Raw genomic sequence first — 110840 nt, 5'->3', positions numbered from 1 at the left:
AAAACGTGTTCCGCCTTTTCCATTGCGCCTGGGTCAAGCTCCCAAATACCTTGCGCTTTTTCCCCTTTTTCCTCGACCAGCTGTTGGGTGAGCCTCCTGCTTTAATCTATCTTGCATTGATGGAAAAAGCGTAGCCTCTCTGAATCGATAACATAGAGATTGCGCTTACCTTTTAAATAAGCCTGTTGAAAACCTACTGTTCCGGAGGAGAAGCATGTTTCCAGGCGGAGCGACTAGCGGAGTCCAACTTAGCGGAACAGCGAAGCCCGGGGAGACAGAAGCGCAACCTATGAGTAAACTGGCGGAGCTGCGCGCCGTTTTGCGCTTCCCCCGGGATCGCTGTGGAGCGGACAGTCTAACATCTTTGTAGGACGTAGACCGGAGCGTAGATCGGAAACATGCTTCTCCCCCCTACAGCTACTTTCTCGACACTTGAAAACCCAGCACCTAAGGGCACTGGGCTTGTTTTGCAGATATTGGGAAAAGACTTGGCAGGGCTCTTCTATAGAACCAACCTTTCACGCTTTAGCCTTCCTTCTCACCTGATAATAGGTAACGGCCAACGCCAGGGCGAGCACGACGCCTTTGATAATATCGTAGGCGTAATAGGGTAGATTGAGCATCGTCATGCCATTGAGCAGCACGCCGATCAGGATCGCACCCACGAAGGTTCCAAATACATTGGGCTTGCCCACCCCGAAGACGGAAAAACCGACGAAGGCTGCGGCTACGGCGTCCATCAGCATCGAGCTGCCGCTGCTCACCTGCCCGGTCCCGATCCGGGCCGCCAGAAGCATCCCGCCCAATCCGGCGAACAGCGCGGACAAGACGTACGCGAGTGTCCGGTAGCGATTGACGGGAATCCCCGACAAGCGGGCGGCTTCGAGATTGCCCCCGGTCATGTAGAGCATCCGTCCTTGTTTGGTATAAGTAAGATAGACATGCGTGATCGCTACCAAGAGAAAGGTCAGAATGACCGGGACGGGCAGCGAAAACAGCTCGCCCTGGCCCAGCCACAGGAACCACTCCTGGAATTTGCCCGGCGCATTCGTCCCGTCGGTCATCGGCATGTTGGCGTAGATGGAATAACCCTTGGAATAGGTCATGTGCAGCCCGTTGACGATGTAGAGCATCGCCAGCGTAGCGAGCAGGTCGGGAATGCGAATTTTCACGACGAGGAACGCATTGACCAGACCGACGAGAAGACTGAGAGCGATCGGCACGATGAGCGTAATCAGCATCCCCTGCTCATACCAGACCATCATCGACGCGACGATGACAGTCGTCAGCGATACGGTCGAGCCTACAGAGAGGTCGAAGCCTCCTACGATCAAGGAAAAGGTCACGCCGATCGCGACGAAGGTCACAATCGAGATGGATCGCAAAATATCCTTGATATTGTCATAGGTGAAAAAATAAGGGTTGGTCAGGCTGAAATAAAGAACGACGAGTGCAATCACAGCTACAGTCCCGTATTTATAGACGAGATCAAACAAACTGATTTTTGGCCTCTCCATCCTACTCACCTCCACTAGCGTAATACATGATCTGTTCTTGCGTCGCTTCCCCGCGCAGGAATTCCTTGACGATTCGGCCTTCCGTCATGACCAGAATCCGGTCTGCGATCCCCAACACCTCAGGGAATTCGCAGGAAAAATAGAGGACGCCCTTTTTGTTGGCAGCCAGATTGCCGATCAGGCGGTAAATATCGCTTTTCGCCCCGATATCTACACCCTTGGTCGGTTCGTCAAAGATAAAAAGAGAGGCATCCGTATCGAGCCACTTGCCGATTGCTACCTTTTGCTGGTTGCCGCCGCTGAGCAACCCGACCAATTGACTGCTGTCGGCGGTTTTGACCCCGACTCTTTTGATCAGCTCGTTGGCCTGCAAGGCCTCCAAACTCTGGCGGACAAACCCGAACACAGACGCGAGCGTTGCCACCGACAAATTATGCTTGACCGACTCCTCTACGAAAATCCCTTCCTTGCGCCTTTCCTCCGGTACGAGAACGATCCCGGCATCGACAGCGTCCTTCGGAGATTGCAGCCGCAGCTTTCTGCCCTTCAGGCTGATTTCGCCCGCATCCCACGGATCGGCTCCAAACAGCAGACGAGCCAGCTCGGTCTTGCCTGCTCCGACCAGGCCAACGACACCGACGATCTCCCCTTCTCGGACGTGCAGGTCCGCCCCGCGCACCTTGCCGCCTTGGACTCCTGTGGCCTCCAGCAGGGTCTCCCCGATCTCAGCCTCCACCTTGGGGAACTCCTCATCGAAGCTTTTGCCCAGCATGTGGCTGATCACTTCGTCCATCGTGATCTCGGACGTCCTGGCTGTATGCACACGCTGTCCATCCCGCATAATCGTCATGGAATCGCAAATCTGGAAAATCTCCGGCAAGCGGTGTGAGATGTAGATGATCCCCACCCCTGCTTGCTTCAATTGGGCAATGATCTGAAACAATCGCTCGGACTCGCGATTGCTCAATGGCGCAGTCGGCTCGTCGAAAATGACGAACTTCGCTTTTTGCACTGTCGCCCGGGCGATCAGGATCAACTGTTTTTCAGACAGCGTACAGGCATCTACCGTTTTCCGTACGGGAATGGCAAAACCAAAGCCGCGCAAGATCTCTTCCGCCTGGTCGTACAGCTGCTTCCAACGGATCAGCCCCGTCCCCTTTGACTGGACAACCTGGTCGAGCAGAATATTCTCCGCCACGCTCAGATACGGGATGAGTGCGGTATCCACTTCCTGGTAGACGCATTGCACACCATGCGATTTGGCGGCCTGCGGCGAATCGATCTGCAATGGCTCGCCCGCGATGGAGATCGAGCCTCCATCTGCCTGATAGGCTCCGGTCAAGATTTTCATCAAGGTGCTTTTGCCCGCTCCATTGGCGCCCAGAAGCGCGTGCACCTCTCCTGCCTTCACTTCAAAATCTACCCCGCGCAAAGCCGGAACACCGGAAAACGCTTTGACGATTCCCTTCATTTCTAATACCGGCACAGTTTGCACCCCCTTGAGAATGGGAAGATTCCCGTCGATCGCTCAACGGGAATCACCAAACAGCACGATCTGTCTTATTTGCCCCAATCCGGAATGTATTGCGGCAAGTCTGCCATTGTCACTTTTTTATCCTTCGGCAAATCAGCTTGTTTGACCAGCAACGGATTCAGCTTCACACTGTCAGGAACTTCTTCCCCTTTGATTTTCTTGAAAACAGTCTCCGCATGGATGCGGCCGATGCTGGATGGGTCTACTGCTGCCGTCGCTGCCCAAGGCGAGTTGGCATCCTGCATCAATTGCAGATCCTCGTCGCTCAAATCGATGCTGTACACCTTGATCTCGGTACGTCCGGCCTGTTGGATCGCACGAGTCGCGCCTTTGGCGAATTCATCCCAGGACGCCCAGACTGCTGTAATATCTCCTTTATTCGGGTATTGGCGCAGGATCGCTTCCATTTGTGTCTGGGTATCGACGGCTGTATTGTTGGTTGCGCTGCCGAAAGCCGCGATTTCTTTAATATCCGGATACTTCTTCAGGAATTCCTCATACTTCACTTGACGTTTTTCCATCGGGGCGAAGCCAGCGACCCAGATCTTGACGATGTTTCCTTTGCCGTCGTGCTCGCTCGCCAATTGCTCCAGGCTCAGCTCAGCCAGCTTGTGGTCATCCTGCTCTACGACAGGCACTCCCGGAATGCTGATGTCCGTATCGAACAATACGACCGGGATTTTCTTGTCGACCGCCTTTTGCGTCCCTTGCTGCAAAGCCTCTGCAGTCCCGTGGTCGATCAGGATGCCGTCGAAGTTCTGGTTGACGGCTGCATCCAGATTGGACGCCATTTTGGAAAGATCCGTATTGGCGTTGAAAACGGTCAGCTCTCCGCCGTTTTTCTCTACTTCAGTCTTGACGCCGTTGACATACTGGGCGGAGAAGGTTCCGACGTCCTGGCGCATGATCAGCGCGATCCGCTTTTTCTCGCCGCCTGCCGCAGTTCCGCTTCCGCCTTCACTTCCACTTCCACTCCCGCTTCCATTACCGCCACCGCAGGCCGTCAGAAGCACAGACAGTCCCAATGCCAAAAATCCAATCCGACTAAAATGCTTTTTCATATCGTTTTACCCCCTTTTACTTTTGCACTATCCAGAGAAGAGGGCTCCACCATTAAAAAAGCCTCTTTTCTATAGAAGAAAGAGGCTTCAATCAACGGATCTACGCCTCTTATCTGTCAGGTAGCGCGCTACCTGTAGGAATTAGCACCTTGGTACGCCGGTAATGCTGCGTACTAGGTTGCCGGGCTTCATAGGGCCAGTCCCTCAGCCTTCTCTGGATAAGAGTAATTGAAATATTGTTACTTTTATAAGTTCTATAGAGAATATAAAGCATGAATCACCCAGATGTCAACTTGGTTTTTTTCGCACATTTACTGGAAAGGAAACCATAAATACTTTGTCGAAAAGTATCGTATGATCATGTTTTGACTATCAAGTCTGGCGGGGATGCGAATTGAGTCTGATAAAAGAAATCATTCTCCAACTCTTTTTTGCGCTTACACCCTTTGTCCTGTTCAATATCTACTACCGGGACAAAATTAGAAACTACAGTCCGTCCTTCATCCTCTTCACCAGCTTCATCACCCTTTTATTAGCGATGACCTTTTCTTCCAGCGCCGCCCAAGGAGTTATTTTTGATATTCGCTATGCCATCATTTTCTTCGGTCTTGTTTACGGAGGAATGAAGATTGGTTTGATCCTTTTGGCTGAATTTGTCCTCTACCGCCTCTATCTCGGCGGGGACGGAAAATGGGTCGCCTTGCTGATCCTTCTGTGCTGCTTCACGCTAGCCGTAGTGTTTTCCCGTGCCTACCGCACTACCCAGCGCAAAACCACCATTGTCGTGCTGGCTGGCATCGTCTTTTCGATTACCCCGCTCATCATGACCTACTCCTTTTTACAGCCTTATTTCATGCAAAATGTTCCCTATCATTTGATCGTGATACCGTTGCAAAACTGTGTAGGTGTCTGGCTTCTCATGACCTTGTTCGGCAAAGCCGTAGAAGACAAGGAGATCTTTATCCGTCATGCCCAAAACGAGAAGCTCGCTACGATCAGCCACGTCGCATCCTCCATGGTTCATGAGGTTCGCAACCCGCTGACAGCCGTAAAAGGCTTTTTGACCCTGATCAAGGAAGCTCCCCAAGATCTTCCCAAAGTGGAGCAATACATCACCATCTGTCTCGATGAAGTCAAACGGACGGAGGCCATTCTAAGCGACTATCTCTCCATCTCCAAACCGCTGTCGGAGCGCCAGGAGCAGGTCGATCTCTCGCAACAGCTCCATATCGTGCACGACGTCATGTATCCTTTTGCAATCATGAACAATGTGGAATTGGAGATAAAAGAGCCGGGCGTGCCCGTCATGATCCAAGCCAATCCGGATGAAATCAAGCAGGTGCTGGTCAACTTTATCAAAAACGCGGTCGAAGCCTGTTGCGATATCGAAGAAGGAAAAGTAACCCTGTCGCTGACCCGGGAAGCTAATTCTGTGATCCTGGAGATTCGGGACAACGGGATTGGCATGAGCGAAAGCGATATCAACCGACTTGGGACCGTCTATTTTTCCACGAAATCCAGCGGCACTGGTCTTGGCCTTACGTATTCCTACAACGCCATCCAGGTCATGGGCGGCAAAATTGGCGTGAGCAGCAAACCGCGCATGGGAACGATTTTTACGATTTCCTTTCCCGCCCAGACATGAGCATCACCACGGTTCGCAACTTTTTGCCAGCTGTTCCCGTATGTATGAGAAGAACCAAACTTGGAAGGGGGACTCTGGATGTTGGAAATACGAGGCGGAAAAGATCTCAAGTATTCCAGTGAGCTTCCGGCCTGGTCACGGTATGTTCACTTCGCTATTATTGGCTTCCTGGGTCTTATCGCACTGGCTATCTTCTCATTTGGAATGTACCTGCTGATTTACGAAAGCGATTGGATATTTTCTTTTATCCTCGCTGGTCTCGGCATTTTCATCGGATGGATATGTTGGATTCTTATCGGCATCACCCGGTTTCAGCACGAGGTGATCATGAAGATCGAATTGCGAGAAGATGGATTCTTCACCTCCGTTCAGAACCTCAAGACGGGCAAGCTATTCGAAGAGCTTGTCCCCTTTGCACAAATGGATGAAGTGTTGATCGGACGAATTTTCCGTTATGTACAGACACCCAAAAATGTACCCCGGTATTACATAGCTGGCGCAAAAATCATTATGGTCTGGACAGATGAACAAGGAAAACGGCAATTCGGCACGTTTGGCGAGGAGAAACAAGAGAATCTGGACTTATGGATCGAACGTTTCAGGCAAAACGGTGTACCTGTTTACAACACACAGCTCAACATCACGCAGGTGAATCACCCCCAACTGTCAGAAGCATACGAGCAGATTCCCAAACTGCCCTACGACGGAGAATCCCCTTATTTTCAAACAGGCTTGAAGATTTACGATCCTACTCCGGAATGGAAAAGCGCGGAGATGCTCGCCAATGAAGAAGCGAAGAAGCGCCGAAATGACGTGCGATTTTTTCGACCATTATTTATCGGGGTTATCGTTTTCAACTTCCTGGTCGCCCTTCTCTGGATGCCCGGATGGGGGATCGAGGATGAGTTGTTCAATGAAGCGTCCCCTTCGACTGCTATCACGCTGAGCAATGTGGCTCTTCTGTTCCTTGCCCGAACTTATTGGCGGAAAAAGGCCAGATGGTACCGTCCTCTGGTGGACACCCTGATCATGTTTGCCGTCCATGCCATGGGTGTTTCGGCTTCCCTGCTGAATGCGCCCTTGCAGGAGTACGTGTACGATGCCTTATTCGTTGAGAATTTTACGATGGGAGTCTTCCTCGGGGGTGCTTATTTCATCACACGTTTGTTCGTCTATCGGATTATCCGCTGAGGGCTTGAGTTGCCCCCAAGCACAAAAAAACAGGGCCTTTCCCAATCGTCCAAAGATTTGGGAACAGCCCTTTTTTCATTTGCTCAACCCTTCATCGCCTTCACAGCCAGGTACCCGGATGTTCCGCCCAGTCCTGCCCCCGGATGGGTAGAGGCACCGATGTGGTAGAGATTTCGAATCGGCGTTTCGTGCCGTTTGTAGCCCGTGCCTGGTCGAAAGAATAAAAATTGATCCACGGATGAGGAACCGGAGTACGGGTCTCCCCCCACGAGATTCGGATTGTAACGCTCCAGCTCGACAGGCGATATCACGACGCGTTTGAGGATCGATTCCTTGAATTGCGGGACGTGCCGGCTGATCCGCTCCTCGATCCGGTCGGCATAAGCCTTTACCACTTGATCGGTATACCCGCCTGTGGTATCGATCTCACCCAATGCGTCTCCCGCCAGATTGCGCGGCATTTCCTGCAATTGGATCCACAGCGTGTGCTTGCCCTCCGGAGCCCGGCTCGGATCGTAAGCTGTATGTTGTCCCAGGACGATGGTTCCTTCCCTGGGCAGCAAGCCATTGACAGCTTCCGTGACAGACTGGCTTACTCCATTCACACCGCTTGTCAGATGAATGATGGCGGCGCGCTTCAATTCCTCGTCCTTCCAGTCAAGCGGACGGTCCAGGGCGTAATGAATCTGCATATCCGCACGTCCGTACTGGTAGTTTCTCGCATCCTTGCGCACCTGTGGAGGAACGAGTTCGGGTGCAAGCAGCTTCTCGTACAGCTGCTGCGGCGTTACATTTGCCAGCACATACTGAGCCAGGTACTCGCTCTTGTCCTGTGTCTGTACGCCTTTTACCCGGCCATTCTCCACGAGGATTTGTTCGACATGGGCGTTGGTGATGAACTCCCCGCCGTGATCGATCACCAATTTCATGATTGCTTTGACCAGTTCCGTGCCTCCCCCTTTGGGGATCGGCATGCTCGCTGCTTCCAGAGTAAACACGATAAGCTGTGCCATGATGCTGCCCGCCGCATCGTCCGGACCGACGCCTGTATGCAAAATCCAGGGCGCGAACAGCGCCTTGATCGCATCGCTTTGAAAATGCTGGTCCAGCCATTTGCGGGTAGGGGCGACCATACTCCCGACGTGGCGGGTAAATTCCGCAACTCCTTTGCTGCGCAGGGACCTCAGTACGGATTGGATCGCTGCCCAGGACATCGGCTCGTTGCCAAACATCGTGAAGATCATTTCAGAGTTGGCTTCAAAGTATTTCATCGCCTCCTGATAGCGATCTCCGTCACCCGGCATCAGGCGATTGAACGCATCGATGTTTTGCTGCCTGTTATTGTACAGCACCGCGCTGCGCTGATCGGGTAGAATGACGCCGGTCGGAACGTCGGTGTTGACGTACTCAAGCCCGTTTCGATGCAGGTCGTCCTTTAGTTCTCCATAAGCGGGACCGGTAACAAACAGCGGATGCCAGCCTGAGAAAACATCGTGCTTGAACCCAGGCAACGTGATCTCATCCGTCCGAATGCAGCCCCCGATCCAGGCGCTTCTCTCCAATACCAGCACTTTCTGCCCTTTTTTCGCCAACAATGCGGCTGCTGTCAAAGAATTGATCCCACTGCCAATGATCACGGTGTCAAAACGTTTCATTGATAACCCCCCTCCCCTAATCGGACGTGTTGCGTTTTATGATTTCAACAGTTGCTGGGCCAGCAAATAGCCGGAAGTGGCATTCAACCCGCCGCCAGGCCAGGTCGAGGCGCCTGTCAGATACAGCCCGTCTACCGGCGTCTTGTATCGCGACCAGCCCGGCACCGGACGGAAGAGAAAATGCTGATCCAGATGGTGACTGCCGGAGATGCTGTCGCCGCCTACCAGATTGGGGTTGGCTATCTCCAGATCACGCGGCGAAAAGACAGTACGGGCGATCACGCGCGACGACAGATTTGGAGCGTACTGCTCCAGCTTTTTCATTACCCGGTCCGCGTATGCTTCCTTCATCTGCTCCCAAGGGCCGATCTGGATTTCATCCAGCGAATCCCGCTTGGGTCTGGCAGGCAAAGCGCGCACCTGAATCCATAAGGTATGCTTGCCCGCAGGCGCACGCGTCGGGTCAAACGCAGTCTGCTGCCCAACGACGAGCATCGGACTGGCCGGCAGATCGCCATTCAGCGCATCCGCGTAAGTGCGGGCCACATCCTCGACATACGGTCCGATATGCACGTAGGCAAACTTGTCGAAGTCTTCTCCGGCATTCCACTCCAGAGGTCCATCCAAGGCGAGGTGAATCATCATCGTTCCCGGACCGTAACGGAATTTTTTGTACCGCTCCACATAGGTGTCTGGCAGCACTTCGCGATCCAGCAGCTTCGTGACTAGCTGCGTCGGCGTAATGTTGCCGATGACTCCCTTTTTGGCATGAATCGCTTTGCCGTTGCCCAGCATCACCCCTACCGCGCGATTGTTTTGCACCAAAACTCTCTCCACCGGGTGATGGGTCAGCACCTGGCCTCCGCGTTTTTCCAAAGCCTTGATCATGCTCGTGATCAGGTTGCTGATTCCGCCTTTGGCGATCGCCATTCCGTTGCGATGGTCCAGCGGCGGTTCCACGAAGGGAAATTGCGCGCCGCCGGATACATCCGGTCCGAAATCGAGGTGGAACGCCCACGGAATAAACAAGGCTTGCACCTTCTCATTCTCAAACCAATGCTCTGCAAACTGGCGCGGGCTTTTCAATATCATGCTGCCTAATTCCACGGTCTTGGCGTAGCCGAGCGCTCTCCACATCCGGTAAAGCTGACGGGCGGCCAGCCAGGAAGGCAACGGCAGCTGCAGCAAGGGCAAGAAATGCGGTGCCGTCTGATCGAAAAATCTCAACAGCGCTTGCCAAGCTTCGGCATCATGGCTGGATTGTCTGCGAAACTGCTCCATCGTCTTTTCCGGGTCCGTATACACACCGATCCCGTCACCATCGGGAAAAACGCTGGCAAACGGCTGATCGCTCACTGCCAGATCAAAACCGTTCTGGTGAAATTCTGTCTTCATCTCTTGATAGATCTGCGAGCCGAGAAACAACCCGATGTTGGTCGCATATAGGTCGTGTGTGAAGCCCGGTACTGTCGCTTCCCCGCTGCGGGACGCGCCCCCTGGTTGCTGCGCTTGCTCCAGAACCAGAACCCGATGCCCAGCCTGCGCCAGCTTCAAGGCGCAAACAAGGCCGTTATGGCCTGATCCGATGATGATATAATCCGCGTCGTGCATAAAATCCCTTCACCTCTTCGATAAGTAAGGCTGCTTATATAAACGGTACAAGTACCGGAAACTCTGGCTTGTTACTGGAAGAAATCAAAATGATAGCTGTGCATGAAATCGTCAATGATAGATTCTGCTGAGCTTTTCCTGCTCCTTGATCACAATCATGCGATTCTGGATATCAATTAGATTGCTCTCTCTCCATTTTTTCAACACTTTGTAGACGGTAATTCGGGTCAAACCAGTACAGTTCGCGATGTCCTGCTGGGTCATGGAAATTTTGTCCGAACGGTATGTCTTTCTGAACTTGGAGAGGGAATAAGCGATATACTGCTCCGCTGTAAACGCTTTCAAAAGAATGTCTTCACTTAATATTCTCATTTTTTGCACAATTGAGTCTACAAAGAAAGGCAGGAAATCTGGACAGGCTTGCACCATCTCTCTGAATGCCGCCTTGGAGAAGTAATAGAGGACTGTATTTTCTACTGCAATGGCGGAAGAAAAGTAAGCCAACTCGTCGATCGCCTGCTCGCCAAACAACTTCCCTTCCCCGTGCATATCCAGGATTTTCTGGCTGCCATCCGGTTTTACCGTCACAATCTTGACCAATCCCGAATGCAAGTAATAAAAGCCTGAACCTACCTCGCCCTGTGAATAGATGACCGCTTTTTGTTTTTTAAACTGTCTTTCGCCATATTTGAGGTAGGGCTGCCAGGACACATTTTGTTCTTGATGCTTGTGGTTTAAAATCATCGACATACAATGCCCCCCTAATCGTGAAAGATACGTTTGCAAAAGCCGCTAACTCAAGTGCGCATTGGTAAATGAATCCAGCTTTTCGATCAAGCCTCCATTGCCGAACTTATAGGAGGATTTTTTGTTCAGCTTTGCAGAACGGGCGCCAATAAACTGTAAAAACGAGAGAATGATACGCCGGCGCAAGACGATATCCCGATGTCCCTTTTGATAGAAATACGCGTCAATGGTGTTGTAGATTCCCCGATTGATGCCATATGCGTTTTCGCAAACCCGGCAAAACGAAATATCAGGCAAATGGATGTCTTCCTCCACGGCACATCGCATTTCAATCACCTATCCCTTCCTTCCCCAAAAGATTTTGGCTTTGGGCAAACCGCTTCCGTACGGCATCCCGTAGACGCCAAGCGGCAGCTCCAGCTTTTCCTGCACCGAGAGATTTGCTGTCGGAAACCCGATTTTTCTGCCGAGCTGTTGACCAGATACTACCCTCCCGGTAAAGGATACCATGAATTTGCGATCGGGGATGTTAACCAGTTCACGAATTTGCTGAATTTTCATTGCAATCCCCCCGAAAAAATTGCTCCTTCCATGAGAAAGAAGGGGTAATCCCTGTTATCAGAAATTACCCGCTTCGCTTCCTCTACATGTACAGGCGCGTTTATTTAAAGTTCGGAATGATGTGCTTGCTGATCAGCTCTTGCTGCTTGATCACTTTCCAATGATCCATGCCGCCATAGTTGGTCAAGAAATCAATCTCCGTCAAGCCTTCTACTTCCCGCTTCACGCGCTCGATTTTTTCGCAGATTTCTTCCGGCGTTCCGATCCAGACCACATCGCCCTCAGTGATTTGCTCGTACGTCATATCCGCCAGTTTTTCGAGAATGCCTTTGGCGTAGAAGTTGAAGCCTGCGTTGATCATGCGGTCTTTGTTGGGCAGTTTTACGGTTGGCGCACTATTGCCCGCGAGGAAGTTCTTGAAGTGTTTTTCCGACTCCTTGCGAATCTGTGCAGCGTCGTCATCCATATAGACTGCATGCAGCCATACAACCTGCGGCTCATTGCCGTATTTATGGCAGGCGTCGCGGTAGATATTGAGCTGTTCTTTCAGGTTTTCAAGCGGCAGCAATGGCGGGACGAAGATTCCCCATCCTTTCATGCCGGCTTGCTCGTACGTACGATTGCTCGTTCCGCCTGTATAGTACGGCATTTTCTTTTGCAGCGGCTTTGGCACGATGTCCACGTCCTTGGCCGTGAAAAATTCGCCTTGGAAGTTGACGCGTCCTTCACTCAAGCCTTGCTCCAGAATCGCCAGCGCTTCTTCAAATCTCGGCTTGGCTTCCTCGATCGGAACGATGCCTTCATCCGGGAATACCCAGGCGTGTCCACGTCCAACCCCAACCTCAATCCGGCCGTCCGTCAGAATGTCCGCGACAGCGATCTCACCCGCCATGCGCAGCGGATTCACTTGCGGCAAGATGTGCAAGGCTGTACGGAAGCGGATGTGACGAGTCTGATGGGCCACAGCAGCATAGACCGCGAGTGGATTGGCAGAAACGGAGAACTTCGAAAAATGATGATGATCGATAAGCGAGTAAACGTCGAAGCCCGCTTGATCAGCATGAATAATCTGCTTGATCACTTCATCGTACACTTGCTTTTCTGTCTTACCGTTCGACAGTTGCATTTCGGAATACAGTCCAAATTTCATCATTCGACTCCCCTTTGCATGTCTACCGTAAATATTTGTATTTTTTTGTTTCATTTTCTACTTTAAGCGACAAAGAGCCGAAATGTATATGTGTAGTCCCGTAACTTCGGGATTTTCGCCATGCAAAAAAGCTTGGTCCTACCAAACGGCAACACCAAGCTCTGTATGATTGCGCAGTCTTTTCCCATCTGCTGTCCCACTAGGGATCCATGTGGGCTGTGCCGATTTTCCCGAACTTCTCAATCGCCTCCGCCCTTGATTTCACATTCAGTTTTTGATAAATATTGGTTAAATAATACTCGATCGAACGCGTCGTCATAAACAGCTCCTTGGCGATTTGCTTGTTGGTTAACCCGCGCCCGACCATACTCAAAATATAGCTTTCCTTTTCGCTGAGCGGCTGATCTTTGTTGCTGGCTTTGCTTTTCGTCTTCTGAAAGTCTATCTGGTGAAACAAGCTAAGCGGAATGATGGTTTCTCCTCCCTGGACGGCCTCCATCATGCGAATCACCTGTTGCGGTGTGGCTTCTTTTGTCAGCACGCCGCTGATGCCGATCGCGATCAGCTTTTGCAGGATCGGCATGTAATTCATGCCGGTAAAAATCACAACATGGGCCTCGGGTCCGCACTCTTTGATTTGTCTGGCTACTTCAATTCCCTCCATGTCGGGCAGCTTGAGATCCAACAGGATGATGTCCGGCTGATATTGCTTAAACATTTCGACAGCCTCTTTTCCCCGATCCGCTACGCCGACTACTTCCATATCCTCGACCGACTCAAGAATAAATCGCGTGCCGAAACTGACTGTAGGGTGATCGTCGACGATCAATACCTTTATACGCTTGGAAGCAACCTTCATTCCCCTCATCCTTTCTCTTTCGCGCACTCATCACAGTACAACAAGAAGGTGGTCGTTATGCTTGAAGAACAGATCGAATCTATCTGACGCCATGTCGGCACAAATACAGGATAAAATGAGACAAACCCTGCAAAACCTGCAAAACGTAGTCTTTACCTATACCAAACGCGAAGACGGAACCCTCATCTACAATCTGTATGAAGGCAGGATTGCGGAAGAGCTCGGCTTGACCACAGACCGGATCTACGGCAAGACGCTGCACGAGGTGTTTACTGCGGAAAAAGCGGATTACCTCACGCATTTTTACAACGAAGCCTTCAAAGGTACTACGGTTACCTATGAATTCGAATACGCAGGCAGAATCTTCTACAACGTTCTCTCCCCTATCGTGGCGGACGGGGAAGTTGTCGAGGTCGTCGGCTCTGCCATCGACATATCCGACCGTAAAAAAATGGAGCTGGAGCTGGCAAAAGCTCGCGACCAAGCCTTGCTGTCATCCCGCCTGAAATCGGAGTTCTTGTCCACGATGAGCCATGAAATCCGCACGCCGATGAACGGCATTATCGGCATGCTGGATTTGCTGCTGCAGTCCCCCCTCAATGCCGATCAGCAACGGTACGCCAACATCATCAAAAACTCGGCAAACTCTCTGCTGGCGATCATCAACGACATCCTGGACTTTTCCAAAATGGAAGCAGGAAAAACAGAGTTGGAAATCCATGATTTTCAGCTTCTGTCCCTGGTGGAGGACATCCTCGAGCTGATGGCCGCAAAAGCGATGGGCAAACAGCTCTCTCTCTATGCCTATGTAGATCCGTCCATACCCGCTGTCTTGCGTGGCGACAGCGGCCGTATTCGTCAAACGCTGCTCAATCTGATTGGAAATGCGATCAAATTTACCAATCAAGGAGAAATCGCGATTCGTGTCACAGTCGAAACACCGCATCCCAGGACGCCCATCATCACATTTTCTGTACGCGATACCGGGATCGGCATCCCCGAGTCAGCATTTCCTAGACTGTTCCAGCCGTTTACCCAGATTGACGGCTCAGCCTCCCGCCAATTCGGCGGTACGGGGCTGGGGCTGTCCATTTGCAAGCATATCGTGCAAATGATGGAAGGAACGATCGATTTTGAAAGCGAAGTGGACAAAGGTTCTACTTTCACCTTCTCCATTCCGCTGGAAGTCGCGCCTGACCATCCGGAGCCGGCCCGATCCCCTGCTCTGCCCAAGCGGATTTTGTGCCTATTGAAATGCCAGCGCGAGTTTGCGCATATCCGGGAGATCCTGTCTCACCTCGACGTGTCATGCGTCTGCGCGGCGAATGTAGCTGACGCCTGCAGCCTGTATACCGAGTCGGCCCAGGGAGATCCTTTTCAGGTGCTCATCACAGACGTGGAGGAATATGAATTACTACCATTATACCCCAATTTAAAAGGTTCGCTTAAACCGAAAATCATAAAGATTCACTCCTCCTTTCCTTCCATGCATGAAAAGAAGCAGAGCGGGGCGTATCCACTGTCATTCGACAGCTACCTGTCCAGACCCATCAAGCAGTCCCAGTTGCTCTACCTGCTGGGGCATTTGCAGGACAGAGAAGTGCAGCAGTCTTTTCCCCATCTGACGGAACCGGCGCATCCCGGGAATTATTCCTATCAGATCCTGGTCGCGGAGGATAATGAGGTGAATGCCGAGATCGTCATGCTCCAATTGCAGCAGCTCGGCCTGTACCCGCATCACGCCAAAAACGGGATCGAAGCGCTCTCTTTTATCGCCAGACACAACTACGACTTGATTCTGATGGATTGCCAAATGCCGGAAATGAATGGCTTCGAGACGACCCGCCGCATCCGCCACAGCGAGTTGAGCCATGGGCGTCATGTTCCCATTGTTGCGCTCACAGCCAATGCGATGCGCGAAGATCGTGAGCTCTGTCTGGAAGCCGGGATGGATGATTATCTGAGCAAACCCTTTACATACGAACAGCTTCAATCGATTTTAAAAAAATGGCTTCCCGGCATACGTCCCACAAAACTGCTGTTCGACAAAGACAAGGTCACGCAGCTTTTTCGCGGGGATCGCCAGGAAGGCAAACAAAAGTGGCTCGCCTTGATACAAACTTTTGAAAAGCAAAACCACAAGGCTCTGACCGAGTTGAAAGAGGCTGTTGCGAAGCGGGACCGGCAAGCATTCTCCAGTATTATCCATTCGACGAGATCGGGCTGCGCCTTCATCGGCGCCATTAGTCTCGTCGAGCTTCTGACTCAGTTGGAGGAAATCGATTGTGCTGTACGGCCTGAAGAAGCATCTGCAAGGCTGTCAACGATACAGGAGGAATTCGGAAAGGTGCATGCGTATTTACGGGGATTGCAGCTTTGATGGCAAAAGGGAAAAGCCAGTATTCGACTTGTTGCGAATGCTGGCTTTTTGAAATTGCTAGGAGAGATTATTCGAACCAACTGGGCGGGATGCTGCCAACTTTGCGCCGGAAATACAGCAGGGGATTCTTGTCGGTCTTCTCAATGTGCACGACCTCGCCGATAAAGATTGTGTGATCACCAGCCTCTACGGTTTGGACCGTCTGGCATTCCATCAGTCCCAGCGCTTCGGGCAAAATGGGAAGCCGGCGCTCCGACCAGCTCCACTCCACATCATCAAACTTGTTGGGTTCTCTGCTTGAGAATCGCCAGCATACCTCGTTCTGGTCCTCTGCAAGGATATGAACGGCAAACCTGCCTGCCTGTCTGAAGGCGTTCAGCGATCCCGCCCTGGCATCTACACAAAAGAGGACCAGAAGCGGTTCGATGGAGACGGAGACAAGCGAATTGGCTGTCAACCCTGCCGGTTTCCCTTCCGCACCCTCAGTCGTGATGATCGTCACTCCCGTCGGATAGCTCCCCATGATGGCTTTGAAAATATCGGCGTTGCTATTCACATCCGTTTGCATTCGCGTTCCTCCCTTTCTCCTATCCCCCTTGATGTCTTCTCTATCTATTTGCAGTGTTCCATTCCGTACCGGTCACCGTGTACGCAGGTTTGAACACGTACAAGCGCAGCAGCGGATACACAACCCCGGAAATCACCAGGGATGTAAAGAATTCAATCGGAATCCACGTATTCAACACATAGTGGGCAAGCACAACGCCGATTACTGTGGAAATCACCCCGGACCAATTGACCTCCTCTGCGCCAAAACGGCTCGTATCCTGATGCCCCAGCTTGGGACGCACAAGGAAGTAATCGGCGATCATAATCCCGGCGAAGCAGGTGGTGATGACCCCGAGAATGGTGATCCAGGCGTTCACCAGAGCGAGAATCTGTCCGTACAGCATGATCAGGCCAATGATGTTCGCCAGCACCACGAAGACAAATCTCCCCGGCTTCCAATTGAGATTGTCAAAGAGATTGGACAACGCCAACGAGCCGCTGTAGGTGTTGAGCACCTGCGCCTTGAACTGGGCCAGGACCATCAGGATAAACCCGATGATTCCGCCAAAGATGATGAAGGCTGCTGCGATGCTGTCCGGGCTTTGCAGGGCGGTCTGTGCTGCTGTAGCTGCATCCATGCCTTGCACTTTCATATAGTAGTCCGTGATGGTCGGCATTCCGGCAAACATCACCAAGCCGCCGATTGTCAGCATGCAGATATCCATTGCGATGTTCCCCAAAAATGCAGCGATCCCGATGTCCCTGGATCTGCGGGCATAACGGCCGAAATCTGCGTCTACCAGCGCCAATGCCCCAGCCGACCCGATCAGCACGTTGATGCCGAAGATCAACTTGTCCGTATCGCTGGTCACTCCCATCCCTGCGAGTACCTCCGGCGGAAACTGCGCTCCGAATGACAGAACCGAGCTCCAGGACTGACCGGATACCGCGATAATGTCAAAGAGCATATACAGAAGCACCCCGAAAAATGCGACCAGCGAGTATGAGGATACCTTCGCCACCAGCTTGAAGCCAAAAGTCGTAATGACAATCCATAATATCGTCAGTATGCCGTAGATCACAATTTTGGCAGTTAGCGTATCCTCGATCCCGAAGAAGAATAGAAAGCCTTTGTATAGCAAAGCATTCTCAATCGCCAGGAAGCCCAGGATCATGAATCCGTAAATGGCGGAAGCGATGATCGAACCCTTGTTGCCGAAGCCGTATATACGCGACATCACCGTGCTGGACAGCCCTGATTTGAAAGCGATATGTCCTACCGCCCAGCCGAGCGCTCCCCCCACGACCGTCACGATCAGACCTGCGATGATGCCGATTTTGATTCCTGCGACAAACGTGACCAATGCTCCGAAAAACAATTGAATCAGCGTAGTGGCGATTCCCGCCGTATTCCACGATAGACTCAACCACCCCTGACGTTCGGACTCAGGCACACTCTCCAATGCGTGATCTTCAATGACAGATTGCATATTCTTCTCGCTCATAGACGAACCACCCTTGATATTCAATTTTTTATGGAGTTATGATTACTGAATATTCCAAATATTGCGAATAAAAGTGGAGGCAAGAGCAAAATGAAAGGTTGATCCATTTTGCTCGCCAAGTATGAAAAGAATGATGTCTGCAAGTCTCACGCTGTCAGCTTTATTTTGCTACCGGCACCAAAGCAATGGGACGAATCGGGCTGCCGCTGCCGTCTGTAATCTTGAGAGGCGTAGCGATGATAATCGCGCCCCTTGGAGGCAGCTTGTCGACATTCGCCAGGGACGCCATGCCGTAGCGGTTGGCCTCATGCATGTAGTAATGGCTTGGGAAAGCAGGCTCGAGGGTTGCCGCGATCCCTGCATCGGTGCCTACTGTCTCCACTCCGACTCCCAAAATCTTTCTCTCGCGCGCCAAAAAGGCAGAGGTCTCTGGCGCAAATCCGGGCGTATGTGGCATGCCGTCTGCTCCGACATTGAAAAACTTCTCGTGATCATCGTTGTATGCTGCCCAGCCTGTATGCAGGATCAGATAGGCATGCTCGGGAATCTGGCCATGCTCCCGCTCGAATTCCAATACATCCTCAACCGTCAACAGGTAGTCAGGGTTCTCCTGGCACTTCTGCTTGACGTCAATGACGCAGGCTTCTCCAATCATATTCTTTATTGGCATCGTATCGACGCCATCCTGTCCTCTGCCGCTGATCCAGTGGCGGGGAGCATCGAAGTGAGTACCTACATGTTCGCCGGTCGTAAAATCGTTCCAATACCAGGCGGGACCGTTGTCATCATAATTGGACAGGCGGTTGTAGCGGAATGTTCCGGTGTTGACAAATGGTTCCGGCAATTGCATCACGGGTGTTTTTTCGTTCAATGGCTGTGCCAGATCAACGACCTCAATGCCACCGCTGATGATGCCAGCAAGCAGATCACCCAACAGATCTTTTGTGGAAGTACTCATGTTATTTGCCTCCCTTTAACCATTTTTCAAAATCAGTCGCACTCATCTCTTTCATTTTTTGCTCGATTTCCAACTGCCGATACCAAGCCGCTTTTCTGCTTTTTCCGTAGTATTCCTGATGAATGACGCTCCCGCTGGCATCTTTGACGTAGAGGGTGGTCTTGCCCAAACGCACCGCATCTCCAGCGCGAAACAGCTTTTCGAAGACCCAGACGAACGGCATCCTCCATGCGTGAGCCGTCGCGTCGATCTCTACCCGATAAGGCAATGGGGCCTTTACGTGATCCTGCATAGATCTTTCAACCTCTTGTAGTTTTGGTCCACCGAGTATTGGAGATGCTTGATCTCTTCACTCGTCAGGTGAGCGTACTTTTGCATGGAGCGCGTGTACTCCTCGATCGGAGTCCGCCTTTTCACTTCATACGTCATCCTGAACTTGCCTTCCACGCATTCCCACAGCGGGTACAGATTGGTTTCAACCGCGAGTTTTCCCACCTCGATGGTCTTCTCGGTCGGGAATTTCCAACCTGTCGGGCATCCCGAATAGAGATGGATGTAAGACATGCCGTTCTTCACCTGCATCGCTTTTTTCAGCTTCTCGATGTAGTCCGGCAAGAACGAGGGATTGGCTGTCGCTACATACGGGATGTTGTGTGCCGCCATGATCATCGGCATGTCTTTTCCCTTCTGCGACTTCCCTTGGCTGCGCTCCCCGACCGGAGTAGTCTGGGTCCAGGACCACTTCGGCGTCGTCCCGCTTCGCTGCACCCCTGTGTTCATGTAGGCTTCGTTGTCATAGCAGATGTAGATGATGTTCTCCCCGCGCTCTGCCGCACCCGAAAGCGATTGGAAGCCAGCGTCTGCGGTGCCGCCGTCACCGGCAAATGCGACTACATGCACATCGCGTCCCTCGCGCTGGTACTGCCTTTTGATGCCTGCGAGCATTGCTGCCGTGTTGTCCAACAGCGGGAAGAATACCGGGATCTTGGTCCCCGATCCGCCTTGGAAGCCGACGACGCCGATCCCGCCCATGCAGCCAGGAGGAATCGCCAGGATGGTGTTGGGCCCCAAAATGCGCAAGGTCGTGCGCAGCGCCAGCTCAGCGTGGCAGCCAAGACAAGCGGAGTTTCCCGGAGAGAGCAAATCTTCATGCTTGGTGACTTCGTGATACGCTTCCTTGATTTTTTTCTCTTCGCGGAAGATGAATCCAAACCGCTTCTTGGTAAAGAAAGAATCGTCCTTTACCAGTGTCGGTTTCGCACCCTTCGGCCGAGTGGAGTAATTGTTGCTCTCCATTACACGATTCCCTCCTTCGTCTCTTGTTCGGAATCTTCGAACAATGACTCGATGTCGACTTCATCCAGCCCAAACCAGGTGACACTTCTGTACTCTCCGCCATTGGCAACATACTGCGTAAGCACAATGGCCTGCTTGATCTGTTCCAGCGTAACATCTGAGCCGCCCAATCCGCCGATAAAATCAATCATCGGTGGCATCGGCTTGCCGCCAAACGCTGTCAGCAGCTCCAGGTAGCTGGTGCCGTATCCTGCTGCAAAGGAGACGTTGCGGTCGATGGTGCCGATCGCCTTGACGCCGGATAGAAGCGTCTTCATCTCTTCCACAGGGAACGGCCGCAGGACGCGGATCCTTACCATCCCTACCTTGATCCCGTGGTCGCGCATTTCATCAATCGCCACGCGCGCCGTACCCGCCGGACTGCCCATGCAGACGATGGCAATCTCCGCATCCTCCATGCGGTACACGTCCACCATGCCGCCGTGGTCGCGACCGAACAGCTGGAACCATTCCTGCCGCACCTCTTCGATCACTTTCTTGGCATTATTCATCGCCGTAACCTGCTTGTGCCGATATTCGGTCAGCATCGGTCCAGCCGTCAGCGGATCGACGGACATGGGATTGGCGGGATCAAGCTTCACATGCGTGATATCGGGTTTTGGCAGGAAACTGTCCACCTTTTCCTGCTCGGGGATATCCACCCGCTCAGCCATATGCGAGAGGGAGAAGCCGTCGTAGCAAACGTTTACAGGAAGCAGCACGCCCTTGTTTTCGGCAATCTTGTAGGCCTGCACGACCGTGTCGAGAACCTCCTGGTTGCTCTCACACCAGATCTGAATCCAGCCTGCCTCCCGTACCGTAACCGCATCCTGCTGACCTCCCCATACCGTTTGCGGCGAGATGACCTCGCGCGTCACCAAGGCCATCACGATCGGCAGACGCATGGTACTGGTGCGGATGTACGGCTCATACATCAAGGCCAAGCCTTGGGAGCTCGTTCCGGTGAATGTGCGCGCACCCGCGAATACGCCGCCCTGCAGCACGCTCAGCGCCGTATGCTCGCTCTCCACTTCGACCAGGTCTGCATCGATTTCGCCTTCTGCCACAAAGGTGGCCAGATACTCGACGAGCGGCGTCTGCGGCGTGATCGGATACGCAGCCAGCAAGGAGACCCGTGCCAGCTTTGCTCCCCAGGCCGCCGCCTTGTTTCCATTTAAAACGTCAATTTTGCCCACTATTCCTCACCTACCTCTTCAAACATCGTGATCGCATTGGCAGGACAAACCTCGGCACAAATGCCGCATCCTTTGCACCAATCAAGATTGGTATCGTAATGCGTGTTCAACTCGACCTTGCAGCCGACGGGACAGTACATGTAACAAGCGGAACAGCGCTTGCAAAGATCCGGATCTGTAACCGGCCGCTGATACCGCCAAAGACCGGTGTTGACCACGTACAGACCTTTCCCGACGGAAGCCACGTTATCGCCAGTGAGTTGATACAACTTGTCAGGCACTTTTGTATCGCTCATCTCTTCTCACTCCGCCTTCCGTATCTGACCGCTCCGGGTAACAACCTGCACTTCGTTATATCCACGGGCGACGGCCACCAGGTTTTTTTCTACGATTTTCTTGGGAAAATAGTTCTCTATGCATTCGGATAAGGACTGCAGGGACACCAGCTTGGTCGCCTGTGAAAACGCTCCCAACAAAATGGTGTTGGTAATCGGGGCATTGAATACGTCCAATGCGATGCGGTTGGCATCAACGATCGCCAAGGTTTCTACCTGCTCGGGAATATCCTCCAAGGTCATCTTCTTGCGGGTGTTCAGAATCGCAAATCCATTCGCTTGTATGCCGTTAAAAACGGGAAGCTGTGCGATCAGCGAGGAATCAAGAACGATGATTCCATCCGGCTCATATACCTGCGTCCTTTCCCGGATCGGCTTGCTGTCCAATTTGACAAACGCTTCAAGCGGTGCGCCGCGGCGTTCAAAACCGTATGCCGGAATAGACTGCCCGTAGTTGCCCTCATGGACAAGGGCATGGCATAACAGCTCAGATGCCATAACAGCGCCTTGCCCGCCGCGACCGTGAAATCGAATTTGTTTCATCTTCTTCACCTCCTTCTCATGGTTGCTTTCCTTCTCCTATAATAGATTATTTGAAAAATTCAGTATGCTAAGCATTTTACACTTTGCCAAGAAAGCTGAACATTCGACATCCCCGAAAAAATGGCCGGACGCGAACTCTTCTTTACAATAACACCCGTTCCTTTTATGATTTGATTACATATGAGAACGGACGGACAATTCTGATAACAGAAAAGGGGGATCGCGATGTCCAAGCACAAATATGCCTGGAAGCCTTACCTGGCGAGAGGATTGAAAAAGACCTATCCGCCAAAAACCATCTTGTTTCATCAGGGCGAGATCGGGAACGGCTTTTACTACCTGGAAGATGGCGAGGTAAAGATTCAATTAACCTCTTTCAAAGGGGATGAACGAATCATTGACATCGTGACTCCCGGTGAGCTTTTTGGAGAAGCAGGCATAAAAAAAGAGCCGTACTTTTCCACGGCTTATGTGATGAAGCCATCCACCCTCTTTTATTTTTCCAATGAGGTATTTCAACAGATCTGCAAGGAACATCCATCCGCCATCGATATTTTTCTGCAATCCCTGATCCGCAAAGAACGCCTGCTGGCCGAAATTGTAGCGCAAGAGAATCGTTCGTTCGAGCAAAAGCTCGCCTTTTTCCTGCTCAAGCTCTACAACAAAAACAAGGATACGAACATCGCCATCAACCAGATTTCATTGTCCAACTACATCGGCACATCGCGCATTACGGTGTACAAGATCCTGCAGCAATGGGAGAAAAAAGAGATCGTCACCGTGTCCAACCGGTCTATTCAAATCAATGATCTGAATCGGCTGCGCGCCATATTGAATGATGATATTGTGATTCCTTCGGTGGATTGAAGGGAGGGGCCCTGTGTTCGACAGGGCCCCTCCTTTATGCTACGCTCCTTTTTCTTGAAGCAGGGCGGCATGTGCCTGCAGCAATCGCCGCCCACTTGAAGTAATTTCCATTTTCCGCCGCCACAAGCCCCCCTCGTTCACGTAGCCCTGCCTGATCAGCTTGGCGACAATCACGGATATTTTGAGGGAATCCAGCTCCTGCTTCTGGATGTACTCATGGAGCTGTTGGCTGCCAGCCCCTACCTTTTGCAGAATGACGAGATCTTCCTTGCTGACCATGCCCCTCTCCGAGCGAATCACCAGGAGCCCCTCATCCACCAGCTTTTTCGCTTCCTCTCCCAAACGGAATGTGTAAAAACCGGGTCCGACATAGCTTTCACGGAAGACAAGCCGCTTTTGATCCAGCGTTTCGATGAGGCGGTTGCTGACCGTCGAGTCTTTTCCGAGCATGTCGGTGATCTCGGCCATCGTGTTGTAGCCGGAATGGATCAGACTCAGCACCTCTTGTTCCTCCTTTGTGACAGATGGAACGCTAGAGTCAGGCGAGCCGTCCAATCTCCAATCCTTCTGCCCGTAGTACTGGGGCTTGGTCATCAGGCTGACCGCGATGGTGCAGACCAGCGTGACAACCAGTCCCACGACGCCGACATGCGTATACGTCCCAATGACAAATACTTGCAGCAGTTCGAGCAGCGTAAAGAGTGCCGTCACCCCAATGCCTGCAATCGCCCCGATAAAGGCTCCCTGCTTGGTGGTTCTCCTCCACCAGATGCCCAGCAGCACCAGGACGGACGGCGGTCCCAGCCATGCGGTTGCAAATGCGAACAGATACAAGGGACCGCCCGGATAGAAGCACAGAACCCAGACCAGCAGTCCCAAAAGAATCGTAATCACCTTGGAAGGCGTGGTCAATTCCCGTGGCGTCGCCTCCGGTTTGACATAGCGTTGATACAGATCGCGCACCGCCGTACTGGACGCCCCGATCAGTGCGGTCGTCGACGTGGAGATCGAGGCAGCGAGGGCTCCGATCAACGCGAAAGCCGTAATGCCGACTGGCAGCGCTTTCAAAACAACCCCGAATGCAGCCATCGGGGAGACAGTCCCTTTTGGTTCAAAGGTGTCCGGGTAAGCAGCGCCGGCGTACAGCCCTGTTAAGACCAGAATGAGATACGGAACCAAGGCGAGCAGGACAGCGGCGTAGATGAAGGATTGCTTCGCCACCTTTTCGCTTCGGGTCGAGGAGACGCGCAGCCAGTAGTAATTGTTGCCCCAGACCAGAAAGCAGCCGAACAGGATGATAAACGTAAGCAAGCTGGGGTACTGCAGCGAAAAGATCGGTAGCTGGCCGCCGGTGATGCCATGTGTCCAGTAACCGGACGGTCCCGACCACTGGGTGTTGAGGAAGTCAAATCCGCCGAATTGGGACAGGATGGCAATAAACATGAGCGGGAGTGCAATCAGACCGATGCACATCTGGACGAAATCCGTAAGCGTAATCGCCCAAAAGCCGCCCACATAAGTAAACAGCAAAAACAATAGAAAAATGGCAGAAAGCGTCCAGACAAGAGACCATCCTGTAAAGCCATTGACGACGATAGCCATGGATACAACGTTGTTCGCCATGATCCCGATCAAACCCAGGATCGAGGCAATCGTAACCAGCACGCGGACGCGGGAATCGAAGCGCATCGCCAGCCACTCCGGCAAGGTCTGCGCCCCGCAGCGGCGAATGTATGGAGCCAGAAAAATCCCGTACAACGCCAATCCGCCGAACAAGTACGCGATCCCGAAGCCGAATGATCCCCAAAATCCGCTGGTAATGGCGAGCCCCGGCCCCAGCGTGATGATCGTGCCGGCAAAGCCGATGGCCGCCACCCCGAACACGTTGATCAGCAGCCCGACTTCCCTGCCCCCCAGCAAGTAATCATTGGCGCTGTTGACCCATTTGCGCGTGATCCACCCTCCGTAAAAGAGAACGATGAAAAAGACCGCCAGATAGAGAAAAAAGACGACGTTGAAGCTCATGATTTCCCCTCCCCGCTTATTCCAAAATGGCTACAGGTCTTGCCCAACCAGCACTGGCTCCTTCGATATTGACGGGAAACACGGCGATTTTGAAGCCAAACGGCCTCGGCAGGCGATCCAGATTTGCCAGCTTCTCAATCTGGCAGTACTCCTTTTCCCTGCCGAGAAAATGAGCGGCCCACAGCACGCCGTCCCGCGGATTTTCCCTGTAGGATTGCGCCTGCAGATAAAACGGGATGTCCCAGCCCCACCCGTCTGTTCCCATCACTTTGATGCCTTGGTCGATCAGCCAGCTGGTCGCCTCGGCCGAAACGCCCGCATGCATGTTGAAATATCCGTCCTCGTAGATGTAGCGATCAGCCCCCGTACGAATCAGGACGATATCGTAGGGCTTTAGCACATAGCCGATTTCCTCCAGCTTTTGCTGCAGATCCGCCGCCATCAGCTCATAACCGGCTCCTTTGTCATGAAAATCGAGCAATACCCCGTCCCCGTAAAACCATTCGAGCGGCAATTGGTCGATCGTGCGCGCAGGTTTGCCCTCGGATGTCGGCCAGTAGTGCCAGGGAGCATCTACATGTGTCCCTGTATGGGTGCTCAGCGCCACATTCTCCGCAGCCCAAGCCTTCTTTTCCGGAAAGTCATCTGGAGTCAGTCCAAACAGACCAGCCGCCTGCACCGCTCCCTGCTCATGCTGCAGGTACTCGATTTTGGCTGGCAGCGGCTCCTTTACCTTTTCGCTGATCGGCACGCTTAAGTCAATGATCTGAAAGTTTCTCATATCGTCCCTCCTCATTCTTTGCGCAGTCCCAATATGGACCTGGCTTCCTCTACACCGGCAATCTCACGACCCAGCTCATGCGATAGTCTGACAATTCTGTCAACAAATTCGGCATTTGATTTTGCCAGCTCGCCCGGCTTGTAATAGACATTGTCCTCCATGCCGACACGCACATGGCCTCCCATGAGAATCCCGACCGTGTTCATCGCAAGCTGGTTCCTGCCGATCCCGATGGTCGACCAGGTAGAGCCTGCCGGAATCGTCTCGATCAGATGCAGCAGATTTTTCACCGTAGCGGGCATGCCTCCCGGAACTCCCAGGACAAATTGAAAGTGAAACGGCGGCTTGATCAGTCCCTTTTTCGCCAGCATCAACGCGTTGTTGATCATCCCGGTCTCGAAGATTTCGATCTCCGGCTTGACCTGATACTGGTTCATCTTCTCAGCCAGCCGCTCCAGAAAATCGGGCGGATTGAGAAAAACTCCCGGACCGAAGTTCATCGAACCGGCATCCAGCGAAGCGAATTCAGGGGTTAATTCACAGATCTTCAAGCGCTCTTCTTCCTGCAGATTCAAGCCTCCAGAAGAAGTCAGGTTGATCAGGATGTCGCATTTTTCTTTGATGCGCTCCACGGTTTCCCGGAAGGTCTCAAAATCCATCGAAGGATTGCCGTCCCGATCCCGCACATGGATGTGGGCAATCGAAGCCCCGGCTTTCCAGGACGCATACACTTCCTCCGCGATTTCCTTGGGGGTGATTGGCAGGTACGGCGTATCCCTGCGCGTCGTGACTGCTCCTGTCGGCGCCACCGTGATGATCAATTTTTCCAAAACCCTCACTCCTTTTGCATGATCCATTCACCGATTACACATTACACATTTCGTGCCAATCGAAGGAACTGGCTTGTGGAGTCGGTTGATCGGACAGTTACATCATACAGCAGAGGATTTTGTACGAAAAACGTACAGTGATGGTGTGCGAAATTCGGACAATGTACGAAATCTATACAGTCAGACCGTAGCGTTTCATCTTTTGATACAGCGTGCTTCTGGAGATTCCCAGCATTTTGGCTGCCGTGCTTTTATTGCCGTCTGCCTCCAGCAGCACCGACCTGATCTGATTCTTTTCCGTCTCATCCAGACTGTGGACAGGCTCATGCAGGCGGGTTGGGACGGGAGCTTCCCTGGCAAACAGATTGTCTGGAAACAAGTCCGGCCCGAGCGTGTCCCCTTTGGCGAAAACGCAGGCGCGGGCAATCATGTTTTCCAGCTCCCGAATATTGCCCGGCCACCAATAGCGCTGCAAGCCGTCTTGTACGGCCGGGGAAAGCGCAAGCGCGGCTGGAGCAGGCTTGCTTGTCTCAAATTTGCGCATAAAATGATTCGCCAGCATCAGGATGTCCTCCACCCTCTCGCGCAGTGGCGGAATCTTCAGATTGACCACATTCAAACGATAGTAGAGGTCGAGGCGGAAGTTGCGCTTGGCCACTTCTTCCTCCAGATTCCGGTTGGTCGCCGCGATAATTCTCACGTCAATCGGGATCGGCTCGTATCCGCCTACCCGCACGACATATCGGCTTTGCAGCACGCGCAGCAGCTTGGCCTGTATCTCCAGCGGCATTTCGCCGATCTCGTCGAGAAAAACAGTCCCGCCATTCGCCAGCTCAAACTTGCCGGGCCTTCCCCCTTTCCGCGCTCCGGTGAAAGCCCCGTCTACATAGCCGAACAATTCGCTTTCCACCAGCTCACGGGGGATGGAGGAGCAGTCGATCACGACGAACGGCCCGTTTGCCCGCCTGCTGTCATTGTGAATGGCGTGGGCAAACAGTTCTTTTCCTGTCCCGCTCTCCCCCTCGATCAGGATATTGGTATCCTCGCGGGCTGCCCATCTCGATTGCCGGATCAGCTCTTGTACATTAGCGGAATGAGTGATGATATCGTCAAAGGTGAAAAAGGCTTTGGCTCCCACCATGCTGGTGACGAGGTTGCGAATCGCTTTGATCTCGCGAAAGGTATCGATTACGCCGATGATTTTGCCCAGCTCATCGAAGACGGGAATTGCCGATTTCATCAGATGCAGCTTCCCCTTTTTGGGCATGGTGATAAAAAACTCTTTATTCACCCACCCCTTCCCTGTTTCCAGGACAGACAACACCTCCGGTTGGAAGTCGACGATGTCGCACAAATGCTTGCCAATCGTATCGCCCAGCGCAATCCCGAGAATGTCGGCACCTTGCTTGTTCACGTAGACGATTTCCCCGCTGCGGTTGATCGCCATGAAGCCCTCCGAGATCGTCTCGACGATCTGCTTCTGGTAGTGATTATGGAGCATCATTTCAGCCGCCAGCTTTTTTTCCTTCCATTGCGTGCTGATCAAGACCGAGACCAGATGCCAATGGCGGAAATCGATGCTCGCTTCTCCCCCCGTGTGAATGACCAGCCAAAAGCGCTCGCCGTCCAGTTCCATCTGTTCCGCGTACATGCACGGTGCTGCAGCGCTGTCCCGCCCGGAAATCGCCTGTTCAATCTCCTCCAGTCGCTCCTTGATGTCCTGCTGCAGCAAATCATGGCGCACTTTCCACGCCGCGAGAGACAGTTCTTCTGTATACAAACAAACATAGGGAAACGGAAAATCAGGCAATTCTTCGAAAAAATGGCGAAGTGCTGAATGAACCATCGGGATCACTCTCCCCTCCTTTAAACCAGAATGTTCACTCTATTCCTTTCCCTTGTCTGGCAATCCTTCCTTCCCCCTTTGAACTTGAACAAAAGAGCTTGCTCACACTTTGAATCAGAAAAATTTAAAAATAGGTTGAAATAGGTTGTTTTGTGTTGTAGTATTTTTTTAAAAATTTCAAACAAGAATTGGGGGGAAAGTATGAAACGCTTTGTTATGGCTCTTGCTGCGGTATTTGCACTCACACTGCCTCTATCCGCAGTACGTGCAGAAGAAGGAAAGGCAATGCTTGGAAAAGCGGATGTATCGATCGAAGTGAAGGACGGGGTTTATTTTGTAACGGAACAGATTCAATTGCTGCATTCGAATCACGCCCCGGACGGAAAATTGGAGCACACCATTTCCAAGCTCAATGGCGTTTCTGCCGAGAATTTGCACATTTCAACAGGCAACGAAGATTTGACGTTCGAGGAGCAAGACGGAGACGCCCTGCAAAAAGTATTTGTGCAGATGCCTGAAGCAGGTTCTGATACTTTTGACTATTCCATCTCCTACCAGGTCGCGCTTCCTGACGGCGAGTATAAACTGCCTTTATTCGTGCCTATGTATGCGGCGGAGAAGGGCGAGAATCTTGTCCATATTTCTTTCCAAGCTCCAGAAGGCATGATTGTCCAACCAAATTCGTTTCCCATCGTCATTGAAAACAATCAGAATCGCGTGGAGAGTCATATGATCAATCTCCCCTCGCACGTAAGCTATTTATTTGGCGAAACAGCGCCATTTTTCAACTCTCATACGCTCATTTCAGCGGCAACACTCGTCATTCTGTTTTTGATTCTGTTTGTATGGGCAAGAGTAGAACGTCGCAATGCCCGAAGGGGGGCGTAAGCATGGGGTTCAGTTTTTGGGGAATCGTTGCCTTTTTTGTGATCTTTATCGCTTGCTATTTTATTTGGGCCGTAAAAAAAGAGGATTGAGAATAAGAGAATAGGAGGGAAGCGCAATGTTTGAGGTCAGTCCAGTTTTTTATTATGTCATTGCCGGTTATTTCTTGATGACCCTCGTCATCGGATATATCGCCGGAAGAGGGAATAAAACGAGTGAAGATCACCTTGTTGCCGGCCGTTCCATCGGTCCCGTCATCGGGGGAGCAGCCCTGGCCGCCACTCAGCTCAGTGCCGGTACGTTCGTCGGGACGGTCGGCGTGCTCTATTTGACCGGGGCAAGCTACATGTGGTATTGGCCGGGAATGTTTGCCGGATGGCTGGTGTCTGCGATCTGGGTGGCGCCGAAGTTCCAGCAGTTTAAAGGCGTAACCGTACCGGATTACATCGAAAAACGATACAACAGCAAGGTAGCAAAAGTCATTGCCGCTGCCTTGATTGTGGTGGCGTATACCGTCTATCTGGTCGCGCAATACGTGGCCGGCGGCATTTTGATGGAGACGATCTTTGGTCTTCCGAAAATCTGGGGCGCGATTATTACCATCGGAATCACGATGCTTTACACAATGAAAGGCGGAATGAAGGCAACCACGTACAGCGACTTCATTCAAGCCATCATTATGGCCGGGTGCTTTTTTGCGGCCGTGCCGATTCTCTATTCCCAAGCAGGAGGATTTGATTATGTAGGCCGCTTCATCACCGAACTGCAGCCGACTTTGACCGGGTGGCACTGGCAGTTCAAGGACATCCTCGGGTTTGCGCTTGCTTTCGGTCTGTCCGTCGCGATTGCTCCTTATGAGTTGGCCCGCATGTACACCATGAAAAGCCAGCGGACCGTCCGTTTGGCCATCGGCTTCTCCTTTATTTTTCAGGCTGTCATCGCAATCGCCATCTGTCTCGTCGGTTTCGCCATGCGCTCGCTTTATCCGATCATGAACAATGCAGATGCCGCCTCATCGATTATGGCTGTGAATGTGCTTCCGCCCTTCGTCGGAGCATTGATCGTTGTTGCGATTCTCGCCGCGATTATGAGTACGGTATCGGGTGTCATGATTGTTTCGGCGTCCGCCATCTCACACGACATCTTTGGGATCTTGAAACCGAATGCGACCGATAAACAGAAAATGACGATTAATAAAATCGCCACCGTAGTTCTGTCCATCATTCCTTTGATTTTTGCGATCAAACCGTTTGATATGGTGCAATTTATCGTCATCGTGCAATCCTCCATGGTCGCCAGCTTCTTCTTTGCCACCGTCGTCATTGGTTTGAACTGGAAAAGAGCAACAGGCACGGCGGCGCTCATCTCCATGCTGGGCGGCGTGGCGACAGTGCTGATCTGGTATCTCATGCAAAAGCCGTTTGGTTTGAACGAAGTCATCCCGGGCGTCCTGGTGTCTACCGTTCTTCTCATTGTTTGCAGCTACTTCACCAAGCCAGTGCCGGAAGAATCGCTGAAGCCGTTTTTCGGGAAGTAAGAAGAGCGGGTACATCCCTCTCTCCCCTCCTCCTATTAATAGAAGAAGCAGGTGCTTATATTGGATAATCTGGTAACCTTTTTACAGGAAAAAGAATCGGAAATGCTGGAGGTGTTGAAGCAGTTAGTGGAGATCGAATCTCCTTCCCGAAACAAAGCAATGGTCGACGTATTGGGCAGAAAAATCGCTGAGCTTTTGGCCACTTATGTGGGAGGTCAGGCAACGTTTATCGAAAATAAAGAATACGGCGATCATCTTCGCTTCGAATGGGGCAAAGGTGAGGAGCAAATTCTTCTCTTGACCCATATGGATACGGTCTGGCCCAAAGGGATCCTGGAAACCATGCCGTTTCGCGTAGAAGGCGACAAAGCGTACGGCCCCGGCACTTTTGACATGAAGGGCGGGATCGTCCAAGGCATGTTCGCTCTTCACGCACTGTCCCAGTTGGAAGTTCCCCTTACCAAAAAGGTGGTCCTGCTCGTCACCTCGGATGAGGAAATCGGCAGCGGCAGTTCACGAGTCTACATCGAGCAAGAAGCGAAGAAAAGCAAATACGTACTCGTGCTGGAGTCTTCTGCTCCGCAGGGAGCTTTGAAAACCTCACGCAAAGGGGTCGGCTTGTTCCGCGTGAAGGTGAAAGGCGTCGCTTCTCACGCAGGCATTGAGCCTGAAAAAGGTGTCAGCGCCATCGGCGAGTTGGGACAGCAAATTGGCTATTTGCATCAGTTAACCGATTTTGCAAAAGGAACAACGGTCAATGTCGGCGTCATCAAAGGCGGTTCGTCCTCCAATGTCGTAGCAGCCGAGGCGGAAGCAGAAGTCGACCTGCGCGTGATTTCGCAAAGCGAAGCGGACCGTGTGGTGCCTATGATCATGAATCTGCAGCCTTTCCTTGAAGGGGCTTCCATCGAAGTGACCGGCGGGCTAAATCGTCCTCCATTCGAACGAACGCCACAGGTCGAACAGATGTTTGTGCTGGCAAAAAAGCTGGCCGAGACCCATCTCCAGATCGATTTGCAGGAAATGCTGAGCGGCGGAGGAAGCGACGGAAATTTTGCCGCACCCTACGCTCCCACCCTCGATGGCATGGGGCCGGTCGGCGATGGAGCGCACGCCCGTCATGAACATCTCATCATCTCCCAAATGCCGGTTCGCAGTGCTTTGCTGGCGTTGTTGATCAAAGAGTTGGGCATGTAACCATAAAGTAAGGAGAGGAATTTATGAACGAAGCGAGAAAACAGCTGCTCGAAGAAGTCAATGCCGAAAGCCTGATGGAATTTACCAAAAACATTTCTCGAGAAGTTCGTTCATCCGGTTCCGAAGAAGAACTGCGTGCCTTTGAATACGCAAAGGAAAAATTGGATGAATTCGGTTTTGAGACGAACCTGCAATTTTGCGATGCCTACATCAGCCTGCCCGTTCGCGCTTCTCTGACGATCGACGGCCGTTCTTTTGCCTGCATTACGCATGCGATGGGACTCTCCACTGGCGAGCGCGCAGCAGAAGGCCAGCTTGTCTACCTCGGAAAAGGGACCGCAGAAGATTACCGCAGCACGGATGTCGCCGGAAAAGTCGTTTTGCTGGATGGCATCGCGACTGGCCCACTCGTCGATCGGGCGCAGGCAGCGGGAGCGGTCGCAGCGATTTGCATCAACGGCGCTTACACGAACGAAATGATTGTCTCCTCCGTCTGGGGAAGTCCAACCACCGAGACAATCTCGTCCCTGCCGCAGCTGGTCGTCGTGTCTTGCAATTACGAAGATGGCAACAAAATCAAGGATTTGCTGCGTCAGGCTGAGGGCAAACAAGCTGTGCATGCAGCCGTTCAGACTGAGGTAGACACCGGCTGGCGGAAAATCCCGATCTTGACCGGCGAGTTGAAGGGAAGCGTCGAGCCGGACAAATTCGTACTGTTCAGCGGTCATATCGATTCCTGGCACTACGGCGCGATGGACAACGGAACAGCCAACGCCACGATGCTGGAAGTGGCCCGGATCTTGTCCAAACGGAAAAGCGAGCTGCGAAGAACCCTGCGCCTTGCCTTCTGGTCCGGCCATTCTCATGGACGCTATGCAGCTTCCACTTGGTACTGCGACCATCATTGGGAAGAACTGCACGATCACGGCGTGCTGCATGTAAACATCGATTCTGTCGGTGCCAAAGGTGCCGTCATTTTGACAGAGAACAACTGCATGGCAGAAACCAAAGCTCTGGTCCAGGAGGCCGTGTATGAGGTCGCTGGCCAGCACTTTGAAGGCTCCCGCTTTAGCCGTGCCGGCGATCAATCGTTCTGGGGCACAGGAATGCCGTCGCTATTGATGGGCTTGTCGGAGCAGCCCCCGAACGATGCTCCGGAGGCACAAGCATTTGCCCAATTGTTCGGCGGCGGGAAAACAGGCGGATATGGTTGGTGGTGGCATACGACAGAAGATACGCTCGACAAAATCGATCCGCAAAATCTGGTCAGAGACTGCAAGGTATATGCGGATATCGTCTACCAGGCTTGCACCTTGCCAATCTTGCCGATCAACCAGTTGAACGCAGTCCATGAAATTCGGGAAGCGCTCGTCCGTTATCAAGAGATGGCTAACGAGGCATTGGATTTCTCCCCTCTCGTAGAGCGGGCAGATACGCTTCGCGAAAAGCTGGAGCAACTATACCGGCATGCGCAGCGCGACTCATTGTCGCCCAACGAAATCACCGCCATCAACGACGGGATCCTGAAGCTTTCCCGCATTCTTGTCCCGCTCAACTATGTGAGGGGCGACCTGTTTCATCACGATCCTGCGGTAAAGCCTGTCGTGATCCCTCTCCTGGAAAAAGTGGAGAAGCTCGTCGGCGTAGAGCTGCACACGCCTGACTATTACCTGTTGACAACGGAACTGACGAGAAATCGAAACAAAGTACATTTCGCCCTGCGGCAGGCAATCGAAGAAACAAGCCGTGCGTTGTCGCTTTTGGCATGCGAAACCCAAGAATAGAATAGATATGTCCCATGAAGAGGCTATTGGACCATCGATAGCCTCTTCATTTTACTATTTTGCTAGAAGATGGAGCTTTTATCTTTGATCATATAAAATAAGGAGAATAAGTATGGCAGGCAGGAAGTGATGTCATGGATAAACGGCTGATTATCATCGGCATTCAAGAAGAAAATCTCGTGTTCATTACGGAACAAATCAAGCATATCATCGGCGAGTTCATCAAAATCAAATCGATTACCATCAAAGATTTGCATTACGGTACGATCGGTCCACATGACGTCGTTTTACTGTCGGGAGACGTGCTAAGGGAGCTCGTACAGCCGTTTCTCTCCCCCAGTTGCACGTGCATGATCGCAAAGCGGGAAGTGAACGTAGTCAATCTGGAAGAAATGATGAAACTGCCAGCCGGCCAGCATATATTGGTTGTCAACGATCACTCTACCGATACAATTGAAACGGTATTCTCGCTGGAGCAGATCTTGGGTGAACATACATACTATCCGTATGTTCCGAATCAACCATTGCCAGAAATCATTGATTATGTCGTCACTCCGGGAGAAAAGCATCTCGTTCCCAAAGCATTCCGGACCATCATTGATATCGGCCCGCGCGTCATCTCCTTTGAGACATTGGAGGACATTCTGCATCACTTCGACCTTGACGTGAGCCATTCCGTGTTGATGAACAAATATATCAAGGCGCTGGTTTTGGTCTCCAAAAAATCCGCCAAATCAACGCCCGTTCCTTTTGAAGACCAAAACCAGGATCGTACCTTTGCCCATTTCGTAACGAACAGTCCCATCATGAAAGAAACGGTCGATATCGCCAGAAAAATAGCCAGCACCTTGCTTCCTATCCACATCGAGGGCGAAACCGGGGTCGGCAAAAAATTGATGGCCGAAGCGATTCACAATGAATCCCCATTCCAAAACGGTCTTTTTTTTACGTACAACTGTGCAGGCAAGGTGGAGGAATTGCTCGCGGTGGAGCTGTTTGGAAAGGACGAAGAAGGCAAAAGCATGCAAGGAATCGTGGAAGCCGCAAACGGCGGGACGTTGTTTCTCAAAAATCTGGAGTACCTCTCCTATGATCTGCAAGGAAAGCTGCTGCAGGTGCTGGAAGCGAAAGAAATCCAGCGAGTGAACGGAGAAGCGACGATACCGGTCCACCTTCGCCTGATTACCTCCACTTCCCTGAGATTGTCCGAATTATTGGAGGCTGGAAAGATCCGTACGGAGTTGTACTCGTATATCTCGCCGTACATGATCCGCATGCCGACTTTGCAGGAAAGAACGGCCGATCTGGAAGCTTTGATCGAAATGTTTAAAATGCAATTTCAAAAAAAGGAGCTCACCTTCTCCCCGGAAGTGATGGAGGTCTTTTACAAGTACAGCTGGCCAGGAAATGTAAGGGAATTATTTAATGTCGTCTCTTACTGTGCCTGTACACAGGCATCTTTGATCGAATTGAAGTCTCTTCCACTATACTTTCGGGGACATGATGCGCTTGAGCAGCAACAGGATCGCGATCTTGACGAGAAAACAATCATTGCAACTATCGAGGGGCATGGATTTCTGAATGAAAGCATCGGAATCCTTGAGATTTTTAAAGCCGGCAAAGAACAGCATGTCGCTTACGGGAGAACCAAGCTGATCAAGCTGCTGTCGGCCAAGGGGATACACTTGACAGATCAACAGCTCAGATTGCGGCTTGATATACTGAAGCAACTGAATTTGCTGAATGTGAGACAAGGTAGAGCGGGCACCACGATCTCGGTCAAAGGAGAACAATTCCTGCACAAGGTCTTGTCCTCCGCTGAGAAGTCTTGACGGCCAGAAGAAGCTTTTGCTTACCAGCACAAAAAACCGATGCTCTCGATGGCATCGGTTTTTTGGTATTTGCTGCGGTTATTCCGCTTTTCCGATAAAGGACGTGCCTTCTTTTTCAAACTTGTATACAAAGACGTCTGCGTATTTATTATCCCCTTTTTCATCAAAGGTGACTTTTACGAATTTGCCCTGGTACTCTTTTGTATTGTGGACTTGTTCCAAAATCTGCTCACGAGTTGGCTTTTTCCCGCCGTTTGCCTGGGTGGCAGCCACGATTCCGTTGAGGATCACATTGGCGGATTCAAATGCGTAGTCGGAATAGGTTCCCGGCTTTTTGCCCATCACCTTTTCATACTCCTCCGCCCACTTGCGGCCTTCCTCTGTCTGTTTGGCGTCTCCTGCCAAGGCAGTCAGATAGACCCCTACCGCGGCATCGCCGGCAATTTTCAGCAGGTCAGGAGAGTCGATGCCATCCCCGCCCATGAATTTGCCCTGGTAGCCTTTTTCCTTCGCCTGCTTGATGATAATGCCCGCTTCCGGATAAATGCCGCCGAAATAGATCAAGTCAGGGTTGCTGGCTACAGCGGTATTGACGACGAAGTTGTAATCCTTCTCTCCCTGGTTTACCCCTTCATAGCCCAACACCTTCACGCCGTCCTTCTCAAACTGCGCCTTTACCTGATCAACCAGCCCTTGGCCGTAGGCGGTCTTGTCGTGGATCAGGAAAACAGATGTCACGCCGAGCTCCTCTTTCGCGTATTTGGCCCCTTTTGGTCCTTGGGCATCATCCCGCGCACAGATTCGGTGAACCGTCTTTTTTCCCTCTTCCGTCAGGGTGACACCGCTGTTTGCCGGTGAAACCATCACCAGGCTGCCGGATTCATACTTTACCGAGGAGGGGATCGCAACGCCTGTGTTGAAATGACCGACTACGCCCAATACTTCCGGGTTGGCCACGAGCATTTCCGCGTTGGAAACGCCCATCTTCGGGTCGGCCTGGTCATCCTGAGGGAATAACTGCAGGTCAAAGCCAAGCTTCTTGAACTCTTCTTTTCGCAGTTCGATCGCAAAGCCAGCCCCCGTCTTGATCGCATCCCCAATCGCGGATTGAGAACCGGAAAGCGGGCTTTGGGTGGCGATCAAAATCTTTTCCCCACCGCCAGAAGAGGCTCCCGTGCCGCCTTCCGAAGCTTGTTGGGCTGGAGCCGAGCCTTGCGAGTTACAGCCTGCCAGTGCCATAGTCGCCAGCAAGAACGAGGCAAGAACGATATTCAACTTCTTACGCCTCACGTTAATCCCCCCTGAGTGCATCTATTTTTCTATCATATCTGTAAATATATGAAAAAAAGAAACATTCTGAATCTTACATATTGTCAACAAAAATAGGGATTAAATCTTACATTCTATCTATTTTCAAGTTCATCTTTTCGTGCATGATCTTCTTATATTCAACCTATATGTTCACAGCAGTCATTTATGCCTATTCGCAGTGAGAAGAATCTGGCTCGAAAGTCCACGCTGACCATTCTAGCATGCACAAATTAGTCATAGTTAGTCATGATAAACAGGAGGATGAAGTGCTAAAATGAAGCAACGATTCTTTTTGGGGCTGGAGTTGATCAAATGAAACGAATCATCCTTCTTGTTCTATGTTTGGGAATCATACTCGTGGGCGCATTTACGATCGAGGTAGAGACTGCTCCCCCGGCAAGCACCCGAATGATTTTGGAAAATACGCACCAAACGTATATTTCGCCTCCCTGTTATGAACAGGCGCAAAAGACGAACAACCTGTCGGAAGCTGATCTCAAAAAAGCGCAAGACTTGAACTATCAGCCGGAATCAGGTTGTACCAAAGACTCTCTTGAACCTATCAAACAGCCGATCGCCTATGCCATCGCGGAGAAAATGGGTTTGAAGAAAAGCAAGTGGGAATGGTAGACACCAGAGCAAACAAAAATCTCCCCTCCAGTCTTCTTCGACTGTTCGGGGAGATTTTTCATTGCCTTCTATTTCCATACCTTAATCAAAATCTCTACCTCTTTTCCTGCATAAGTGGCTGTTATCGTCGTCACGCCTTCTGAAATCCCCGTAATCACACCCTCCTCTACAGTTGCAATCTCAGGGTCTTTTATACTCCATTCGACTTCCTCTGTGACATCTTCCTTGTGATTTCTTTCATAGATGGCCGTAACGGCTAAGGAAGCCCTTTCTCCTTCTTCGAGTGACAGGCTACTGTAAATCGCCCTCAATTCTTGCAGTTTTTTCTCATCCACCACTCGGACGCTGATATTTACATTTCGGCCACCGTACCTGGCTGAAAGGACGGCCGTTCCCTTTTTGAGCGGAATGATCGTGCCATCTTCGGCCACCTGTACGATACCGGGTGTACTCGACGACCAGTCGACGATTTCCGTGACATCTTTTTCCTGCTTATTGCTCAATTTAGCTCGTATGCGCAATGTCTCTTCCTCATCCAACTGCAGCAGCAGCTTCTGCGAGGATGCAGTCAGAGATTTGACGCTTATTTTAGAGATGACAACAGGGATGGTCAATTCTTCTCCCAGATAGTGGATCGTCAGCTCGGTCTCGCCTTCTTCTTTGCCTGTTTTCACTCGGCCTGCCGTTACCTTGGCTAGATCGCTTTCTACGCTGTAAGTGGTTTTTTTGTCGTGGGTTATATTTTCCAGAGTATTTGGTCCCACGGCGTAAACCTTAAAGCTTACTGTTAGATCGGGCTCGATCAACAATAGCGATTCCGAGGCTTTGAGAGTAAGACGGTCTGCTTCTTCCTTCTTCACGGTGACCATGATTGTGGCTTCTGCTCCCGAGTAGCGAACCGTGATCTGTGCTTTCCCTGCTTTTTTGCCAGCAGTGATTCTGCCTCTTTTGACTGTAATCAAATCATTGTCGATGTCGTAGATAATGTCCTTATCTTTTGTGATCTCTGTACGTTGTTCCCCTTTTACGGCGTATACCTTGAAGGACTTGGAGGCGCCTGGTTTCAGGAGGATGTCGGACAGTGAGACTTCGAGTCGCAGGTTTTCATTCTCTTCTTCCATGACAGTTACTTCACTGCTCGCCGTTTTGTTGCCATCTACGGTCGTCACGGTGATTATGGCCTGCCCTGCCTGCTTCGCCGTTACTTCGCCGTTTGCCTCCACCGTAGCCACTTGGGGGTTGCTGCTGCTCCAGATCACTTCCCGATTGGTAGCGTTGTACGGTGCGATCGTTGCTTGCAGTGTCACAGGCTCCTCGCCAAGGGTTAGCGTCAAGGTCTGCGGTGTAAGTGTTACTCCAGTGACCGGAACCTCGGCAGGTGGAGGCGGGGTTACGGGAGGAGGAACAGGACGGCTGATGACACGTACCGTGCGCGTTACAGGAGCAGCCTGATTGCCTGCCCAGTCCTCTGCGTCGTATTGGAGGGTGTACGTGCCGAGTTTGGTCGTATCGACGGTCCCAGTTACTACAGGTGTCAAGCCGGTTGCGATATTGTCCTTGATCGTCACACCCAGATCATGGAAGCTGCTTCCTCGGTAAATGCTTATCGCGCTTGCCCCATTCAGAGTGATAATCGGAGCCGTCCTGTCGATTCGCACCTCACCTTCTGCAACATCACTGACATTTTGCATGGCGTCTTTCTGTCTGGCGTATAGTTTCGTCTGATTCTCTTCTTGTATGCGGAATGGTCCCACATATGCCACCCATCGCTGGCCATCCAAGCTGTATTCCAATGTTGCGTCCGCTTCCCCGCTCAACGTCACCTCTACATCCCCCGATGTCCAGCCGGATGGGGTGAGCCATATCGTCGGGGCGAGAAGTGCATCTTCGCGAACGACTTTGACGGTTCGGATGACAGGCACAGCCTGATTACCCGCATGATCCACTGCTTTGTAAGTGAAGATATATTCACCGAGCCTATCGGTATCGACCATACCGGTTACAGAGATTTGCGGATTGAGGTCGAAGTTGTCTGTGACTTGTACTCCGGGATCGCGAAATGTACTTCCTCGGTGAATACTCAGGACCGCATCACCGTTTAGCGCAACGACAGGAGCGGTTTTGTCGATCCGCACTTTCCCTTCCGCAATCTCGCTGGCATTTTGCGAGGCATCAGCCTGTCTGACGTATACGGAATAACTCCCCTCTTCCGTTATGACAATGGAATTCGGATTGGCTGCATCAGAATTAGGCAACCAATTCTGACCATCCGTGCTATATTCCAGCTTCGCTCCCTCTGCTCGGTTCGTTGCCGTTATCGTCACATCCTGATTGGTCCAGTCCGTGTGACTTACCGTGAGATCAGGTTTTGGCAGACTGTCGATCGTCACCGTGTACGTCTTTACGGTACCATCCTTTGCGGTCACCTGGATTTGGATCTCATTCTCGCCATTTGCCAGATGCAGCCCCTGCTCAACGCCACTGACGATGGAAGTCCACGCGCCTCCGTTGATTCTCATTTCCATATCTGCTGCTGGGTCTATCAACGCCGGAGTAAGCATGATCTGAGCAACGCCGACGATCACAAACGCCCGATAACTCGTTTCCGTACTTGAAAATTCGGGGGTTAACGCTAAAGCCTTACTGTCTCCCTTTACAAGCAGGCTGTCCAAACGAGCCTCGTTATCCTGGTATTCATAAGCCCCCATGTCGATACTGTCCCCGACCGAACGTGGATTGTCATCCATGTCGGTGGTGATGGAAGACAGATCGGGAGTTAGCCCTGCATCATAATATCGGGTGCTTCCCTGATTAATAGCTGGCGAACCTATACCAAGGCGATAATTCCCTTGGGCAGCATCGATAAAGTCGGGGTCGGTATTGAAAAGGTTCCCATCACCCCCATCGCCTTCTGCCGGCTCTGAAAACCCTACTAGGGAATGAGAAAATGAAAAGGAAGCTCGATTATAATAATAGATGTCGGTTCCTGAATTTCCCCAGATGATGCTGTTTCGAGCAGTGGCAGAAGCGGAAGCCCACGTGAAAATACCTCCACCAGACTCATTCGCCTCATTCCCGCTGATCGTCACATTGGTCAAGGCAGGATTGCCGCCAAAGTTGTAGATTCCGCCACCGGACACGTTCGCCCGATTCCCGCTGATCTCCGCATTCGTCAGCACATTCGTACCGCCGTTGCTATAAATCCCGCCGCCAGAGTTACCCGCACTGTTTCCTTTTACTTCTGCGCCAGAAATGACCGGACTTGCACCATAATTCAAAATCCCCCCACCATCGACTGTCGCCTGATTCTCGTTAATCTTCACATCAGTGAAGACATCATGACTATAGCTGTTATAGATCCCGCCACCATTTTTTGCTTGATTCTTACTAATCTCTGCATGGGTGAGTGTTGTTGCTTTGCTATTGCCAAAATACAGCCCACCGCCTCTCTCAAGGGCAGTGTTTTCACGAATCGTCACGTTGGTAAATACTCCGCCCTCCGAGGAGTGATACAACCCGCCCCCAGAATCTCCAGCATGATTCAGGTTAATCACTACATCGGTCAACGTAGGGTCGCTGCTGTTGTTCGACATCCCGCCACCAGAGCCAGTGGTAGATTCATTCCCTATTATCTTCACATCTGAAAATACAGGATTGCTTCCTGATAAGTTGTGTACCCCGCCGCCAGAACGTGTCGCCTCGTTATTTTTTATCACTACTCCGGCAAGTACGGGACTACTTTCGAAGTTATACACCCCACCGCCGAAAGTGTCTGCTTGATTTCCGCTGATTTCCACATCAGTAAACGCAGGATTGCTTCTATAATTATTGATCCCGCCGCCATTATACTCCGCTCTATTCCCGCTTACCTTTCCTTGAGCCAAGGTAGGGCTGCTGCTATCTGCGTTATGCATTCCCCCGCCTGATTGGGCCTGATTGGCTTCAATCTTTACATGTACAAGCTCGGGACTGCTATGATTGGAATTAGCAATCCCGCCGCCATTTCGAATTGCTGTATTCCCAATAAAGGTTACATCGTGAAGAGTCGGACTGCTTTGGTAGTTATACATGCCTCCGCCGTCTTTATCATATACGTAATAGCCCGAGGCGTACCCCGCCGTAATCGTTACTCCATCCAGCTTTGCTGTTTGGTCTATATTCCGGTTATGGAAAACATGGTAGGCATTGTCGGATGGATCCCCTGCAACGCCAATATCACCGCTGAGAATCGTCTCATAATCGGTCACATTGCGTTCTGTTCCAATTCCTGAATAGCCACCGTAAATCTCTACGCCGTTTTTCATCTGGAATGTTTTCGTACGTGCATCACTAGCAAGAGATTCTTTCGTAGGGTAGTATGTCCCCTTGGCAATCCAGATCTGATCTCCCGACTGTGCCGATTCCAGTGCCTTTTGCAAGGTAGCGAAAGCATCATTCCAGTTGGTTCCACTACTATCGTCGTTCCCCTGCATTTTTACATAGAAAATCGTTCCCCCATCTTCTGCTGCCATAGCCCCGGTAAACGGCAACACCTGGACAAGGCCAAGCAATAGGGCCAGTACCAGCATCCTGATCGGATTCGTTCTTTGATTCACCCGTCTATTCCCCCTCGTTCTATGCCACTTCTTTTTCATTCTCTCCCTTTCAGAGTCCTGGAGAATGTCTCTACTAGACTAAGTCCTTGAATCTACCGCATTGCACAACTGCCGACTGTTTAGAAAGGAGGATACCATGCACATCGTGTCGACAGTAAGTAGACAGTTTTTTGTCTACCATTGCCATATAAAAGGAAAAACCGTCTTAACTCTGGCTTTTCGCAAGAGAAAAAACGGTTTTCATTCTTTTTCGTTCCTAAGCTCCTCAAGCAGCCCCCACTTTTGGCATTTATCAGCCAATTCGCTGCTGGACCTTTCCCAATTGAATTTCTTCATCATTCTACCCACATGCTTCTTCACTGCGGCCAGGCTTACATGAAGCTCCTTCGCTATATCAGTCTGTGTCATGCCGGCGTAGATCATGCCAAGCAGTTGACGATCTCCTTCGCTTAACAGGCTTTTCTTTTTTTCCTGGACCAGCTTTCTCAATCGTTCGCCGTATTTGGAATGCTGGTTGTGCATAGCGGCACAAATGACTTCGGGCAGCCTATCGAATTCGTTTTTATAGAGATAATCATAGGCTCCATTCATAAAGGCTTCATTAAAAATCTCATCGTTGTCGTCCAGCGAACTTAACATAATCACTTTTATCTGAGGATACTGGGTCGAAATGTCAAGCGTTGCGTCAAGACCGGAAGCTTTCTGATCACCAAGCATGATATCCATGACGACAATATCGGCTGGGTCATCACGAAGCATTGTAAAGCACTCCTCAACCGTAGATACACAAGCGTACAGTGCTATTTTCTCGTCACCGAGGAAAAAACTTCGAAGTCCTTCTCTCCAATCCGGATCGTCTTCCACATAAAGTACTTTTATTTTGCTCATCGTTTTTCTCAACCTTTTGATGGAAATGTAAGGACAATGACCGTTCCCTTGTTGGGTGTACTTCTGACTTCCACCTTGCCCCTGTGGGCTTCGATCACCTTCTTCACCTGATACATGCCGAGGCCGAAATGTTTACCACTTCGATGCTTCGTAGAATAGAAGGGTTCGAAAATGTTTTGCAATTGTATGCTGTTCATTCCGTGTCCCGTGTCGCGTATGGTAAGCAGTACCTTTTGGGCTCGCTTTTCGAGGGCAATGTGAAGAGATCCGTTTTCCCGCATCGCTTCCACAGCATTGTTGCAAATATTTTGAAGGCACTCAGCTATAAGGACCCTATCGAGCAACAAGAATGTGGGGCCGTATTGCTTCTCGACTCGAATTTTAGGAAGGGCTTCTACAGATTCCAAAACTTCGTCCAAAATGACGGAGATATCCTGCATTTCCTGCTTGGGACCCAGTTTGTCACTCGTAGCATAAGAGACTTTGGCCATCATCGCCATCATCGATTCGTGTGTATGCAATAAATTCTCCACATAAGCCTCTATTTTCTGGTACTGCCCCGCCTGCACATTTTTGCGAATATTCAATGCGTTCAATTTAATCTTTCCGATCGAATTTTTTAGGGAATGGTGGATTAATCCTGTCCCTACGTGCACGGTATGAATCGATTTACGTCTTACTCCCAAAAAAGCATCCCGCAAATAAAAAATCGTGATGAGCAATAAACTCGTGATACAGATATACGGGATCATCGTCATCAGTTGATCGCTTACGGGAGAAGAAGAGAAATGATAGATATTCAAAGTGATCAGCGGAACAAGAAAGACAATCGCAATCGAAGCGTGATTGACCCGCTCTTTGAAATCGTTCGCCTGTATAATGGGGCGAATAGCCAGTGAAGCGATAAGGCATACATAGCAGAGCCCCCATGCAGCTACAAATCCATTATCGACGCGGTTTGCCGTGAGATCTGTATAGAAGAGCAAGGTCAATACCGGCGGGATGCTTGCGAGGATTGGGATCCACTTTTGATAGGTATATATGCCGTTATAGATCAGATAAAACAGCAGCATGCCGTAGTAAGGAAACGTATTTATGAACATGTTCAAAAGGGATGTCACGATCGTGGATGCCCGAATTATATTCACATTCAGCGCCTGTTCGGTTGCATAAGGAACCCAGCTTTTTTCAAGAAACATCTGCAATCCTGCCAAACCGGCGCACAGGATGACGAGAGACGCCCAATAAATCAGACGGTTTCTCCGATGGTTCACCCACAAATAGATACTTACTGATGTCAGACTGACAAACATAAGAAAAAACATGAAGAAGAACATGGATACCCGCCTCTGTACGTGGTCATTATGGAAAGTATACATGTTCATTCGCCAATAAAAAATGATGAATCTACGATTATTCCGATGTCCCGTCAACTACTCCTTCCTAGGTTGCGAATCCTACCTCCATTCATCATAATTTTTTTCATGGGATCCCATAAGTAGACACTTGCATGTCTACCAAAAAAATCCCCCCTCCAGCCATCTTTGACTGTTCGGGGGGATCTAATTACGTAGACAATACCTTCTCTTGCAAAAACAACTCTCGCACGTCATCCGGGATCGGCACGGCCTTCAAGTTGCCTTTGTCATCGAACTGCACCCAACCGCGCACCTCGTGGCCATTGGCGACCAGCTCGTCGCCGCGGTAGACCTCATGCTCCAGGCGGAAGGTTTTGTTTTTGACTTCGGTGACGCGGGAGACGACGCGGACGTCATCGTTGTACAAGAGCGGCTTGCGGCATGTAACTCCTGCATCCAGGAGCGGCAAGCCGATTTTTTCGTTATGGAACAAATCCAATACTGATACGCCCATTTCATTGACCAGCGTCAGCATGCCGATATCAAACCACTTCATGTACGTCGGATAGTAGATGATGCCGGCCATATCGGTATCGCCCCAATGGACTTTTAGATGAACCGTATTTTGGACCATGCGCTTCCCCTGCCTCCTCGTCTCTTCCTACTTGCCGGTAAAGGAGACGCTTCCCAGTTCGGCAAATTGCACCTGGATGGTATCGCCGGCTTCGAATGCGATCGCTTCAGAAATCGCGCCGCTTAGCACGACATCGCCTTTTTTCAGCCCTTTGCCTTCTGCACCCAGCTTGTTGACCGCCCACGCGATAGACGTCGCTGGATGCCCCAGGACTGCAGAGCTGGAACCTACCTGGCTGACCGAACCGTTTTTGTACATGGTCATCCCGAGGTTCCCGAGATCCAGGCCAGCCGGGGAGAGCCATTTGTTGCCGATGACGAATCTGGACGAGGAGCAGTTGTCCGCGACGACATCGACCAGCGTGAACTTGAAGTTCAGGTAGCGGCTGTCGATGATCTCAATGGCTGGCGCGACGTATTGCGTCGCTTGCAAGACATCCAGTGCCGTTACGTTGGTACCTTGCAGATCTTCGCCCATGAAAAAGGCAATCTCAGGCTCAGCTTTTGGGTGAATCAGCTTGGAAACCTCGATTCCTTCCCACTCCAACGCCAGCATGTCATGCGTCAGATAGCCGTAAATGGCTTCGTGAACACCCATCATCTGCTGCTTGGCTTTGCTTGTCAGACCAAGCTTGATTCCGATCCGTCTGGCTCCCTCCTGCTCTTTGCGGGCAATCAGCTTCTCCTGGATCGCATAGGCTTGTTCGATAGTCAGATCGGGGTATTGGTCCGTCACCTTGACGACTTCCCGACATTCCTTTTCCGCGGACAGCAAATACTCGACGATTTCCAGATCCTTCGCTTGCGTGTATGCCATCTCTCTTACACCCCTAACCTTTGTGCTTTGCTCATTTCAGCCGCTACGTCCAGAATCATGTCTTCCTGTCCGCCGACGACTTTGCGCTTGCCCAGCTCGATCAATATATCGCGCGGGTCTACGTTGTAGCGTTTGCCAGCACGCTCTGCGTGAAGCAGGAAGCTGGAATAGACGCCTGCATAGCCGAGAACCAGACTTCCCCGATTAATATCCTGCGGACGCGGCAGCAAAGGTCCAACGACATTCTCTGCGGCATCCATCATTTTGTAGATGTCGATTCCCAGATTGACGCCCATCCGGTCAAGGACTGCCAGCAATACCTCTGTCTGGGTATTCCCTGCACCGGCACCCAGGCAGCGCACGCTTCCGTCGATCCTTGTCGCGCCTTCCTCAATCGCCACCAGCGTGTTGGCAACCGCTACAGACAGGTTGTTGTGGGCATGGAAGCCGATCTCGATATCCAGCGATTCGCGCAGGGCACTGATGCGCTCGCGAACCTCATGCGGCAGGAGCGCTCCAGCCGAATCCGTCACGTAGACCGCTTCTGCTCCGTAGCTCTCCATCAGCTTGGCTTGCTCCACCAGCTTCTCCACAGGAGCCATATGCGCCATCATCAAAAAGCCTACTGTCTCCATGCCCAGCTCGCGCGCAATGCTGATGTGCTGCGCCGAAACGTCCGCTTCCGTGACATGCGTCGCCACGCGAACCAGACTTGCGCCCAAACCGCGTGCCTGCTTCAATTCGGCAGCAGTCCCGATGCCCGGAAGAACCAGAACGGCCAGCTTGGAGCGCTTGCACTCCTGTGCTGCTGCCTCGATCAGCTTCATCTCGTCCACGAGCGAGCGTCCGTATTGCAAGGTTGAACCACCAAGTCCATCCCCATGGCTTACCTCGATGTAGTGCATGCCGGCATCATCGAGCGCCCGGGTCACATTGCGAACTTGTTCTTCCGTATATTGATGCGCAACCACGTGGCTTCCGTCGCGCAGACACACTTCCGTGATTTTGATAGGCTTGTCGCTTTTGCGTTTCATACGTGTTCCACTCTCCCTCTCTACGGATTACTTGCTGGGCTGGCTCAGCATGTGACGAGCGTAATCCTCCGCCACGCGCGTCGCTGCCGCCGTCATAATATCCAGATTCCCGGCATAATTGGGGAAGTAATCGCCCGCTCCCTCTACCTCCAGGAAAACGGTGACGCGATTTTCATCAAAAATCGGCTCCTGCTTCATCCGATAGCCAGGCACGTATTGCTTCACCGTCTCAACCATGTCCGCAATCGACTGCCTGATCTTCTCTTCATCCATGTTCTTCACTTCGCAGTAGATGGTGTCGCGCATCAGGATCGGAGGTTCTGCCGGATTCAGGATGATGATCGCCTTGCCTTGATCCGCGCCGCCTACCTCTTCGATGCCGCGTTTCGTCGTAATCGTGAATTCGTCGATGTTCGCCCGTGTTCCCGGCCCCGCACTTTTGCTGGAGATGGTCGCCACGATTTCCGCATAGGAGACATCTGCTACACGATTGACGGCATAGACAATCGGAATGGTCGCCTGTCCACCGCATGTGATCATGTTCACGTTCTTTTCACTCAGATTGGAGCCCGGGTTGATCGCCGGGCAGAAAAACGGTCCGCGCGCAGCAGGAGTCAGGTCAATCGCCAGCTTGCCCAGCTCCTTCAATACTTTTGCATGACGCACATGCGCTTTGGCGGAAGTGGCATCGAAGAAAATCTCCGCGATGTCCGGATTTTCCTCGATAGCCTGGATGCCGTTGGAAAAGACCTTGTAGCCTCGCTCCTCCGCACGCTTCAAACCATCTGATTCGGGATCGATCCCGATCATCGCAGTCAGTTCGATGACATCGCTGCGCTCCAATTTATACATCAGGTCTGTGCCAATATTCCCTGAGCCGATGATAGCGGCTTTTACTTTACCCATAGTCCTTCCTCCTCTATTTAAACTTGACGGAGACGGAGCCCAGAGATCCAAACTGCGCGACGATGTTGTCGCCTGGCTCCACATTGACCGCTGCCGACAATGCGCCAGGCAGAATCAGCTCTCCTGCTTTCAATTGAATGCCGAACTCATGCAGTTTATTCGCCAGCCACGCCACCGCATGGGCGGGATGTCCCAGTGCCGCTGCTCCGGCGCCTGTGGCGATCAACTCGTCATTTTTATAAAAGGACATGCCGACGCTGCCGATGTCGATGCCGTCGATGGCGCTGATCTTCTTGCCGACCACGACCTTCGCGGAAGAACCGTTGTCCGCGACGGTATCGATCAGCTTGATCTTCCAGTCAGCGATTCGGCTGTCAATGATCTCGATAGTCGGTACCAGATACTTCGTAGCCATCAGAACATCCAGATAAGTCACATTGGGTCCGACCAGATCCTGGCTCAGCACAAAACCGATCTCCGCTTCCACACGCGGACGCAGCATTTCACTCGTATCGACCGTATCGCCGTCTTCCACCCGCATATCATCGAGCAGGTGTCCGTAATCCGGCTCGTCGACGCCCAGCATTTTTTGCATCGCGACACTGGTCAGGCCGACCTTTTTGCCGATGACCGTACGACCTTCCGCCAGCTTTCTGCGCGTGACCTCCAATTGGATTTCATAAGCGTCTGTCACATCGAGATCCGCGTAGCGTTCCGTGATGGGAGCGATCGGGAGCCGGCTGCGTTCTGCTTCCAGCAATTCTGTGGCAATCACATCAATGACTTGTTTCATTCCATTTGCTCCTTCCCTGTATCTAGATGCCATAAAGAGTGACTCATCAGCCACTCTTTATCGCGTCAACAACTTATAACTTTAAAGTTATGGTTTTCGCTTCTGTATAAAACTCAAAGCTGTGTCGTCCGCCTTCGCGTCCTACGCCGCTGGCTTTGGAGCCGCCAAACGGGGTGCGCAAATCGCGGTAATACCAGCAATTGATCCACAAGAGACCGGAGTTGATCTTCGCAGCCACGCGGTGGGCGCGCTGCAGGTTGTTGGTCCAGACCACCCCTGCCAAGCCGTAAATCGAATCGTTGGCGATGCGAATCGCATCTTCTTCTGTTTTGAATGGAATGACGACCAGGACAGGGCCAAAGATCTCTTCCTGCGCCACTCTCATTTTGTTGTCTACATCGTACAGCACGGTCGGCTCGTAGAAGTTCCCTGCGCCAAGCTCCGGAATCCGTTTGCCGCCGATCGCCAGCTTCGCGCCTTCGGACAAGCCGATTTGCACGTAGTTGTCGACGGTTTCGAGATGGCTCTTGGAGACGAGCGCCCCCATGTCTGTCTCTTCATCCAGCGGATTGCCAACCTTGATCTTCTTCACAGCAGCCGTGAACTTCTCCAGGAACAGATCGTATACGCTCTCCTGTACGAGCAGACGGGAACCAGCCAGGCAAATCTCGCCCTGATTGCGGAAAATGGCCTCGATCGAGCCTTTTACCGCTTCGTCCAGGTCCGCGTCATCAAACACGATGTTGGCAGACTTGCCGCCCAGCTCCAGGGATACCGGGATCAGGTTCTCCGAAGCATTTTTCATGACCGTTTTGCCTGTCGTAGTCTCGCCTACGAAGGACACCCTGCGTACATACGGATGGGTCGTCATCGCTGTACCCACGCTACCGCCCGGTCCTGTGATAATATTCAGAACTCCCGGAGGAAGTCCTGCTTCATTGGCGATTTCACCCAGCATCACCGCAGACAACGGCGTATAGGATGCCGGCTTGACGATCACGGAGTTGCCCGCTGCCAGAGCCGCAGACGCCTTCCACGTCATTTGCATGAAGGGAAGATTCCACGGGATGATCAGGCTGGTCACGCCTGCAGGAGCGTATTTGGTATAGGACATATGCTTGGCTTGCTCGTAGTGCTCATGGTGTACGTATTTCGCCATTTCGGCAAAAAAGCGCAGATTGGATGCCGCACGGGGAATGTCAAAGCCCCGGCTTTCCTTGATCGGCTTGCCGACGTCCAGGGTTTCCACGACTGCCAGCTCTTCTACCCGCTCCATGACCAGATCGGACATTTTGCACAAGATCTTGCAGCGATCATCTACGGACATTTCACTCCAGACGCCGCTCTCGAAGGTGCGCTGGGCGACATGGATTGCCTTCTCGACATCCTCCACACCGGCGTTGGCTACGTTCGCCAGCTTTTGGTTTGTAGCGGGATCGATCGTATCAAAGGTTTCCCCTGAGATGGCATCGATGTATTCTCCGTTTATGAAAAGTTTGGCATCCTTGACTGATTTGGTGTAGTCCTGTGCGACCTTGTTCACGTGAATCCCCCTTCCGATTAATCCTCAATCTCCACGATCATTTCCACTTCCACCGCATTGTTGAGCGGCAATTGCGCCATGCCGACTGCGGAGCGGCCATGTCTGCCCTTTTCCCCGAAGACGGCTACCAGCAAGTCGGAAGCGCCGTTCATCACTTTGGGCTGATCGGTAAAATCCGGCTCGCTGTTTACGAAGCCGAGCAGCTTGACGATGCGCTTTACCTTGCTCAGCTCGCCTACCTCCTGCTTGACGACAGCGAGCAGGTTGAGCATGCATTGGCGAGCAGCGGCGTAACCGACTTCAATCGTGACATCCTTGCCCAGGCTGCCGCGGTATTCATCCGTTCCTTGTCCTGCCGTAAACAAAAGGTTGCCGACGCGCACGCAACCCACATAGGTGCCTACTGCTTGTCGGGGCTGGGGCAGTGTATAGCCCAGCTCCGCCAGTTTTTCCTCTGGAGTCATTGCTTGATTAGCCATATGTCGATTCACCTTTTATTTCATATTTAAGAAGCGAAGAGCGTTTTCTCCCATGATGGCTTTCTTCTGCTCATCCGTCAGCGAAACGGTATTCTCCACGTCATTGCCTGGAGGAATCTCGCGCAACAGGAACGGATAGTCCGAACCCATCAGGATTTTTTCATGGCCGAAGGAATCGACCAGGAACTGCACGATTTTCGGATCGTTGACCAAGGAGTCGAAGTAAAAGCTTTTGGCGTAATGGCTCGGCGGCTTGTCGATCAGACGCAAGTGCGGCCAAACCTTCCACCCTTTGTCGAGACGCGGCAAAATGTACGGGAATGATCCGCCGCCATGCGCGAAGCAGATTTTCAGATTCGGATATTTCTCCATCACACCGCCCAGAATCAGGCTGGCGGCTGCCAACGCTGTTTCGCTAGGCATCCCAACGGTGTACATCAGGTTGTGGCGGGTAATCCGGTCCTTGCCCAATGTCTCCCATGGGTGGACGAAGAGCGGCACGTTCATTTTTTCTGCCGCAGCGAAAAACTCGATCAGAGAAGGATCATCCAGGTTCTTGCCGTTGACGTTGGTGCCGATCTCAATCCCCTTCATGTCCAGCTCGTTCATGCAGCGTTCCATTTCGCGGATGGCAAATTCCGTATCCTGCAGCGGCACAGTTCCAAGACCGATGAACTTCTTCGGATTTTCCTTGACCGTCTGCGCGATGAAATCGTTCTGGATTTGCGCCATCAATGCAGCTTGCTCAGGCGGCGCCCAGTAGGAAAAGGTTACGGGAATCGGCGACAGCACCTGTACGTCTACATGTTCCCGCTCCATATCGGAGATGCGTCTGGCTGGGTCCCAACACTGGTCGGTGATTTCACGAAAGACTTTTCCGCCGACCATGATGTTGGCTCCACATGTGCATGTGCGCTGCATGACGGGCCAACGCTCCCCCGAAAACTTTTCCACAAAGTTGGGGAAGTCCTCCGGTATGATGTGGGTATGAAAGTCTACTCGCATTTCCACTCACTCGCTTCTTCCGGCATTACATATCCGCAATTTTTGCAAGTGCGCAGCTCTTCACTTCCATTGAATCCGGCGATCGCTTCTTTAACCTGTACCTCGATGTTGGTCAACTGTACGGTCACGCGGTGCATCTCATGGTCGCACTTGTCGCAGAACCATACGAAGTCTTCCAGTTCCCCTTCTGCACGGTCGCGCTCGATTACAAGGCCGATCGTGTCTGCCACGCGGTGAGGAGAATGCGGCACATTGGCTGGCAAGAGGAACATTTCCCCTTCCTTGACAGTGACGACTTCACGCTTGCCTTCGTCGTTGATCACTTCGACGTAGCAATCGCCTTTCAACTGGTAAAAGACCTCCTCAGACGGGTCTACGTGGAAGTCACGGCGTTTGTTCGGTCCGCCGAGCACCATCACCATCAGTTCGGCATCCTTCCAGATCACTTTGTTGTTGACAGGCGGTTTGAGCTGATCCTTGTTTTCCTCGATAAATTTCCACAGGTTAATCGGCATGAATTTGCTTGCCATATCCAATCACTCCTTATTGTTTATCCTTGGTCTTGCCGCCTACAGCCCAATGCTTGTGCGGCAGTTCATGAATCAACACACGGATGCTCTGCAGCGGAGCGCCCAGCGACTGTTCGACCGCATGGGTCACGTTCTGGATGAGCCGCTCCTTGTCTTCATCAGATCTTCCTTCTAAAATGCGAATCTCTATGATCGGCATGAGAATCCCTCTTCCGTGAAAAATGTTCACTGCCACCCCAAAAGAGATAATGTCTTCTGCGTCTCCCCCTGGGAAAGCAAGTGACGGATGCGTGTAGATGAGATCGTCTTGCCATCGGGACAGTGGACAGGCTCTATGATCTGGACGGGAAAATGACGGGCCAAAAGCTCGACATTTCCCTCTCTGTTTTGACCGAATTGAAAATCGTTGCCAACGTGGATGCACAGTGGATGAAGCCGCGCCAACTCCGTCACAAAGGAGGACGCGCTGCGCTTGGTATAGCTCTCGTCAAAACGGGCGACCACCACATGATCGACGCCAAGCATGGCGATGCGCGATACTTTTTCCTCTATGGGCGTCAGAATCTGCGCACCCGAGAAATAATGGCGCGGAGGGGGATCGAAGGTATAGACCAGACTGGGCACCCCCAGCATCCGGCTTCGCCTGACGGTTTGACGTATGACTTCCTGATGGCCTTTATGCACACCATCAAACGCGCCAATGGCGATGACGGAGCCGGATAATGTCAGCGTTCCCTCTGTATGCGTCTCCATCGTGTCTCCCTCCAGCAATCATCTCGCCGGGAGAGGCAATAGTCTGCCCTCCCCGGCAGAACGGTCGCATGGATTGAAACCGCTTCCGTTCTTTTTTACAGAAAGTATTAAACCGTCGTTTTGTCTTTTACAAAATCAGGCAGGTTGAGTGCCTCATCGACCAGGCTGAACGTGTTGTTGCGTTTGAATTGGTTGTAGAAAATCGCTCTCTTGCGGATCGGATCGCCTGTGTAGTAGCGCTCGTACTGGAGCAGGCGCTGTCCGAATGCCTCTCCGCACAGATCCCAAGCCAGCTTGAAAATTTTCACGCGCTGTTCGGCGGAAATGCCTTCACGGCCCAGGTAGTACCTTTCCATATCCCCCGCAATCTCTGGAGCTGCGAAGTCCGCACCAGTCGGCGACATCAGCAGGCCGCCCGCGCCGATGATCTGAATGACTTCGATCGCTCGTGGATACACGGTCGGCATCAAGCCGCGGATCGTCTCCAGCGATACTCCCCCTGGCATCACTTCGCCAGACGGCAAGGTCTCGAACTCGTGCTCTGCCACTCGCAGAAGAGCCCGAATGGTTTCGACGGACTGGATCAGCTCCCCGAGCTGGTCCTGAACGTTCAGGAAGACATCTACACCGATGGAATCGGCTACCCGGCAAGCCACTTCTGCGGCGAACTGGAGCTTGATCAGTCCGCGCACACCGGATTGGTGAGCAGGCTGCTGCGCGATGCCTGTCTTCGGATAGAGCAGGTTGGCTGCTTCTACGTTGTTGTACAGGAATACGCGATCCCAAGGAACGAGTACATCATCGAAGACCAAGACGGCATCCATCTCTTCAAAGCGGGAAGCCAGCGGGTGGTCGAACAGCGGACGTGTGCCGTCCTGCATCGGTTCGCGGCACAGCATGCGCAGTCCCGGCGTATCGATCGGAAGCGCGAAGGCGAGAGCATAGCGCTCATCTCCAGGCTTGAAGCCAGGGAACGAATAAATGATGACCTCGTCTGTGATCGGCGCCAGCGTAGCCAGCATTTTCGCGCCGCGTACGACCAACCCTTCCGGCGTTTCCTTGACGGCACCCAGGTGAGTGAACATGTCGTTCTGTTCATGGGAGCTCTTGCTGCGGTCGTTCTGCGGATTGATGATGGCGTGCGTCAGGAACAGGTCGTTATCGCGGATATAGCGATAGTAATTTTTGATATTTACCGCCCAGTCAGGGTTGTACTTGTCGAGGAAGTCCGCATTGCTGTACATCGATGTAACCACGACGTTCAGGAAGTCCGGCGTTCTGCCCATCAGACCGAATGTCGCTCTTGCGAAAACCTCGAACACCGCTCTGCGCTTTTGCAGATCTTCGTAGTTTCTTGGTACGAGGAAAGCGTTGTTGACGCGCTCCCCTGTCTCCTCACAGATGTGCGTGATTTGATCCTGGTACTTGGGGTCATGCTGCATGTCATACAGATTGGCCATTTCAAGAATCGGACGTTTGAATACTGGCTCCTCGAAAACATTGGTGATTTTGCGTCCCGACATCCATACTTCCGGCTGGCGGGATTTTACCGCTTCGATATACTGAGCGCCTGTGCGAATACCCATTAAGAAAGCCTCCTTTTTCCTGTCATGCTTGTCGTTGTTGTTTTTAAAAGATTACGAATATTTACCCTGTGCTTGTCACCCGCCTTTTCGCTTTACTTCGTTTGCGTGTGTTCCGCTCTTAGTTGCATTATAAACGCCATGCAAAATGCTTATTGTATTGTAGTTAACGTTTTGTTGAATAAGAAATGAAACTGTCGAAACTTTCCCAATAGCAAAAAACCGCCCTTGAGCCTTCAAGGCCAGGCGGTCTTCTCACTGGAACGAGAGGACAGGTCTACACTCATTCAGGATTACTTCCCCGAAGATTCGCTGTCATTGCCGTTCTCGTCATTGAATTTATCCAGCATGGAAATCGCATCAATCAAATGGTTGTTAAAAATCTGCCGGGCGATTTGCAGCAGATCCACAATCAACGGCTCGCGCAGCGCGTAAAGCACCTTGTTGCCGTCTTTGGTTCCGTACACGATATTTTTTGCCCGAAGAATGCTCAGTTGCTGCGAGACGGCGGAGCCCTCAGTGCCGATCAGCGACTGCAGCTCATTTACATTTTTGTCTCCTTCTGCGAGCAGTTCTAGAATCCGTATGCGCAAGGGGTGAGCCAGGGCCTTGAAAAAGTCAGCCTTAAACTGTTGAAGTTCTAAATTCATCCGTCTCCTCCTTTTGAGTTGGTAAGAAGCGGTTTGGTCGGATTGGACAGAAGAGCACATTCCTGAAATGCGAAATGTTTACATCCAATACACTTCTTATTTTCAAGTTTGGTCAGGGCAAAATCAATCGCTTCGCCTGTATGTTCAAAGAAATGTTGTTCGCCAATCATCCTGTATAATCCTGTTTTTTGCAGCATATCGCGCGGTTGCGCCTGGATGCCCGAGACGAGCACTATCCCGCCGCTTCTATGGACATGCTCCACTATGTCCGCCAGATTTTGCTCCGCCGTCGTATCCAGATAAGGTACTTTGCCCATCCGCAGCAGGAGGGTCCTTTGGGTGTGCGGGAGCGTGTCTAGGACCAAGCTGCCAAATATTTTCGCAGCGCCAAAAAACAGCGGGCCTTCTACCGTACAAATCCGAAATTGCGGACAATCGTGCAGCTCTGACACGACATGCGCTCTCACTTTGTTGCTTCTGTCTTCATGATCCGGGAGCACCTTGGTCACCTTGACCGAATTGCTCATCTTCCATATAAACTGAAGGATCGCCAACGCCAGCCCTGCTTCCACCGCTACAGTCAGATTGACAAATACGGTCAACAAAAAGGTTGCCAGCAGAATGACGGTGTCACTTGTCCTGGTCCTGAGCAGCGAAAGAAACTCTTTTCGTTCACTCATGTTCCAAGCGACTACCATCAACACCGGAGCCATGCTGGCGATGGGAATGCGGGAAGCGTACGGAGCAAACAAGAGCAGGACGGCCAAAACGACCAGGGCGTGGACAATGCCTGCTACTGGCGATGCGGCACCGTTGCGAATATTCGTAGCAGTCCGTGCAATCGCCCCTGTCACCGGTATGCCTCCGACCAGTGGAGCCGCGATATTGGCGATTCCTTGCCCGATAAGCTCGCGATTGCTGTCGTGCTTGCTTCCGGTCATCCGGTCCGCCACAACCGCCGAAAGCAATGATTCGATACCGCCAAGCAGCGCAATGACCAGCGCTGGCTGCAGCATATTCACCATGCTTTCCCATGAAATCGACGGCCAACGAAGAGCGGGCAAGCCGCTGGCAATCTCTCCGAAAGTGGAGCCAATCGTCGCCACCTGCCCGGGGTAAAATAGATTGGCCACGACGCTGGCCACGATCAGCCCGGCTAATGGTCCTGGAATGCGTGGCAGAAGCCTGGGAGTAGCCAATATCAGTACAAGAGAGAGCAAAGCGGTACCGACGCTGTAGACATTCAACGTATTCAGATGGGAGATGACCTCTGCCATGCTGGAGAGAAAATCCTCGTGTCTCTCCATGCCGGAAAGGCCGAGAAAATTGCCGATCTGCCCCGAAGCGATGATCACGGCGATCCCGGAGGTAAAGCCGACTGTGACGGGGCGAGGGATAAATTTGATCAGGGAGCCCAGGCGAAAAACGCCCATCAACACCAGGATGATACCCGCCATGAATCCGGCAATCAACAGGTTTTCGTATCCGTAGACCATGACGATGCCGAGCAGGATCGGGATGAATGCACCCGTTGGCCCGCCGATCTGAAAGCGGGACCCGCCAAAAAGAGAGATGAAAATACCAGCAATAATAGAAGAATAAATGCCGTACTCCGGTTTGACTCCTGACGCAATCGCAAAAGCCATGGAAAGCGGAATCGCCACAATCCCTACGATCAGGCCTGCCAGCAAGTCCTCTCGCAACGATTGGAACGAATACCCCGAGAATCTCCCCCATGCTGTCTTCACAAAGCATCCCTTCTCCTTTAGTATTATTGAATATTTGATTTTTCGAATATACGTAATATAATGCATGAATGTTGAAGATTGTCAATCACCGAAAGCACCCGAAAATGAAAAAGCGCCCGCAATGGAGATGGCGCTTTCTCTCCATTACGAACGCTTTTTTCTCTACCTAATAAATTATCGAAACTCGTGTACCTTCGTCCATTGCTTGCCGCCGTCCAAAGTCGTGTACATTACAGAAGGCTCGCTCGCATCAGTTGTAATCAGCCAGCCTTTTTGGGCGTCAGCAAAGGCCAAGAGCATCGGGCCGAAGCCGCTGAACTTCTGGTCCGATTTTCCCAGCGTCTTCCCGCCGTCCTTCGTCCAGCCGATCGTATTGGGCACATCGCAGGCCATGCATTGTTCCCCTAGGAAGGCAACCTTCGTGTCCACGACGTAAAAAGGACCCGGACTCGACCCGCCAAGCGAAGGTCCCTCGCGATAATCTGCCGGGAAACCGGGAGCGGGACCTCCTCCTGCAGAGGACTTCGCGATTACGACCTGCCAATCCCCGCCGCCATTTGCCGTATGAAACAGCGAGTATGAGGTTTGTGTCATCCCCGTACCGCCAATCCATTCAACCCAGGCATCTTCTGGCCCTGCTGAACGGATGATGGCATTCACAGGCGGTTCTACCACTTCACGGGACATCACTGTTTTCCAGGTCTTGCCTCCGTCGACGGTTCGCTTCACCTGAGCGGTCTTCTGTTCCTGGGTGACTGCCCACCCATTTTGCTTATCGTGAAAATACGCCTCTCCTATGACATGCTCCGGAATCGGCAGCTTGCTCCACGTCTTTCCGCCGTCCGTCGTCCGCCAATTGCCGCTAAACGCCTCCTCTGGGGATACGAAGTGGAAAAAACCATTGCCCGGCACTTTCCCGGCAGAAGTCCAATCTTTCCCGCCGTTGGTCGTATGAAGCAGCAGACGTTCCCCGGCTGTTGTCTCATCCGCGGAAACGGCAGCCCATGCTTCCTGTGAGTTGAGCGCAAACAATTGGCTGACGGTGCCATCTACCCGCTGCTGCACCTGCCAGCTCTTCCCGGCATCCTCTGTCCTGGCAATCCAGCCTTCTCCACCGACCCAGCCCGTGGAAAAGTCGGCTAGTCGAACCGCTGTAACTTTCTTTTGGTCAGGCTGTGTCTCTTCTGATGAAGGCGTTTGATTATCCGTTTGTTGCGGGGGTTCGGTACTCGGGGCTGGAACTGGTTGCGTCGTCTGTACGTCACGGCCTTGGCTTTCCTCCGTGCTCGTCTGGCACCCTCCCACCAGCAAACTCAAAACGAGAGTAAGAATGGCTGCCCATGCTCCCGCAAATCGAATCTTCATTGTTGATCACTCCCTCAGTTGGTTGGGATGAGCCTTCCACTATGACTCTCTATCAGTTTTGACGGACTGCCTTCATAAATATTACAGCTGATTTCACTTGGCATCGTGAAAAATGATTCCCAACGTGTAGCGAAGCCCGGATGTGACCGTGCTGACGCCGTGACGAAGCGTGGCCTTGTAGAAGCCGCGCGTTCCCTGCACAGGCCGGTGATTTGTGGGAAAGACAAGCCCTTCCCCTCTCTCCAGTGTAATCACGTGGCCCCTACTTTGCATTCGGGGGCGCTGCTCGACGAGAAGAAACTCGCCTCCGGTATAATCGTCTCCCTTTTGATTGAGGGCAAACACGACCTGGAAGGGAAAATAGACGTCGCCGTACAGATCCTGATGCAAACAGTTGTAGCCGCCAGCTTCGTATCTCAAGATCAACGGGGTAGAACGTGTCTGCCCTTGCTGGCGGCAATGCTCCAAAAAGGCGGACAATGCGGACGGGTAGACCGCTTCCTGCCCAAGCTGCGCACGCCAGCGATTGGCTGTTTTTGCCAGCTCCGGATACAGGCTCTCGCGAAGGTTTTGCAGAATGTCGGGCAATGGAGACTGATAGTAGCGATACTCGCCCACGCCGAAGCGATACCTTGCCATATCGATGGTAGCGCGAAAAAGGGCAGGCTCCTCATAACCCCGGATCAAATCGGCGCATTGCTCCTGGTCCAATAGGGAGGGAATTTTGGCAAATCCCTGTTCATCCAGTGTTTGTTGCAGCGTGTCCCAATCCCAAGCAGCCATTTTTGTCGCCAGTCGATCAGGCATGTTGCCGGCTCCTTTCCTCCCGGGAAAACTCCTGCTCCCCCTGCAGCAGCTTCTTTTTCATCTCCAGGCCGCCACGGTACCCGGTGAGAGAGCCGTTTTTTCCGATGACCCGATGGCATGGGACGGTGATGAGCAGCGGATTGGCCCCGATTGCCGCGCCTACTGCTCGTACCGCCGCTTTTTTGTCGATTCGTTCGGCGATCTCTGTGTAAGACCGGGTCTCCCCGTACGGAATCTCGCAAAGCGCGTTCCACACCTCTCGCTGGAAAGGAGTGCCGTGCCAATCCAACGGGATTGTAAAGCTGTTGCGCAAGCCTTGGAAATACTCGCGAAGCTCTGTCGCATACGGTCGCATGGCCTCATCGTCCTGTACAAGCTCGCTGGACGGAAAGTGCTGTTTCACCCAGGCAACCATCTCGTCTACGGGCTGATTGGGAGAGCCGACATAGCAGAGTCCTTTTGAAGTCGCTGCGATGTAGAGGCTCCAGTCCTCCACTGACAGCAGCGTCCAGAATATCGTGGACACAGGTTTCTTTTTCATCAAGCGTAACCTCCATGGCGGATTCATTTCGTTTCCCATTCCACGGAAAGTATACCCTCGATGACTGTCGTCTGTACGCATTTTTGAATGGATGATCAAGATTATGAAGGAAAAATTTTTCGCTCCGGCTTCCAATACAACAAAGCTGCCTTAAATCGATGTATATACGCAGGCTTGCCGTCGATCCACACCAGGTACTTGCGCAAAATCGCTTCTGCTTTCTCCCTGTCGTACTCGGCCTCCATTATCGCCCGAAGATTATGATCGACAAACTCTTCCTCGGAGTCGTACCGATGCGTCTGCTGAAGATCGAGAATCTTGCAGTTCACGTCTATCCCCAGCTCGTACAGCAGATTGGTGATATGAATATAATCTCTTCTGGCAAAGCGGATGCGATATCCGAGCTTCTCGTAAATCTCCCAGTAATGCGGCTTTTCCGGTCCGCTGGTCAAGCCGACCACCGCGAGACGTCGGGCGGTATTGTTCATATGAAGCAATGCCTGGTCGATCTCCTGCATCCGGTAATAGCAATTCACTCCAAACACCACATCATACGTCTTGGGAGATTCGTATTCTTCCCATTTGGCATGGACAAAGCTCATGTTGGACAAGCCTTTTGCCTGGGCTTCCTTCGCCAGGTAATCAAGCACGCTGGCGGAACTGTCCACGCAGGTTAGGGACTTCGCTTTGCTGGCTGCGGCAAACGTATAATTCCCCCACCCCGGCCCTATTTCCAGCACTTCATCTTCGGGTTGAATCAAAGCAACCAGCTCCCCGCAGATGTCAGCCACATAAGCATCAGGTTCGGGACGGTTCGATTTTTCCTGCAAAAATTGGTTCCAGAACTTCTCTTCCAGCGCGTCGTCCGTCATGCGCGGCGGAAGTATGCCTTCCCAATTCTTCATTCCTTCGAGCCAGCGCGATTTGGAATCCAGCGACAACCTTACTCCATGGTACATATGGTTTCTCCCCTTTCTTTATCTGCTGACAGGACGAACGGCGGTCATTTTCAACCCGTAGCTGCCTGATTCGATCTCGACCTGTACACCGTATACCTGCTCGAGATGGGAAGGTGTACATACTTCCTCCGGTCTGCCGGATGCAAAAATTTTGCCGTCCTGCAATAGATAGATGCAATCCGAGTATCTGGCAGCCAGCTCCAGGTCGTGCAGAATCAGGATGACCAGCACCTGCTGCTGTTGGGCCAATTCCCGAACCAGCTCCAGCACCTCCAGCTGATGCCGGATGTCCAGAGCGGAGGTGGGTTCGTCCAGCAGCAGCACCTGCGGCTCCTGGGCCAGCGCGCGTGCAATGAGCACCTTCTGCCTTTCACCGCCGCTCAATTCATCGAGAAACCGTTCGCTCATCTCCGTAAGCTGCAGCTTGTCCATGATGTCGGCTACGACTCGCATGTCTTTTGCCGTGATGCCCCATTTGATATACGGTTTTCGTCCCAAAAGAATGGTCTCCATCACGGTCAGAGGGAAGCCGAAGGACGAGTGCTGCGGGACATAGCCCTGTTTTTTCGCCAGCTCATTCGCCGCAAACGAGCGGACATCCCGCCCGTCGAGCCACACCGTTCCTCTGGCCGGAGGGAGGATCGAAGCAAGGCTCTTGAGCAGCGTCGTTTTCCCTGCGCCGTTCGGACCGATGATGCTGACGACTTCACCGCGGGACATGCTCATCACGATATCCTGTAAAATGGTCTTGTCCCCGAATTGCACGGATAAGCCCGTAACCTGCATATACACGTGATCATCCCCCCTCATGCCCAGTAATCCCGGCGCTTTTTCACGAGCAGATAGACGAAAAACGGAGCGCCAAACAGCGCGGTAATGATTCCCACGGGTATTTCGACCGGAGACAGCAGCATGCGGGCTGCGGTATCAGACAGCAGCAGCAGCAAAGCTCCGACAAGACAGGAGCAGGGCAGCAGAAAACGGGTGTCCGTGCCGATGATGATCCGACTGATGTGCGGCGCAACCAGCCCGATAAAGCCGATAATCCCGGTAAATGCAATCGTCGTGGAGGCCATCAGCGTGACGATGAGCAGGCAGACCCAGCGGATGCGTTTTACTTTTACCCCTAACGTCCGCGCCACTTCTTCGCCGGCGCTGAGCGCGTTCAGATCCCAGGCGTACTTGATCAAAATTGCCAATGATACGACCAGCAGCGGGATCAAAATCTGCAGGACCTGCCATTTCGCTCCCCAGAAGCCGCCCATGAGCCACACGACCAGATCCTTTAATGCTTCGTTGTCGGAAAAGTACTTCAAGCCGGAGACTCCCGCCGAGAATAATTGGCCAATCGCCACTCCTGCCAGCAAAAGCACGGTGGTAGAACTGTTTTTTAGTCTCGCAATGCCGTATACGACAAGGACAGCCAGACAGCCAAAGACAAAGGCATTGAGCGCAATCATCCAATGCCCCGACTGGACCAGATTGATCCCAAACACGCTTGCCCCGGCTACAATCGCCAAGGCCGCGCCAAAAGCCGCACCGCTGGATACCCCCAAAGTAAACGGATCTGCCAGCGGGTTGCGCAGCAAGGCCTGCATGATCACTCCGGCGCACGAGAGCGAGATTCCCGTCACGATCGCCATGACGATCCGTGGAAGCCGCACTTCATAGACAATGTAGGTAAGCATCTCATCCGAGCTCTGACCGAATAAGATCTTAAGCAGATCGTACAGCGGCACCTCTACCGCGCCCCGACTGATCGCATACAGTGTCGAGGCGATCAGGAGCAGCATGGTTGCGCCGAGCAAAAGCAGCTTTCTTCGGACACTCCCCTGATACAGGGCCATGACCTTCCCTTCGATCGGCACGCGGACGCTCCTCTCTTTACTTTGCATCTTTATAGGAATAGGTCCATATCCCTTTGTACGGGACATTCAACCACTTTTCATAATACTCTCGCGCATATTGCTCAGGGTCGACGTCCTGGAACAAGTCCGGATACAAATATTTCGCCAGCTGCAGCGTGCCGATATAACGCTTGTCCGACCCTACAAAATTGGTGTAGAAGAAGTAGATATCCCGGGTTTGCCCTGCCTTGAGCCGGGAAACGGAGGTCGTTTTCATGATATTGTCCAGCGTTTCTTCAAACGGCTTGGCATCTTCCGTCTCGTATCCGCCCAGCCAGGTGCCATGCAGGGTAATCACATCCGGGTTGCGTTTCAGCACGTACTCCTCGTCCACCATGATCGTGGTCGATGACTCGGCCGGGTTCCACTCCAGATCCGCAGCATCCTTTCCGCCCGCCAGGATCGTGGCGTAGCCTTCTCCCACTCCCGGTTTTCCGCCTATCGACTGACTGGGAAAAATGCGATAGCCGCCGTTCGTATTGAGAAAACCTGCGGATAGTGCCAAGACGCTTTTCTTTTCTTCCTCCTTCAAGCCTGCCACGCGATCTGCCAAAAGCTGCTCGATGGAATGCTTCCACTTAAGGAATTGTTCTGCCTTGTCGGTTTTGCGGAACAATTTCCCCAGCAGGCGAAGCTCCTCGTCCATCTGCTCCGGCAAGTAATTATTGATGCGGACGACCTTGATCCCCGCAGGCTCCAGCTTTTCCTCCAGCGTCTGATCCGGCCGGTTGGTATATGCAAACACAACTTGCGGCTTCAAGCTCAAGATCAGCTCCAGATTGACCTGTTTGGTCTCGCCCACGTCCGGCTTGCCCGCCAATTCCAAATAGGGGTTGTTTTTGATCGTCGTATCGCCTGTCGCCAGAATGGCATCTTTTGCCCCCAGCAAGGTGATGGCTTCCGCCGTATTACGATTGAGCACGACCGCCCGCTCGATTGGCAGAGGCAGGGTGATTTCTTTGCCTGCCGTGTCCGTAAACGTCAGGACTTCGGGTTCGTGGGTTTCGGTGGCAGGCGACGCCTGATTCGGCGGCGATGATGGCTGTTCAGGCTCAGAGCTGGGCGCAGAAGCGCAGCCCGTGAGCAGCAGGATTGCGAATATGGCGATCAACCACGGTATTGTGATTGTTCTTCTCTGTTTTGTGATTGTCATCTCGGTTCTCTCCCCGATTTTATTCCTTCTTGCCTGTTTTCTTGGAAATCCCCACAGAAACGTCTTGTGCAGGTACGAAACCATTCTGATACGTATAGAGGAGATTTTCTTGCAACGGCTGTCCTTCTCGTACATGCTGCGTGATGATTTGCTGCGCCAGGTCAGGCGTCACATCCTTGTACCAGACGCCGAGCGGGTAGATCATGACGACGCATGCATTCTCACAGCGTCCGTTGCACCGGGTCCGCGTCGTATGTATCAAATGATCGGCTTCGTTCTCCCGGATGGCATCGCGGATCGCTTGTGTTACCTCCTCTCCGCCACGCTTCATGCAGCTCCCCCCATTGCAGATGAATACATGCTGCTGGGTTCCAGACAGATTCCAGGTTGTCATTCTCTCTCCACTCCCTCTATACATCTTATTGCGGCTTCATAAATCGTAATCATTACGTTTTAAGGATAGCTGTTGCTTTTTTCCATGTCAACTCCTCCACGACACGAATGTATACAAAAAGACCCCGCCATACCGGACGGGGTCAACGCAGATGATTCACATGAAATAGACACAAAAAGGCATTCTTTCCACGCTTCATCCACCTCTCCTTTCCGCGAAGGCACTTTGGGTGTGACAAACTAGGTAGGTCTCCTGGCTTCGGTTCATCGTGCTCTTTCGCCTTCCCCGGCAAACCGAGTGGCATCATCGAAAGAGAACTCACCTTTACAGTGGCGGGACCGCTCGGGATTTTCACCCGATTCCCTGTTACCCCTCGCTCTCGCAAGGGCACCTAGCAGCATCCGTATAAAATTTCGCACTCAGCTACAATTCCCTATATGTTTGGAAAATCCTTCATTGTTGATACATCTCCATCCCGAGACGGAGCCGGATTCGATCTGCGGGTCGTTACCCCCTCTTTTTTTGCCAGCTAAAATGACGAAGAAAGGGCATCAGCAAGACCGGTAAGCAGTGCTGCACGGTCCGCACAAAAATGGAGGAGACAATGAACCAGGACACAGTCGTTCAATTGCGGGATGTTACGAAAAAAATCGGTCTGAAAACCATTATTCATACGATCAGCCTCGATATTCCGAGAGGAAAAGTAATTGGCTTGCTGGGACCAAACGGAGCCGGAAAAACCACCCTGATCCGCATGATGGTGGGCTTGACTTCCATCACTGGCGGTCATATCACGATCCACGGAGCCAACGTGAAGCACGAGTTTGAAAAAGCGATTCAACACGTCGGCGCAATTGTCGAGAATCCGGAAATGTACAATTATATGTCGGGTTGGAAGAATCTGATCCACGCGGCCAATATGCTCCCTGGCGTGAATCGCAAGAGGATGAAAGAAGTAGTCGCGCTGGTCGGATTGGAGAAGCACATCCATCAAAAGGTGAAGACCTATTCGCTAGGGATGAAGCAGCGGCTTGGAATCGCCCAGGCATTGCTCCATCGCCCCTCTGTCCTGATTCTGGATGAACCGACGAACGGATTGGACCCTGCCGGGATTCGGGAGCTTCGCGATCATTTGCGAAGATTGGCGGATGTGGAAGGCACGGCTGTGATTGTCTCCAGCCACCTGCTCTCGGAGATGGAGCTGATGTGCGACGAAATTGCCGTTCTGCGGGAGGGGAGATTGGTCGATGTAAAGTCCTTGGAGGCTATGATGCATACAGATACATCGAACGTGACCGTCGTTCTGGATGTTGACCAGCCACAGGAAGCCTATGCGCTATTGACGCAAACTCCATTGGACATCTCATGCACCATTCACAATCAGACACTGACAGTAAAGCTCTCCAAAGAACAGATACCGTCTGTAGTCTTTGCACTCGCACATGCACAGATCAGCATCTATGAAGTGAAGATGTTGACGCAGACATTGGAGGATAAATTCTTGGAAATGACGGGGGTTCACTAAGTGTACAAACTGCTGCGCAATGAAAACATGAAGCTGTATTCCAAATTCGGCACCTGGCTTATGATGACGCTCCTTCTGCTGACCGTTGCTCTCATCGGAGTGGTGAGCCAATACGACGCTCCTCCACCAGACGTATCCCAATGGCGGTCACATGTCGAGCGAGACATCGAGCAGATGAAAGCCGGCATCCTAAACGAGCCGAATCCCCAAGTCGTCAAGCAAATGGAAAATCACATAAAAATAAAGGAATACGCCTTAGCTCACGGCATCGTCCCGCTCGAGTACACGCCCTGGAGCTTTACGAAGGAAGGGAGCTCCTTGATTCCACTCGTCAGCCTGTTCGTGATTTTCGCAGCGGGAGGCATCGTAGCGAATGAATTTGCCTGGGGTACGATCAAATCCCTTCTCGTGAAGCCTCACAGCCGGGCCAAAATCCTGCTGGCCAAATATGTGAGCGTCCTGCAGTTTGCACTGCTTCTGCTCGTGATGCTGTTTGCTGCAACCTTTGCCTGCAAAGGACTTTTCCATGATTTTGCTTATTGGGATACTCCCTATCTGTTCACAGATGCCCAGGGCAACGTTCAAGAAGGAAACATGGCTCTTCATCTATTCTCTGCGTATCTTTTGAATTCGGTCGAGTTGTTGTTTGTGGCAACGATCTCGTTTATGATTTCCAGCGTCTTCCGAAGCGCCTCGCTGGCGATTGGCATTACGATGCTGCTTCTCCTATTGGGCGGAATGACAACCAGCTTATTGGCTGTCAAATACGACTGGATCAAGTATACCCTGTTCGCCAATACTTCCTTGTCGATGTACATGGAGGGTTCTCCCTTGATCGAAGGAATGACGCTTCCATTTTCGCTCATTGTCCTGAGTATCTACTTTCTTGCTTTCATCCTTACGACATGGACCGTATTTACCAAGCGCGATGTGGTCAGGTAAAGAAAATGAAAAAGCCTCCACCCTGCAAAAGGGGGAGGCTTGATGCCCATTAGACGAAAGCATTTCCGGCAGCCTTTGGATTGGCTCCGTACTTGTTGTCCTCTTGGCTATCTTGGCACATAAATACGATCAGAACAATCGTACCGATCAGCGGGATCAAACCGATGAGAATCCACCAGCCGCTTCTCCCTGTATCGTGCAGTCGACGAACTGTTACACCTAAGCTAGGCAACAAAACAGCTAATGAATAAATTCCGGTTAATACCTGGGTAATTCCAATCATATTTTCCACGAGGGAAAGCACGATGGACACGATGAAGTTGAACAAGATGAACATCCAGTATTCTTTACGTCTGGCTCTACCTGTAAATGCCACGTAATCCTTCAGAACCTTCAAATACCATTGCATGAAAAACACCTCCATTCTTGCGGGAAATCCAATACACTAAAATATCATATCACCAAGCTTCAGGAAAAAAAACCGTGAACAGTTAGGTTTTCCCTATTTGGTTCCATGGAATCATTTTCCAATTAGGTCAATAGTAACGGTTTTGGGGATGACCTAAGACAGGCTATTCCTCAATCTTCCCTTCTGACAACGCTCGAATTTTCATCTTTTTGGTTTCCTCTTGAGTCAGATTCTTCCTGTTCTCCACAATCGCCTTTTCCCAGTCTCCATACATTGGATTGGGCAAGACGATCTTATGGTCCTTCGCCACTTCCTGCCGCCTGCTTTCCTTGCTCGATGCCATCCCCTCCTCCCGAATGAACAAATGCCCTTCCTCAGCCTGCGGGAAGCCCAGGGCAGTACAGGCAACACCTCCCTTCCCATCACCTTTGGCGGGCATAAGTATACTCGTCCTTCACAACAAGTTGTATGAGACTGCCCGCATTTTTTGGAGGTAAATCGCGAGTCGATTTATACATGATGGTGAATGACACCTGGTGATCCCTCTATTATCCTGAATTCAATGTAGGAATTTTCTAAATTTTTTAAATGCTAGGAGGGTGTATATGCCAAAGTGGCTACTCCGTATTTCTGTCACAGCCCTGCTCTTTAGTCTGGTAGCAGGGTGCAGTACAACATCTACCGACACGACGAAACCCGCAGATGGTACCCCGACCGTCGCCGAACCTTCACCAGCTGAACCCATGGTGCTGAACTGGAGCATTCCCGGTGAGCCGCCGACACTGGACCCCGGCATTGCTTCCGACGCTCCTTCCATGGACATGATCAATCTGGTGTTTGAAGGGTTGACCGCTGTCGATCGCCAAGGGGAGATGGTCAATGCGACGGCTGAGAGCTTTACCCAATCCCCCGATTTCTCTCATTACGTCTTCACCATCCGCAAAGATGCCAAATGGAGCAATGGCGATCCGGTCACCGCGCATGACTTCGAGTACGGGATCAAGCGAAACCTCGACCCCAAGACTGCCGCAGACTATGCTTATCAACTATTCTATATCAAAGGGGCCGAGGAGTATTACACAGGAAAAGGCTCGCTGGATGACGTCGGCGTCAAGGCAACGGACGACTACACGCTCGAGTTCACCCTGCGCGCCCCTACGCCTTATTTCCGTGAGCTGACCTCCTTTACCACCTATTATCCGCTGCATAAAAAGACACTTGAGAGCAATCCAGACTGGGCGAATGACGCCAAAACCATTGTTGGAAACGGCCCCTTCGTGATGGATGTCTGGGAGCACAAAGCCAAGATGGCATTCAGCAAAAGCCCAACATACTGGGATCAAGCCAACGTCAAGCTGGACCGCATCGAGATCGCCATGATCGAAGACCCCAACACAGCCTTGTCCATGTTTGAAAACGGCGATCTGGATTGGGGCGGGTACCCTGCCTTCAACTTGTCTCCAGATGCGATCGGGAAGCTGAAAGAGGAAGGCAAAATTATCGTGGCGGACAATCCGGGGACGCGGGGAGTCATTTTTAATACAACCAAACCGCCTTTCACCAATAAAAAAATCCGCCAAGCCTTCGCCTATGCGATCGATCGAAAAGAGATCATCGACGGCATTCTGCAGACAGGAGTTGCACCCGCTTTCGGCTGGTCCCCTGTATCCATGGGCTTGAACCCGGACGGCTTCTTCAAGGAAGATCCGGAAAAAGCGAAGCAATTGCTGGCGGAAGGCATGCAGGAGCTCGGACTGAAGGAATTCCCCAAACTGACGTACTACTATGATGTCGGCGAGACAGACAAAAAGATCGCCCAGGCCCTGCAGGACAGATGGAAGCACACGCTCGGCATCGACATGGAAATTCGCACAGCCGAATGGAAGGTCTATTACGCAGACGTCCTCGAAGGAAACTACCAATTCGGCATTTGGCTGTGGGGCGCGGATTTCAACGATCCTATCAACTTCCTGGAGATGTTCAAGGACAAAGATGGCGGCAACAACGTCGTCCGCTTTGACAACCAGGAATACCGCGAGCTGTTGAATCAAAGCTACTATGAAACAGACCCCGAAAAGCGCAACAAGCTGATGTTCGACGCGGAGAAGATTTTAATGGAAGAAATGCCTGTCGCACCAATCCACTTCCGCGGTAATCCCTATATCAAAAACGACAAGGTGAAAGACTTTGTGATTCTTCCGCTGGGTGGCTCCTACTTCAAATACGCCTATGTAGAAAAATAAGCGCAGATGTGAGCCTATCAAAAAAGCCGATTCCACACTCTAGGAGGAATCGGCTTCTTGCTTGTTTACATCGGCAGATTTTGGCTTTGCCCTGCTTTTCGGTTGCTGCGGGACCAGATTACTACCGGGATCAGCAGCAGCGACAAGACTCCCCCCGCAAACGAGAGCGTGGCATAACTGGAGCTTGCTACGATCATCCCGGATAGAGCTCCGCCAGATGCGCCAGCCAATGCGATCAAGACATCGATCGTGCCTTGCGTTTTCGCTCGGGTAGACAGATCCGTGGCATCGACAATGAGCGCCGTGCCGCTGATCAAGCCAAAGTTCCAGCCCAGGCCGAGCAAAGCGAGCGCGGCGATGAGAAGCAGCATGGAATCGGCAGGTGCCAGCGCGGCAAGGAGAGCGGCGGCGAGGAGAATCCCTCCAGATGCATAGGCCATCGCCGTTCGTCCGATCTTGTCGACGAGCACCCCCGTCAACAGAGATGGGAGATACATCGCGCCGATATGGATGCCGATGACCAATCCAACCTCGCTCAACCCATGTCCGTGGTGCATCATGTGCACGGGTGTCATCGTCATGATCGCAACCATTACGATTTGCGTCAAAATCATGACCGTCGCCCCGACAATAATGCCCCGGTTGGCACTTCCCCGAGTCGGGGAAGCCACATCAGCCGACTGATTCTGCTCTTTTTTCTGCGCGGCGGCAATCGCTTTTGCGACTACGTACGGATCCGGACGGAGCAAGCACAGAAGGACCAATCCAGCGAGGATGAAGGCTGCGGCACCCAAAATGAAAGGACCTGCCAGCGCTGGAATACCGAGCGACTCGGCAAATCGGCCCATTACATCCACCAGGTTGGGACCTGCCACAGCGCCAAATGTCGTCGAGACCATCGCGATGCTGACAGCAGTCGCCCGTTGGTTGGGCTTCGCCAGGTCTGTCCCGGCATAACGGGCTTGCAGGTTGGTGGCTGTCCCGGCGCCATAGACGAGCAGCGAAGCAAACAGCAGAAGAATATTGCGATCCACCGCAGCTACAATGACCCCGATGGCGCCAATCCCCCCGGCAAGGAATCCTGCCGCGAGTCCGGCACGGCGACCGAACCGTTGCGAAAGCCGACCGACAAGCATCGCCGCTCCGGCAGATCCCAGCGTCAGCAATGCCGCTGGTATTCCCGCATAACTGTCTGTCCCCAGCATGTCCTGGGCCAGCAAGGCCCCAACCGTTACGCCCGCTGCCAGCCCCGCTCCCCCGAATATTTGTGAAATGACAACAATGATCAACGTCCGTTTGTACAGCCATCCCTGTTTTTCCGGAGAATTCAGGTAACTGTCTATCTCATCCGTTTTTTTCGACATGCGCTTGTTCCACCTTTTCCCTCACATGCAGCTCCGTTTTCATTCGGTGAATGATTCCGTCAGCGTGGAGGCGATTGAATTGTTTGTATTTTAGTTTTCTTCCAGAGGAATGTCAATTCTGTAAGCGCAGGAACAAAAAAACAGCCGGCACAGTGAGGGAAACTGTGCTGGCTGAGCAATCAGGCTTCGATATGCGTATTTGTCTTTTTCATCCGAATCATCAGCACCATGATAGCCGAAACCAGTACAGAAGCGCCCAAGAAGATGATGCCGATCTGGACCGAGCCTGTTCTTTCTGTAATCATCCCCATTCCATAAGGACCCAAGAAGCCTCCCAGATTTCCGATGGAGTTGATCACTGCGATGCCGATGACAGCGGCTTCTCCCAAATACACGCTGGACAACGCCCAGAAAGGGCCAAAGAAACAATACATGCCAACCATGGCTATGGTGAGCATGACCATCGACAGGACCGGGTTGGGCATGAAGCCCATCATCAGCAATCCGAAAGCGCCGATCAGAGCGGGAATAGCCGCATGCATGTACCGCTCCCCGGTTCGATCCGAGCGCCTTGCCCAAAACACCATCGCGACTGCCGCCGCAATGTTCGGCAGCATTGAAATCAATCCGATCTGGATGTTTGACAAAGCACTGGCGAGATCCTTCAAGATGGTGGGCAACCAGAAGGCGATGGCAAGCTGCCCGATCCCAAGCGTAGAGTAGATGATCGCCAAATACCATACCTTCGGGTTTTTCAACGCCTGCAAGTTCTCTTTCGTCGAATGGGTGTGGGCCTGTGAGTTGGTCTTGCGATCCTTCTGCAGCTCCTGAACCAGCCAGTCCTTCTCTTCTGCGGTCAGCCATTTTGCTTTTTCAGGTCGATCAATCAGGTAAAAATAAGTGACGATTCCGAGCAGAACAGCCGGCAAGCCTTCCAGGATAAACATCCAGCGCCAGCCCTCAAGTCCAAACCAGTGAATGTTTGTCATCAGCCAGGTGGAGACCGGCGCTCCTATAATCTGGGAGGCAGCGATGGCGGTCATAAACAAGGCAATCGCACGACCACGTGCTCTGGCCGGGAACCAAAAGGTGATATACAGGACAATGCCGGGAAAAAAGCCCGCCTCTGCCACACCCAGCAAAAACCGCAGGACATACAGATAGCCTGCGCTTTGCACAAAGCCGGTCATGACCACGACGATTCCCCACGACACCAGGATTCGCGCAATCCAGACCCGGGCGCCAAGCCGGTTCAACAGGATATTGCTGGGTACTTCAAACAGAAAATAGCCAAGAAAAAAAATTCCCGCTACAGCTCCAAACACTTCACTGGTAATGCCGAGATCCTGATTCATCTCAAGGGCGGCATAGCCAATATTTACACGGTCCAGGTAAGCAATGATATACAAGAGAAACAGAAAAGGAATCAATCGCAGAGTTATTTTCCGGATCGTCCTCTGCTCGATCGCATCAGTCGTGATTTGAGACATTTGAATACCTCCAATGGATGGGGCGCCCCTTTTTATAATCAAACGAACTATGATACAATTCTTTGGAAGATATTTTTCTAATTTTGGATTTCCTGCAAGCTTTCCCCTCGACCGGATCGTTCCCAGCGATTCTGTCGAGTGCTTGCAGGGAATCATTTTTCTTTTTGCAGCCAGGTATCTTTCAACTTCTGGTTGACCACATTGTTCGGCCAGACGCCGCCCAATGCCTGGATCGCCTGCGCCGAGACTTGCCTGTACATCGTTTCCAGGGATTCTCTGGAGAACATCGCCACATGCGGAGTGTAGATGACATTCTCCAAGTGGATCAACGGCTCATCCCTGTCTACAGGCTCCCCCTCGCAGACGTCCAGTCCCGCGCCCGCAATTTTCCCTGTCGTCAGAGCGTCATACAGCGCATCCTTGTCGACAATCGCCCCGCGTGAGACATTGATCAGGACCGCAGATTTTTTCATCTGTGCAAATTCCTCGTAGGAGAAAAGATGAAAGGTATCCGGGGTAAGAGGGGTGTGAATCGACACGTAGTCGCAATCAGACAGGAATTCTGGAAGAGAGGAATGCAACTGAACGTTTTCTTCCGCAATCGACTGTACAAAAGGATCGTATACGGCGATGTTCAATCCCAGGGCCGATGCTTTCCTCGCCAGGCTTCGGCCGATTCTCCCATAGCCCAGGATGCCAAGATTTTTCCCCTCCAGGCGCTCAATCACAATCTCATTCCCAGGTCCGTAGCCGCCTTCTTTGGCCCTTTTGGCAAATCCCTTGATCTGTCTGTTGAAATTCAGCAGGAGCGCCAGAGCGTGGTTGGACACTTCGTCCACACAGTAATCGGGTACATTGCAAACGATGATTCCCTTCTCGGTAGCTGCAGGAAGATCGACACAATCAAGACCGATGCCGCAGCGGACAATGACCTCCAAATCAGGCAGTTCGTCCATGACCCTGCGAGTAATCGGCAGCGCAATCACCAAAATCGCGTGAGCATCCTTGCCTTCCCGAATAATCTCTTCTTCCGTTTTCCACTCCTTCCCGACAAGCTCGACGCCAGACTGCGCGAACTCCTGCTCGACGATCGCCCATTGCTCCTCACTTAACCATTCCTTATCCGCAAAGTAAGCCTTTTTCATCGTTGCCTCTCCTTCATTTCGGACTATACTTTCTCTTCCAACCATTCAGACTATTGATCCCGTTCAACAGCCATAAAGCATCCGAACCGACCAACACCAGCGAAGCTCCCCGCTGGATCCAGCCTTCTGCATGTTCGATCGAGGGACAAAAGATTCCCCATGGCTTTTGGAAGCGCTTGCACTCCTCGATAATGGAAGCAATGGTCTCCCCGAGCTTGGGATGTCCAAACTGTCCTATTTCGGCTCCGGTGACGTGCGCCGATTCATCAGAAGCGAGGAACAGCACCACGTTGGATACATCCTCGACCGTTCCCAGTCGGCCAGTCGGTACGCCCTGTGCCAATTCCTCTTTGGAGTGTTTCGTAGCCTCCGAGGCATAGGCGACCATTCCGGTATCGATATAGCCCGGGTGAATGGAATTGACGCGTACACCGGCAGACGCATACTCGATCGCTGCATCCTTCGTCATGATGCGAACAGCGCCTTTGCTTGCCCCGTACAGGACATGGCCGGGAGCACCAATCAAGCCCGCGATCGATGAAGCATTGATGACAGAGCCGCTTTTTTGTTTGGCCATGACCGGCATCGTGTGCTTCATGCCCAAAAATACACCGGTCACGTTGATGGCCATCAGCCGATTCCATTCTTCCAGCGTGATTTCTGCCAGCGGTTTGATAATATAAATGCCTGCATTATTAAACAGGATGTCCACTTTTCCGTAATGCTTGACCGTTTCAGCCACGACTTGCTCCCACTGTTCCTCTCGCGTAACATCGTGGGCAATCGCCTGTGCCTCGCCCCCTGCTCCCTGAATTTCGGCTGCTGTCTTGCTGGCACTTTCCTGATTGATGTCCGTGACGATTACCTTTGCTCCTTCTTTTGCAAAACGAAGAGCTGTGGCCTTCCCGATGCCAGTGCCCCCGCCTGTGATAATCGCTACTTTCCCTTCCAGTCTCGCCATTTGTAAACGCCTCCATTTCGATGGGCGGTTTGATAGATGTGAATGTGTTTCGTGCCCTTGATTCAAGTATAGACCTTCATTATATTTAGTAACATGTAAATATAATTACCGTTCCTTCATTTTCACTTAAGGATGTGAAGCGCGCCATGCACCTGGAGCAGCTCGAATACATTGTCGAGGTGGCGAAAACAGGCTCTCTAACCAAAGCATCGCAGAACAAGCACGTCACACTGTCAGCGATTAGCCAAGCCCTTTCCAGTCTGGAGGCAGAGCTCGGCGTTTCCCTTTTTACCCGTTCCCGGCTGGGCGCAGTCCCTACACCAGAAGGACGGATTCTCATCAAGAAGGCCTTTGAAGTGCTGCAGAAGCTGCAAGAGCTTCGGGAGGAGGCGCAACAATTTACCAACGCGATCAGCGGCGAGCTCAGAATCGCAACCATTCCCGGCCCGATGAATCTGCTGGTAAACGCGATAGCCAGCTTTAAAAAGGATTACCCCCAAATTCGCTTTGAAATCACGGAAAAAGGAACGCAAGAAATCCTGGAGGACATCCGCCAGGAAAAACTCGATATCGGATTGATCATTTTATTCAGCGACCTCATTCCTAAAAACGCGGGGCTGATCTTTGAACCCGTATTGCCGGTAAAAATGGTCGCAGGGGTATCCAAGGACTCCCCTCTTGCTTTCCAGGACACTGTCTCGCCGGAGGAATTGCGCCGCCATCCCTTCGCGCTGTACGAGGATGAATACGTCCAATGGTTTGTGGAGGACTTTTCTGCCACTTACGGTCCGGTAGACATTTTGTTTACGACCAACAACACCACGGCCATTCGCAATGCCGTCAGAGAAAACCTGGCTGTCACCCTCGGCATCGACTACTCCTTTATCGACGAACCTTATTTGCCCGTTCAGGATATCCTTACCCTGGACCTGGACATTCCCAAGCAGTCCGTCTATCTAAGCTGGGTCCGCTCTGAGGAGCGACATTTCTCGCAAATCTCCAAGAACTTTGCAAACCGCCTGCAATACGATTTGAAAAAGAGAATGGATTCTCTCCTCCCCTAGCTAACGACGAAAAAAGGCTGCCGGGTCATACGCGGCAACCTTTTTCAGGGGATCTCCTAACCGTGCAGCCCTCCTTCCAACCGTGGCCTCGGACGACAGGGACCAACCGGAATTTGAATGAGACTCGTTTTTCCATGCTGAGCCATCTGGTAGAGCTCATCAGAGGTGCTCACGTCATAGCCGAGGAGCGGGTGTCCGCCCATACCGATGGCGGACGCCGTCAGCAGCAGACGCTGCACAAGCATTCCGGCCTCCATCTGTTGGATGCGATACCCTCTGTATCCGAGCTTTTTCAGCAGATGATTCCTTTCCCCCGCCACGTGAAAGCAAAGCGGCACCTGGAACAGATTGACATTGTCCAGATTCATACCCTCCTGCAGCCAATGCCGATGGTCGCCTGGACGAATCAGTCTCAGAGCATGTGCAGCACGGTCATACTGGTAGGCGCCGTCTGGAATATCCTCCACGTTGTAGAAACAGCCGTACAGGAGGACTCGGGACTCAGGATTCACGCAGTCCTCATCCAAATCGTTCCGGTATGAAAAGGCGGCTGTCACCTCATGCAGCAAAGTGGCCAGCTGCTCTCGGCTTACCTTGCCTAATACGAAATCCCGCTCCGGTGAATACCTCTTCTTGCATGCAGCCGCCAGGTCATAGGTCATCCGTTTTGCGTGCGGCAGCTCCAGCGCAGGTAGGTCGTAGGCAGCCTTCTCCTCTCCCCAAATCTGCCGGACCGACCGCAGAGATTCCAGCCGGGACGCTTCGTTTATTTGGATCAGCATCGGGTATTCCAGGACCTTTTGAGATCGCACGAAGTGGTCATGTCGTACAGCTGGCAGCTCCTGGGACAATTCAGCGGCTGAGACATTTCGATTCCCTTCATTCCCTTTCGCAAACCACGTTATCCCCGACTCCAGCGACAGCGGAATAACCGCGTAGACACTTTCCTCTCGCTCAGACACACCAAGCAGATGGTTTACCGCCCGATCCAGAAACTGGAAGTATACCCCCAATTCATAGCCAAACCGTTTCGATACCTCCAGCAATTGACCAATCAAAGCACCTGAATCCAGCCCTTGCAGACGATAAGCAAAGTTATAGTATTTATAAAAATTCTTCCAGAACATGGTTGCGACAAAAACGGCTCCGAAACAAGCCGAGACGTCACAGCGATTGCCAAGCGCCCGACTCAAATAAGAATCGAAATTACCCTCACGCAGCAGCACCAATCGGTGGTGCGCCACGTCGTAATGGTATATTCCGCTGGGAACCTCCTCCACTTTCAGATAGACATATAATTCATTGGGATACATCGCGCCCCCGGAAGGAACAAACCGCCGATAGGACTGCATCGTTCCGATAGCTTCCTCTCCGGAATCCCAGTCAAAGGCCGTCTGGCTAAATTGAGTAAGCCCGAATGCATACCAGAGAAAATGCCCCAGTTCACGCAGATCTGCCTTCGCAGGCCTTGCGCTTCCTTCCAGTGTGAGGGGTATTTCCGCAGATAGCGGTATGACAGGCAAGCCGCGGTAGAGTTTAAAGGGCAGCGGCGCATCTTCCCAATCCACCTCAAAGTCAAGCGGCCTTGCCTTGTCTGTATCGAAATGCAGCTGGTGCAAAAACGCTTCCAGACTCATCCTTTTTCCCCCTCGTCATGCCTTATGGAAACGGATGCGGATGCGGATTCAGCTGTTCAAATGTCAACGGCTGCTTCGCGTACCCGAGCTCTACCGGCACACGCAATACGCGATCCAGCCCTGACAAGCGGGTCAGATGATGTCCGAACGTCATCGGCAGCATCCCGGGAATCAGCACTTTCACACAATACAGTCCGTTTCGCGAAATCTCAGGGGTCGTCTGGTCCACCACGATCACATCCAGGTTCAATCGCTGGAAGGTCTGAAGCATGTCTTTCAGATCATCAGTCAGGTCAGCATGCCTCGGCTTTTGCCCGAATTCCTCTTCAAATGTGCGCAATGGACGTGAATCATCCAGCAAAAACTGCAGGCGCTCTTCTGCTTCCGGCAACGCATACAGCATGGAATGATGCTCCATTTTTTGCACCTGATAAGGATCGTGGAGCATCCGCACGTAATCCTCCCTGTTTGCCTCAAACTTCGCATCGAGTGACAGCAGCATGGCGGCCAACTCGTGTATTGAGCTTTTCACCGCCCGAACAGGGTCCGGATGAGCTCCGCCAGCACAAATCAGGTTTACTCCCTTTTGCTTTCTGTTTTTTGCCAGTGTCCACACGCTGGGAATCCCGTTCTCCATCGTCGCGTTATACATATGGACCTCATATCCCGCCACCTCCTGCAAACGTTCAAGCATCAAGCACAATTCCTTGTCGTCAGCCGAATAAGGGTCAAGGCGCGGGAGACTTAGTTCTGCGTACCAGGTCAAAAGGAACGAATCACGCTCTACCACTTCCAGGATGCCGTACAGAATGGCCTCTTCCATGCTTCCCCCCAACGCGCATCCGTTGGAGGTTTCAAAGACAAACCCGTCTCTGCCGCCCATGCTGTAATAGGCGAGCAGCTCTGGAACCAATATCGGACGCTCTTGCAGGAATGAATAGCCCCATACCCAAGGGATACGCCGATCGGGATCAAATCGTTTGAATGGAAAGCCGCTCTTCTCATACTGTTCCTTCGCGTGCAGTCCTACCTTCACGGGATCGAGCGCATCATCCGCGAGATTGTGATAGCTGTCGTGGACAACCGTCCGTTTCCCGCGAGGCGCCAGACCGCAGTACCGTTCCAAGCCCTCCAGGATGGCTGTCATCTCGCTGTGCAAATAGGAATGAGTACGACCAGAGGTGGATTCGTCTGCTGTGAACAAAGGAAGATTCACGCTCACATCGGCAAACGGCGACACCAGGTCGAGCAGTTTTCCATTTAAAAAGCCTGTCCGGTAATCCAGATACTCCTTGCTGAGAACTTCTTTCAGATCATCCAACGGACGAGAGCGGTAGCTGTCGGCACTAAGCTTGGGATTGGGTTTCAGGACTATACGGGCCGCCAGCGATGAATCATCCGGCATTTGACCGCAAACCTCACAGGAAGGATCGGGCAAAAAGAAATGGCGTGAGCTTTTCAACGTTTTCAGATTGATTAAAAACATCCGGCTTTCCAAGTGGGCTTGCTCGCCTTTCAGCACTCTCTGCACTTCAGCAGTGAGCACCTGCGTCACCTGCAAAAGGCCTGAATGCGTTGCCCATGCGTCACGAGAGATTCCCCCGTTCTCCCCCAAACGCTGTTGCAGCTCCCACATCTCCTTGCGATCGCGTCCGGCCATGAGATGTCGCAGATCTGCACATTGGGAACACCCCGGTTCACCGGGTCGAATCAGAGGGCCGACCACGCCTTCCCCAAAAGAAACGAAACCGCGCAGCCACGGGATGCCGGATGGCTGCAGCAGCACTTCCGCCTCCTGATGAACAGCAGGGTCCCAGGCATCATGCAACAACAGAGCCAATTCCGTCGCCTCTGGCACTCCGGCCTTCAAATCGTCCTGACGAACCATTCGGCACAGAGTGGACAGTTCTTTGCACACGAAGTCCGCCAGCACCCCTTCCCCGACAACCAAAACAATGCCGCTCACCAGCCCCCCTCCTCTCGCAGCAACACTCCGTACACGCCTGCCAATTCTTCTTTCTGAAATGATTCCAGTGCCAAATCAAAGAGGATCAGTTGTTTACGATGACTTTTCAATACCTGCAAGGCGGACTGCAAAACATCCTGATGGCAGGACGCATCATCGAGGGAGGGGATCACCAGACATTGCGGTTCCTTTTCTGCCAGAAGAACGGATGAAGCCTGACGTACATGCGGCGCAGGGGATTCTCCTTCGTTTTGCGCATGCAGCAGTGCCTGTTGCAACGACTTTCGCAACGCCAGGGTTACATGCAAGCCTGCGCTGCCGTACCAGCGTCCGCCCGAGCCGACCCAAACAACAGGGAAGCCGAGCACTTCCTCTCCCAGTCCGATCTTCGGTGCTCCCTGCATGGTGGTCAGTGCTTGCAGATAGTACTGACAACGTGCATCTTCTACCTCGCTTACCTGCATCGGAAAGACAGAAGGAATCTCAACCTTCTGATTTTTTGCCAGTTCATTCGACAAGCACCTTAGCAATCCGCGGCAAACCCCCTCCGCCTTCGTCTCTCCTGCTCCGACACCGATGAAATCATCTGGTCCCGTCCCTTGTACCATACGCATGGCATAGGCTTCGATTCCCTCCAGGCCCGCTTCCCTGCGCGCCTCCTCATGCGTCAGACCAGTACACACCATCTCCGGCAACAGCCCAGCAGGTCCCTCGGACAGCGGATCGACAGCCTGGATGCGGCACTGCGCCAAAGGAAGCTGCTTCAAATCCCCTTCCTCCCAAATATGGAAGATCCCCGTTTCCGCAGAGGTCAACGTGCTGAAATAAGGAATCAGGCCATTCGATTCGCTTCTTTCCTCGTTCTGTTCGAGATGCCGTTCTTGGTCTTGTATCCTTTCCATTGTCATGTTTCCTTGCACTAATGGATGAGGCAGGAATGAATGCCAGTTTCCCTCCAACGTCTCCAGATCAAGCAGGAAAACTTTGTTCCTCGCCTCCTTTTCGTTCACGCCTGTAATGGTTTTAAACCATTCAAACACGGTCACATTCGCCAGCATCGCTCCGGCTGTGGAAGAGTACACATGCAGCTCGTGTTCGTTACGGATCGCAGATTGATGCACACGGCGCCACGCCGATTCCCAGCATCCTTCAGAATCAGGATGTACCAGCGGACCCGCCATTCCCACCTGCTGCAGGCAAATAGCGGGGAATAACAGCTTGCCCTCTTCTCTGCAAATCGCGTTCAGCTGCCGCAACTCCTCTACATGGCCGTCCTGTGATACGTACAAGATGGAATCAAACGGCTGCACAGCCTCGCGCCATGAAATCTTTTCATCCCTCTGCTGACCAAGCTCCACAATCGCGACCTCAGGGTCCGTTTTGCGGGCATGTGCTGCCAATTCCTCAATCCGCTGTCGATTGGTCGGTATCGAATCTGTGATCAGCATATGGAGCTTGGGCAAGCCGGAATCCAGCAAAGCTGCAACGAGAGAGACAAAGATCGGACCGGAGCCTATCGCCAACACATTCGCCTGACGATAGGACATGAAACGGTAAGCACCTGAATCCGCTACATTACGTAAGAATTCAATTTGCGGGGCATACTTTTGGAGGATCTTGTCCGCCAGCTGATGAGGACGTTCTTGGCTCATATCCTGAACAAAACCGTTTTGGAATAAGCTTGCTGCAATGTCATAGACCCGCTCCTGGTATTCTGCAGGCAAATCCTCTGTCAGTTCACCCAACGTATGCTCCCCGTCAAATACAGGCAACAGTATTTCAATCCACTGATCAATCCCGTTGCCTTCCATTCGGAACGACCCTACATTGTTGCGAAAATACACACTCCCCTTTGGATCAGGATAAAAAAACGTATCTCTTTTCACTTTCAGACGCATCGAAGAGTCCAATTTTGTCATGCCAGCCCTCCTTGCCGTGAGCCGTTCTCATAATCCGCCATCACTTTCATCGTCATCTTATGTACCTCTATTTGTCCCTCATGCCAGATCTTTTAAGAGGCAGCCCCTGACAGCCTAGCCACGTGACTGGGCAGGAGCTGCCTCTTCATTCAGACAAGCGCGATTACCTGTGGAAGCCTAGAAACAACGGGCGCAGCGACTGCAACGGAAGAAGCAGTTGAAGAAACAGTTGAAAAAACAGCTGCAGAAGCAAAAACAGGAGCAGCTGCAAGAACAACTGCATGAGCATCTGCATGAGCATCTATGTGAACAGCTGCAGCTACCGCATCTTCCTTGAACCAGCATGGCATTTTTCTGACTTTCATTGTCCCAGGGAGTCACGTCCCCGCCCTTGAATTTGTCTACCTTCAGCTTTTTCAGCTCTTTTTTGAAATCGTCCATTTTTACCACCTCCGTGATACCAACATGTAAACGAATGCCCATCGATGAAGCTACAATAGATTTATGAAAGATGATCCGCTAATGGTTCCTCCTCCAAAAGCCCATTTTTTGGATAAAAAACACAACAATCCCCCCACCGTCTATCTGGTGGGGGGATCTGGGTTTATGCTTGCTTATTTCGTTCTACCTTTTGCACAAAGTTCGCCATCAGCTGCTCCAGCAGCTTGCGGCCCATCTCATCCGTAAATTGACCTTCCTCATCAAACTTCAAATGAAGCTGCGGAACCAGCACCTCCGGACGATTGACCGTGTCCAGATTCAGCGCGAAAAGCTGCTCGCGCAGATGTAGCTGTCCTCGTGAGGTGCCGAACCCTCCTGGAGTTCCTCCCATGATCGCCGCAGGCTTCAAAGCGAGTGGCGTGCCTACTGCTTGGCGAGACAACCAATCCAACGCATTTTTCAATACACCGGGAATGGACCAGTTGTACTCCGGAGAGCTGAACAGGAAGCCGTCTGCCGACTTGCACAATTCCACGAGCTTCAGAACAGCCTCTGGCATATCCTCTTCCAAATCCTGATTGTAATGGGGCAGCTCCGAAATATCCGCCAGTGTGAATCTGTAGTGCTCAGGCAAGTATTCTTTTGCGTTCAGCAGCAGCTTGGTATTCAGCGATCCTTTGCGCAGGCTGCCGGAAATGCCGACGATATGTGGTTTGCCAGTCATATGTGCTCCTCCTAAGTATACTTACATATATTTTATGTTTAGAAACTCTTGATGTCATTATACTGAAAAAGATTCCTTGATGGAAGTTTTTTATCAAAAAGCATGTCTTCCTGCAAAAAGAAAACCAGCTGAAGCCACTCTAGCTCTTCTGCCGGTCTGTTGTGTCTGACTGTTGCTCGCTTATATTTTCGCGATGAACTGTTCGATGATCTGATTAAACTTCTCATCATGCTCCCAAAACATCATATGCCCGCCCAACACTTCAACAGCTGATTGCGGGGCATGCTGGGCAACGAAGTTCTTTGCGATGGGCGCCCAATGCTCGGCAACAATCGTAAGGGTCGGCACCGACTCGCACGCAAGCTTGGCTTCCGCCCGATAATCCGAGAACATGCCGGACGCGAAAAGATTGGCCGCGATGTAATGCGGTGTCTTGAGAGACTGTTCTACGATCCAGTTCAGCTCTTCTTCCTGCAGTTCTCTTTGCACCATAATGCCCGTCGCATAGGAAGATATAAACTCCCGTTGCTTTTCCGAATCTCGCAAATACGTGTTAAAGGCCGCCGCAATCTCATCGAGGGGTCCTTCCACCCAATCCTGCTCATGATTGATCGATAGCGGCTTCGGAGACAAGTCGACAAAGACGAGAGATTTTATATGCTGGGTTCCATGCTGTCTGATGTACTCCCACATCGTCAAGCAACCGAATGACCAGCCTATCAATGTCACATTCTTCAATTCCAATGCTTCTATCACTTTTGCCAGATCAGAGCCGTGCGTCGTGTAATCATTCCCGTGCATGGTGATAGACGATCTTCCATGGCTGCGCGGGTCGATGGCAATGACCCTGTTCGTTTTCTGAAAATGCTCCACTTGCTTGTGGAATACTTCCGTCGTAAATGTCCAGCCTGGAATAAACACAAGTGGATCGCCACTTCCTACATCCTGGACAAAAAGCTCAACGCCTGGTTCCACCTTTACGTACTTGCCGCCTTGGTTCATTTCCGTTCCCTCCACTTTTTCGCAATAGTAAGATAATAATTCGGGAAAATTCCGGAAAATCCTTGCGATTGTACCGTTTTAGCGATAACCCCCTCTTTTGGCGTTTGGTAATAATTAGCCAAATCCCTGGTAAGAATATGCAGAACACGACCTACAAAAGCAAGCAGGTGGTTATCTGTGGTGAGCCAATTCATTCAACAATTAACGGATTTTATGGGTAATCCAACAGATTTAACGGTACATCCGCTCCCTCCTGCAAAGGGGACAGACCCCGAAGCGGTTCTACTTTATCTATCAAGCATTACAGATGCATCCAAGATTCGTGAATGGTTCCTGCAACCCGTCCTTTCCGCCCTTGTCCACAATCAGGATATTTCTGATGTGGCAGAGCTGTTCGTTCATCATGGGTTCCCGGTAAACGGAAGCACCATCGAGAAGAAGGTCTCTGCGATTGCCCTCCAGTTGTATGAGGGGAAGTGTGTTTTGCTCGTAAATGGCCAACAAAAAGCAGTAGCTGTGGATGTCTCCCAATGGCATGACCGCTCCGTTACAGCGCCAGAGATCGAACATTCCATCATTGGACCGCGGGACGCTTTCGTGGAAGATATCGCGGCGAATGTATCGATGATTCGCAGGAGGATTCGCCATGAAAATTTGATCGTAGAGTCCTTTGAAATCGGGAATAAATCCCGGACGCAAGTGAACCTGGTTTACATGAAAGGGCTTGTCAATCATCAGGTGCTCGAGCAGCTCCAGCAACGTTTGCAGGCCACAAACCTAGACGTGCTTTTGGATACTACCCAATTGGCCGATTTGATCGTGAACAAAGGCAAGTCGTTTAACCCGTTTCCTTTGTTTCAAGTGACAGAAAGACCCGATAAAGTGGTCGCCTCAATCATGGAAGGGAGAATTCTTCTTTTAGTCGATGCAACGCCGACTGGTGCGCTTTTCCCAGCTACAGTGACCGCTCTCTATCAAACCACGGATGATTATTACTTTCCTGCGCTGTCGGGCACTTTTATTCGAATCGTTCGCTACGTTGGGTTGCTCATTACACTTTTTCTTCCCGGAATCTATGTTTCGATCACCTCCGTAAACTACGATGTTCTTCGCATCCAGTTTATGCTGGCAGTCGCGGCAAGCCGCGAAGGGGTTCCTTATCCGGCGTACATTGAAGTATTGATCATGATGACCTTGCTAGAGTTGATCAACGAGGCTACTGTGCGCTTGCCCAAAGTAATTGGCGGAACAGCCACGATTGTCGGCGGTCTGATCATTGGAGCCTCCGTCGCCCAATCCCATTTGGTCGGCAATATTATGATTGTGATCACGGGAGCAGTAGCCATTGGCAGCTTTACGGTCGCCAACTACATGATCGGAGTCGCATGGAGGATCTGCAGTTATGCCCTCGCGCTTCTAGCCATCCCTTGGGGGTTGAACGGGATCGCCATAGGCTCTGCGTTCATCCTGTTGTTTTTATGCCATTTCAAATCGCTGGGAGTGCCCTATCTCTCCCCCCTCAGTACATGGCAGTTCAAAGACTTTTTCAAGGATATGCTCTTCCGCTTGCCTTTGATGCTGCATGCGATCCGTCCATCCATTTATAGTCAGGCAGCGAAGGGCACCAAACGACTTTCGCTCCAGGAAGGGGAGGATACCCTTTGATACGGTTATCAAATGAACCCAAGCTTCACTACCCAATTCTGTTATTTATAACCATACTCCCTCTTACTGCCAGCCGGCCGGTCTCTGTCCTCGTGGATGCCGTGGGAAGAAACAGTGTCTGGTTTATTTTTCTGATTGTACTATTGGTTATCGCAGGAACCTGGATGAACCTGCAAATCAGCAGGCGCCACGGCAATATTTCCCTGATGCTGGCAAGCGGCGAGATCCTGTTTCGGTGGATTACTCCTGTCACCTATATCCTGTACGCAATCCTTTTCTTCGGTGTCGCCTCGTATACCATCGCTCTGGGAGGAGACCTTTCATCACGCGCCCTGCTCTTTAACGACCCGAGAAATGCCATCCTCTTCTACTCGATCGTTTCGGCCTGTGCCGCCCTGTTTCCGATCGAGACGCTGCTGCGGTATTCCCAAGTCGTTATGATTTTAGTTGCTCCCCTTTTTTTCTGGTGGCATCTTCCATGCTCATGAATGCTCATTGGAGCTGGCTGTACCCGTTTTTTTACGCAAAGGAAATCGTTCATCCATTATCAGCTATTGCAACGCTCATGTGCATTTTTTCCCCGTTGGCGGCTGTCACCCTGCTAAATCGCAAAGATACAAAAGTTTCTTTTCGCGCGCTTAGCCGTTACATTCTATTTTCCGCTGTATTTTTGGCCTACCTGGCCATGGTGAGCATTGCTACATTTGGTATTCACACTTCTAAAAAAATCGAGCTGTTGACTTTTTACAGTCAAAGCGCGGTTCATCTCGAAACCTCCATTTTCTTGAGAATTATCTTTCTGAATTCCATCCTCTTAATCTATTTCAAGATCGTGGGCAACGCCTTTATGCTGCGATGCGCAGCGCTTGGCCTGACCCAAACCTTTGGGATCAAGCTCGGTGCAATCCCGATCCTTCTGCTGGGAGGAATGTGTGCGCTGATTTTGTGGATGATCGATCTGCCTACCTTCTTTCAGAAAGCGCCTGTCTGGTTGGGCTACTACAGCTTCGGTCTCATCGTGGTCTTGCCAGCCTTGTTGTATTTTCTGATGCTAGTAAGGAGAAAGACGGCATGATGCTGAGGCGATACCTGTATCTCGTTGTCTTGATAGCCATGCTCATCACCTCAGGCTGCTCCAACGCAAAGCCATTAAATGTTACAGCCATTGGCGTTGATAAGGGTAAAAAAGGCGTCGTCGTTCACACGCTGATTGCTGTCCCGGGGAAATTTTCTTCCATTGCTCCAGGTGGCGGCGGAGGATCAACGAGCCAGAATCCGAATTATATCTTGAGTGAAGAAGGCACAAGTATAGCGGACGCCTTGTATAAAATGAAACGGAAGTCGGCCCGAAGCTTGAATTTTGGCCATACTCGGGTACTCCTGTTTTCTGATGAACTGGCCAAAGAAGGACTGGATCATTTTCTCGATATTTTTATACGCAGAGAAGAGTTCCAAATAAACCTATGGGTGCTTACCACGAAAGGAAGCACCAAGAAGATTCTACAGGTGAAGCCGGAGGTGCCAGAATCCCTTACCGATTATTTAGTCGATGCTCTCTCCCAAACAGGGTCGGATACCATGGAAATTCTCCCTATCTTTCTTTATGAGTTCTTTAGCTATCTGAATGAGCCCGGGAAGTCCCCGTATACCTTGGAAATCGACTCCCAAAAAGGGGGAAACAAGCTTGAATTCAAGGACCTTGTCTTATTTCGAAAAGGAAAAATGGTTGGATATCTAAACCCAGAGGAGACGAAATATCTGAACCTGATCAGCGGCAGGCGCTTGAAATCGACGTCGATAACAGTGAAAGATCGATCCTATGTCGTGTTAACTTATAAAAGCAAGAATAAAGTCAGCGAGGAAGGCATCCAACTGGACTTCAACTTTCAGATTGAAGTGGACGAAACTCCGACGGAAGCCACGCTCACGCCTGCAAAGCTGAAAGAGCTGGAGACTGCTGTCGCGGATACCCTCAAAAAGGATATCGAGGGCCTGATCAAAAAGCTTCAGAAACTCAAAGTGGACCCTGCAGGTTTTGGAGAAAAATACAGAGTTGCACGCGGGGGCGAATTGCAGGCAGACGAGTGGCTGGAGGATCTCTTCCCCGCGATGCCGGTTCAGGTCACGATCAAGGTTCGTATCGAAAGAACAGGGATGTTGTCCTAACACAAAAAGCCGCCAAGTATGGCGGCTTCTCATGACATTTGGCCCTGGGAAGGATTGAATACGACAATCATAGCTCAAGAAAATGCTGGCCCTATTCGATATTACCTGCGAGCACTATGTTCCCGGTGCTTCCCGCAATGAATATCCCTTTGCTATTCGCATCACTCGTAGCGTTGTTCGAGATGATGTTTTGGCTGTGCCCTCCTTCTGCCACATAGATTCCGTAAGCGGCTGTTCTCGTTTTGTAAGAGGGCTCTGCAATGTTTTCATTGACGAGTCTATTAGAAGTAATGGTATTTTGACTTGAATTAACGTAGATCGCCGTTTTGAAATAATCCGGCATGGCATCATTTTGTCCTGGACATTGAATCATATTGGCTTCCACGATATTGTCTTTTGAATTCAAATAAACCCCGATTCCGCCTGCATACTGAATGTCATTCCCGAGGACCATTGATTTTTGCCCGGCCAACCAAATGGCATGTTCCTTTTGTAGCCAGAATTTGTTCCCGATGATCCGCGTTGGTCCCCCTTTGACCAGGATACCCAGCTTTCCATACCCCACATCATTCCCGCTGATGAAGCTATCCCAGAAGGTTCCCTCCAGCGAACTCCCTTCACACTGGTAAATCGTGTTTGACAGGATTCGATGCACAACTCCTGTATGACTGACAATGCCATGCCTTCCCATATGGGCAATCAGCGTGTGAGTAATGGTCACGTAATCTGCGCTGTCGATCAGGATGCCATCCGTCGACGACCGTTGATCCCCTTTGATGCCAATTCCCGAAATCAAAACATCCTTCCCTACAACTCTGACGATGCTTTGCATGTCTGGACTACCCTGGACAAGGTTGCTGCCCAGATCAAATTCATAACGATTGGAGGATCCGCTTCCAATCAATTGAACGCCTTGGGGCAGTTCTATTGTTTTTTTCAATAGATAGTTTCCTGATGGAAGATATACCTTGCCGCCATTCTTCATGACATTATGAACAGCTTGTTGAATCGCTTCGCTGTCATCGTGTTTGCCGTCCCCTTTGGCGCCAAAGTCTTTTACTGAGACATCAGCATCCGTCATAACCTGGACTTCTCCGCGATCCAACGCAGCAAACGTAGCCACCGCATTCACTGGAGAAAGATTAACCGTGCCTAATACAAGTATGAGAAAAATAACACATAAGATTCTTTGCGTGAGCTTCCGCATTGATTACCACCGCCATAAATGATATCCCTATCTTTTGGTATAACGATATTAAATCTCTTTTGATATACCCCAAAGAAGAGAAGCATAAACGATTAGCATCGAAACGGGCACAAAAAAATGGAGAAGGAAGTCGATGAATCCGTCGGGATTCTCAGCGGTTTCGAAGAGGTTCGCAAGCTTGCTGAGGAATCAACGAAAAGCTCGGACCAAAAAGAAGGAGCCACGATAATCGGGCTCCTTCTCTCATTTCTCTATCAGCTTCGCCTTTACTAGCACCCGTTGGACGATAGCCGCCGTCTCTGCTCTTGTCATCAGGTTCTTCGGCATTAGTCCCTTGCTTGTACCATTTACCAGTCCATTCTCGACTGCTGCAGCTACCGCGTCTTTGGCCCACGAATGAACCTCCAGGCCGTCTGGGAAACGGTTCAACTGATCATTCACATCCGTGCCATGGTTTGTGGTTTCCATTCCCGCCAGCTTCATCGCCCGCTCGATCATCACCATTGCCTCTTCCCGTGTGATCGACTGCAATGGGCGGAATGATCCGTCCTCATATCCATCCACGATCCCGTATTCCTTTGCTCTCGCTGCAGTCCCTGCATACCAGTCGCTGGCGTTCACATCCCTGAACACGACCGTATTCTCGTCGTCAGCCAGACCAAGTCCGCGGACGATGATCGCGGCAAATTCAGCACGAGTGATCGGCTTGTCGGGATGGAAATAACCTCCATCTGCTCCACTGACAATCATCCTGGACGCCAGGTCATTGACAGCTTCTTGTGACCAATGTCCGTTGACATCAAGAAACGGCATCGGGTTCCCAATCAGGGAATATGCACCGTTTGACAAACTTTGAACCACAGCAACATATTTCCCATCAAGCACACGCACATAAGTAGGAACATGGTACACGCCTCCCTGTTCATGGTAAACAACGGCGGTTGAGACCTGGTTTGCGGATATGCCGTCGGGAAGCGGGATTTTACGCTCTACATACGAGTGAAAAGTATGGATCGGGATTGTTGCGCCGCGATAAGCAGCCGTCAAAGAAAAATCTACGGGCGGAACAACGACGGTGTACTTCCCTTTTTTCGCTGCGTCTTCCATCCTTTTCACATGTTCCAGATCGCTCTTCGCAATCACGATCTGGATGGTAAGATCCGACAGGTCCACACGCTCTCCGAACTGCGTCGCCGTTTGCTTGATTTGCAATACTTCGGCGGGCAGCTTGTAGTGTCCGTTCGGCGTTTGAACTTCTAAGACAGCCTCTTTTTCCACCATTGCCTTCACCGCGTCTCCCGTCAGGCAAACGTTCACTTTGTCTGTGGGAGACGTCACAGAAATCAAAACCGTCGCTTGCTGATCCGACTTTTCAAGCTGATCCGCCAATTTCCTCCCATTCACGGTCACGGTATGCACCGTCTGCCCGCTTTTCTTTTCAACAGACATCGTCGCTACGGCTTTCTGCTGTTTGCCATCGATCATCACTTCAAGCCCTTTTGGCGTCGTATCCTCGTCTTTGGAGGATTCTCTGGAGGAACGAGAAGAGCCTGATGACGAGGAGGCAGCCGCTCTCGTCACCTTTATCGTGTACATCTTCGTCGTTCCATCTGAGGCCTCCACTTCGACTTCAATGTCGTTGCTGCCGACGTCCAGACGGATGGCTTTGCTTTCTTGACCGCTTGGCACGGTTTTTCCTTGAATCTTGACGGTCGAATCCCGATCGTCCACAGATGCCGTCACTGTGACGGAAGTCGTCCGGTTTGAAACACGTGCCTTATACGAGGTAATCTCCGGATCAAATTTCGGACTCAAGGTTCCATCAGACAGCTGCAAGTCACGCAAATTGGCATTCCCCTCCGGAGCCTCCTCTTGTGCCAGAACCGTCAATTCAAATGATCGGGTCGCAGCGGCAGCACCCTTCGCAATCGTCGCTGTCAGGGTTACAAGGACATCGCCTTCCTCAGAATCCGGGCGTGTCACGTCACCGCTGTCGTCGATGATATCGGGATTGTCGGAGGACCAGGTGATGGTGCTCCCATTCCGCCCTGAGCTAGCTAAAGCAACAGGTCGGGTAACGTGGTCCTCGCTGTCTCCTGAGGCGTATTTGATCCTCAGAGCTTCCCTGTCTGCCGCTACATCAGCTTCATCGTCATCTTCGCCTGGCGGTTCTGGTTCTTCCGGTGGATCTGGCGGACGCGGCTTGTCGCGTACGGGACCGACTGCCTGGCTTTCCACTGCCGTTCCCACTTTTGCACCTGATGCGGCGACAGGCGTGATTTCAAACGTCACATACTTGCCTGACAGTTCTTGCGTCAGCACTAGCGATTGTTCGTCCTCTCCCGCTAGTGCTTGTTTATTCGCACCTGAATCGTCATCCGCTACGTACCATTGAAAGATCGACTCGCCTTCCGGGTCATCTTCCCGGTCGTCATACGTATACCTTCCCGTTAGTGTCTTGTTTACCTGCGGTGTCCCGTCTATGCGCACACGACTGGCTACAGGAGCTTCATTTTTATGCGGCGTCGCGCTCACTTCCGCTGAGAAGTCACTTTCCCCGTCCCAATTTCCCGCCTTTACTGCAAAGAACCGCGTGATGTCATTCGGGAGCCCTGTTACTGAATAGCTGTCAGGATAGTCATGAAATCTCATCATGCCCACGTTGTAGTTGCCTGAAGCTAGACCCTCATATACATCGTAATGGGTGGCTCCATCCACTCGCTCCCATGACAAAACAACTTCGCCATCCCCGGCTATTGCCTTCAAGCCGGTGGGGGCAGGGAGCCTTGTGCTCGGCTCAATGGTGACCGTGAGTGCCTTTGCTCGCTTTTCCCCAGTCGAATCCATCACTGAAATGGTCAACGGATACGTGCCTTCACCTGCAGGAGTACCCGAGATCAGGCCCGTACGAGAATCCAGGTTTACCCCGGAGGGAAAGCTGCCCGATTCGATCGCCCAGATTCGGTCACCGATGCCGCCGGAAGCTGTAAGCAGGCAAGTAAAAGGCTTCCCTGCCGTTCCGTTACAGGTATCGGGAGACGTGATCATTAGAGGCTCATAGATGTCGATGTCCCAGCTCTTCGCAAGCGGCTGCTCGACCCCTGGCGCTTCTGCTGTTACGGTTACTTCCCCTGCAGTGGACGGGGCTGAGAATTCGGCAGAAAAATAGCCTTGATCATCGATTGTCACAGGACCGATCCTACCCTCGGTAGCCGTCATGACAATCGGCAATTTCGCTTCAACATCCGTATTTCCGGTGAGAGTGATCGTTTGATTGATTTCCAATTTCGTGGGGATATTTAGTAAAATATCAGCCGGGGCTTGCAATAGCATGATCGATTGCAAATCGCTACCAGAGTTGGACGTTGCCGAGATGCCAATCTCTTTGCTCTTCTTTAGAACAGACAGAGATTTGAGTCGGAGTGCATAGCTGTCCAAGAGAGGATCGATAGAGTCAATTGAAAGGGCTTCTGAGCCTTGAACTACTTTTAGCGATCCATCGGCATCTTTCAGTGCTATCCCTCTGCTTGCACCATCTACAGATATCTCAACCTGATTGGCGCCTTTTACCGAAAACAATAGATCCGCACTCGTTTCATGCGTGATATAGAGATGGGAATCGACTTTTCTAAACTTCCCGGGGTCATCTACATTCGGATGATCGGGGTCATGGGGAACAGGCCGCAAACCCGTGATCAATTTGCCGGAGTCTTTTCGTATTGAAAATGACGCACTTTCCGCTACAGTCGTACCCTCAATAAAAAATTCGATGACTGCCGCTGCGACATCCTGAGTCGTATCGGCATTGATGGCAGCAAGACCGGAAAACGCTGCGATCCCTGCTGTATCGCTTGCGACAGTGGCATTTCCGTTCAAAATCCAGTCGCCGGTGTCAGCTTTTTTCTTTGCGTTCACGACCACACCAGAAATGGGATTGCCGAATTTGTCCTGAATCTTTAGCGCAGGCTGCGTGCTCAGCATACCGCCCCCGTCTTCTGTTGGTCCGACTGGCTGCCGCTCCACGATAACGGAGTGAACAGCATCTGGTGCGGGTTGAACGACAATCGCTTCCACATTTGGTTCCAGCAGTCCCTTAATCTGAAACTGGAGAGTCTGCTTCGCCGTCGAATGCAAAACAAGAGGTACCGTCGCGACACCATCGGCAAACGGCACCTGGATCGTCTTTTGCGTACCGCTAAGCTCCTCGCCGGCAAATGACCCTGCTGTTCCATCCGGAGCGGAAACATAGCCGCTGATCGTTACATCCGCCAGCTGGCTGAAGGCGGTGTCGATGGCGTCATCTACATTGCGAACCTGAAAAAGGACGTCTGCTGCTTGTCCTGCTTGCAGTTCCGCTGGATTGATCTCAGCCGTCCCCCGATACTTCTCATAGGCCAACATATAGTAGGAACTGCCGTCATCAGAATCGATAAAGGGTCCCATCACGATGGTATCCGATTGTAAATTAACGGCTGGCCGTACACCGTTTGGGGGATATACAGATGAAGTGCGAACTTCACCTGTAGAATTGTTCACCATGTAATAGACGAAATAATCAGGATAGATGGTTCTTGTCCAGTAATATCCCGATTTGTTTCCATTCGCCTTCCTGTTCGTTGCATGATTGAAGTACGGAATAACCGTTTGGTCTGGATCGACAAATGGTTCATGAATGGTTGCTAATTCCGGGGCTGCAAGTACGAACAGAGTATCGTTTTCTAAAACATCCGAAAAACCTTTATCGTAGGTGGTTACAGCAATGGCGCGCCGGAACAAGGGAGAAATTTCCGGGTACAATGTTTCCCGTAACCAGATTCGAAGAGAGTCGTCTTTCCACTGCAATCTCCCTGCTTCGTGCCTCACGTCTAACTCAGCCACAATTTCCTCGGAGACGAACAAGCTGGTGTTTCGCGCGTGCTTATCTTTCTCCACGAGAATCCAGGTGATGGGGGCTGTCTTGTACACATCTTTCACAGTGGGATTCCAGCCTGGTTCTTTACCCGTAAAATAATCCCAATCCACGCTATCGCGAATTTTCGTCCCAATCGGCAAATCGCCTATGCGCATGGCGGTCACTTCGGGATCAACGGGTGGTTCGCTGGCTTGTACAGCTTGAATAGGAAGGGATGCTAGAAAGAGGATGATTACGAGGAAAAGGGAAAGAAGAGAGTGTATTCGTTTTAATGCTATCGTGGTCACAGCAATTATTCTCCTCCAAACGAATCTTTTTCTCTACCTTATCCCCTCTCCATTCGTAATTCTATCCCCCGAACGGGGTATTTTGTTCATCGAGAAGCCGCAGTTGTTTGGCTCTCATCACGGCTTCGATTCGCCGTTTCACCTTCAGCTTGCGATAAATGTTTCGCATATGCGCTTTTACCGTCTCTGGAGCTACGATTAATTGATGGGCTATTTCCTTGTTGGACAAACCTGCTGCCATCAGGTGCACGATTTCCTTCTCTCTTGCTGTCAGACTGATTCCCCCGTCTGAAGCCGGGCCATTATGCGGGTTATCTGCACGGGCCAAATATTTGGTTATGTACAGCACTTGAGAGGATAGCCGATGCAAAACGGTAAATCTCTCCGGTACAAACGCCTTTGGAGTCAAAGTGTTTTCCAAATACAAAACACCCCTGATTTTCTCCTGGATGAGAATAGGCAGACAAAGCACAGATCCTTTGCCTTTTTTCCCTTCGCCGCCTGAACGACTCACCGCTTGCGACAGGAGGCAATCAGCGACGATTGATTTTTCAGCTTCCGAACAGGCCTCTAACGGCAGGCAGGGTCGTGCAACAACCAACTGATCGCGCTTTACTTCCCCGGTCCATTCTACGATTGCTTCGCCGTTGCGAACGGATAGCAGCCACCCCTTCTCTGCTCCAGCCTGTTTGAGGATAAGCGACATGAGTTCCCGCCCGACCTGCAGCTCATCCGTCTCCATTCCAAAAATTTGCGAAGACTGCACGATTGCTGCTAGATCAAGGATCTGTGGGTAACTCATAGGCTGTTCAGAGAATGATCCGGTGGAAGGAATCGGTGAAGTCCCCATAGGAAACATTCGATCCCTAAAAGAGGGTTGAACTTCAGCCCTCATCGCCGCAAAATCAGCACGCAGCTCCCAGGCATTCTGGTACCGTTCCTCTGGATCCTTGGCTAACAGCTTGAAGAGGATTCGCAACAAAGACTGCGGAATGCGGAGGACATCGTCATGGGACAAAACCGGGGGTATCGCCATATGGGCATGGGACCAGCCCAAAGCATCCGCAGCATAGAAAGGCAGCTTTCCTGTCAGCATCTCAAACAAGGTTACACCGAGCGCATACAGATCTGCGCGCTGGTCGACCCGGTGATTGATTCTTCCAGTCTGTTCCGGTGACATGTACGGCGGACTGGCTTCCAGCAGTGCGGATCCTCCGTTCAGGTCTTGCTTCTCTGATACGGGAACCGCATAGCCAAAGCCTGCAAAAAATACGCGCTTGGTAGTTGGCTGAATGAGAATGGTCTCAGGCCTTATATTGAGATGAAGAACTTGTTTGCGATGAAGCTCCAGCAGCAGGTTTGAAATGCGTAGACCGAGCTGAATCCATTCACTGACCGAAACCTGGTGCATGGCAAAATAACGGCGCAGCGTTACCCCGTTGATCGGTATATATTCCAGTGCCATGGCCTCTCCATTCGCAATGGGAAGAATGGGCCGGAGAATGCCATCCATCTTCAAGCGTGAAGCAATGCGATACTCGTTCATGATTTTCGCATTCTCAAGGACGATGCGATTGCTCTCCTTGACCATTTTCATCAGCATCCGACGGGAGGATCCTTTTGGATAGGCATGGCCGATCAGGATATACGGGTCTTCGTAAATGATTTCATTCATGTGGTATCCGGCAGTTGTATGCATGGCAGATTCCTTTTTATTCGGGAATAATGACTCTCTTATATGTTTCGTGGAGAGTTTGGAATATCCCTGTTATATACAAGAAAATGGCACCCACAATGGATGCCATTTCGTTTTTTCTGGACGATTGATCTAGAAGGAACTCTACTACGCAATCCCAGCCGTAATCCCGCCATCAGCAAGGACAGGCACACCCGTCATGCAGGAAGAGAGATCAGATGCTAAAAACAGCGCAATATTGGCGATCTCGGCAGGCTGTATCGGCCGTCCAATGATTTGGACATTGCCCAATCCTTCCAGCACTTTCTCACGGCCGCCATACAGCGCAGCATGCGCGTCGTTAAAGGTCGTATCCACCCAGCCCGGGCAAATGCAATTCACGCGGATGCTCGGAGCGCAATCCAATGCCATCGCTTTTGTCAGCTGCATAATCGCTCCCTTGCTCGCTACATAAGCAGCCAGCCTTGGCTCTGCTACAAAACTGTTGGCCGAAGCCATATTGATGACCGACCCTTTTTCTTGCTTGCGCATATGCGGCAAGACATACTTGGACATCAGGAATTGAGATCTGATATTGACGTTGATCGTCTTGTCCCACAGCTCTTCCTCCAGCTCCTCTACAGAGCCTGGAATGTTGACCGCCGCATTATTGCACAGAATATCAATTTTTCCGAAGCGCTCGATGACGCTATCGACGAATGCCTTCACGCTCTCCGTGTTCGAGACATCCGTACGAACGAAGAGGACTTCATGCCCGTGATCCGCCAACTCCTTTTGAAGCTGCTCCCCTTTTTCCACGAGAATGTCAGCGATTGCTACCCGCGCTCCTTCTTCAACAAATCTTCTGACGATGGCAGCACCGATCCCCTGAGCTCCCCCTGTAACGATCGCAACCTTGTCTTGCAACATCATAGAATCTTCACTCCTTGTTTTCATCTGCTTTCTTGATTCCCATTTACATATCCTTCAAAGTCGGGCTATTTTCCTTGTATCCCTTTGACTTGATGAATCCGACAACCGCGCCTACCGCGATCCAGCTAAAGCCCGCGATATACGTAGCGATATCAAAGCCTGTCCAGACAAAGGCACACACCGAAAACCCGATGAGCGGAAACAGGAGATAAAAAAGGATGCTCTTCCCATCCCGCTCTCCTTTGCGGACAAAGAAATAATAGATCACTGTCAAGTTTAACACCATGAAGGACGTCACTGCCCCAAAGTTGATGAAAAGCAGGATTGTCTCAAGCGACAGTGTGCTGGAAACAATCAGGGCGACCACGCTGGAGAACAGAATCGCGTTGACAGGCGTCTGAAACTTCGGATGAATTTTGCCCAAAATGGACGCACCCGGAATGACGCGGTCACGGCTCATCGCAAAGAGAATCCGGGAAACCGAGGACTGCACGTTCAGGGTAACGGCAATTCCCACTGCAAGTACGTTCACGATAATCATCACGACGTAAAAGGCGGTGCCGCCCACTTCCTTGGCGATATCAAAAAAGGCCATGTCCGGGTCCAAATCCGTGTAATTCGGATGAACCAATGCCGCCATATAAGACTGCACGAGAAAAATGAGTCCTGTAATCACAAGAGCCAAGACGCTCGCTTTGCCAACAGTCTTTTTCGGGTCCTTCGCTTCCTCCGCCAATGTGGAGATGCCGTCGAATCCAAGAAAACCAAGCACGACAATCGATACCGCAGTCGCGATAAAATTCCAGTCAATATGCTCCGCCTGATAGAAAGGCGCTAAGGAAAATCCAGCGACCCCTAACCCGTCTACAAAGGTAAATTTGATCGCAAAGCCAATGAAGACGATCAACGATACGATTTGCAGCCAGAAAAGGACGAGATTGACCTTGGCATTCGTCTCAATCCCTCTGATATTGATTGCCGTGTTGAAAATCAAAAAGAACAGACTCCAGACGATAGATGGAATCTCCGGAGTGATACCCGACATCCAGATCCCCGCGAACAGATAGAGAAGAGCAGGCGCCAAAATATAATCGGATAAAAGAGTCCAGCCTGCTACAAAACCGACATGGGGATTGATCCCTTTGGAAACGTATGTATAGATGGAGCCTGCATTGGGAAACTCCTTGCTCATCTGCGCATAACTGCACGCCGTAAAAAACATGAGAAGTATGCCGATGACATAGACGAGCGGCACCATGTTGAAGCTGTTCTGTGCCACCATCCCGTATACCTGCCATGGGGCAAGCGGAGCCATCGTCACCATCCCGTAGATAATGAGATGCCGAAGCGTTAACGTTCGTTTCAAAACATTTGGTTCGACTGTACCTGAACTTGAATTGGACATCCTTCCACTCCCTACGTTGATGAAATTTTCTGTAAACAGCGACGAAATATAAACTTTTGTGAAAAAAGTTTAAGTGAATTATACAGACAATTGTCACAATTTGTCTATAGTTATTTTTACTTCCATCGAGGATGTGCATTTCATATAATATTCAACAAACAAATTGTTATTTTGTTTTTATAATAATAAACATATCATGTATACGTTTGTTAATTTTAGAAAAAATCATTGCATAAAGACAAAATCCAAGATAAACTATGCAGTAATTTCGAAGATGGAAGGAAGCGAAAACAATGAAAATACCTGCAACCTTACAACATAAGCCTGTCGTCGTATCGGAAAACTATGAGCGGATTGACGGCCGATTAGCCAGGAACACAGATGTCAAAGGGCTCTCTCTCGGGTTGACCCAGCGCAACGACAAAGAAAAGGCCAATCTTTCCGCCAAAGTATGGAGACACACAAGGGAAAACTGGTCAACTCAATCGGAGGAACTGCCCCTCCATCGCGTTCTTGATTTGTCCATTCTGCTTTGTCGGTCTTTGGCACATTTTCGCGAAGCATACAGATATGAGCATTTATATGACCCGCAGGAGCCCATCATCGACCGGGTTGCCTTGCAAGGAGATGCGATGACCGTCGCGATATGTACGGACAATGAAAGAATTCAGGAAGATATAAAAGTATTCAGCCAAGCTCTGAGCAACGACGATGAGATGATCAGCGAGCGTCTGCGTGCCTTGTCTAAAATCTTGAAAGATATGGGGTATTGAAATGATTAGGCCCAGCAGACAACAGATCGGAGGAGAGTGTGATGACTGAGTATGGAGAGTATGTTTTGTCACCTGACAGACAGCTGACTGATGCGGAAAAAAAGCTTGTTTGGAAAAAGCCGTCTACTCATAAGGTTAGTGAAGAAGAACGGCGCATATGCAGTGAAATAAAGCGCAACTGGAATCGCGGGGAAATGAAAATCGCCAATATTTTGTTGGAGGGTGACGCCGGGTCTGGAAAAACACAGCTGGCAAAAGCGTTATCGGCCCATTTCGGGCTCCCCTATACGAAGGTGACCTGTTTTTCCGATATGGATAAATCGGATATCATTGGCGCTATTTTGCCGGTGATTTCTTCTGAACGCTTGGCGAAAATGGAGGCTGCGGAGCAAACCGTATGGAAAGCCATCTATGAAAGCGACGGATTTCAAAGCATAACTGAAATTTTGATGGACGCATTGGGCATTTCACAGGAACAAGCTGCCTTAAAAATGAGGCAATTACTGAAACGCGCAGCAGAAAACACCGATGGTGAAACGGTTGAATACCGCTTTTACCCGTCGGAGATCGTCAGAGCCTATCAAAGAGGCTATCTTCTGGAAATCCAGGAACCCAACGTGATTCGTGATGCTGCTGTGTTGATGGCATTGAACTCCGCCCTGGAGCTGGATGGCAGCATCAATCTCCCCACCGAAATCATACACAGGCACCCAGACTTCATAGCGGTTATCACGACAAACCGCAGTTATGCGGGAACCAGACCGTTAAACGAGGCGCTGCGCGACAGGGTTCAGCACACGGAAAAGATGGACCTGCCGACCAAACCAATCATGATCGAACGTGTAATGGCCAAAACCGGTTTTCAAGATGAACAGGTGTTGGGTATTTTAGCGGATATCATTCTGATGTTGGACAAAACAGCCCGGGCCAATGCGATCAAGGGTGTGGCTGGAATGCGTTCATTTTTCTACTGGGCTGATGCGATTGCTGCCGGAGCCTCCGCAAGTGAGTCCCTTTATCATAAGGTCATCTACAAGATCACAACCGATTCGGAAGAGATCAAGCTTTTGGAAGAAGCACTTGAAAATCATGGCCTGTTTGCCAGCTTGAAAGAAGCGGAAATCCAATTAAAAAAAAACGAAAATCTAACGATGCTATAGAGATTAAGACATGGGGAGATATTGACGGCACTGGTTTTGACAAGAATAACCATGTCGAGGAAAAAGGAATCGCATTGAAAAAATCTGCCGATAGTGAACACAGCTCTTCCCATGTCCCACATGATTCTACCCATATGGAAAGTTCAGATTTGGGGGAAGATGGCTCTCCCCGCTATCATCAGGCAAATCCGGAAGCAATAGCAGAGGAAGCAAAACAAAAGGAACGCGATTTCCGGAAAAAGCTGAATCAAGAAGCAAGAGAGGTTGTTTCCAATTCCATCCACAAAAAAGTAAAGCTCATTGTCCACCGTCCAGACTACGATCAGGAAAACCAACAGGAATATATCCGTCTAAGCAAGGGACTCATGCCAATCGTGCAAGAGATTTCCAGAAAGACACTCCCGTACTTGGAACATGAGGTGTCTTCCGACTTTGCCAGGAATCGTTACTATGGAAGCAAATTCCAAGCAGACAGTGTTGCTTACAGGGATTACAAGTATTTTGCCAAGAAACGTCCTCCAACCGAATCCCCTTCTCTTGTGGTCGGCCTAAGAGTTGATGAATCCGCCTCGATGTCGGCTTACGGGAGATTGGAAGCAGCCAAACGTGCAGTAATGGCGGTATATGAATATTGTCAGCTTTGTCGTATTCCCATCTTGATCTATGGCGATACTGCAGATGTTTCCAAGCTGGAGCAAATGTCGATCTTTGCCTATACCGACTTTGATAAAACGGATGCGAATGATCGCTTCAGGTTGATGAAGATTCGTGCCAGAAGCAATAATCGCGATGGAATGGCTCTTCGAATTATAGCGGAAAGGTTAGCCGTCTCCCCCCAAAAGACCAAACTGTTGATTAGCATAAGCGACGGACAACCGAAAGCTATGGAAGACTATACCGGAAGCTATGCTATTGCAGATATGCAACAGACCATACGGGAATATGAACGGAAAGGAATTGCATTTCTTGCGGCCGCAATCGGTCAAGACAAGGATGTGATCAGTGAAATCTATGGGAGTGAACGATTTCTGGACATTACAAATTTACAGGAGTTCCCAGCCAAGTTAGTTCGGATTATCGCTCGGTATCTGTAAGTTTTGTTTCTGCACCTGATGTTCAAAAGAGCAAAAGGATAACAAAAACCCGACGTTTAAAGTCGGGTTTGTTCTTCATTCTTTTTACTGGATGGCAATGGGTCAATGACATCAGGCTTTCGTCCATAAGCCTTGTTCGTGATCCAAAAACTCACCCAGATTATTAATAGGGAAACAATCACCAGAATAGCTAAAAAACCAGGTGACATGATTGACATGAATGAGTTCCTCCTTGTGGCATTCTCCCTTAAATCAGTGATTCGCAGCGGATATGCAACTGGTTGGCGACTTTTTCAACCATGCGGCTGATCACAACTAACCTCAGATAGCGTAATGATATATCATGGATATGCGGTTGTACTCATCCACTCAGCTAGATATTAAGCAGTCCACTTGACGATTTCACGAAGGCATCATTGTTATTCCTTACTGTGATAATATGGAAGTGACATCCAGATCCACACCAATTTTCTGCACGGATGGGAAGTGAACACATTTTATGGACTGGAGACCAAATCGCCAAAGCTCAATACCTGTCTACAAACAAATTGCGGCGCATATCGAGCAATTAATTTCCAACGGAGAATATCCAGCAGGGTCCGTCCTTCCGTCTGAGCGTGCTTTATCGAAGGAATTACAAGTAAACCGCTCGACGATTGTTGCTGCTTTCGAAGAACTGCGCGCTTTAGGCATTATCGAAAGCCTGCAAGGAAAAGGGACGATTGTAAGTAAAAACATTTGGGGAGGAACGAACAGACGAGTCCCCAATTGGGAGAAATTAATTGAGACAGGCTCTTTCCTGCCTAATCCGTCTATGATGCGGACCATAAGAAAAGAGACATACCATCATGACTTGATTGACCTTGCAAGCGGGGAACTGTCACCCGAATTATCTGCATCCCCCTATTTCCGCAAGATTTTGGCAACCGGGGATTTTACCTATCATGTAGGCTATGATCATCCACAGGGAAACCTGAATTTGCGCCAAACAATCGCGCAGCACCTGAAAGAATATCGAAATATCTCTGCAACGCCTTCTTCCATCCTCGTTACTTCAGGGGCCCAGCAGGCTCTATACCTAATCGTACAATGCCTGCTGCAAAAAGGCGACGCAGTAGCCATTGAAGACCCGTCTTATTGCTATTCATTGCCTTTGTTTAAATCTGCGGGAATCAGATCATTTCTTTTGCCTTCAGATGAACAGGGAGTAAACCCAGAAGACATCGTTGACTTGTATAAAAAACATCGAATTAAAATGGTATTTCTGAACCCCAACTTTCAAAATCCGACCGGTTCCCTTTTACATATAGAACGAAGAAAAAGAATCCTTGAGATCTCTTCCTACTACGGGATCCCAGTCGTTGAGGATGACCCATATAGCTTAACGGCCTTTGATCAGACCAATGTGCCAACATTAAAATCACTGGATCAAAATGGAACGGTGCTCTACATAAGTTCCCTTAGCAAAATCGTAGCCTCTGGCCTTCGAATCGGCTGGATTTTCGGCCCCCAGAAAGCGATCGAGCGTTTAGCAGATGCAAAACAGCAGATCGATTTTGGCCACAGCATTATTCCAGAATGGGTCGCCAATCAATTTTTGTCCTCTGAGGATTTCCCGATACACTTGCAGAAGCTTCGCAACTCTCTTGCGTGCAACCGAGACAAAATTGTTTTTTCGCTACAAGAACTGCTGGGCGATCAAGTCGAGTTTTTCGCACCAGATGGCGGCATACATCTCTGGTGCAAGGTAAAAAGCGAAGTTGACGAGCAGCAATTATTGAACGAGTCGATTCGACGAGGGGTTGTATATGTACCCGGGAGTATTTTTGGGACAAAGAAGGGATATTCACGTTTTACCTTCGGACGAGCTCGCGAGGATCATATCTATGATGCCATGACTCGCTTTGCAGAAGCGTTGCGCCATCACCTGGAGGAATCCAAGCAAATGCTGAATTAAGATGTTCCCGTTATCCACTCGTAAACAAACGTGCGTGAGAGACTGTCAAATGAGTCATCTCACGCACGTTTTCATCGTTACTGCCACCTTTTCGTTTTCCACCCATAGGCGATGGAATGGGGTGACCTCACTGGTTATTTGAGATATTCTTTGCAGGCTTCTGCGAGAAACTTCCAATCCGAAACAAAATGCATCCACAGGTTGGGACGTCTGCGGACCGCCAATGGATGGTAAGAAACGGCTGTTTGTACCCCCCTCGGCGAATGCCACTCCTGCCGCAGGTTTTTCACCTCAACCTCTTGATCCGCGAAAAAGACCTGCGCCGCTACATTGCCTAAACAAAAGACAAACCGGGGCGATTTGCTTTTCAGCTGATCGAGCAGATGCTGCATGCACGCCTCTCTCGCTTTCGGCTTGTCGTACGCCCGAACAGGCCTCCGCTTCAGCACATAAGTGGCGTACAAGTCCTGATCAGCAAAGCCTGCCTCATAAGCTGCCTTTTGCATCGTCTCCCTCGTCCCGCACAGAAACGAGGCCCCCTCCCGATTTTCTCTTGCCCCTGGATTATCGAGCAGAATCAGGATCGGGGCATTTGGGTTCCCCTCTCCCCAAATCATGCGAGAATGTTGAAAAAGTCCGCAATCCGTACAGTTCTCGGTACCTTCCGGAGGCATCTCCTCGGGCCAGATGGAAGGGCATATTTTGTCCATACAAGCTCACTCCCGTCCACTTTCATTTGTCCTCTTTGTATAGGATGAGGTGAGTTGAAGGATTTCAAACGGTTTTTGCTATAAGAAGTCAACTTACCACGTCTGTTGATCTCATTCGATACATAACCCCTGCGCTAATCACCACAATATAGAGCAGATTCATCACGTAAAAGAGAAAACTCGAGCCCAGACCAAGCCCCTCCTGACTCAACACTCCCATTCCGGCAGTTAACAGCGAATGCGGAAAAATCAGGCCCAAATTCATCACATACATTCCCAGACCCAAAAACGTCATGCATAAACCAATGCCGACGGGAGCTGCAAAGCTACGGATGCGAACGGACAGTGCCAGCTGCAAAACGCCGATGGCAACCGCTGCGATCCAGCCTCGAAACAACCACCCTGGCAACTCCGGCGGAAGATCGGCCTGTAACCCGATCAGCATTCCCCCGGCAACATATAGAATGAAGAAAAAACCTTGCACCAAAAGCAGAAGCACACTGATGACAGCCACTTTTGCAATAAAAAGACTGCCTACAGACACCGGGGCGGTCATGATCATATTCCAGTTCCTATTCGCATGCTCCAGCCTGCACAAATAGGCACTGCAAATCGCGATCAAAATCGGAAAGAAAAACTCTCCATAGAACAGACTCACCTGCGACCATAAGCTATACCACTCGTTTTTCAGCACACCTTGATTCATGGCAAAGTTCGCACAGCCAATACAAACACTCACCAGCGGCAAGCTCATCATCACGATCCATAGATACGAACGTCGCAGCTTTATCCATTCCGCAGAAATACACTGTTGCAGCATGATAGATCCTCCTATACTTCCTGTCTGGATGCAAAAAATCTTCCAGCCAGATAAATAGCCATTGCAACGACCATTAATCCCCCGACCTCAGGCAGTGAGTCGCTGAGATTCCGTACATAGAACTGCAATTCATTTCCTGTATAATTTTGTGCAATTGGACTTAACCCCGAATAGTAGGACCATACAAGAAGTTTCCTGACTGCAGCTGGAAACAAATCACCCACCAAACCGGCAAAACCGCCGAGCATGCCCAGACAGAGCGCAAAGGCCTGATTTTTCACGACCATGGACAACCATTGCTGCAAAGCAAGTATGGCCATACTGGCGACCATGGTACCCAGCATAAATCTGGCGAGCAAAAAGCCAGGTACTGATTGTGTAATCCCCTGAACAGTGCCAAACGCAGCAATGACCAGCCCTTGCATGGCGCAAACGCTCAACATGATGGCACATGCGCATATATATTTCGCTGCATACAGTCTTTCTCTCTTCATCGAACAGGTCAGCAGCAGCTTCCACGTATTCCCTTTGTGTTCCATATCACAAATACGGGATACCACGATCGCGGAAAGAATCGGCAAAAACAGCCCGTTCAACGAAGTGAGCATCGCGATGACAGGTTCCCATCCGACTCGATCGGGATTGCGGGCAAACGACATGTTCGCCGCCATCAAAGCCCAAATGAGCTCAACACATACAAACAAGACTGTCATCCCAAACAGGAATCTTCGACGCAGTTTATAAAATTCAAGCCGGATTGCGTGTATCACAAGCTGTTCCCCTTTCCGGTAAGGTCTAGGAAGATGCTCTCCAAGCTTCTCGTTTGCTCTTCGATGCGAAGCACATCAATATCGGCCGCAACCAAATCTCTATTCACCTGTGCAACTTGAGAGTCCGTAATATTTTCCAATAACAGAGAATCCTCTTGTACCTTCGGGAAAAATCCCCTGCTAGCGAGCAGCTCCCGTGCCATAGCATGATCCTGTGTCTTAATCCGAATGGCTGGTCTGCTTCGGGCTTGCAGCTTCTCCATACTTCCTTGAAACAGCATGGTTCCATTGTGGATGATCCCCACTGATGTCGCCATCTGCTCGATTTCCGAAAGAAGATGACTGGAAAGGAGGATCGTCATGCCGTAACGCTGCGGCAACGATTTGATCAGTTCCCGCATCTCTCCGATCCCCGCCGGGTCCAGGCCATTTGTCGGTTCGTCCAGAATCAGCAGCTTCGGAAAGGAGAGCATCGCCATTGCAATTCCCAACCGCTGCTTCATTCCCAATGAATACTGTGCTACCTTTTTATCCTTTTGCTTTTCCAAACGAACCATTTTCAGCGCTTCTGTGACGTTTTTATCCGGTACATCCCGCAGCCTCTGTACGACACGCATGTTCTCCAGTCCGGTAAGATGCTCATAATTCGACGGGGATTCAATCAGTGAGCCAATATTTTGCAAAATGTAGCGGCGGTTTGCCTCCAGTTCCTTTCCGAAGATTTTCACCTTTCCACCCGTGGGCCGGACCAGCCCCAAGAGCATTTTCAAGGTAGTCGTTTTCCCTGCACCGTTTGGGCCCAAAAAGCCATAAATATCCCCTTCGCATACGGACAGGTTTACCTCGTTAACAGAAAAGACATTCCCGTAACGTTTGGAAAGGTTGCGGGTAGATACGATTTGATTCATGTTACATGGCTCCCATCCATTGACATTGTGTTTCTTGTGTCAAGTATGGCAGCCCTATCTTGCTGCAACCTGAAAACAACCTTACGACAGCCTTAAATCATGGAAATGAGCGAGTATATAGCGGAAAAATTGCTATAGTGGAAATGGGTGATGAAATGATGGATGAGCTGCAGCATAAAAAACTGCTCATAGTCGAGGATGAGCGGGAGATTCGAGATATGGTGGACAGATTTCTTCGCAAAGAAGGGTTTACCCGCATCTATCAAGCCTCCAACTGTGCAGAGGCCATAGAGCTGTGCCGTGCCGTGAATCCTGACATGGCCATCCTGGATGTCATGCTCCCGGATGGAGATGGCTTTTCCCTGCTGACATCTTTGCGTCAAATGTCCAATATGCCTGTCCTCTTTTTAACCGCACGGGGAGAAGATGAAGACCGATTGCTGGGACTGGGACTCGGCGCGGATGATTACATGGTAAAACCATTCTTGCCGCGGGAACTGGTGCTCCGACTAAAGGCAATCCTGCGCAGGGTCTATGCACCCTATGTTCAGGAAAAGCGGCCCGTCTTTCCATTAGGTTCACGCGTCATCGATTTGGAAAGCTGCACGGTGAAAAATCAAGACATCGAGTACCCTCTCACAGCGAAGGAGCTTATCCTGCTAACCAAGCTATATGAAAATCAAAATCGCATCGTAACCAGCGACGCTCTCTGTCAGGCGGCATGGGGCGATGACTATGAAGGATATGAAAATACACTCATGGTACACATCCGCCGCATCCGCGAAAAGATAGAACCAGCCCCCTCCGATCCTCATTATCTTGTAACGGTACGAGGACTGGGCTATAAGCTTGTCGTGAAGGGGGAGTAAAGATGGAAAGCACTGTTCGCATCTTAAAGCGATTCATCCATGCTACTGTCCTTATCTCCCTGTTCCTCCTGCTCCTTAATTTCATGGTGCTGCTACTCTGGATTGGGAACGGAATTAGCGCGGATGAGTCCCCTTCCTTTGTTGTGCAAAAGGTCGCCAAGGGATTGGATGGCGGCCCCAACCATTACATCCTGGACCCTCTCTCGCAAAAACTGCTGGAAGAGCAGCAGATTTGGGCCATGCTCATTGCCAATACGGGGAAAGTTGCCTGGGAATTCAAGCTGCCAGACGAGATCGAACGAACGTATTCCCTGACAGATGTAGCCAAGTTTTCCCGCAACTACTTGATGGATTATCCGGTCTTTGTCTATGAGCATCAGGACGGACTGGTAGTGGTTGGCTATCCGAAAGGGAGCCTCGCCAAATACCAGCATATTCTTCAGGTCGGCTGGGTGGAAAGCTTGCCGCTGAGAGCTGTCCTTTTTCTGATCGGCAATATCGTACTTGCTTTGCTGTTATCGCTCTTGATCGGATCCAAGCTGATTCACTCGATCCGCCCGCTTACGCATGGCATACACGCACTCGCTGACGACAGAGAGGTAAAGATTGAGCCAAAAGGAATATTGGCTGACTTGGCGACGAGCATCAATCATGCCTCATTGCTGTTGCAAAAGAAAACCCAGTCTTTGAACAGCAGAGATGAGGCTCGCTCCAATTGGATTGCAGGCATTTCACACGACATTCGCACCCCGCTTTCCATGGTGCTAGGCTACGCAAGTGAAATTGCAGAAAGCGAAGATGCTCCTTCCGAGCACAGGCGGCTGGCGGGGATCATTCGTAAGCAAGCCGAGCATCTGCGATCACTGGTACATGATTTGAATCTTGTCTCTATGCTGGAATATGAGATGCAGCCCATAGGAATGAAACAGATCCGGCTATCGGCATTGGCAAGACAAGCCGCGTCTGACTTCCTGAATAACGGTGTAGATGAACGTTTTACACTTGAAGTGGATGTCGCGGATGAAGGCTCCAGGATCAACGGGGATGAACGACTGCTCCTGCGGGCCATTGCCAACCTGCTGCAGAACTGTATCCGTCATAACCCGGAAGGCTGCCAGATACGCTTGCATACCTCGCATGATCCGGATAAACAGCTCTGCCGGATCGTTGTCTCGGATGATGGGAAGGGAATAGCCCAAGAGGAACTGACTGATTTGCTTGAGCTCCCCTATTCGGTCAGGAGAAAACGTCCACGTCACAACGGGCATGGGCTGGGGTTACCGATGGCGGCAAGGATTGCAAAGGCGCATGGTGGAAGGTTGAGTTTGTCTGGTGGTGTTGGAGAAGGTTTTTGTGCAACAATAGAACTCCCTGCGGTAAAACCGCATGGATAAACCAAAAAACCACCCTCAACAGGTGGTATTCATGCATATGCGTGGTAAAGACGGGGGTTCGAACCCCCGTCCGATGCCAGTACCCGCAGGGTGAAACAGCGAGAAAGCCCTATGCTCGCGCATCCTCGATATATACCAGATGGTTTGCCCCCTACTCGATCGGCAGCATGATCTCGACGGTCGTCCCTCTATTCTTTTGGCTATTGATCTTCATGCTTCCCCGATGAGCCTGCACAATTTTATAACTGATCATCAGGCCCAATCCCGTGCCCTTTTCTTTTGTTGTATAAAAAGGCTCGCCCAATTTTTGTATGCGGTCTTCGTCAATGCCATCTCCTTGGTCAATGAAGCGAATCGAGACTGCATTTTGCTGCTGCTGAAGCTGGATCTTGATTTCCCCTCCGTTTGGCATGGCTTCAATCGCATTTTTAAGAATATTAATGAAGACTTGTTTTAATTGATTTTCTTCACAATTCACAATGAGGAATGTACGCTCAAACTCAACCTCAATTTGGACATCATTCATAATGGCTTCTGTTTTTAGCAATTCGACGACCTGATTCAACAGAGATGTCAGTTCTCGAGGTTGAAAGTTGATCGCCTGTGGTTTTGCCAGTACCAAAAATTCGTTTACAACCGATTGGATTCTGTCCAGCTCCGATAATATCATGTGAAAATATTCTTCTTTGTAGTTGCCCTCCTTGATAAACTGAATGAACCCTCTGATGGAGGTCAATGGATTTCGGATCTCATGCGCAACGCCTGCTGCCAATTGCCCCACCACCGATAGCTTATCGGATTTGCGCAGCAGCTCTTCCGTCCTCTTCAGCTCCGTGATATCACGACTGATGACAACAATTCCTTTTCGCCGTCCATCCGAATCAAACAAGGGGACTTTGCTGACATCGAACACTTTGCACTCTCCATCCGGCTGCGGGATGATTTCTTCCAACCGGACCGTACTGCCCTGCTCCCAAACCTTGTTGTCCGACTCTTCACACTGCCACAGCGCCGTACGAAAAAAGGGGGCAGTCTCTGCCAATTCACTATCTCGCTTTCCTTGGAAAGGAATATTTTCCAGCTGGAAAGTACGCAAACAGCAATCATTCGCTTCGACCCATCGCCCTTCGCCATCCTTGAAGCATACTGAATCCGGCATGGCATTAATCAAGGTGCGCAATTGCTTTTCTTTTTCTTTTAGTGCTTCTTCCATTCGCTTGCGTTCTGTAATATCTCGCAGAATCGCGACAAAAGCGATCACATTCCCTTGCGTATCTGAGAGCGGCGACATAAACGTGCTGACATCCAGCAGACTTCCATCTTTGCGCTGTCTCACTGTCTCATACGAGGTAACGTGTCGACTGTTGACAATTTCCCGCTGGAGTCTGCTGAACTCGTCGAGTAAAAAGTCGGGTATCGTGGGCAGCTCCCCACCGATTACTTCCTGCTCCGTCCAGCCAAACATTCTCTCAAAGGCTTGATTCACTTTGATAACCTTGAACTGCAGGTCCAACACAACAATCGAATCGACTGTGTTTTTTAAATATAAGTCCAGCTGCTCTTTTGTTGATTTCAGATCTTCCTCGATTTGTTTATGCTTGGTAATGTCTTTCGCAATTCCGTAAACCCCGATGATTTCGTGTTGATCAAACATCGGAAAATAATGAATCCTAACATCGATTGTATGTCCATTTTTGTGCCTGACAGCGATATCAATTTCTTGCGGCTTGCCCATTCTCACTTTTGCGAAGTGGTCTACTCTTTTCTCTACATACTCTGGCAAAATAAGAGACTCAATGTTGGTATTCTGCAGCTCTTCAATCGTATAGCCAACCAATCTCTCGACGGCCGGGTTTACCTCCAATATATTCCCATGCAGATCATAACAGATGATTGCGGAAGGATTGTCTTCAAAAAGGGACTTGTAAAAGGCATCGCTCTTAACACTTGTTTTGACAGCAATATCACCCATTGCTGATTCGACCTCTTTTTCAATAGGTAGGGATACCAGTGTACTTTCGTTCAGTACGGGCTTTATGACGTTCGGAGGAAAAACGTAAACAATCGCCCCTATCGGATTGCCGCCGTATATGTAGGGACTGAGTTCAAATCGCCAGAATCCTCTGCGATGCTCAACTTCCCATTGCATTCTCGACGTCAAGGGGAAGGGAGCAGGAGGAGCGCCCGCTAAACAATCATTTGCATCTATCCAACCTTCGATATATAGCATAGGGGATGCATGGATTACCTTACACCCGCGATCCAGGATCAAGAAAGGAGTCTTCGCGGAAGAAGCAAGAAGATCAGAATAGTATTCCGTAAGTCTAAACCGCTCTTGCTCCAATTGTTTGTATAGCTCTTGTTCTACCGTCCGTGCTGCTGAAATAACCGCAGATAAAGAATGAGGATGATACGCTCTCCATAAGCCCGTCATATTCATGACCCCCAGTATTTTTTGGGTCGCCGGGTCTCGGATGGGAGCTGCAGAGCATGTCCATTTTTGTACTTCTTGACAAAAATGCTCTCCGGCAAATACTTGCATGGGCGAACCGGTAACGAGCGACGTCCCGATCGCATTGGTCCCGGCCTTATTTTCTGCCCAGGAAGAGCCGATCACAAAGTTCATGTCCTCGGCTTTTAACATGAGCGACACATCGCCATCCAAATACACGATATCTCCGGAGGAATTGCAAAACGTGATTAAATGACCAGTATCGATAGACTGATTCTTCAACTGCAAAAGCATCGGCTTCAGAATGGGATAGTGAAGTTCGGTTTGCATATATTCCTCGATCTGTTCCTTGGAAAGACTTATCGCAGCCTTGTTATGCAGCGGATTGATGTTTTGTTTCTGACAACGCAGCCATGACTCGTACATCAGCGAACGGATTAGCGGTCTTGACTTGACTCCGGTGATAAAATGTTCCCACTCTTGTTCAAGCTTTACTCTCTCTAAAGAAAGACTAGCACAGCTATCCAGAGCTATGTAACTGCTAAACTAAATT

The 110840-nt window shown here is 51.1% G+C and carries 95 protein-coding genes, 1 pseudogene and 2 riboswitches; of the genes and pseudogenes, 25 read left to right on the top strand and 71 right to left on the bottom strand.

The window, feature by feature from the left end:
- Positions 1-214 precede the first annotated feature (214 nt).
- Positions 215-370 (top strand): hypothetical protein, encoded by a 156-nt coding sequence (locus EDM58_RS25740; RefSeq protein WP_171819431.1) that lies wholly within the window; start codon positions 215-217, stop codon positions 368-370.
- Between the two features lie 148 nt (positions 371-518).
- On the opposite strand, the gene EDM58_RS14995 is transcribed toward EDM58_RS25740, so the two are convergent.
- The 3 genes from EDM58_RS14995 to EDM58_RS14985 form a co-directional block, all read right to left on the bottom strand.
- Positions 519-1517 (bottom strand): ABC transporter permease, encoded by a 999-nt coding sequence (locus EDM58_RS14995; protein WP_122914062.1) that lies wholly within the window; start codon positions 1515-1517, stop codon positions 519-521.
- Position 1518: 1 nt separating this feature from the next.
- Positions 1519-3003, bottom strand: a complete 1485-nt coding sequence (locus EDM58_RS14990) for a sugar ABC transporter ATP-binding protein (RefSeq protein ID WP_122914061.1) — start codon at positions 3001-3003, stop codon at positions 1519-1521.
- Positions 3004-3077: 74 nt separating this feature from the next.
- Positions 3078-4112, bottom strand: coding sequence for a sugar ABC transporter substrate-binding protein (locus EDM58_RS14985; RefSeq protein WP_122914060.1), 1035 nt, complete (start codon positions 4110-4112; stop codon positions 3078-3080).
- Positions 4113-4218: 106 nt separating this feature from the next.
- A riboswitch (SAM riboswitch) is annotated at positions 4219-4337 on the bottom strand.
- Positions 4338-4506: 169 nt separating this feature from the next.
- Between EDM58_RS14985 and EDM58_RS14980 the strand changes: the two genes are divergently transcribed.
- Positions 4507-5757, top strand: a complete 1251-nt coding sequence (locus tag EDM58_RS14980; RefSeq protein ID WP_122914059.1) for a sensor histidine kinase — start codon at positions 4507-4509, stop codon at positions 5755-5757.
- Positions 5758-5835: 78 nt separating this feature from the next.
- Positions 5836-6948 carry a hypothetical protein gene (locus tag EDM58_RS14975; RefSeq protein ID WP_122914058.1) on the top strand — a complete coding sequence of 371 codons (1113 nt, stop codon included), beginning with the start codon at positions 5836-5838 and terminating at the stop codon, positions 6946-6948.
- Between the two features lie 83 nt (positions 6949-7031).
- Here EDM58_RS14975 and EDM58_RS14970 read toward each other — a convergent pair whose 3' ends face one another.
- The 7 genes from EDM58_RS14970 to EDM58_RS14940 form a co-directional block, all read right to left on the bottom strand.
- A complete protein-coding gene (locus EDM58_RS14970; protein WP_122914057.1) occupies positions 7032-8603 on the bottom strand; it encodes a phytoene desaturase family protein in 1572 nt (523 codons plus the stop codon).
- 36 nt (positions 8604-8639) lie between these two features.
- The gene (locus tag EDM58_RS14965) at positions 8640-10214 is read right to left on the bottom strand and encodes a phytoene desaturase family protein (RefSeq protein WP_122914056.1); all 1575 of its coding nucleotides are present in this window, start codon (positions 10212-10214) and stop codon (positions 8640-8642) included.
- Positions 10215-10325: 111 nt separating this feature from the next.
- On the bottom strand, positions 10326-10964 hold the full coding sequence (locus EDM58_RS14960; RefSeq protein ID WP_122914055.1) for a Crp/Fnr family transcriptional regulator: 639 nt from the start codon (positions 10962-10964) through the stop codon (positions 10326-10328).
- 42 nt (positions 10965-11006) lie between these two features.
- Positions 11007-11288 carry a hypothetical protein gene (locus EDM58_RS14955; RefSeq protein WP_425455622.1) on the bottom strand — a complete coding sequence of 94 codons (282 nt, stop codon included), beginning with the start codon at positions 11286-11288 and terminating at the stop codon, positions 11007-11009.
- A 9-nt stretch (positions 11289-11297) separates the two neighbouring features.
- Positions 11298-11522: a riboflavin kinase gene (locus EDM58_RS14950; RefSeq protein WP_122914053.1), complete on the bottom strand. Its 225-nt coding sequence runs from the start codon at positions 11520-11522 to the stop codon at positions 11298-11300.
- A gap of 100 nt (positions 11523-11622) precedes the next feature.
- Positions 11623-12675: an LLM class flavin-dependent oxidoreductase gene (locus tag EDM58_RS14945; RefSeq protein WP_183187521.1), complete on the bottom strand. Its 1053-nt coding sequence runs from the start codon at positions 12673-12675 to the stop codon at positions 11623-11625.
- Positions 12676-12871: 196 nt separating this feature from the next.
- Complete coding sequence (locus EDM58_RS14940; protein WP_183187520.1) at positions 12872-13531, bottom strand: response regulator; 660 nt, start codon at positions 13529-13531, stop codon at positions 12872-12874.
- A gap of 61 nt (positions 13532-13592) precedes the next feature.
- Here EDM58_RS14940 and EDM58_RS14935 point away from each other — a divergent pair, with 61 nt between their 5' ends.
- Positions 13593-15911 (top strand): ATP-binding protein, encoded by a 2319-nt coding sequence (locus EDM58_RS14935; RefSeq protein ID WP_122914050.1) that lies wholly within the window; start codon positions 13593-13595, stop codon positions 15909-15911.
- Between the two features lie 67 nt (positions 15912-15978).
- Here EDM58_RS14935 and EDM58_RS14930 read toward each other — a convergent pair whose 3' ends face one another.
- The 8 genes from EDM58_RS14930 to EDM58_RS14895 form a co-directional block, all read right to left on the bottom strand.
- Complete coding sequence (locus tag EDM58_RS14930; RefSeq protein ID WP_122914049.1) at positions 15979-16479, bottom strand: flavin reductase family protein; 501 nt, start codon at positions 16477-16479, stop codon at positions 15979-15981.
- A gap of 40 nt (positions 16480-16519) precedes the next feature.
- Entirely contained in the window at positions 16520-17965 is a 1446-nt protein-coding gene (locus tag EDM58_RS14925; RefSeq protein WP_122914048.1) for a purine-cytosine permease family protein, read from the bottom strand.
- A 160-nt stretch (positions 17966-18125) separates the two neighbouring features.
- Complete coding sequence (locus tag EDM58_RS14920) at positions 18126-18923, bottom strand: cyclase family protein (RefSeq protein ID WP_122914047.1); 798 nt, start codon at positions 18921-18923, stop codon at positions 18126-18128.
- Position 18924: 1 nt separating this feature from the next.
- On the bottom strand, positions 18925-19215 hold the full coding sequence (locus EDM58_RS14915; protein ID WP_122914046.1) for a hypothetical protein: 291 nt from the start codon (positions 19213-19215) through the stop codon (positions 18925-18927).
- A complete protein-coding gene (locus EDM58_RS14910; RefSeq protein ID WP_122914045.1) occupies positions 19200-20219 on the bottom strand; it encodes a thiamine pyrophosphate-dependent enzyme in 1020 nt (339 codons plus the stop codon). Before EDM58_RS14910 ends, EDM58_RS14915 begins: the two co-directional genes overlap by 16 nt.
- On the bottom strand, positions 20219-21454 hold the full coding sequence (locus EDM58_RS14905) for a phenylglyoxylate dehydrogenase (RefSeq protein WP_122914044.1): 1236 nt from the start codon (positions 21452-21454) through the stop codon (positions 20219-20221). Before EDM58_RS14905 ends, EDM58_RS14910 begins: the two co-directional genes overlap by 1 nt.
- The gene (locus EDM58_RS14900) at positions 21454-21750 is read right to left on the bottom strand and encodes a 4Fe-4S binding protein (RefSeq protein ID WP_023555591.1); all 297 of its coding nucleotides are present in this window, start codon (positions 21748-21750) and stop codon (positions 21454-21456) included. The genes EDM58_RS14905 and EDM58_RS14900 overlap by 1 nt, the downstream gene beginning before the upstream one ends.
- A gap of 6 nt (positions 21751-21756) precedes the next feature.
- Entirely contained in the window at positions 21757-22332 is a 576-nt protein-coding gene (locus EDM58_RS14895; protein ID WP_122914043.1) for a 2-oxoacid:acceptor oxidoreductase family protein, read from the bottom strand.
- A gap of 225 nt (positions 22333-22557) precedes the next feature.
- On the opposite strand from EDM58_RS14895, the gene EDM58_RS14890 reads away from it, so the two are divergent.
- Positions 22558-23199 carry a Crp/Fnr family transcriptional regulator gene (locus EDM58_RS14890; protein WP_122914042.1) on the top strand — a complete coding sequence of 214 codons (642 nt, stop codon included), beginning with the start codon at positions 22558-22560 and terminating at the stop codon, positions 23197-23199.
- Positions 23200-23238: 39 nt separating this feature from the next.
- Here the strand turns inward: EDM58_RS14890 and EDM58_RS14885 are convergent, their stop codons facing one another.
- The 4 genes from EDM58_RS14885 to EDM58_RS14870 all read right to left on the bottom strand — a co-directional run bounded on the left by EDM58_RS14885 (position 23239) and on the right by EDM58_RS14870 (position 28681).
- Positions 23239-25224: a sodium:solute symporter family protein gene (locus EDM58_RS14885; protein WP_122914041.1), complete on the bottom strand. Its 1986-nt coding sequence runs from the start codon at positions 25222-25224 to the stop codon at positions 23239-23241.
- Between the two features lie 16 nt (positions 25225-25240).
- Positions 25241-26005: a cyclase family protein gene (locus tag EDM58_RS14880; RefSeq protein ID WP_122914040.1), complete on the bottom strand. Its 765-nt coding sequence runs from the start codon at positions 26003-26005 to the stop codon at positions 25241-25243.
- Between the two features lie 11 nt (positions 26006-26016).
- On the bottom strand, positions 26017-26844 hold the full coding sequence (locus EDM58_RS14875; RefSeq protein WP_342769027.1) for a beta-keto acid cleavage family enzyme: 828 nt from the start codon (positions 26842-26844) through the stop codon (positions 26017-26019).
- Positions 26845-27007: 163 nt separating this feature from the next.
- Positions 27008-28681 carry a sigma-54 interaction domain-containing protein gene (locus tag EDM58_RS14870; RefSeq protein WP_148039331.1) on the bottom strand — a complete coding sequence of 558 codons (1674 nt, stop codon included), beginning with the start codon at positions 28679-28681 and terminating at the stop codon, positions 27008-27010.
- A gap of 201 nt (positions 28682-28882) precedes the next feature.
- Here EDM58_RS14870 and EDM58_RS14865 point away from each other — a divergent pair, with 201 nt between their 5' ends.
- The 5 genes from EDM58_RS14865 to EDM58_RS14845 all read left to right on the top strand — a co-directional run bounded on the left by EDM58_RS14865 (position 28883) and on the right by EDM58_RS14845 (position 35916).
- Positions 28883-29569 carry a hypothetical protein gene (locus tag EDM58_RS14865; protein ID WP_122914037.1) on the top strand — a complete coding sequence of 229 codons (687 nt, stop codon included), beginning with the start codon at positions 28883-28885 and terminating at the stop codon, positions 29567-29569.
- A gap of 115 nt (positions 29570-29684) precedes the next feature.
- Positions 29685-31103 carry a sodium:solute symporter family protein gene (locus tag EDM58_RS14860; RefSeq protein WP_122914036.1) on the top strand — a complete coding sequence of 473 codons (1419 nt, stop codon included), beginning with the start codon at positions 29685-29687 and terminating at the stop codon, positions 31101-31103.
- A gap of 51 nt (positions 31104-31154) precedes the next feature.
- Entirely contained in the window at positions 31155-32300 is a 1146-nt protein-coding gene (locus EDM58_RS14855; RefSeq protein WP_342769026.1) for a M20 family metallopeptidase, read from the top strand.
- Positions 32301-32323: 23 nt separating this feature from the next.
- Complete coding sequence (locus EDM58_RS14850) at positions 32324-34084, top strand: M28 family peptidase (protein WP_122914035.1); 1761 nt, start codon at positions 32324-32326, stop codon at positions 34082-34084.
- Between the two features lie 134 nt (positions 34085-34218).
- Positions 34219-35916 carry a sigma 54-interacting transcriptional regulator gene (locus tag EDM58_RS14845; protein ID WP_122914034.1) on the top strand — a complete coding sequence of 566 codons (1698 nt, stop codon included), beginning with the start codon at positions 34219-34221 and terminating at the stop codon, positions 35914-35916.
- 78 nt (positions 35917-35994) lie between these two features.
- Here the strand turns inward: EDM58_RS14845 and EDM58_RS14840 are convergent, their stop codons facing one another.
- Positions 35995-37206, bottom strand: coding sequence for a branched-chain amino acid ABC transporter substrate-binding protein (locus EDM58_RS14840; RefSeq protein ID WP_183187519.1), 1212 nt, complete (start codon positions 37204-37206; stop codon positions 35995-35997).
- Between the two features lie 333 nt (positions 37207-37539).
- Between EDM58_RS14840 and EDM58_RS14835 the strand changes: the two genes are divergently transcribed.
- Positions 37540-37857 (top strand): hypothetical protein, encoded by a 318-nt coding sequence (locus EDM58_RS14835; protein ID WP_122914032.1) that lies wholly within the window; start codon positions 37540-37542, stop codon positions 37855-37857.
- Positions 37858-37925: 68 nt separating this feature from the next.
- On the opposite strand, the gene EDM58_RS14830 is transcribed toward EDM58_RS14835, so the two are convergent.
- The 25 genes from EDM58_RS14830 to EDM58_RS14710 form a co-directional block, all read right to left on the bottom strand.
- Positions 37926-42452 carry an immunoglobulin-like domain-containing protein gene (locus EDM58_RS14830; protein ID WP_183187518.1) on the bottom strand — a complete coding sequence of 1509 codons (4527 nt, stop codon included), beginning with the start codon at positions 42450-42452 and terminating at the stop codon, positions 37926-37928.
- 240 nt (positions 42453-42692) lie between these two features.
- Complete coding sequence (locus tag EDM58_RS14825) at positions 42693-43340, bottom strand: response regulator transcription factor (protein ID WP_122914030.1); 648 nt, start codon at positions 43338-43340, stop codon at positions 42693-42695.
- Between the two features lie 8 nt (positions 43341-43348).
- Positions 43349-44539, bottom strand: coding sequence for a sensor histidine kinase (locus EDM58_RS14820; protein WP_183187517.1), 1191 nt, complete (start codon positions 44537-44539; stop codon positions 43349-43351).
- Between the two features lie 367 nt (positions 44540-44906).
- Entirely contained in the window at positions 44907-45332 is a 426-nt protein-coding gene (locus EDM58_RS14815; RefSeq protein WP_023555558.1) for an acyl-CoA thioesterase, read from the bottom strand.
- Between the two features lie 27 nt (positions 45333-45359).
- Positions 45360-46148, bottom strand: a complete 789-nt coding sequence (locus EDM58_RS14810; protein ID WP_122914028.1) for a 2-keto-4-pentenoate hydratase — start codon at positions 46146-46148, stop codon at positions 45360-45362.
- 5 nt (positions 46149-46153) lie between these two features.
- The gene (gene dmpG / locus EDM58_RS14805) at positions 46154-47182 is read right to left on the bottom strand and encodes a 4-hydroxy-2-oxovalerate aldolase (protein ID WP_023555556.1); all 1029 of its coding nucleotides are present in this window, start codon (positions 47180-47182) and stop codon (positions 46154-46156) included.
- Positions 47183-47209: 27 nt separating this feature from the next.
- A complete protein-coding gene (locus EDM58_RS14800) occupies positions 47210-48088 on the bottom strand; it encodes an acetaldehyde dehydrogenase (acetylating) (protein ID WP_122914027.1) in 879 nt (292 codons plus the stop codon).
- Positions 48089-48101: 13 nt separating this feature from the next.
- Entirely contained in the window at positions 48102-48881 is a 780-nt protein-coding gene (locus tag EDM58_RS14795) for a 2-keto-4-pentenoate hydratase (RefSeq protein ID WP_122914026.1), read from the bottom strand.
- A 73-nt stretch (positions 48882-48954) separates the two neighbouring features.
- A complete protein-coding gene (locus tag EDM58_RS14790; RefSeq protein ID WP_122914025.1) occupies positions 48955-50424 on the bottom strand; it encodes an aldehyde dehydrogenase in 1470 nt (489 codons plus the stop codon).
- Between the two features lie 17 nt (positions 50425-50441).
- Positions 50442-50903 carry a RidA family protein gene (locus tag EDM58_RS14785; RefSeq protein WP_122914024.1) on the bottom strand — a complete coding sequence of 154 codons (462 nt, stop codon included), beginning with the start codon at positions 50901-50903 and terminating at the stop codon, positions 50442-50444.
- Positions 50904-50918: 15 nt separating this feature from the next.
- A complete protein-coding gene (locus tag EDM58_RS14780) occupies positions 50919-51908 on the bottom strand; it encodes an amidohydrolase family protein (RefSeq protein WP_035316465.1) in 990 nt (329 codons plus the stop codon).
- Positions 51899-52438 (bottom strand): 3-hydroxyanthranilate 3,4-dioxygenase, encoded by a 540-nt coding sequence (locus tag EDM58_RS14775; RefSeq protein ID WP_023555550.1) that lies wholly within the window; start codon positions 52436-52438, stop codon positions 51899-51901. Before EDM58_RS14775 ends, EDM58_RS14780 begins: the two co-directional genes overlap by 10 nt.
- A 13-nt stretch (positions 52439-52451) precedes the next feature.
- On the bottom strand, positions 52452-52637 hold the full coding sequence (locus EDM58_RS14770) for a 2-hydroxymuconate tautomerase (protein WP_031306363.1): 186 nt from the start codon (positions 52635-52637) through the stop codon (positions 52452-52454).
- Positions 52638-52663: 26 nt separating this feature from the next.
- On the bottom strand, positions 52664-53191 hold the full coding sequence (locus EDM58_RS14765) for an FAD synthetase family protein (protein ID WP_023555548.1): 528 nt from the start codon (positions 53189-53191) through the stop codon (positions 52664-52666).
- Between the two features lie 107 nt (positions 53192-53298).
- Positions 53299-54777, bottom strand: coding sequence for a 4-hydroxyphenylacetate 3-hydroxylase family protein (locus EDM58_RS14760; protein WP_122914023.1), 1479 nt, complete (start codon positions 54775-54777; stop codon positions 53299-53301).
- A 290-nt stretch (positions 54778-55067) separates the two neighbouring features.
- Positions 55068-55424 (bottom strand): ArsR/SmtB family transcription factor, encoded by a 357-nt coding sequence (locus EDM58_RS14755; RefSeq protein WP_023555546.1) that lies wholly within the window; start codon positions 55422-55424, stop codon positions 55068-55070.
- The gene (locus EDM58_RS14750; protein WP_246000752.1) at positions 55421-57172 is read right to left on the bottom strand and encodes a SulP family inorganic anion transporter; all 1752 of its coding nucleotides are present in this window, start codon (positions 57170-57172) and stop codon (positions 55421-55423) included. Before EDM58_RS14750 ends, EDM58_RS14755 begins: the two co-directional genes overlap by 4 nt.
- Positions 57173-57346: 174 nt before the next feature.
- A complete protein-coding gene (locus EDM58_RS14745) occupies positions 57347-58537 on the bottom strand; it encodes a hypothetical protein (protein ID WP_122914021.1) in 1191 nt (396 codons plus the stop codon).
- 93 nt (positions 58538-58630) lie between these two features.
- A complete protein-coding gene (locus EDM58_RS14740) occupies positions 58631-59344 on the bottom strand; it encodes a 2OG-Fe(II) oxygenase (protein WP_122914020.1) in 714 nt (237 codons plus the stop codon).
- Positions 59337-59885 carry a methylated-DNA--[protein]-cysteine S-methyltransferase gene (locus EDM58_RS14735; protein ID WP_122914019.1) on the bottom strand — a complete coding sequence of 183 codons (549 nt, stop codon included), beginning with the start codon at positions 59883-59885 and terminating at the stop codon, positions 59337-59339. The genes EDM58_RS14740 and EDM58_RS14735 overlap by 8 nt, the downstream gene beginning before the upstream one ends.
- 101 nt (positions 59886-59986) lie before the next feature.
- Entirely contained in the window at positions 59987-60844 is an 858-nt protein-coding gene (locus EDM58_RS14730) for a class I SAM-dependent methyltransferase (protein WP_122914018.1), read from the bottom strand.
- A gap of 18 nt (positions 60845-60862) precedes the next feature.
- A complete protein-coding gene (locus EDM58_RS14725; RefSeq protein WP_122914065.1) occupies positions 60863-61630 on the bottom strand; it encodes a heme ABC transporter ATP-binding protein in 768 nt (255 codons plus the stop codon).
- 20 nt (positions 61631-61650) lie between these two features.
- A complete protein-coding gene (locus EDM58_RS14720; protein WP_246000751.1) occupies positions 61651-62712 on the bottom strand; it encodes a FecCD family ABC transporter permease in 1062 nt (353 codons plus the stop codon).
- 16 nt (positions 62713-62728) lie between these two features.
- On the bottom strand, positions 62729-63904 hold the full coding sequence (locus tag EDM58_RS14715) for an ABC transporter substrate-binding protein (RefSeq protein ID WP_122914016.1): 1176 nt from the start codon (positions 63902-63904) through the stop codon (positions 62729-62731).
- A gap of 19 nt (positions 63905-63923) precedes the next feature.
- Positions 63924-64298: a (2Fe-2S) ferredoxin domain-containing protein gene (locus EDM58_RS14710; protein WP_122914015.1), complete on the bottom strand. Its 375-nt coding sequence runs from the start codon at positions 64296-64298 to the stop codon at positions 63924-63926.
- A gap of 225 nt (positions 64299-64523) precedes the next feature.
- A riboswitch (cobalamin riboswitch) is annotated at positions 64524-64706 on the bottom strand.
- Positions 64707-64902: 196 nt separating this feature from the next.
- On the opposite strand from EDM58_RS14710, the gene EDM58_RS14705 reads away from it, so the two are divergent.
- Both EDM58_RS14705 and EDM58_RS14700 read left to right on the top strand, forming a co-directional pair.
- Entirely contained in the window at positions 64903-65823 is a 921-nt protein-coding gene (locus EDM58_RS14705; protein WP_122914014.1) for an ABC transporter ATP-binding protein, read from the top strand.
- Complete coding sequence (locus EDM58_RS14700; RefSeq protein ID WP_122914013.1) at positions 65824-66765, top strand: ABC transporter permease; 942 nt, start codon at positions 65824-65826, stop codon at positions 66763-66765.
- Between the two features lie 49 nt (positions 66766-66814).
- Here the strand turns inward: EDM58_RS14700 and EDM58_RS14695 are convergent, their stop codons facing one another.
- Positions 66815-67174 carry a DUF805 domain-containing protein gene (locus tag EDM58_RS14695; protein WP_122914012.1) on the bottom strand — a complete coding sequence of 120 codons (360 nt, stop codon included), beginning with the start codon at positions 67172-67174 and terminating at the stop codon, positions 66815-66817.
- Positions 67175-67337: 163 nt separating this feature from the next.
- The gene (locus tag EDM58_RS14690) at positions 67338-67517 is read right to left on the bottom strand and encodes a hypothetical protein (protein ID WP_183187516.1); all 180 of its coding nucleotides are present in this window, start codon (positions 67515-67517) and stop codon (positions 67338-67340) included.
- Positions 67518-67779: 262 nt separating this feature from the next.
- On the opposite strand from EDM58_RS14690, the gene EDM58_RS14685 reads away from it, so the two are divergent.
- Positions 67780-69417 (top strand): peptide ABC transporter substrate-binding protein, encoded by a 1638-nt coding sequence (locus EDM58_RS14685; protein ID WP_122914010.1) that lies wholly within the window; start codon positions 67780-67782, stop codon positions 69415-69417.
- Positions 69418-69482: 65 nt separating this feature from the next.
- Here the strand turns inward: EDM58_RS14685 and EDM58_RS14680 are convergent, their stop codons facing one another.
- The 4 genes and pseudogenes from EDM58_RS14680 to EDM58_RS14665 all read right to left on the bottom strand — a co-directional run.
- Positions 69483-70781, bottom strand: a complete 1299-nt coding sequence (locus EDM58_RS14680; protein WP_122914009.1) for an MFS transporter — start codon at positions 70779-70781, stop codon at positions 69483-69485.
- A 179-nt stretch (positions 70782-70960) separates the two neighbouring features.
- Positions 70961-72271 carry an MFS transporter gene (locus EDM58_RS14675; protein ID WP_122914008.1) on the bottom strand — a complete coding sequence of 437 codons (1311 nt, stop codon included), beginning with the start codon at positions 72269-72271 and terminating at the stop codon, positions 70961-70963.
- A 152-nt stretch (positions 72272-72423) separates the two neighbouring features.
- Complete coding sequence (locus EDM58_RS14670; RefSeq protein WP_183187515.1) at positions 72424-73416, bottom strand: C-terminal binding protein; 993 nt, start codon at positions 73414-73416, stop codon at positions 72424-72426.
- 238 nt (positions 73417-73654) lie between these two features.
- Positions 73655-74377 (bottom strand): annotated as a pseudogene (locus EDM58_RS14665) (SDR family NAD(P)-dependent oxidoreductase); the annotation flags it as partial.
- 146 nt (positions 74378-74523) lie between these two features.
- Here EDM58_RS14665 and EDM58_RS14660 point away from each other — a divergent pair.
- The gene (locus EDM58_RS14660; protein WP_122914006.1) at positions 74524-75441 is read left to right on the top strand and encodes a LysR family transcriptional regulator; all 918 of its coding nucleotides are present in this window, start codon (positions 74524-74526) and stop codon (positions 75439-75441) included.
- A 56-nt stretch (positions 75442-75497) separates the two neighbouring features.
- On the opposite strand, the gene EDM58_RS14655 is transcribed toward EDM58_RS14660, so the two are convergent.
- The 6 genes from EDM58_RS14655 to EDM58_RS14630 form a co-directional block, all read right to left on the bottom strand.
- Positions 75498-77078, bottom strand: a complete 1581-nt coding sequence (locus tag EDM58_RS14655) for a SagB family peptide dehydrogenase (RefSeq protein WP_122914005.1) — start codon at positions 77076-77078, stop codon at positions 75498-75500.
- A gap of 22 nt (positions 77079-77100) precedes the next feature.
- Positions 77101-79044 (bottom strand): TOMM precursor leader peptide-binding protein, encoded by a 1944-nt coding sequence (locus tag EDM58_RS14650; RefSeq protein WP_122914004.1) that lies wholly within the window; start codon positions 79042-79044, stop codon positions 77101-77103.
- Positions 79041-80963 carry a putative thiazole-containing bacteriocin maturation protein gene (locus tag EDM58_RS14645; protein ID WP_122914003.1) on the bottom strand — a complete coding sequence of 641 codons (1923 nt, stop codon included), beginning with the start codon at positions 80961-80963 and terminating at the stop codon, positions 79041-79043. Before EDM58_RS14645 ends, EDM58_RS14650 begins: the two co-directional genes overlap by 4 nt.
- A 177-nt stretch (positions 80964-81140) precedes the next feature.
- On the bottom strand, positions 81141-81404 hold the full coding sequence (locus EDM58_RS14640) for a heterocycloanthracin/sonorensin family bacteriocin (RefSeq protein ID WP_122914002.1): 264 nt from the start codon (positions 81402-81404) through the stop codon (positions 81141-81143).
- A gap of 163 nt (positions 81405-81567) precedes the next feature.
- Entirely contained in the window at positions 81568-82128 is a 561-nt protein-coding gene (locus tag EDM58_RS14635; RefSeq protein WP_122914001.1) for an NADPH-dependent FMN reductase, read from the bottom strand.
- Positions 82129-82308: 180 nt separating this feature from the next.
- Positions 82309-83130, bottom strand: coding sequence for an alpha/beta fold hydrolase (locus tag EDM58_RS14630; protein WP_122914000.1), 822 nt, complete (start codon positions 83128-83130; stop codon positions 82309-82311).
- 180 nt (positions 83131-83310) lie between these two features.
- Here EDM58_RS14630 and EDM58_RS14625 point away from each other — a divergent pair, with 180 nt between their 5' ends.
- From EDM58_RS14625 to EDM58_RS14615, 4 genes are read left to right on the top strand one after another with little or no spacing between them, the layout of a single operon-like run.
- Positions 83311-84795, top strand: coding sequence for a spore germination protein (locus EDM58_RS14625; RefSeq protein WP_122913999.1), 1485 nt, complete (start codon positions 83311-83313; stop codon positions 84793-84795).
- Entirely contained in the window at positions 84792-85283 is a 492-nt protein-coding gene (locus tag EDM58_RS14620; protein WP_122913998.1) for a hypothetical protein, read from the top strand. Before EDM58_RS14625 ends, EDM58_RS14620 begins: the two co-directional genes overlap by 4 nt.
- Positions 85274-85870: a hypothetical protein gene (locus EDM58_RS25735; protein ID WP_183187514.1), complete on the top strand. Its 597-nt coding sequence runs from the start codon at positions 85274-85276 to the stop codon at positions 85868-85870. Before EDM58_RS14620 ends, EDM58_RS25735 begins: the two co-directional genes overlap by 10 nt.
- Positions 85867-86961, top strand: a complete 1095-nt coding sequence (locus EDM58_RS14615; RefSeq protein WP_183187513.1) for a Ger(x)C family spore germination protein — start codon at positions 85867-85869, stop codon at positions 86959-86961. Before EDM58_RS25735 ends, EDM58_RS14615 begins: the two co-directional genes overlap by 4 nt.
- A 91-nt stretch (positions 86962-87052) precedes the next feature.
- On the opposite strand, the gene EDM58_RS14610 is transcribed toward EDM58_RS14615, so the two are convergent.
- The 5 genes from EDM58_RS14610 to EDM58_RS14590 form a co-directional block, all read right to left on the bottom strand.
- Positions 87053-88042, bottom strand: a complete 990-nt coding sequence (locus EDM58_RS14610) for a glycosyl hydrolase family 28-related protein (protein ID WP_183187512.1) — start codon at positions 88040-88042, stop codon at positions 87053-87055.
- Positions 88043-88411: 369 nt separating this feature from the next.
- Positions 88412-93367 carry an S-layer homology domain-containing protein gene (locus EDM58_RS14605; RefSeq protein WP_122913995.1) on the bottom strand — a complete coding sequence of 1652 codons (4956 nt, stop codon included), beginning with the start codon at positions 93365-93367 and terminating at the stop codon, positions 88412-88414.
- A gap of 61 nt (positions 93368-93428) precedes the next feature.
- Positions 93429-95066 (bottom strand): protein kinase domain-containing protein, encoded by a 1638-nt coding sequence (locus EDM58_RS14600; RefSeq protein WP_122913994.1) that lies wholly within the window; start codon positions 95064-95066, stop codon positions 93429-93431.
- Between the two features lie 144 nt (positions 95067-95210).
- Positions 95211-95975 (bottom strand): SDR family NAD(P)-dependent oxidoreductase, encoded by a 765-nt coding sequence (locus EDM58_RS14595; RefSeq protein ID WP_122913993.1) that lies wholly within the window; start codon positions 95973-95975, stop codon positions 95211-95213.
- Positions 95976-96018: 43 nt separating this feature from the next.
- Positions 96019-97380, bottom strand: coding sequence for an APC family permease (locus EDM58_RS14590; RefSeq protein WP_246000746.1), 1362 nt, complete (start codon positions 97378-97380; stop codon positions 96019-96021).
- Positions 97381-97673: 293 nt separating this feature from the next.
- Between EDM58_RS14590 and EDM58_RS14585 the strand changes: the two genes are divergently transcribed.
- The 3 genes from EDM58_RS14585 (at position 97674) to EDM58_RS14575 (ending at position 100407) form a co-directional block, all read left to right on the top strand.
- Positions 97674-98153 (top strand): DUF6530 family protein, encoded by a 480-nt coding sequence (locus tag EDM58_RS14585; RefSeq protein ID WP_122913992.1) that lies wholly within the window; start codon positions 97674-97676, stop codon positions 98151-98153.
- A gap of 41 nt (positions 98154-98194) precedes the next feature.
- Positions 98195-99313 carry an AAA family ATPase gene (locus tag EDM58_RS14580; protein WP_122913991.1) on the top strand — a complete coding sequence of 373 codons (1119 nt, stop codon included), beginning with the start codon at positions 98195-98197 and terminating at the stop codon, positions 99311-99313.
- A 74-nt stretch (positions 99314-99387) separates the two neighbouring features.
- Entirely contained in the window at positions 99388-100407 is a 1020-nt protein-coding gene (locus EDM58_RS14575; protein ID WP_122913990.1) for a vWA domain-containing protein, read from the top strand.
- Between the two features lie 56 nt (positions 100408-100463).
- Here the strand turns inward: EDM58_RS14575 and EDM58_RS25730 are convergent, their stop codons facing one another.
- Positions 100464-100625: a hypothetical protein gene (locus EDM58_RS25730; RefSeq protein WP_183187523.1), complete on the bottom strand. Its 162-nt coding sequence runs from the start codon at positions 100623-100625 to the stop codon at positions 100464-100466.
- 281 nt (positions 100626-100906) lie between these two features.
- On the opposite strand from EDM58_RS25730, the gene pdxR reads away from it, so the two are divergent.
- The gene (pdxR, locus tag EDM58_RS14570; protein WP_122913989.1) at positions 100907-102364 is read left to right on the top strand and encodes a MocR-like pyridoxine biosynthesis transcription factor PdxR; all 1458 of its coding nucleotides are present in this window, start codon (positions 100907-100909) and stop codon (positions 102362-102364) included.
- Positions 102365-102498: 134 nt separating this feature from the next.
- Here the strand turns inward: pdxR and EDM58_RS14565 are convergent, their stop codons facing one another.
- The 4 genes from EDM58_RS14565 to EDM58_RS14550 form a co-directional block, all read right to left on the bottom strand.
- Positions 102499-103074: a uracil-DNA glycosylase gene (locus EDM58_RS14565; RefSeq protein ID WP_122913988.1), complete on the bottom strand. Its 576-nt coding sequence runs from the start codon at positions 103072-103074 to the stop codon at positions 102499-102501.
- 88 nt (positions 103075-103162) lie between these two features.
- Positions 103163-103894, bottom strand: coding sequence for an ABC transporter permease (locus EDM58_RS14560; RefSeq protein WP_122913987.1), 732 nt, complete (start codon positions 103892-103894; stop codon positions 103163-103165).
- 11 nt (positions 103895-103905) lie between these two features.
- Entirely contained in the window at positions 103906-104664 is a 759-nt protein-coding gene (locus EDM58_RS14555; protein ID WP_281275090.1) for an ABC transporter permease, read from the bottom strand.
- Positions 104661-105572, bottom strand: a complete 912-nt coding sequence (locus EDM58_RS14550; RefSeq protein ID WP_122913986.1) for an ABC transporter ATP-binding protein — start codon at positions 105570-105572, stop codon at positions 104661-104663. Before EDM58_RS14550 ends, EDM58_RS14555 begins: the two co-directional genes overlap by 4 nt.
- A gap of 158 nt (positions 105573-105730) precedes the next feature.
- On the opposite strand from EDM58_RS14550, the gene EDM58_RS14545 reads away from it, so the two are divergent.
- On the top strand, positions 105731-106441 hold the full coding sequence (locus EDM58_RS14545; RefSeq protein ID WP_122913985.1) for a response regulator transcription factor: 711 nt from the start codon (positions 105731-105733) through the stop codon (positions 106439-106441).
- 2 nt (positions 106442-106443) lie between these two features.
- On the top strand, positions 106444-107835 hold the full coding sequence (locus EDM58_RS14540; RefSeq protein WP_122913984.1) for a sensor histidine kinase: 1392 nt from the start codon (positions 106444-106446) through the stop codon (positions 107833-107835).
- A gap of 151 nt (positions 107836-107986) precedes the next feature.
- On the opposite strand, the gene EDM58_RS14535 is transcribed toward EDM58_RS14540, so the two are convergent.
- Entirely contained in the window at positions 107987-110617 is a 2631-nt protein-coding gene (locus EDM58_RS14535; RefSeq protein WP_148039329.1) for a PAS domain S-box protein, read from the bottom strand.
- Between the last annotated feature and the right edge of the window lie 223 nt (positions 110618-110840).

It is taken from the genome of Brevibacillus panacihumi, from assembly GCF_003710985.1.
Classification (GTDB): domain Bacteria; phylum Bacillota; class Bacilli; order Brevibacillales; family Brevibacillaceae; genus Brevibacillus; species Brevibacillus panacihumi.
The sequence above is the reverse complement of the archived record's forward strand: the minus strand, read 5'-3'. Positions and strand labels throughout refer to the sequence as shown.

Excerpts from the sequence above, each read along its gene's own strand:
- EDM58_RS25740 (WP_171819431.1), top strand. The coding sequence starts at position 215 with ATGTTTCCAGGCGGAGCGACTAGCGGAGTCCAACTTAGCGGAACAGCG.
- EDM58_RS14995 (WP_122914062.1), bottom strand. The coding sequence starts at position 1,517 with ATGGAGAGGCCAAAAATCAGTTTGTTTGATCTCGTCTATAAATACGGG.
- EDM58_RS14985 (WP_122914060.1), bottom strand. The coding sequence starts at position 4,112 with ATGAAAAAGCATTTTAGTCGGATTGGATTTTTGGCATTGGGACTGTCT.
- EDM58_RS14975 (WP_122914058.1), top strand. The coding sequence starts at position 5,836 with ATGTTGGAAATACGAGGCGGAAAAGATCTCAAGTATTCCAGTGAGCTT.
- EDM58_RS14970 (WP_122914057.1), bottom strand. The coding sequence starts at position 8,603 with ATGAAACGTTTTGACACCGTGATCATTGGCAGTGGGATCAATTCTTTG.
- EDM58_RS14965 (WP_122914056.1), bottom strand. The coding sequence starts at position 10,214 with ATGCACGACGCGGATTATATCATCATCGGATCAGGCCATAACGGCCTT.
- EDM58_RS14960 (WP_122914055.1), bottom strand. The coding sequence starts at position 10,964 with ATGTCGATGATTTTAAACCACAAGCATCAAGAACAAAATGTGTCCTGG.
- EDM58_RS14955 (WP_425455622.1), bottom strand. The coding sequence starts at position 11,288 with ATGCGATGTGCCGTGGAGGAAGACATCCATTTGCCTGATATTTCGTTT.
- EDM58_RS14950 (WP_122914053.1), bottom strand. The coding sequence starts at position 11,522 with ATGAAAATTCAGCAAATTCGTGAACTGGTTAACATCCCCGATCGCAAA.
- EDM58_RS14945 (WP_183187521.1), bottom strand. The coding sequence starts at position 12,675 with ATGATGAAATTTGGACTGTATTCCGAAATGCAACTGTCGAACGGTAAG.
- EDM58_RS14940 (WP_183187520.1), bottom strand. The coding sequence starts at position 13,531 with ATGAAGGTTGCTTCCAAGCGTATAAAGGTATTGATCGTCGACGATCAC.
- EDM58_RS14930 (WP_122914049.1), bottom strand. The coding sequence starts at position 16,479 with ATGCAAACGGATGTGAATAGCAACGCCGATATTTTCAAAGCCATCATG.
- EDM58_RS14925 (WP_122914048.1), bottom strand. The coding sequence starts at position 17,965 with ATGAGCGAGAAGAATATGCAATCTGTCATTGAAGATCACGCATTGGAG.
- EDM58_RS14920 (WP_122914047.1), bottom strand. The coding sequence starts at position 18,923 with ATGAGTACTTCCACAAAAGATCTGTTGGGTGATCTGCTTGCTGGCATC.
- EDM58_RS14915 (WP_122914046.1), bottom strand. The coding sequence starts at position 19,215 with ATGCAGGATCACGTAAAGGCCCCATTGCCTTATCGGGTAGAGATCGAC.
- EDM58_RS14910 (WP_122914045.1), bottom strand. The coding sequence starts at position 20,219 with ATGGAGAGCAACAATTACTCCACTCGGCCGAAGGGTGCGAAACCGACA.
- EDM58_RS14900 (WP_023555591.1), bottom strand. The coding sequence starts at position 21,750 with ATGAGCGATACAAAAGTGCCTGACAAGTTGTATCAACTCACTGGCGAT.
- EDM58_RS14895 (WP_122914043.1), bottom strand. The coding sequence starts at position 22,332 with ATGAAACAAATTCGATTTCACGGTCGCGGCGGGCAAGGCGCTGTTATG.
- EDM58_RS14890 (WP_122914042.1), top strand. The coding sequence starts at position 22,558 with ATGTCCAAGCACAAATATGCCTGGAAGCCTTACCTGGCGAGAGGATTG.
- EDM58_RS14885 (WP_122914041.1), bottom strand. The coding sequence starts at position 25,224 with ATGAGCTTCAACGTCGTCTTTTTTCTCTATCTGGCGGTCTTTTTCATC.
- EDM58_RS14880 (WP_122914040.1), bottom strand. The coding sequence starts at position 26,005 with ATGAGAAACTTTCAGATCATTGACTTAAGCGTGCCGATCAGCGAAAAG.
- EDM58_RS14870 (WP_148039331.1), bottom strand. The coding sequence starts at position 28,681 with ATGGTTCATTCAGCACTTCGCCATTTTTTCGAAGAATTGCCTGATTTT.
- EDM58_RS14865 (WP_122914037.1), top strand. The coding sequence starts at position 28,883 with ATGAAACGCTTTGTTATGGCTCTTGCTGCGGTATTTGCACTCACACTG.
- EDM58_RS14860 (WP_122914036.1), top strand. The coding sequence starts at position 29,685 with ATGTTTGAGGTCAGTCCAGTTTTTTATTATGTCATTGCCGGTTATTTC.
- EDM58_RS14850 (WP_122914035.1), top strand. The coding sequence starts at position 32,324 with ATGAACGAAGCGAGAAAACAGCTGCTCGAAGAAGTCAATGCCGAAAGC.
- EDM58_RS14845 (WP_122914034.1), top strand. The coding sequence starts at position 34,219 with ATGGATAAACGGCTGATTATCATCGGCATTCAAGAAGAAAATCTCGTG.
- EDM58_RS14835 (WP_122914032.1), top strand. The coding sequence starts at position 37,540 with ATGAAACGAATCATCCTTCTTGTTCTATGTTTGGGAATCATACTCGTG.
- EDM58_RS14825 (WP_122914030.1), bottom strand. The coding sequence starts at position 43,340 with ATGAGCAAAATAAAAGTACTTTATGTGGAAGACGATCCGGATTGGAGA.
- EDM58_RS14820 (WP_183187517.1), bottom strand. The coding sequence starts at position 44,539 with ATGTTTCTTGAAAAAAGCTGGGTTCCTTATGCAACCGAACAGGCGCTG.
- EDM58_RS14815 (WP_023555558.1), bottom strand. The coding sequence starts at position 45,332 with ATGGTCCAAAATACGGTTCATCTAAAAGTCCATTGGGGCGATACCGAT.
- EDM58_RS14810 (WP_122914028.1), bottom strand. The coding sequence starts at position 46,148 with ATGGCATACACGCAAGCGAAGGATCTGGAAATCGTCGAGTATTTGCTG.
- dmpG (WP_023555556.1), bottom strand. The coding sequence starts at position 47,182 with ATGAAACGCAAAAGCGACAAGCCTATCAAAATCACGGAAGTGTGTCTG.
- EDM58_RS14800 (WP_122914027.1), bottom strand. The coding sequence starts at position 48,088 with ATGGGTAAAGTAAAAGCCGCTATCATCGGCTCAGGGAATATTGGCACA.
- EDM58_RS14795 (WP_122914026.1), bottom strand. The coding sequence starts at position 48,881 with ATGAAACAAGTCATTGATGTGATTGCCACAGAATTGCTGGAAGCAGAA.
- EDM58_RS14785 (WP_122914024.1), bottom strand. The coding sequence starts at position 50,903 with ATGGCTAATCAAGCAATGACTCCAGAGGAAAAACTGGCGGAGCTGGGC.
- EDM58_RS14780 (WP_035316465.1), bottom strand. The coding sequence starts at position 51,908 with ATGCGAGTAGACTTTCATACCCACATCATACCGGAGGACTTCCCCAAC.
- EDM58_RS14775 (WP_023555550.1), bottom strand. The coding sequence starts at position 52,438 with ATGGCAAGCAAATTCATGCCGATTAACCTGTGGAAATTTATCGAGGAA.
- EDM58_RS14770 (WP_031306363.1), bottom strand. The coding sequence starts at position 52,637 with ATGCCGATCATAGAGATTCGCATTTTAGAAGGAAGATCTGATGAAGAC.
- EDM58_RS14765 (WP_023555548.1), bottom strand. The coding sequence starts at position 53,191 with ATGGAGACGCATACAGAGGGAACGCTGACATTATCCGGCTCCGTCATC.
- EDM58_RS14760 (WP_122914023.1), bottom strand. The coding sequence starts at position 54,777 with ATGGGTATTCGCACAGGCGCTCAGTATATCGAAGCGGTAAAATCCCGC.
- EDM58_RS14755 (WP_023555546.1), bottom strand. The coding sequence starts at position 55,424 with ATGAATTTAGAACTTCAACAGTTTAAGGCTGACTTTTTCAAGGCCCTG.
- EDM58_RS14745 (WP_122914021.1), bottom strand. The coding sequence starts at position 58,537 with ATGAAGATTCGATTTGCGGGAGCATGGGCAGCCATTCTTACTCTCGTT.
- EDM58_RS14740 (WP_122914020.1), bottom strand. The coding sequence starts at position 59,344 with ATGCCTGATCGACTGGCGACAAAAATGGCTGCTTGGGATTGGGACACG.
- EDM58_RS14735 (WP_122914019.1), bottom strand. The coding sequence starts at position 59,885 with ATGAAAAAGAAACCTGTGTCCACGATATTCTGGACGCTGCTGTCAGTG.
- EDM58_RS14730 (WP_122914018.1), bottom strand. The coding sequence starts at position 60,844 with ATGTACCATGGAGTAAGGTTGTCGCTGGATTCCAAATCGCGCTGGCTC.
- EDM58_RS14725 (WP_122914065.1), bottom strand. The coding sequence starts at position 61,630 with ATGCAGGTTACGGGCTTATCCGTGCAATTCGGGGACAAGACCATTTTA.
- EDM58_RS14715 (WP_122914016.1), bottom strand. The coding sequence starts at position 63,904 with ATGACAATCACAAAACAGAGAAGAACAATCACAATACCGTGGTTGATC.
- EDM58_RS14710 (WP_122914015.1), bottom strand. The coding sequence starts at position 64,298 with ATGACAACCTGGAATCTGTCTGGAACCCAGCAGCATGTATTCATCTGC.
- EDM58_RS14705 (WP_122914014.1), top strand. The coding sequence starts at position 64,903 with ATGAACCAGGACACAGTCGTTCAATTGCGGGATGTTACGAAAAAAATC.
- EDM58_RS14695 (WP_122914012.1), bottom strand. The coding sequence starts at position 67,174 with ATGCAATGGTATTTGAAGGTTCTGAAGGATTACGTGGCATTTACAGGT.
- EDM58_RS14690 (WP_183187516.1), bottom strand. The coding sequence starts at position 67,517 with ATGGCATCGAGCAAGGAAAGCAGGCGGCAGGAAGTGGCGAAGGACCAT.
- EDM58_RS14685 (WP_122914010.1), top strand. The coding sequence starts at position 67,780 with ATGCCAAAGTGGCTACTCCGTATTTCTGTCACAGCCCTGCTCTTTAGT.
- EDM58_RS14680 (WP_122914009.1), bottom strand. The coding sequence starts at position 70,781 with ATGTCGAAAAAAACGGATGAGATAGACAGTTACCTGAATTCTCCGGAA.
- EDM58_RS14675 (WP_122914008.1), bottom strand. The coding sequence starts at position 72,271 with ATGTCTCAAATCACGACTGATGCGATCGAGCAGAGGACGATCCGGAAA.
- EDM58_RS14670 (WP_183187515.1), bottom strand. The coding sequence starts at position 73,416 with ATGAAAAAGGCTTACTTTGCGGATAAGGAATGGTTAAGTGAGGAGCAA.
- EDM58_RS14660 (WP_122914006.1), top strand. The coding sequence starts at position 74,524 with ATGCACCTGGAGCAGCTCGAATACATTGTCGAGGTGGCGAAAACAGGC.
- EDM58_RS14655 (WP_122914005.1), bottom strand. The coding sequence starts at position 77,078 with ATGAGTCTGGAAGCGTTTTTGCACCAGCTGCATTTCGATACAGACAAG.
- EDM58_RS14645 (WP_122914003.1), bottom strand. The coding sequence starts at position 80,963 with ATGACAAAATTGGACTCTTCGATGCGTCTGAAAGTGAAAAGAGATACG.
- EDM58_RS14640 (WP_122914002.1), bottom strand. The coding sequence starts at position 81,404 with ATGGACGATTTCAAAAAAGAGCTGAAAAAGCTGAAGGTAGACAAATTC.
- EDM58_RS14635 (WP_122914001.1), bottom strand. The coding sequence starts at position 82,128 with ATGACTGGCAAACCACATATCGTCGGCATTTCCGGCAGCCTGCGCAAA.
- EDM58_RS14630 (WP_122914000.1), bottom strand. The coding sequence starts at position 83,130 with ATGAACCAAGGCGGCAAGTACGTAAAGGTGGAACCAGGCGTTGAGCTT.
- EDM58_RS25735 (WP_183187514.1), top strand. The coding sequence starts at position 85,274 with ATGCTCATGAATGCTCATTGGAGCTGGCTGTACCCGTTTTTTTACGCA.
- EDM58_RS14615 (WP_183187513.1), top strand. The coding sequence starts at position 85,867 with ATGATGCTGAGGCGATACCTGTATCTCGTTGTCTTGATAGCCATGCTC.
- EDM58_RS14610 (WP_183187512.1), bottom strand. The coding sequence starts at position 88,042 with ATGACGGATGCTGATGTCTCAGTAAAAGACTTTGGCGCCAAAGGGGAC.
- EDM58_RS14600 (WP_122913994.1), bottom strand. The coding sequence starts at position 95,066 with ATGCATACAACTGCCGGATACCACATGAATGAAATCATTTACGAAGAC.
- EDM58_RS14595 (WP_122913993.1), bottom strand. The coding sequence starts at position 95,975 with ATGATGTTGCAAGACAAGGTTGCGATCGTTACAGGGGGAGCTCAGGGG.
- EDM58_RS14590 (WP_246000746.1), bottom strand. The coding sequence starts at position 97,380 with ATGTCCAATTCAAGTTCAGGTACAGTCGAACCAAATGTTTTGAAACGA.
- EDM58_RS14585 (WP_122913992.1), top strand. The coding sequence starts at position 97,674 with ATGAAAATACCTGCAACCTTACAACATAAGCCTGTCGTCGTATCGGAA.
- EDM58_RS14580 (WP_122913991.1), top strand. The coding sequence starts at position 98,195 with ATGACTGAGTATGGAGAGTATGTTTTGTCACCTGACAGACAGCTGACT.
- EDM58_RS25730 (WP_183187523.1), bottom strand. The coding sequence starts at position 100,625 with ATGTCAATCATGTCACCTGGTTTTTTAGCTATTCTGGTGATTGTTTCC.
- pdxR (WP_122913989.1), top strand. The coding sequence starts at position 100,907 with ATGGACTGGAGACCAAATCGCCAAAGCTCAATACCTGTCTACAAACAA.
- EDM58_RS14565 (WP_122913988.1), bottom strand. The coding sequence starts at position 103,074 with ATGGACAAAATATGCCCTTCCATCTGGCCCGAGGAGATGCCTCCGGAA.
- EDM58_RS14560 (WP_122913987.1), bottom strand. The coding sequence starts at position 103,894 with ATGCTGCAACAGTGTATTTCTGCGGAATGGATAAAGCTGCGACGTTCG.
- EDM58_RS14550 (WP_122913986.1), bottom strand. The coding sequence starts at position 105,572 with ATGAATCAAATCGTATCTACCCGCAACCTTTCCAAACGTTACGGGAAT.
- EDM58_RS14545 (WP_122913985.1), top strand. The coding sequence starts at position 105,731 with ATGGATGAGCTGCAGCATAAAAAACTGCTCATAGTCGAGGATGAGCGG.
- EDM58_RS14540 (WP_122913984.1), top strand. The coding sequence starts at position 106,444 with ATGGAAAGCACTGTTCGCATCTTAAAGCGATTCATCCATGCTACTGTC.
- EDM58_RS14535 (WP_148039329.1), bottom strand. The coding sequence starts at position 110,617 with ATGCAAACCGAACTTCACTATCCCATTCTGAAGCCGATGCTTTTGCAG.